Annotated in this window: 105 protein-coding genes, 1 tRNA gene and 1 pseudogene (2 of these 107 running past the window's edge); 31 read left to right on the top strand and 76 right to left on the bottom strand. The window is 67.5% G+C overall.

All coding sequences use genetic code 11. The features are described 5' to 3' along the window. The 7 genes from BLV92_RS11420 to BLV92_RS32020 all read right to left on the bottom strand — a co-directional run. Positions 1-799, bottom strand: partial view of an Ig-like domain-containing protein gene (locus BLV92_RS11420; protein ID WP_167627023.1) — the beginning only. Its footprint begins 8,822 nt before the window's first position; 799 of the gene's 9,621 nt are visible here — the first part of the coding sequence; its start codon is at positions 797-799; its stop codon lies off the left edge, out of view. 455 nt (positions 800-1,254) lie between these two features. Continuing rightward, positions 1,255-2,262 carry a patatin-like phospholipase family protein gene (locus BLV92_RS11425; protein ID WP_090544949.1) on the bottom strand — a complete coding sequence of 336 codons (1,008 nt, stop codon included), beginning with the start codon at positions 2,260-2,262 and terminating at the stop codon, positions 1,255-1,257. A gap of 22 nt (positions 2,263-2,284) precedes the next feature. Further along, positions 2,285-2,854 carry a hypothetical protein gene (locus tag BLV92_RS11430; protein WP_090544951.1) on the bottom strand — a complete coding sequence of 190 codons (570 nt, stop codon included), beginning with the start codon at positions 2,852-2,854 and terminating at the stop codon, positions 2,285-2,287. An 85-nt stretch (positions 2,855-2,939) separates the two neighbouring features. Beyond that, complete coding sequence (locus BLV92_RS11435) at positions 2,940-4,088, bottom strand: lysylphosphatidylglycerol synthase domain-containing protein (protein ID WP_090544953.1); 1,149 nt, start codon at positions 4,086-4,088, stop codon at positions 2,940-2,942. Continuing rightward, positions 4,085-4,948, bottom strand: a complete 864-nt coding sequence (hpnK, locus tag BLV92_RS11440; RefSeq protein ID WP_090544955.1) for a hopanoid biosynthesis-associated protein HpnK — start codon at positions 4,946-4,948, stop codon at positions 4,085-4,087. Before hpnK ends, BLV92_RS11435 begins: the two co-directional genes overlap by 4 nt. Continuing rightward, positions 4,948-6,369 (bottom strand): hopanoid biosynthesis associated radical SAM protein HpnJ, encoded by a 1,422-nt coding sequence (gene hpnJ / locus BLV92_RS11445; RefSeq protein WP_090544957.1) that lies wholly within the window; start codon positions 6,367-6,369, stop codon positions 4,948-4,950. Before hpnJ ends, hpnK begins: the two co-directional genes overlap by 1 nt. Before the next feature lie 99 nt (positions 6,370-6,468). After that, positions 6,469-6,627 carry a hypothetical protein gene (locus tag BLV92_RS32020; protein WP_167627026.1) on the bottom strand — a complete coding sequence of 53 codons (159 nt, stop codon included), beginning with the start codon at positions 6,625-6,627 and terminating at the stop codon, positions 6,469-6,471. A 944-nt stretch (positions 6,628-7,571) separates the two neighbouring features. Between BLV92_RS32020 and BLV92_RS11455 the strand changes: the two genes are divergently transcribed. Then, a complete protein-coding gene (locus tag BLV92_RS11455; protein WP_090544960.1) occupies positions 7,572-8,567 on the top strand; it encodes an LLM class flavin-dependent oxidoreductase in 996 nt (331 codons plus the stop codon). A 540-nt stretch (positions 8,568-9,107) separates the two neighbouring features. Here the strand turns inward: BLV92_RS11455 and BLV92_RS11460 are convergent. Continuing rightward, positions 9,108-9,701: a TetR/AcrR family transcriptional regulator gene (locus BLV92_RS11460; protein ID WP_208862116.1), complete on the bottom strand. Its 594-nt coding sequence runs from the start codon at positions 9,699-9,701 to the stop codon at positions 9,108-9,110. 77 nt (positions 9,702-9,778) lie between these two features. Here BLV92_RS11460 and BLV92_RS11465 point away from each other — a divergent pair, with 77 nt between their 5' ends. From BLV92_RS11465 to BLV92_RS11475, 4 genes are all read left to right on the top strand, one after another. Continuing rightward, positions 9,779-10,522, top strand: coding sequence for an SDR family NAD(P)-dependent oxidoreductase (locus BLV92_RS11465; RefSeq protein WP_090544962.1), 744 nt, complete (start codon positions 9,779-9,781; stop codon positions 10,520-10,522). A 448-nt stretch (positions 10,523-10,970) separates the two neighbouring features. Beyond that, positions 10,971-11,948 carry an RND family efflux transporter gene (locus tag BLV92_RS31495; protein ID WP_143040672.1) on the top strand — a complete coding sequence of 326 codons (978 nt, stop codon included), beginning with the start codon at positions 10,971-10,973 and terminating at the stop codon, positions 11,946-11,948. 344 nt (positions 11,949-12,292) lie between these two features. Continuing rightward, positions 12,293-12,541 (top strand): hypothetical protein, encoded by a 249-nt coding sequence (locus BLV92_RS31500; RefSeq protein WP_044020269.1) that lies wholly within the window; start codon positions 12,293-12,295, stop codon positions 12,539-12,541. Between the two features lie 107 nt (positions 12,542-12,648). After that, entirely contained in the window at positions 12,649-12,960 is a 312-nt protein-coding gene (locus BLV92_RS11475; protein WP_006047327.1) for a hypothetical protein, read from the top strand. 124 nt (positions 12,961-13,084) lie between these two features. On the opposite strand, the gene BLV92_RS11480 is transcribed toward BLV92_RS11475, so the two are convergent. After that, a complete protein-coding gene (locus BLV92_RS11480; RefSeq protein WP_090544966.1) occupies positions 13,085-13,711 on the bottom strand; it encodes a tyrosine-type recombinase/integrase in 627 nt (208 codons plus the stop codon). Between the two features lie 139 nt (positions 13,712-13,850). After that, on the bottom strand, positions 13,851-14,759 hold the full coding sequence (locus tag BLV92_RS11485; protein WP_090544968.1) for a LysR family transcriptional regulator: 909 nt from the start codon (positions 14,757-14,759) through the stop codon (positions 13,851-13,853). 146 nt (positions 14,760-14,905) lie between these two features. On the opposite strand from BLV92_RS11485, the gene BLV92_RS11490 reads away from it, so the two are divergent. After that, positions 14,906-16,360, top strand: coding sequence for an amidase (locus tag BLV92_RS11490; RefSeq protein WP_090544970.1), 1,455 nt, complete (start codon positions 14,906-14,908; stop codon positions 16,358-16,360). Positions 16,361-16,727: 367 nt separating this feature from the next. Here BLV92_RS11490 and BLV92_RS11495 read toward each other — a convergent pair whose 3' ends face one another. Beyond that, on the bottom strand, positions 16,728-17,717 hold the full coding sequence (locus tag BLV92_RS11495) for an alpha/beta fold hydrolase (protein WP_244283821.1): 990 nt from the start codon (positions 17,715-17,717) through the stop codon (positions 16,728-16,730). 823 nt (positions 17,718-18,540) lie between these two features. Here BLV92_RS11495 and glgC point away from each other — a divergent pair. From glgC to BLV92_RS11520, 5 genes are all read left to right on the top strand, one after another. Then, positions 18,541-19,800 (top strand): glucose-1-phosphate adenylyltransferase, encoded by a 1,260-nt coding sequence (gene glgC, locus BLV92_RS11500; protein ID WP_090544971.1) that lies wholly within the window; start codon positions 18,541-18,543, stop codon positions 19,798-19,800. A gap of 164 nt (positions 19,801-19,964) precedes the next feature. Further along, entirely contained in the window at positions 19,965-21,437 is a 1,473-nt protein-coding gene (gene glgA, locus BLV92_RS11505) for a glycogen synthase GlgA (RefSeq protein ID WP_090544973.1), read from the top strand. A 689-nt stretch (positions 21,438-22,126) separates the two neighbouring features. Continuing rightward, a complete protein-coding gene (pdxY, locus tag BLV92_RS11510; protein WP_090544975.1) occupies positions 22,127-22,990 on the top strand; it encodes a pyridoxal kinase PdxY in 864 nt (287 codons plus the stop codon). Positions 22,991-23,251: 261 nt separating this feature from the next. After that, the gene (locus BLV92_RS11515; protein WP_090544977.1) at positions 23,252-23,713 is read left to right on the top strand and encodes a hypothetical protein; all 462 of its coding nucleotides are present in this window, start codon (positions 23,252-23,254) and stop codon (positions 23,711-23,713) included. Between the two features lie 351 nt (positions 23,714-24,064). Next, entirely contained in the window at positions 24,065-25,213 is a 1,149-nt protein-coding gene (locus BLV92_RS11520) for a branched-chain amino acid ABC transporter substrate-binding protein (RefSeq protein WP_090544979.1), read from the top strand. A 465-nt stretch (positions 25,214-25,678) separates the two neighbouring features. On the opposite strand, the gene BLV92_RS11525 is transcribed toward BLV92_RS11520, so the two are convergent. Both BLV92_RS11525 and BLV92_RS11535 read right to left on the bottom strand, forming a co-directional pair. Then, complete coding sequence (locus tag BLV92_RS11525) at positions 25,679-27,685, bottom strand: DUF3857 domain-containing protein (protein WP_090544981.1); 2,007 nt, start codon at positions 27,683-27,685, stop codon at positions 25,679-25,681. 370 nt (positions 27,686-28,055) lie between these two features. Beyond that, entirely contained in the window at positions 28,056-29,300 is a 1,245-nt protein-coding gene (locus BLV92_RS11535; RefSeq protein ID WP_090544984.1) for an aspartate aminotransferase type Ic, read from the bottom strand. A gap of 116 nt (positions 29,301-29,416) precedes the next feature. Here BLV92_RS11535 and BLV92_RS11540 point away from each other — a divergent pair, with 116 nt between their 5' ends. Beyond that, entirely contained in the window at positions 29,417-30,304 is an 888-nt protein-coding gene (locus tag BLV92_RS11540; protein WP_090544986.1) for a LysR substrate-binding domain-containing protein, read from the top strand. Positions 30,305-30,337: 33 nt separating this feature from the next. On the opposite strand, the gene BLV92_RS11545 is transcribed toward BLV92_RS11540, so the two are convergent. From BLV92_RS11545 to hutH, 8 genes are all read right to left on the bottom strand, one after another. Further along, positions 30,338-31,000, bottom strand: coding sequence for a hypothetical protein (locus tag BLV92_RS11545; RefSeq protein ID WP_090544988.1), 663 nt, complete (start codon positions 30,998-31,000; stop codon positions 30,338-30,340). A 264-nt stretch (positions 31,001-31,264) separates the two neighbouring features. After that, the gene (gene hutG, locus BLV92_RS11550; protein WP_090544989.1) at positions 31,265-32,086 is read right to left on the bottom strand and encodes an N-formylglutamate deformylase; all 822 of its coding nucleotides are present in this window, start codon (positions 32,084-32,086) and stop codon (positions 31,265-31,267) included. A 43-nt stretch (positions 32,087-32,129) separates the two neighbouring features. Beyond that, the gene (locus tag BLV92_RS11555) at positions 32,130-33,527 is read right to left on the bottom strand and encodes a formimidoylglutamate deiminase (RefSeq protein ID WP_090544991.1); all 1,398 of its coding nucleotides are present in this window, start codon (positions 33,525-33,527) and stop codon (positions 32,130-32,132) included. Beyond that, positions 33,524-34,771, bottom strand: a complete 1,248-nt coding sequence (hutI, locus tag BLV92_RS11560; RefSeq protein WP_090544993.1) for an imidazolonepropionase — start codon at positions 34,769-34,771, stop codon at positions 33,524-33,526. The genes BLV92_RS11555 and hutI overlap by 4 nt, the downstream gene beginning before the upstream one ends. A 4-nt stretch (positions 34,772-34,775) precedes the next feature. Next, positions 34,776-35,453 carry a HutD/Ves family protein gene (locus BLV92_RS11565; RefSeq protein ID WP_090544995.1) on the bottom strand — a complete coding sequence of 226 codons (678 nt, stop codon included), beginning with the start codon at positions 35,451-35,453 and terminating at the stop codon, positions 34,776-34,778. A gap of 2 nt (positions 35,454-35,455) precedes the next feature. Beyond that, positions 35,456-37,156, bottom strand: a complete 1,701-nt coding sequence (gene hutU, locus BLV92_RS11570) for a urocanate hydratase (RefSeq protein ID WP_090544997.1) — start codon at positions 37,154-37,156, stop codon at positions 35,456-35,458. Positions 37,157-37,204: 48 nt separating this feature from the next. Continuing rightward, on the bottom strand, positions 37,205-37,930 hold the full coding sequence (gene hutC, locus BLV92_RS11575) for a histidine utilization transcriptional repressor HutC (protein ID WP_090544999.1): 726 nt from the start codon (positions 37,928-37,930) through the stop codon (positions 37,205-37,207). Continuing rightward, entirely contained in the window at positions 37,927-39,453 is a 1,527-nt protein-coding gene (gene hutH / locus BLV92_RS11580) for a histidine ammonia-lyase (protein ID WP_090545001.1), read from the bottom strand. Before hutH ends, hutC begins: the two co-directional genes overlap by 4 nt. Before the next feature lie 604 nt (positions 39,454-40,057). Between hutH and BLV92_RS11585 the strand changes: the two genes are divergently transcribed. Together BLV92_RS11585 and BLV92_RS11590 are read left to right on the top strand one after the other, a co-directional pair. After that, a complete protein-coding gene (locus BLV92_RS11585) occupies positions 40,058-40,963 on the top strand; it encodes an NAD-dependent epimerase/dehydratase family protein (protein ID WP_090545003.1) in 906 nt (301 codons plus the stop codon). Between the two features lie 143 nt (positions 40,964-41,106). Continuing rightward, positions 41,107-41,289 carry a hypothetical protein gene (locus BLV92_RS11590; protein WP_090545005.1) on the top strand — a complete coding sequence of 61 codons (183 nt, stop codon included), beginning with the start codon at positions 41,107-41,109 and terminating at the stop codon, positions 41,287-41,289. 29 nt (positions 41,290-41,318) lie between these two features. On the opposite strand, the gene BLV92_RS11595 is transcribed toward BLV92_RS11590, so the two are convergent. The 4 genes from BLV92_RS11595 to BLV92_RS11610 form a co-directional block, all read right to left on the bottom strand. Then, the gene (locus tag BLV92_RS11595) at positions 41,319-42,074 is read right to left on the bottom strand and encodes a DUF899 domain-containing protein (RefSeq protein ID WP_373681874.1); all 756 of its coding nucleotides are present in this window, start codon (positions 42,072-42,074) and stop codon (positions 41,319-41,321) included. 70 nt (positions 42,075-42,144) lie between these two features. Continuing rightward, on the bottom strand, positions 42,145-42,537 hold the full coding sequence (locus BLV92_RS11600; protein ID WP_090547014.1) for an SRPBCC family protein: 393 nt from the start codon (positions 42,535-42,537) through the stop codon (positions 42,145-42,147). After that, positions 42,483-42,998 carry an ArsR/SmtB family transcription factor gene (locus BLV92_RS11605; RefSeq protein WP_244283779.1) on the bottom strand — a complete coding sequence of 172 codons (516 nt, stop codon included), beginning with the start codon at positions 42,996-42,998 and terminating at the stop codon, positions 42,483-42,485. Before BLV92_RS11605 ends, BLV92_RS11600 begins: the two co-directional genes overlap by 55 nt. Positions 42,999-43,007: 9 nt before the next feature. Further along, the gene (locus tag BLV92_RS11610) at positions 43,008-44,351 is read right to left on the bottom strand and encodes an NCS2 family permease (RefSeq protein ID WP_090547015.1); all 1,344 of its coding nucleotides are present in this window, start codon (positions 44,349-44,351) and stop codon (positions 43,008-43,010) included. A gap of 600 nt (positions 44,352-44,951) precedes the next feature. On the opposite strand from BLV92_RS11610, the gene BLV92_RS11615 reads away from it, so the two are divergent. After that, positions 44,952-45,923, top strand: a complete 972-nt coding sequence (locus tag BLV92_RS11615) for a PRC-barrel domain-containing protein (RefSeq protein WP_110332494.1) — start codon at positions 44,952-44,954, stop codon at positions 45,921-45,923. Further along, a complete protein-coding gene (locus tag BLV92_RS11620; RefSeq protein WP_090545010.1) occupies positions 45,920-47,161 on the top strand; it encodes an MFS transporter in 1,242 nt (413 codons plus the stop codon). The genes BLV92_RS11615 and BLV92_RS11620 overlap by 4 nt, the downstream gene beginning before the upstream one ends. Before the next feature lie 301 nt (positions 47,162-47,462). Here BLV92_RS11620 and BLV92_RS11625 read toward each other — a convergent pair whose 3' ends face one another. Both BLV92_RS11625 and BLV92_RS11630 read right to left on the bottom strand, forming a co-directional pair. After that, positions 47,463-47,936: a DUF3331 domain-containing protein gene (locus BLV92_RS11625; protein WP_090545011.1), complete on the bottom strand. Its 474-nt coding sequence runs from the start codon at positions 47,934-47,936 to the stop codon at positions 47,463-47,465. 692 nt (positions 47,937-48,628) lie between these two features. Then, on the bottom strand, positions 48,629-49,534 hold the full coding sequence (locus BLV92_RS11630; protein ID WP_090545013.1) for a LysR family transcriptional regulator ArgP: 906 nt from the start codon (positions 49,532-49,534) through the stop codon (positions 48,629-48,631). Between the two features lie 98 nt (positions 49,535-49,632). Between BLV92_RS11630 and BLV92_RS11635 the strand changes: the two genes are divergently transcribed. Beyond that, positions 49,633-50,271, top strand: coding sequence for a LysE/ArgO family amino acid transporter (locus tag BLV92_RS11635; protein ID WP_090545015.1), 639 nt, complete (start codon positions 49,633-49,635; stop codon positions 50,269-50,271). Positions 50,272-50,413: 142 nt separating this feature from the next. Here the strand turns inward: BLV92_RS11635 and BLV92_RS11640 are convergent, their stop codons facing one another. The 9 genes from BLV92_RS11640 to BLV92_RS11680 all read right to left on the bottom strand — a co-directional run bounded on the left by BLV92_RS11640 (position 50,414) and on the right by BLV92_RS11680 (position 63,894). Continuing rightward, the gene (locus BLV92_RS11640; protein ID WP_090730098.1) at positions 50,414-51,673 is read right to left on the bottom strand and encodes an APC family permease; all 1,260 of its coding nucleotides are present in this window, start codon (positions 51,671-51,673) and stop codon (positions 50,414-50,416) included. A gap of 225 nt (positions 51,674-51,898) precedes the next feature. Continuing rightward, positions 51,899-52,309: an Lrp/AsnC family transcriptional regulator gene (locus BLV92_RS11645; protein ID WP_090545019.1), complete on the bottom strand. Its 411-nt coding sequence runs from the start codon at positions 52,307-52,309 to the stop codon at positions 51,899-51,901. 187 nt (positions 52,310-52,496) lie between these two features. Continuing rightward, the gene (locus BLV92_RS11650) at positions 52,497-53,333 is read right to left on the bottom strand and encodes an alpha-amylase family protein (RefSeq protein ID WP_090545021.1); all 837 of its coding nucleotides are present in this window, start codon (positions 53,331-53,333) and stop codon (positions 52,497-52,499) included. Positions 53,334-53,474: 141 nt separating this feature from the next. Then, positions 53,475-56,054: a bacteriophage N4 adsorption protein A gene (locus tag BLV92_RS11655; protein ID WP_244283780.1), complete on the bottom strand. Its 2,580-nt coding sequence runs from the start codon at positions 56,052-56,054 to the stop codon at positions 53,475-53,477. Between the two features lie 170 nt (positions 56,055-56,224). Further along, complete coding sequence (locus BLV92_RS11660) at positions 56,225-58,378, bottom strand: glycosyl transferase family protein (protein WP_090545023.1); 2,154 nt, start codon at positions 58,376-58,378, stop codon at positions 56,225-56,227. A 2-nt stretch (positions 58,379-58,380) separates the two neighbouring features. Beyond that, positions 58,381-60,780 carry a cellulose biosynthesis cyclic di-GMP-binding regulatory protein BcsB gene (locus BLV92_RS11665; protein ID WP_244283781.1) on the bottom strand — a complete coding sequence of 800 codons (2,400 nt, stop codon included), beginning with the start codon at positions 60,778-60,780 and terminating at the stop codon, positions 58,381-58,383. 293 nt (positions 60,781-61,073) lie between these two features. After that, on the bottom strand, positions 61,074-62,270 hold the full coding sequence (wecB, locus tag BLV92_RS11670) for a non-hydrolyzing UDP-N-acetylglucosamine 2-epimerase (RefSeq protein ID WP_090545025.1): 1,197 nt from the start codon (positions 62,268-62,270) through the stop codon (positions 61,074-61,076). A 354-nt stretch (positions 62,271-62,624) separates the two neighbouring features. Next, positions 62,625-63,119 (bottom strand): 2-thiouracil desulfurase family protein, encoded by a 495-nt coding sequence (locus BLV92_RS11675; RefSeq protein WP_090545027.1) that lies wholly within the window; start codon positions 63,117-63,119, stop codon positions 62,625-62,627. A gap of 64 nt (positions 63,120-63,183) precedes the next feature. Next, entirely contained in the window at positions 63,184-63,894 is a 711-nt protein-coding gene (locus BLV92_RS11680; protein ID WP_090545029.1) for an SDR family NAD(P)-dependent oxidoreductase, read from the bottom strand. A 120-nt stretch (positions 63,895-64,014) separates the two neighbouring features. Between BLV92_RS11680 and BLV92_RS31505 the strand changes: the two genes are divergently transcribed. Then, positions 64,015-64,212 (top strand): hypothetical protein, encoded by a 198-nt coding sequence (locus tag BLV92_RS31505; protein ID WP_143040673.1) that lies wholly within the window; start codon positions 64,015-64,017, stop codon positions 64,210-64,212. Between the two features lie 7 nt (positions 64,213-64,219). Here BLV92_RS31505 and BLV92_RS11685 read toward each other — a convergent pair whose 3' ends face one another. The 4 genes from BLV92_RS11685 to BLV92_RS11695 all read right to left on the bottom strand — a co-directional run bounded on the left by BLV92_RS11685 (position 64,220) and on the right by BLV92_RS11695 (position 69,560). Further along, complete coding sequence (locus tag BLV92_RS11685; RefSeq protein WP_244283823.1) at positions 64,220-65,011, bottom strand: HTD2 family dehydratase; 792 nt, start codon at positions 65,009-65,011, stop codon at positions 64,220-64,222. Between the two features lie 337 nt (positions 65,012-65,348). Next, entirely contained in the window at positions 65,349-66,743 is a 1,395-nt protein-coding gene (locus BLV92_RS11690) for a short-chain fatty acid transporter (protein WP_090545033.1), read from the bottom strand. 231 nt (positions 66,744-66,974) lie between these two features. Further along, the gene (locus tag BLV92_RS32900) at positions 66,975-67,103 is read right to left on the bottom strand and encodes a hypothetical protein (RefSeq protein ID WP_256216314.1); all 129 of its coding nucleotides are present in this window, start codon (positions 67,101-67,103) and stop codon (positions 66,975-66,977) included. Between the two features lie 120 nt (positions 67,104-67,223). After that, complete coding sequence (locus BLV92_RS11695) at positions 67,224-69,560, bottom strand: cytochrome P450/oxidoreductase (RefSeq protein ID WP_090545035.1); 2,337 nt, start codon at positions 69,558-69,560, stop codon at positions 67,224-67,226. Positions 69,561-69,713: 153 nt separating this feature from the next. Here BLV92_RS11695 and BLV92_RS11700 point away from each other — a divergent pair, with 153 nt between their 5' ends. Further along, positions 69,714-70,622 (top strand): IclR family transcriptional regulator, encoded by a 909-nt coding sequence (locus BLV92_RS11700; protein ID WP_090545038.1) that lies wholly within the window; start codon positions 69,714-69,716, stop codon positions 70,620-70,622. Positions 70,623-70,722: 100 nt separating this feature from the next. On the opposite strand, the gene BLV92_RS11705 is transcribed toward BLV92_RS11700, so the two are convergent. Then, a complete protein-coding gene (locus BLV92_RS11705) occupies positions 70,723-72,069 on the bottom strand; it encodes a cytochrome-c peroxidase (protein WP_090545040.1) in 1,347 nt (448 codons plus the stop codon). A gap of 4 nt (positions 72,070-72,073) precedes the next feature. Then, a complete protein-coding gene (locus BLV92_RS11710) occupies positions 72,074-73,363 on the bottom strand; it encodes an alkaline phosphatase family protein (protein WP_090545042.1) in 1,290 nt (429 codons plus the stop codon). A 335-nt stretch (positions 73,364-73,698) separates the two neighbouring features. Here BLV92_RS11710 and BLV92_RS11715 point away from each other — a divergent pair, with 335 nt between their 5' ends. Further along, entirely contained in the window at positions 73,699-75,141 is a 1,443-nt protein-coding gene (locus BLV92_RS11715; RefSeq protein ID WP_090545044.1) for an NYN domain-containing protein, read from the top strand. A 278-nt stretch (positions 75,142-75,419) separates the two neighbouring features. On the opposite strand, the pseudogene BLV92_RS11720 reads toward BLV92_RS11715, so the two are convergent. The 8 genes and pseudogenes from BLV92_RS11720 to BLV92_RS11755 all read right to left on the bottom strand — a co-directional run. Further along, a pseudogene (locus tag BLV92_RS11720) lies at positions 75,420-75,707 on the bottom strand (hypothetical protein); the annotation flags it as partial. Positions 75,708-75,739: 32 nt separating this feature from the next. Beyond that, positions 75,740-76,555, bottom strand: coding sequence for a bestrophin-like domain (locus BLV92_RS11725; protein WP_090545046.1), 816 nt, complete (start codon positions 76,553-76,555; stop codon positions 75,740-75,742). A gap of 76 nt (positions 76,556-76,631) precedes the next feature. Beyond that, positions 76,632-77,216 (bottom strand): LutC/YkgG family protein, encoded by a 585-nt coding sequence (locus BLV92_RS11730; RefSeq protein WP_090545048.1) that lies wholly within the window; start codon positions 77,214-77,216, stop codon positions 76,632-76,634. Then, a complete protein-coding gene (locus tag BLV92_RS11735) occupies positions 77,203-78,603 on the bottom strand; it encodes a lactate utilization protein B (RefSeq protein WP_090545050.1) in 1,401 nt (466 codons plus the stop codon). Before BLV92_RS11735 ends, BLV92_RS11730 begins: the two co-directional genes overlap by 14 nt. Beyond that, a complete protein-coding gene (locus BLV92_RS11740; RefSeq protein WP_090545053.1) occupies positions 78,600-79,343 on the bottom strand; it encodes a (Fe-S)-binding protein in 744 nt (247 codons plus the stop codon). The genes BLV92_RS11735 and BLV92_RS11740 overlap by 4 nt, the downstream gene beginning before the upstream one ends. Positions 79,344-79,490: 147 nt before the next feature. Further along, positions 79,491-80,711: a porin gene (locus BLV92_RS11745; RefSeq protein ID WP_090545055.1), complete on the bottom strand. Its 1,221-nt coding sequence runs from the start codon at positions 80,709-80,711 to the stop codon at positions 79,491-79,493. A gap of 113 nt (positions 80,712-80,824) precedes the next feature. Then, positions 80,825-82,276, bottom strand: coding sequence for an APC family permease (locus tag BLV92_RS11750; protein ID WP_090545057.1), 1,452 nt, complete (start codon positions 82,274-82,276; stop codon positions 80,825-80,827). A 316-nt stretch (positions 82,277-82,592) separates the two neighbouring features. Beyond that, positions 82,593-83,597 (bottom strand): AraC family transcriptional regulator, encoded by a 1,005-nt coding sequence (locus BLV92_RS11755; protein WP_244283782.1) that lies wholly within the window; start codon positions 83,595-83,597, stop codon positions 82,593-82,595. Between the two features lie 172 nt (positions 83,598-83,769). On the opposite strand from BLV92_RS11755, the gene BLV92_RS11760 reads away from it, so the two are divergent. The 5 genes from BLV92_RS11760 to crcB all read left to right on the top strand — a co-directional run bounded on the left by BLV92_RS11760 (position 83,770) and on the right by crcB (position 89,940). Next, complete coding sequence (locus BLV92_RS11760) at positions 83,770-85,743, top strand: primary-amine oxidase (protein ID WP_090545059.1); 1,974 nt, start codon at positions 83,770-83,772, stop codon at positions 85,741-85,743. A 5-nt stretch (positions 85,744-85,748) separates the two neighbouring features. Next, positions 85,749-87,017, top strand: a complete 1,269-nt coding sequence (locus tag BLV92_RS11765) for a hypothetical protein (protein WP_090545061.1) — start codon at positions 85,749-85,751, stop codon at positions 87,015-87,017. Between the two features lie 31 nt (positions 87,018-87,048). Next, on the top strand, positions 87,049-88,527 hold the full coding sequence (gene styD / locus BLV92_RS11770) for a phenylacetaldehyde dehydrogenase StyD (RefSeq protein WP_090545063.1): 1,479 nt from the start codon (positions 87,049-87,051) through the stop codon (positions 88,525-88,527). A gap of 143 nt (positions 88,528-88,670) precedes the next feature. After that, positions 88,671-89,414 (top strand): SDR family oxidoreductase, encoded by a 744-nt coding sequence (locus BLV92_RS11775; RefSeq protein ID WP_090547020.1) that lies wholly within the window; start codon positions 88,671-88,673, stop codon positions 89,412-89,414. 145 nt (positions 89,415-89,559) lie between these two features. Continuing rightward, positions 89,560-89,940, top strand: a complete 381-nt coding sequence (crcB, locus tag BLV92_RS11780; RefSeq protein WP_090545065.1) for a fluoride efflux transporter CrcB — start codon at positions 89,560-89,562, stop codon at positions 89,938-89,940. 80 nt (positions 89,941-90,020) lie between these two features. On the opposite strand, the gene cfa is transcribed toward crcB, so the two are convergent. Further along, positions 90,021-91,202, bottom strand: coding sequence for a cyclopropane fatty acyl phospholipid synthase (gene cfa, locus BLV92_RS11785; RefSeq protein WP_090545067.1), 1,182 nt, complete (start codon positions 91,200-91,202; stop codon positions 90,021-90,023). A gap of 169 nt (positions 91,203-91,371) precedes the next feature. Here cfa and BLV92_RS11790 point away from each other — a divergent pair, with 169 nt between their 5' ends. From BLV92_RS11790 to BLV92_RS11800, 3 genes are all read left to right on the top strand, one after another. Then, positions 91,372-91,788 (top strand): HIT family protein, encoded by a 417-nt coding sequence (locus tag BLV92_RS11790; RefSeq protein ID WP_090545069.1) that lies wholly within the window; start codon positions 91,372-91,374, stop codon positions 91,786-91,788. A 126-nt stretch (positions 91,789-91,914) separates the two neighbouring features. Then, positions 91,915-92,004 (top strand) — tRNA-Ser (locus BLV92_RS11795). A 149-nt stretch (positions 92,005-92,153) separates the two neighbouring features. Next, entirely contained in the window at positions 92,154-93,392 is a 1,239-nt protein-coding gene (locus BLV92_RS11800) for a tyrosine-type recombinase/integrase (RefSeq protein ID WP_090545071.1), read from the top strand. Positions 93,393-93,847: 455 nt separating this feature from the next. Here the strand turns inward: BLV92_RS11800 and BLV92_RS11805 are convergent, their stop codons facing one another. Genes BLV92_RS11805 through BLV92_RS11835 form a run of 7 tightly spaced genes read right to left on the bottom strand, consistent with a single transcriptional unit; the run spans position 93,848 to position 96,784 of the window. Beyond that, positions 93,848-94,681 (bottom strand): patatin-like phospholipase family protein, encoded by an 834-nt coding sequence (locus BLV92_RS11805; RefSeq protein WP_090545073.1) that lies wholly within the window; start codon positions 94,679-94,681, stop codon positions 93,848-93,850. Continuing rightward, positions 94,681-95,151 (bottom strand): hypothetical protein, encoded by a 471-nt coding sequence (locus BLV92_RS11810; protein WP_090545075.1) that lies wholly within the window; start codon positions 95,149-95,151, stop codon positions 94,681-94,683. The genes BLV92_RS11805 and BLV92_RS11810 overlap by 1 nt, the downstream gene beginning before the upstream one ends. Positions 95,152-95,211: 60 nt before the next feature. After that, positions 95,212-95,430 (bottom strand): hypothetical protein, encoded by a 219-nt coding sequence (locus BLV92_RS11815; RefSeq protein WP_090545076.1) that lies wholly within the window; start codon positions 95,428-95,430, stop codon positions 95,212-95,214. Continuing rightward, on the bottom strand, positions 95,427-95,717 hold the full coding sequence (locus BLV92_RS11820) for a hypothetical protein (RefSeq protein WP_090545078.1): 291 nt from the start codon (positions 95,715-95,717) through the stop codon (positions 95,427-95,429). Before BLV92_RS11820 ends, BLV92_RS11815 begins: the two co-directional genes overlap by 4 nt. A gap of 60 nt (positions 95,718-95,777) precedes the next feature. Next, a complete protein-coding gene (locus tag BLV92_RS11825) occupies positions 95,778-96,029 on the bottom strand; it encodes a hypothetical protein (RefSeq protein WP_244283783.1) in 252 nt (83 codons plus the stop codon). Between the two features lie 60 nt (positions 96,030-96,089). After that, on the bottom strand, positions 96,090-96,545 hold the full coding sequence (locus BLV92_RS11830; RefSeq protein WP_090545080.1) for a glycoside hydrolase family 73 protein: 456 nt from the start codon (positions 96,543-96,545) through the stop codon (positions 96,090-96,092). Positions 96,546-96,547: 2 nt separating this feature from the next. Next, on the bottom strand, positions 96,548-96,784 hold the full coding sequence (locus BLV92_RS11835; RefSeq protein WP_090545082.1) for a hypothetical protein: 237 nt from the start codon (positions 96,782-96,784) through the stop codon (positions 96,548-96,550). 180 nt (positions 96,785-96,964) lie between these two features. On the opposite strand from BLV92_RS11835, the gene BLV92_RS11840 reads away from it, so the two are divergent. From BLV92_RS11840 to BLV92_RS11850, 3 genes are all read left to right on the top strand, one after another. Beyond that, positions 96,965-97,267: an XRE family transcriptional regulator gene (locus BLV92_RS11840; RefSeq protein WP_244283784.1), complete on the top strand. Its 303-nt coding sequence runs from the start codon at positions 96,965-96,967 to the stop codon at positions 97,265-97,267. 2 nt (positions 97,268-97,269) lie between these two features. Next, positions 97,270-97,920, top strand: coding sequence for a hypothetical protein (locus BLV92_RS11845; protein ID WP_090545084.1), 651 nt, complete (start codon positions 97,270-97,272; stop codon positions 97,918-97,920). Between the two features lie 104 nt (positions 97,921-98,024). After that, positions 98,025-99,140 (top strand): acyltransferase family protein, encoded by a 1,116-nt coding sequence (locus BLV92_RS11850; protein ID WP_167627028.1) that lies wholly within the window; start codon positions 98,025-98,027, stop codon positions 99,138-99,140. Positions 99,141-99,343: 203 nt separating this feature from the next. Here BLV92_RS11850 and BLV92_RS32560 read toward each other — a convergent pair whose 3' ends face one another. The 18 genes from BLV92_RS32560 to BLV92_RS11935 form a co-directional block, all read right to left on the bottom strand. Further along, complete coding sequence (locus tag BLV92_RS32560; RefSeq protein ID WP_244283785.1) at positions 99,344-100,711, bottom strand: hypothetical protein; 1,368 nt, start codon at positions 100,709-100,711, stop codon at positions 99,344-99,346. Positions 100,712-100,782: 71 nt separating this feature from the next. Continuing rightward, entirely contained in the window at positions 100,783-101,376 is a 594-nt protein-coding gene (locus BLV92_RS11860) for a YmfQ family protein (RefSeq protein ID WP_090545088.1), read from the bottom strand. A 6-nt stretch (positions 101,377-101,382) separates the two neighbouring features. After that, the gene (locus BLV92_RS11865; protein ID WP_090545090.1) at positions 101,383-102,549 is read right to left on the bottom strand and encodes a baseplate J/gp47 family protein; all 1,167 of its coding nucleotides are present in this window, start codon (positions 102,547-102,549) and stop codon (positions 101,383-101,385) included. Beyond that, a complete protein-coding gene (locus BLV92_RS11870; protein ID WP_090545092.1) occupies positions 102,549-103,004 on the bottom strand; it encodes a phage GP46 family protein in 456 nt (151 codons plus the stop codon). The genes BLV92_RS11865 and BLV92_RS11870 overlap by 1 nt, the downstream gene beginning before the upstream one ends. Positions 103,005-103,007: 3 nt before the next feature. Further along, complete coding sequence (locus tag BLV92_RS11875; RefSeq protein ID WP_090545094.1) at positions 103,008-103,613, bottom strand: phage baseplate assembly protein V; 606 nt, start codon at positions 103,611-103,613, stop codon at positions 103,008-103,010. Further along, positions 103,610-104,689 (bottom strand): phage baseplate assembly protein, encoded by a 1,080-nt coding sequence (locus tag BLV92_RS32335; protein ID WP_177197977.1) that lies wholly within the window; start codon positions 104,687-104,689, stop codon positions 103,610-103,612. Before BLV92_RS32335 ends, BLV92_RS11875 begins: the two co-directional genes overlap by 4 nt. Positions 104,690-104,692: 3 nt before the next feature. After that, positions 104,693-106,165 (bottom strand): DNA circularization protein, encoded by a 1,473-nt coding sequence (locus BLV92_RS32340; RefSeq protein ID WP_177197976.1) that lies wholly within the window; start codon positions 106,163-106,165, stop codon positions 104,693-104,695. After that, the gene (locus BLV92_RS11885; protein ID WP_090545096.1) at positions 106,162-108,189 is read right to left on the bottom strand and encodes a hypothetical protein; all 2,028 of its coding nucleotides are present in this window, start codon (positions 108,187-108,189) and stop codon (positions 106,162-106,164) included. Before BLV92_RS11885 ends, BLV92_RS32340 begins: the two co-directional genes overlap by 4 nt. A gap of 106 nt (positions 108,190-108,295) precedes the next feature. Next, positions 108,296-108,595 (bottom strand): phage tail assembly protein, encoded by a 300-nt coding sequence (locus BLV92_RS11890; protein WP_090545100.1) that lies wholly within the window; start codon positions 108,593-108,595, stop codon positions 108,296-108,298. Positions 108,596-108,597: 2 nt separating this feature from the next. Beyond that, a complete protein-coding gene (locus tag BLV92_RS11895; RefSeq protein ID WP_090545102.1) occupies positions 108,598-108,981 on the bottom strand; it encodes a phage tail tube protein in 384 nt (127 codons plus the stop codon). A 62-nt stretch (positions 108,982-109,043) separates the two neighbouring features. Next, positions 109,044-110,555: a phage tail sheath subtilisin-like domain-containing protein gene (locus BLV92_RS11900; protein ID WP_090545104.1), complete on the bottom strand. Its 1,512-nt coding sequence runs from the start codon at positions 110,553-110,555 to the stop codon at positions 109,044-109,046. An 82-nt stretch (positions 110,556-110,637) separates the two neighbouring features. Beyond that, positions 110,638-110,880 (bottom strand): DUF2635 domain-containing protein, encoded by a 243-nt coding sequence (locus BLV92_RS11905; RefSeq protein ID WP_244283786.1) that lies wholly within the window; start codon positions 110,878-110,880, stop codon positions 110,638-110,640. A gap of 16 nt (positions 110,881-110,896) precedes the next feature. Continuing rightward, positions 110,897-111,454 (bottom strand): hypothetical protein, encoded by a 558-nt coding sequence (locus tag BLV92_RS11910; RefSeq protein WP_090730095.1) that lies wholly within the window; start codon positions 111,452-111,454, stop codon positions 110,897-110,899. Next, positions 111,451-111,768 (bottom strand): head-tail joining protein, encoded by a 318-nt coding sequence (locus BLV92_RS11915; RefSeq protein WP_090545109.1) that lies wholly within the window; start codon positions 111,766-111,768, stop codon positions 111,451-111,453. Before BLV92_RS11915 ends, BLV92_RS11910 begins: the two co-directional genes overlap by 4 nt. Next, complete coding sequence (locus tag BLV92_RS11920) at positions 111,768-112,805, bottom strand: major capsid protein (protein WP_090545113.1); 1,038 nt, start codon at positions 112,803-112,805, stop codon at positions 111,768-111,770. Before BLV92_RS11920 ends, BLV92_RS11915 begins: the two co-directional genes overlap by 1 nt. A gap of 76 nt (positions 112,806-112,881) precedes the next feature. Further along, positions 112,882-113,538 (bottom strand): head decoration protein, encoded by a 657-nt coding sequence (locus tag BLV92_RS11925; protein WP_090545115.1) that lies wholly within the window; start codon positions 113,536-113,538, stop codon positions 112,882-112,884. A 36-nt stretch (positions 113,539-113,574) separates the two neighbouring features. Beyond that, the gene (locus BLV92_RS11930; protein WP_090545117.1) at positions 113,575-114,243 is read right to left on the bottom strand and encodes a hypothetical protein; all 669 of its coding nucleotides are present in this window, start codon (positions 114,241-114,243) and stop codon (positions 113,575-113,577) included. A gap of 24 nt (positions 114,244-114,267) precedes the next feature. Next, positions 114,268-114,835, bottom strand: partial view of a S49 family peptidase gene (locus tag BLV92_RS11935; protein ID WP_090545120.1) — the 3' portion only. The gene runs 320 nt beyond the window's last position; 568 of the gene's 888 nt are visible here — the last part of the coding sequence; its start codon lies beyond the right edge, outside the window; it ends in the stop codon at positions 114,268-114,270.

Below are 114,835 nucleotides of genomic sequence, written 5' to 3' on the forward strand. Positions count from 1 at the left end.
CCGGCAACGTCAGCGTGATCGTGCTGCCCGGCTCGGCGCTGCCGCTCAGTTCGCCCGCGCCGTTATGCTCGATCGCCGGTTCCGCCGGCGGCGTCACGTCCGCGACGCCGGTGCCGAGCGGGCCGACCGGCCGGCCGTTCGGATCGATGCCGGTCACCGTTCCCTGCTCGCCGTCCGACAGCGGATTCGGATTGAAATGCCAGACGCCGCTGTCGCTCGCGACGGTGGTGACCGTCGAGCCGTCGGGCCGCGTCAGCGTGATCGACGTGCCCGGATCGGCGGTGCCGACAAGGCCGTACATGTTGTTCGACGTCACGTCGAAGTGGCTGCCCGTCTGCGCGTTGTCCTTCGCCGGCGAACGGCCGGACGAGTTGCCGCCCGACGACGCCAGCCCCGCCGCGACGCCCATGCCGACGCCCGCCGCCGCGAACGCGATCAGCGGGACGAGCGAGTCGCCCGCGGCCTGCGCGGCGAGCAACTGGTCGGCCGATTCGATCGGCGACAGCGCGAATTCGCCGGTCGCATCCGAATACCCGACGGCCCAGAAGCCGTTGCTGTCGTTGTCGTGAATGACCAGATCGCTGGTGGCTTCGCCGTTCGGGCCGAAGAAGTTTTCGATCGTGACGGTCTCGCCGCTCTTCAGCCGGATCACGATCCGGTTGCCGTCGCGCGCGATCGACTGGATCTGCGACGGCGTGATATCGACCGTCACCACCGACGGCTTCAGCAGCCGGACTTCATTACCGCTCTGCGCAACGACCTGTCCGGTCTCTTTTGCAACCACGCGAATATTGGCCAACTTGTTTCTCCTCGTTCGAATATGAGTGCAGGAGGAGCAACCCGCGAGGCCGTTCGTTGCTGACGAAACGGGCTGGCTGCGCGGACACCTCTGCCGTCTGCTGCGCATTACGCCGTGTGATAGCCGATGGCGCTTTGCGGCACATCAGAATCGTCTTTCATATCGAAAGGAATTGACGTTGTGTCACAAATACGTTTGATCGCTTCCAGGCATTGCTCATTCCGACAATCAGGATCTCCAAACGAATCTGGAAAAACCCCTTCAGACAGGGGTGGTTAACAAAGTCGGCAGTAACGGAGAGGATGCAACGAAACCACGCACGCCCCTATCGGAACGCGCCGATCACTGACAGCGAATGAGACAAAGACGACGAACCGCAGCCCATCGTCTTACCGACGAAGGCCAACGATTCCGAACGGAGGAGAGAAGAACCGGATAGCCGCGCTCACGCGGCCCTACGCAATGCCCAGTTGCGCGCGAATGGCCGGCAGCATGTACTGCACGGCCGCGCGGCCTTCGGCGATCGCCGGCGCAGCGCGGTGGAAGTCGAAGATGCCCATGCCGCCGAGGCGCGGCTGGATCAGGATGTCGGCCGGCTCGCCGGCGAGGCGGCTGCGCGTGATCCGCACCTGCATGATGTCGATGCTCTGCGCGATCGCGCTCAGCATCGACGGCACCCGCGCGCTCGGCGGCGGCGCGACGCGCACGTCCGCGCCGCCGGCTGGATCGGCCACGCCCGATACGCCCGCGGCATCGCCGTCGGCCGCCTGCCGCCAGCGCCGGAACGGCCCGCCGAAGCGCCGGCCCGCGGCGGCCGCCGCCGCGGCCGGGTCGACGACCGGCGCGTCCGCCGGCTCGCGCGGCAGTGTGTCGATCGCGCCGCCGAGGTCGCGGCCGTTCAGGATGTCGTGATTCAGGTCGATCGCAATCACGCAGTTCGCGCGCATCGCGCGCGCGGCGGACACCGGCACCGGATTGCTCAGGCCGCCGTCGACGAGCCACACGCCGTCATGCCAGATCGGCGTGAAGATGCCCGGAATCGCGATCGACGCGCGCACCGCGTCCACCACGCCGCCGTCCTGCAGCCACACCTCGCGGCCGGTGTCGAGTTCGGTCGCGACCGCCGTGAACGGCATCCGCAGCTCGCCGATGTCGCGGCCGTTGAACTGGTTCGCGAACACCTCGATCACCTTGCGGCCGCCGAGCAGCCCGCCCGAGAACCGCAGGTCGAGCAGCCGCACGACGGTCTGCCACGTGAGCCGGCCGACCCAGTCTTCGAGCCAGTCGAGGTCGCCGTTCGCATACACCGCGCCGACCAGCGCGCCGATCGACGTGCCGCACACCACGTCCGGCCGGATGCCCGCCTCCTCCAGCGCGCGGATCGCGCCGATGTGCGCCCAGCCGCGCGCCGCGCCGCCGCCGAGCACGAGACCAATACGGGGATTGCGCCGCCTGCCTGCCATCTTTTCCTCCGCCCGGTCGGGCTCAGTGTCCGCGCAGAATGTCCGAGCGCGACGTCGTCGACACGCGAGCGTCCGGACCGAAATGCACGTTGAAATACGCTTCCGGCGTAACGCCGCCCTCCTGCCACTTCCAGCTCCACACGGTTTCCGGCTTGAGCCGGTACACGGCGACCTGGCCCGGCTTGCCGAGCAGCCGGCGCACGTCGTCCTCGGTCATGCCGATGCGGACCTTCGCGAAGTTCTCCGCGGTCAGCGCCTGGGTGATCGCGACGAGCCGGCCGTCCGGCCCGATGTCGACCATGTATGTGTTCAGGCCTTCCGGCCCGCGCGGATATTCGAGCCGGCGCGAGCCGTCGTCGAACACGCGCTCGGTCTCGGGCTTGCCCATCTGGCTGCGCACCTGGTCGAGCGTCGATACGCCGGGCGCGAGCCCCTTCAGCAGCAGCGCATCGGGCTTGACCGAGTCGAACAGCGCCTTCAGTGTCAGTTTCATCGATTCGACCTGGCGGTCGTCGCACGCGGCGAGCAGGCCCGACGCCGCCACGACGGCGGTTGCGAGCGCGACGCGTGTGGACGCAAAGCGATACATCATGGGTTGAACGACCTCCGCGAAGCCCGCGCCCGCGCAGCACGCGGCGCATCGGCTCGCATGGCGCGGGCAGATTGCCCCGCTGCTTTCAGTGGATCCTGTCGTGCGCGTCCGGCGGGCGCGACGCGGGCGCGGACTTCGCAACGGACGGCACGCCGGACGGTTTTGCGCTCACCTTGGGTTTCGCGGGCGCACGGCGCCTTGTGCCGCCATCGACACCGCCATCGACACCGTCATCGCCCGTATCGTACCCGTCCCGCGCCGCGCGCGGCAGATAACGCCGTCCGCGCGCGAGTTCGACCGCCTGCCACGACAGCAGCGCAAGACAGCCGAAGATCACCTCGCGCACCCGCTTCACGAGCGCGAGCGACAGCGCGACCTGATGATCGACGCCGAACAGCTGCGCGAGCAGCACCACCGCCGCCTCCTGCACGCCAAGCCCCGCCGGCACCATGAACGCCGCATGCCGCACCGCCTGCGTGAGCGCCTCGATCGCGAGCGCGCCGCCGACCGACACCGGATGGCCGAGCAGTTGCAGCGCCCACCACGTCTCGAACGCGCCGGCCATATAACCGCCAAGCTGCCACAGGAACGCGCGCAGCAGCAGGCCGGTACGCGACATCAGCGCGTCGATATCGGCGTCGAGCCGCCCGCCGTCGATCCCTTGCAGCAGCGGATGCGACGCCCCGAGCAGCCGCGCCGCCCACCGCTCGATCGCATGGAAGAGGCCGCCGCGACGCAGCAGCACGGCGAGCACCACCGGCACCGGCAACGACAGCAGCAGCGCGAGCCCGACCGTGCGCAGCACGCCGGACTCGCCGGTCGCCGCGACGATCAGCACGAGCCCGAGCGCGGAGAACGCATACTGGACCGCGATCGTCACCAGCACCTCGACGATCACCGATGCGCTGACGACACTCGCGTCGTCATGCTTCCAGCGCGCGAGCCGGATGCCGACGATCTCGCCGCCGATGCCCGCGACCGGCAGCAGCCGGCTCACCGCCTCGCGCACGGTCGCGGCCCACCACAGGAACGCGAGCGACACGCGGCGGTCGAGCAGCAGCCGCCACGCGTGCGCGTCGAGCACGAGCGGCAATGCGTGGAACGGCACGAGCCACAGCAGCGCCGGACCGGCGGCGCCGATCACGTGCATCACGTCGGCGGCGCCGTCGCGGACGATCAGCGCGATCAGGATCGCGATGCCGACCGGCAGCCCCGCCCACTGCAACCACTTCATGACGGTAACGCTCCCCGTTCGGGCGCCTGGGCGCGAGCCGCGCCCGCCGGCGGAAACACATCCGCGAACCCGCCGCGCACGATGCCCGCCGCGTCGAGCGCGGCCGCCACGCGCGGCGACAGCAGCGCCGCCAGTTCGTCCTCCGGGCGGTACGCGTGCATCGTCGGCGTGACCGGGCCGTCGCCGGCGATGGCCGGATGGCTGTAGATCTCGCCGACGCCGGGCGGCAGATGCGCGAGCGCGTCGAGCCACGCGGCTTCGTCCATCGCTCCGGTGTTCGCGATGCCGACCACGTAGTCGTTGTGCGCGATGCCCGCGCGGCGCAGCCGCGCGCGCACGAGCCCGATCCACGGACGCAGCCACCACGGCGCATTCGCCTCGCACGGCAGGCGCACCGCGCGCAGCCCGTAGTCGCGGCCGATCCGCACGATCATCGCGAGCACGGTCGGGTGCAGGTGGAAGTGCTTGTGCGTATTCACGTGATCGAGCGCGAGGCCCGTCGTCGCGAACGCGTCGAACTGCGCGCGGATTTCCCGCGCGAGCTGCGCGCGCACATGCGGCAGCAGGAAAAAACGAAAGCCGTCCCGCGCCATCCGGTCGCCGAAGCGCCCGCTTTCGTCGACCAGCGCCGGGATGTGCGCGGGAGGCAGCATCGCGGGGCCGTCCGCGAGCACCAGATGCAGCCCGACGCGCAGACGCGGCAGACGCCGTGCGCGCTCGACCGCGTCGCTTGCGGCCGGCGCGCCGACCATCAGGCTCGCGGCAGTCAGCACGCCGTCGCAATGCGCGCGCTCGACCGCAATATTCACGCGCTCGTGCAGCCCGAAGTCGTCCGCGGTGACAATCAGCGTGCGGGTCATCACGCCTCGTGCGCGCGCAGGAAGCGGAAGAACTCGACGCCTTCGCGCAGGCGTCGCTGCATCATCTCCCAACTCGTCAGCATCTCGCGCACGATCTCCCAGATCTTCGACGGCCGGAAGTAGAACTCGCGGTAGAACGCCTCAAGCTGGTGATAGATGTCCTCGCGCGACAGATGCGGATAACCGATCGCCGCCAGTTGAACCCCTTCCTTGCTCACCAGGTTGATGACCTTGTTCTCTTCGGGCCAGCCGTTCTCCACCGCCTGCCTGTAGAGCGTCGTGCCCGGATACGGCGCGGCCAGCGACACCTGGATCGTGTGCGGATTGATTTCCTTCGCGTAGTCGATCGTCTTGCGGATCGTGTCCTGCGTCTCGCCCGGCAGCCCGAGAATGAACGTGCCGTGAATCTTGATGCCGAGCTTGTGGCAGTCCGCGTTGAAGCGGCGCGCGAAATCCGTGCGCAAGCCCTTCTTGATGTTGACCAGAATCTGGTCGTCGCCGGACTCGTAACCGACCAGCAGCAATCGCAGACCGTTGTCCTTCATGACCTTCAGCGTGTCGTACGGCACATTCGCCTTCGCGTTGCACGACCATGTGACGCCGAGCTTGCCCAACCCGCGCGCGATCTCCTCGACGCGCGGCAGGTCGTCGGTGAAGGTGTCGTCGTCGAACATGATCTCCTTCACTTCCGGCAGGTTGTCGCGAATCCACGTCACCTCTTCGAGCACGCTCGCGACCGAACGCGTGCGGTAACGATGGCCGCCGACCGTCTGCGGCCACAGGCAGAACGTGCAGCGCGACTTGCAGCCGCGTCCGGTGTAGATCGACACGTATGGATAGTTCAGATAGCCGATGAAGTAGTTTTTGATTTTCAGGTCGCGCTTGTAGACCGGCGCGACGAACGGCAGTTCGTCCATGTTCTCGATCATCGGCCGCGCCGCGTTGTGCTCGATCGAGCCGTCCTGCGCGCGATACGACAGGCCGAGAATCTCGCTGAACGGCCTGCCTTCCGCGATCTCCTGGCAGGTGTAGTCGAACTCCTCGCGGCACACGAAGTCGATCGCGCCGGTTGCGGTCAGCGAGCTGTGCGGATCGACCGCGACCTTCGCGCCGACCATCCCGATCAGCGTCGCCGGACGGCGCTTCTTCAGCTCCTGTGCGAACATCGCGTCGCTCGGGAACGACGGCGTACTCGTGTGGACGATCACGAGGTCGTAGTCGTCCGCGATCCTCAGCGTATCCGCGACCGACAGGCCATCGGCCGGCGCGTCGAGCACGCGGCTGCCGGGGACCATCGCGGCGGGCTGCGCGAGCCACGTCGGATACCAGAACGAACGGATCTCGCGTTTCGCCTGGTAGCGCGAGCCAGCGCCGCCGTCGAAGCCGTCGTACGAAGGGGCCTGCAAAAACAGCGTTTTCATCGGGTGCGGACTCCGACAACGGATTGTGGGTACAGGGTATTCGATCGAACGGTTCGGCGCCGCATAAAGGCTTTAGTACGCTGACCGGCGCGGCGGCGTTCACTGCGCGCGCCGCGCGGCCCGGCGCACGTGCGCGGCGCAACCGAGGCGCGGCATTGTCAGCGCCGCGCAGATCGCATACGGCGTAGCCGCGTTGCACAGCGCGAACAGCAGCCACCAGAACGACCGAAGCAGCGACAGCCACAGCGACGCCGTCATGCGCCGCCCTCCGGTGCCTTCTCGGCCGATGACGAGCGGCGGGATGCGCCGGCGCTGCCGCCGCCGCAAGCGTCCTTCGTCCATGCCGAGGCGGGCCGGATGCCCGCGCTGACCGGCTCGCGCGCTACGCTTCGTACCCTATGCGCACCGTCCTGCATTCCGCAAATGCCGTTATGCATCGCCGCGACGTTCGAGCGATCGAACGATTATCGGCACGCCGATCGCGTAGAAAATGATCCAACGCAGCCGTGTCCGTCATGTGCATATACAGCACGCATTGACCTGAACTCGATGTGTGATCGCACCGCCGACCGACCGCGAAAAGTTTAGCAGCAGCACTGCTTTCGATGACGCCGAAACCGCACGCGTCAGTGCTGCGTCAGCATGCACCCACGGCCGCCTTTCGGTTTTCATCGAACCGACAACAAACCGTCAATCGCGGGAAATAAAAACGACGGGGAACCGTGGGAGCACGCGCGTCGCGCGCGAAGGGCCGCGACGCATCCGGCATCGTCCGGGTGTGTTCTGCGCAGCCGACCTGCGCGTGACGACAGCGGAGCGCGCGGCGCGGCAACGCGGCGCTTCGCGTGCGATCGATCGACGTCGCGCGCGAACCGGGTTGCCGTGTCGCCAGCGTGCGCGAGCCGGTCCGCGAGGTCGGTGCGGCGGCTAACAGTTCGACAGGCGGCGCTCGATGTCTGCAATCCGCGCCCGCGTGTCGCGCGACGATGCTACTGCTTCGTCATGCGATCGAAGCCGGAAGCCTCGCATCGCCCGGCAGACCGGCGCGATACGGCGCGTCGGCGGCCGCCGCAGACCCTGCCGCGTGTGTGGATTACGAAACGCCGTCAGCACGAACCGGACGCGTTTGGCACAATGGCCGCTGCTCCCGCCCGCGCGGCCCGCAACGCGGGTCGCCGGCCACAACGAATTCCGGCCCCGCCATGATCCCGTTCTCCGTCCTCGACCTGTCTCCGATCCCCGCCGGCTCGCATGCCGGCGTCGCGCTGCGCAATACGCTCGACCTCGCGCAGCACGCCGAACGCTGGCGCTACCACCGCTACTGGCTCGCCGAGCATCACAACATGACCGGCATCGCGAGCGCGGCCACGTCGGTCGTGATCGGCTTCGTCGCGGGCGGCACGCAAACGATCCGCGTCGGCTCGGGCGGCATCATGCTGCCGAACCACGCGCCGCTGCTGATCGCCGAGCAGTTCGGCACGCTGGAGGCGCTGTACCCCGGGCGCATCGACCTCGGCCTCGGCCGCGCGCCCGGCACCGACCAGACGACCGCGCGCGCGATGCGCCGCGATCTTCAGGCGAGCGCCGAATCGTTCCCGGACGACGTGGTCGAATTGCAGCGGTTCTTCTCGGACCCGGTCGACGGCCAGCGCGTGCGCGCGGTGCCGGGCGCGGGGCTGAACGTGCCGCTGTACATCCTCGGTTCGAGCCTGTACGGCGCGCAACTCGCGGCCGCGCTCGGGCTGCCGTTCGCGTTCGCGTCGCACTTCGCTCCCGATCATCTGCTGACCGCGCTGCGGCTGTATCGCACGCAGTTCCGTCCGTCCGCGACGCTCGCGAAGCCGCATGCGATGGTCGGCGTCAACGTGTTCGCCGCGGACAGCGACGACGAAGCGCGTTTTCTGTTCACGTCGTTGCAGCAGCAGTTCGTGAATCTGCGGCGCGGCACGCCGGGACAACTACCGCCGCCGGTCGGGAAGATCGACGCGAGCGACTTCGAGCTGGCGGGTGTTGCGCATTCGCTCGCGTGCTCGGTGATCGGCGATCGCGACGCGGTGCGTGCGGGTCTGGAGTCGGTGATTGCGCAGACTGAAGCGGATGAGTTGATCGTCACCGCGCAGATTTATGACCATGCGGCTCGGCTGCGGTCGTTTGAGATTACCGCGCAGGTGCGGGATGAGATGGGGGCGGCGGGGTGAGCGGGCGGTTCGTTTTTCGTTATGCGAATGAGCGGGCCGGTCGGTGCGCTGGCTAGCGCGTCGTTGCGGCGCGGCGGTGCGTATCGGCATCAGGCTGATAACTCGCCGCTCGCCACTGGGCCGGCTCCGCGGCCCCTCTCTCAGCAGCGCCACATGAAATGTCTGCGGGCCGTGCATCGGCGGCGCACGGCCGGAGTCTGCGAATTCCACCGGCGCTGCGTGTTTTTTACACAGATTCGGCCGAACTACGACGGATGACGACCGTCACGGCCCGACCCGTCGTCGCCACGGCACAGATATCCGGCTGAGCCGATAAGTCCAAGTCGTCTCTCGTTAAGCTTTGCTCGCAGAAGGTGCCTGCGCAACGTCCCCTTTTGTCCGGCCACCGCTTTATGCGATCAGCGTATGAGACCGAGCCCTGGAACCACTCGTCGGTCGGCGGCACGCGACCCGTTTCCGACATTCGACTCGTTGAACTCGTCGCCATGAAGCGGTCGTGCACTATGCAAAAGTAGTCGACTGGGTTGGGCTCGGAAGTATCTATTTTCTTGGTAGTCGGGAAGTGCATCGACGCTCGCCGATACCATCGAAGAACAGGCCGACCAGGTGGGCGATACGCGGTTTTGGCTTGCCGTTCCTTTCGACGGCGAGCGAAGTCGCTGTCGCAACCCACACCAGATCGTCGAAGCTGATATCAGGTCGGATGACCCTTGCGTTTTGAGCACGACCAAGCAGACGCTTGCCCTCCTCGGTCGTCGCGTGGCAGCCCGGCGTGCCGGTCTGTAGAACCGTTGCAAGCGACGCTGCGAAACCGCGATAGACAGTCGTGTACAAGACAAGGTCTTCCAGATAGGCGCGCAAAGCGTCGGCCTCGTCAAGCTTGCCATCTCGTGCGCGACTTGCTTGCGCGAGTGACAGGAAGCGGGCGCTGTAGGTGGCCGCCAATAGCTCTTCCCGCGTGGGAAATCGCCGATAGAGCGTCCCAATGCCGACGCCCGCTCGCTTGGCGACATCTTCAAATGCGGCGCCTGCGCCGCGCTCCAGAAATACTTCTTCGGCCGCAGCGAGGATGCGTTCGCGGTTTTTCTGCGCATCAGCGCGCAGCGGCGTTTCGTCGATCAAAATTTTTCTCATGCCGGCTTGTTAAGTGGAGGATACCTCCATATGATAAGTGGATCAATCCTCCACTTAATGCAAAAGGGGCAGACAAAATGGCAAATCGGTTCGAAAACAAGGTCGTGGTGATCACGGGCGGCAGCGACGGCATCGGCCTCGCTACCGCGACCCTGTTTGCAAGGGAAGGCGCGCACGTCTACATCACGGGTCGTCGGCAGGCTCAGTTGGCCGAGGCGCTGAAAGAGATCGGCGCCGGAGTCATTGGCGTCCAAGGGGACGTCGGCAAGGTCGCCGACCTTGACCGGCTGTATGCGCGTATCCAGCGCGATCACGGCAGGGTCGACGTCGTGTTTGCCAATGCGGGCATTTCCGAATCCGCACAGATCGGTGAGATCGAGGAAGAGCACTTCGATCGATTGTTCAGCACGAACGTGAAGGGCCTGGTCTTCACCGTGCAGAAGGCGCTGCCGCTGATGACCGCTGGCGGCACGGTTATCCTTGCGGGATCAGGGGCGGGCAGCAAGGGATTCCCCAACCTGTCAATCTACAGCGCGACGAAGGCGGCGATCCGTTCGCTCGCACGCACCTGGACGACCGACCTCAAGACCCGGGGCATTCGCGTGAACGTTGTGTCTCCCGGCGCGATTCTGACGCCGGCAATGGAGACCTATCTGAAGGCCAACGCGGCGGCCGAGGAAGCATTGAAGCAGGCGACGCCCTTCGGCAGGCTCGGTCATACCGATGAAGTCGCCAAGGCCGTACTGTTCCTGGCCTCAAGCGAAAGCAGCTTTGTGGCAGGCGACGAACTCTTTGTCGATGGTGGCTTCGTGGCGGTCTGAGCACTGATTATCGCCGTCACCAATTGCCGGAAAGCGGCCCTTGGCGACTGGCAGCTTCTGGCCGACTAGTGCCCGACGACCGCGCGGCCACCGCCTCGGCCAGATGCTCGATGCGAAAGGCATAAAGCGACCCGTTGCTGCCGGTCGCCATGTTGCGGCCCGCACGTCACCCTTCGGAGTAGAGCGGTCGTTCGAGCGGCAAATTCGCTGGGGAGTTATCTGCCAAGGCCAACGCTCGGCAGGCGAAGATGATGAGCCGCCCCTGCCTCATCTCACCATGTCAACTGGGGCGCGGCAACACGCCGTCTCAAATCCATATGTCGCGGTTCAAATATAATTGTCGACCTTTGAACGATTGCATAGATAGCCATCTACGTAAGATATGCCAAAGTCATTCCGAAGAAACAGAAAGCGCCAAGTCGTCGCCCAGACAAGTCCGGTGCAAAAAATGACCGTGGGGACTAATTCGCCATCGCGCGCGCTCAAAGGCAACGCGATCGACACGTGGGTCGCTCGCGCGTCAGGGATGGCAACTGTTGGAACATTAGCCCTAGCGGGGTTCGGCTATTTTTACACCGTGCTACCAGTGTTTCAAAATCAAAAGCTTCAAGAGGACAACGCCAAACTTCAACTCGACAATGAAGCAGCTGAAAAACGAAACAAGGCACAGCTTCAACGGCAGGATGAGCTCGCGAAGAAGACCCTGCAAATGCAAGTGGAGCTCGAAAACCAAAAAACTGCACTAAATCTAGCTTCGAAGAACGCAGCCAATGCGATAGTTCGCGAAGAAAGTGCCGTTCGCCAAGCAGCGGAGGCCAGTTCACAGATGAAAGCGCAGTACGCTGACCTAGACAAAGCGCGGGTGAAGCTTGCGATCACCCACCTTGAGACAGTTCTCGTCTTCAAGGACATCAACGCCAACGAAAAGTTTTCTAGCGCGGTTTATCTTGAGGGCGACGACGCGACATTTATCAAAGCAGCAAAGGATGCATGGCCGAGTCCGTTCCCCATCATCTCGAGCGCTTGGAACGAAGCATCCCAAGACAAGACCGTCCCCTTCGCATATTTTCAGCGTCTTCGCGTTGCCATCGACGAGCACGCGGATCAGCTAACCTGCACAAAGCCGGATCTCGACTCGCTCGCAAACCAGTACGATGTGGAGCGGAAAGCTGTTCTTGATGGGCTTGAAAAGAAATCCAAGGATGAGCTTGAGAGACAACGCGTCGAAGCCGAAAGAAATGGAAAAAAACTGTTGATCGAGCCGGATATAATCCCGCGGTTCGAGCAGCAGTTCAAGATTACGGATATGTATTCTCTCAGGAAAAAATATCGAGAGACTATGATTGACGCGGCAACGCCATGCACGAAAAAGCTTTCCGAGTTCATGAAAAAACTCCCCCTCGAATTCGGCGTCGATCCTGTCTAGTGCTATCAACATCCCTGCCGACCGCTATGCGATTGGCAACGGACGGTGGAATGAGCTATGTCAAGCACGAGGCAGAGTCTGCAATTGGCCGACTAGTGCCCGACGATCGCGCGGCCACCGCCTCGGCCGGATGCTCGATGCGAAAGGCATAAAGCGACCCAAACCGGTCCTCCGCAGCCTGGCGGACCGGACGGCGGCTATCGACCGCTGAGCGGTCATCCGTTGGCTGATCCTGGCGACTGGCTAACATCACGAACCGTCCGCGATTCTGCATACCTGCAAACGGTCATTCGAGATGGGGCATCATTGATGCTTCATCGACTATACCGGCCGAAGACTAACCGATGACCGCTGACGACATCAACGCTGGATGCGCGCAACTGTTCGATATTTGGTGCGAACGCCGCTCTGCACGCCCTTTACGGCATCTACTGAGCGCATGGCCGCTAACCAACGGGTTGACGGACGACTGGGGTAACCTCTACGAAGCCTTACGCGGACTCCGAGCAAACTGTCGAGAGGATATCTCGGAAGCCGAACTGGTCCACGTTGAAGACCTGATTCGCGCCATCGCGGCCTTCCTTCAGCAATGAGCGGCGACCGTCACCCCGCTCCACCGGAATCACAAGCCACGTTTATCGCGGAGCTGCAATCTCGCTATGCTGAGACCGGCCCGGGTCGACTTGTTTCGGAAACTGACATGGAGCGCTGGACCGAGATCGTCGGAGCGACAAGGCGTGACGCATATGACGTGCTAGCTCGGCATCTCGCGATCGGCTTTCACAAAGGTCAATTCTCCTTCGGGTTTTGCGACGCGCTCGCGATCGCCGTAGTCGGCTTTGTGTATGACGATTTCATCTCACTGGGCGAGGAATCGTGGCCCTCGTTCTTTAATGAAGTCTATCTAGCCTTTGACGCAGGTGAGGTCGGTCAACCTGGCACGGATGCGGTTGAGGCCTTTGCGCGCCCCATGATTGCGAAAATCGTTGAAGATTTGGCCGATGACGCTTGAATGTCGCGGCCGAGATTCCGGCGAGCGGCCGCTTTCAGGCTACTGCCGTCGCCAGAACGCCCGAGAGAGGTTTCCCGCGACCGTCCCATGATGGCCGGCAAGCGACTGCTCGCCGGCCGTTGCATCAGACCTCCGTTTGCTCCGCCATTTCGAGCGCATCGTCTACCTCGATGCCGAGATACCGGACGGTGCTTTCAAGCTTTGTATGCCCGAGCAGCAGCTGAACCGCTCGCAAGTTCTTCGTGCGCCGGTAAATCAGTGAGGCCTTCGTCCGCCGCATAGTGTGCGTGCCATACGCTGTGTCGTCCAAGCCGATGGACGCGATCCAACGATGGACCAGCCGAGCGTATTGCCGGGTCGAAAGATGCGGCGAAGAGCACAGCCGACTCGGAAACAGGTAATCCGCAGACTTCAACCCTCGCGCTCCGATCCACGCTTCGACACTCTGTCGAGTCTGCTCCGTGATTTCGAACTGAACCGGCCGTTGTGTCTTCTGTTGCATTACCGTTGCTCGCGATCCGACGTGGCTACCTTGGCAAACCTCCTGCACCCGCAGTCGCGTCAGATCGCACGCGCGAAGTTTGCTATCAATCGCAAGATTAAACAGCGCCAACTCGCGGATGTTCGAAGACATCTGTAGCCGTGTGCGAATTGCCCAGATTTCCGGGAGCTTCAGCGGCGGCTTTTGTCCGGTGAGCTTGCCCTTGTTCCACGGCACACGCGAGCGGACGGCGCCATTGTGCGTTTCCATGATGATCTCCTTCCCATTGAAGGAAGATCAAGTGTGCGCCTCCGCCGGTGGTCGCAGAGCGACCCGAATCGGCCTCTCGATTAAACATATTTCCGAGGTCCGATATTGGCGGTACAGGAGCCGTTCGTCAAAATGTCTGTCACGCCATATCGCCGAAACGCAATTGCGTTTTGAGGTAATTCAGAAAAGCCTGGAGTTTGAGCGACGGAACCCGTTCTCGCGGAAACAGCGCATTCAAATCCTGCGGTGGACCTATCCACTCGGGCAGCACTCTCAGCAAGCCCCCCGCCTCGACTTCGGGAGCCACGCTGGCATCCATAGCCAGCAACAAGCCTTTTCCGGCGCGAGCGGCGTCCAGAATAAGTGCGGGGTCGCTGGCGACGATCACCGGTTCCAGCGAATAGTGCGTCGCCTTCCGTCCCAGCTTGCGCAGCGGCCAGGTGTAACCGCTGTCGCTGCGGGCCTGATGAAGTGCAAGCGTAGGATGGAGCCGGAGTTCGTTGGGAGCGGCTGGCGAACCGTGCCGTTCGACATATGCGGGACTCGCATAGACCGACGTCGAAAAGGTCCCAAGCCGCCGTGCCACAAGACTGGAGTCGGGAAGGACGCCAAGACGCAGAGCGACGTCCACTTCGTCATCGAAAAGATCTAATGGCACATGTGTCGCCAGAATATCGAGCTGCACATCGGGATAGCGCGAGCAGAATCCGGCAAGCAAAGGCGCGATCCACGTGACGCCGAACGAATACGGCAGCGTGACGCGCAGCCAGCCTGCGGGCGTGCCGCGAATGCGCTGCACTGCGTTCTCCGCGTCGTCAAGCTGTTTGCAGATACTGCGGCAGTGCTCGAAGTAAGCCGTACCTGCTTCGGTCAGGCGCAGTTTGCGCGTGGTCCGGTGCAACAGTCGCGAGCCGAGGCGCGCCTCAAGTTCCCGTACTCGCCGGCTAATCGTCGTCTTGGGAATCTGCAACGCGATCGCTGCCGCAGTAAAGCTGCCCGATTGCACGACGCGAAGAAAGACGAGCGTATCGTTGAGATCCCTGGTCATCGGCGCATATATCCTGGCTGAGCGTTGTTGTCGACTTGAGCCTAGCAGAGAGATTGTGCCGCCGATGGTTTAATCCTTGCTGGTAACACGGGCTAATCGCCAGCACCCTCCTGCAATATCTTGTCGTCTTCAACCAGGAGGCGCATATGAATCTCAGCGAATACACAGGTCACGATGCAATCGGGCTCGCCAAACGCGTGTCAGACCGTGAAGTTACGCCCGCGGAGCTTGCCGAGCTCGCCCGTTCGGCAATCGAAGCGGTCAATCCGGCGATCAACGCAGTTATCGAACACTGGCCGGCCGGCGAAAGCGGAGGCTGCCCGGACCAGCGCACTGGTCCGCTCGCTGGCGTACCGTTTCTGATCAAGGATCTCGCGGTTGCGATGAGCGGTAAGCGGCTGGAGCTTGGGAGCCGGCTCTCCAGCGGCGTCGTCGCCACGACCGATTCATGGCTCATGTCGCGGTTCCGCGCAGCCGGACTCGTCACGATTGGCCGCACAACTACACCCGAAATGGCGTTCAGCACGACTACTGAGTCCACGCTCCAGGGCGCGACGCGCAATCCCTGGCAGCCGGATTCGAGCGCCGGCGGTTCTAGCGGCGGAGCCGCAGCAGCAGTCGCAGCCGGCGCCGTCCCGCTCGCGCATGCCACCGATGCAGCCGGCTCCATACGGGTGCCGGCAAGCTATAACGGTTTGTTCGGACTCAAGCCGACGCGAGGGCGCAGTTCGAACGGGCCCGCCCTCGACGAAGTCTTCGCAGGCTTCGGCGTGCAACTGGGCGTGAGCCGGAGCGTGCGGGATAGCGCCGCTCTACTCGATGCGATCCAGGGGCAGGCGATCGGCGAGCCCTACCTGACCGCTGCGCCGGAGTACAGCTTCCTGTCGCAGGTCGCCCGCGAACCGGGCAAACTCAGGATCGGAATGATGACCGATCCGTGGAGCGCGGATCGAACCGACCCGGCAATCGTGGCAGCGGCGGCATCGACAGCGCGACTTTTGGAGGATCTCGGTCACACGGTTTACGAAGTGCGGCCGTCACTTGGCGTGTCGTGGGACGCGTTCGTGCAGATGAATGCGACGATCTGGACGGCGACGTTGGTCCACTGGATCGAAGGCCTGGCTGCAACGACCGGACGACCGATCGATGAGACGACGCTGGAGTCCGCCACATTGGCCTGTTATCGCTATGGCAAGGAAGAGAAGGCGTCAGCATTCGCCGCTGCGCTCGCTATGCGCAACGTTGTGACGCGGGCTGTCGGGCATTGGTTCGAAGACTTCGATGTTCTGCTCACGCCGACGCTGCCGCAAATGCCACCGCGCATTGGAGAATACGGCAAGGGCGCGGAATCGATGAACGGCCTCGAATGGACCCAGCGAGTATTCCAGCATTCGCCTTTTACCCCGCCGTTCAATGTCGCCGGTATTCCCGCGATGTCAGTCCCGCTAGCAAATCATCCCGAAACAGGTGTGCCGATCGGAATGCAATTCGGGGGCGCATTCGCGCGAGAAGATATATTGCTGCGACTCGGAGCGCAGCTCGAACAGGCACGGCCGTGGATCAATCGGCGGCCCGCAGTTTGGGCGGGGCAACAGGCATAACGGCAAGGGCCGTGTATTTCATGCGGGCGGCTCGGTTCGCCCGTTTCCCCTGCGTTCTCACGCGACGGCACCGGCTTGGCGTCATCGGAGCACAAATGCCGATATCCGGATGATGTCGCCACTGAATGGCTTCATCAAGCAATAGCAAAACAGGCCAATGCGTCGTCGCGATCCCTTCGAATTCGGCAGCGCGAAGTAGCGAGGTAACTCGCCACCTCGCTATCTGGTCCGGCGGCTTTCGAAAGCAAAGTGGCTGTTCGAACGTCCGGGAAGTCGTGACGACGATTGTCTTCTCATGGCCCCCTGCAGCCCGTCCACAAGCGCCTCCCCAGAAACCCACGTCACGAACAAAAAGCCGTTTAAACGCTCAAGGCCCCACCGCCACCGCCCCCAACCCCTTCAACAACGCCGCATGAAACGCCTGCGGGTCCTGCATCTGCGGCGCATGGCCGAAGTCCGGGAACTCCACCAGCGTCGCATGCGGAATCGCTTTCGCCGCAGCCTTCGCAAGCTCCGGATAATGCCCGAGCGTCGCGCGCACCTCCGGCGACGCGGCGTCCTTGCCGATCGCGGTCGTATCCTTATCGCCGATCAGCAGCAGCGTCGGCATCCGCAGTTGCCCGAACTCGTAGACGACCGGCTGCGTATAGATCATGTCGTACAGCAGCGCCGAGTCCCACGCGACCTGCTTCCGCCCCGGCCCGCGATACATGCCCGCGAGCATCTGCACCCACGGCTCGTACGCGTCGCGCCACTGCCCCGCGTAATAGGTCGACTGCTCATAACGGCGAATGCTGTCCGCGCTCGTCTTCAGTTCGCGCGCATACCAGTCGTCGACGGACAGCGACGGCACGCCCTTCGCCTTCCAGTCCTCCAGGCCGATCGGGTTCACCAGCACGAGCTGCTCGGTGTCCTGCGGATACATCAGCGCATAACGGACCGCGAGCATCCCGCCGGTCGAATGGCCGATCATCGTCGCGCGGCCGATGCCGAGCGACTGCAACAGCGCATGCGTATTGCGCGCCAGTTGCTGGAAGCTGAACTGGTACGCGGCCGGCTTGCTCGACTTGCAGAAGCCGATCTGGTCCGGCGCGATCACGCGATAACCGGCGTCGGCGAGGCGGCGGATCGTGTCGTCCCACGTCGCCGCGCAGAAGTTCTTGCCGTGCAGCAGCACGGCCGTGCGGCCGTTCGGCTGCGCGGGCCGAACGTCCATGTACGCCATCTGCAACGCCTGCCCCTGCGACTGGAATTCGAAGCGGTGGACCGGCATCGGATAGTCGAACCCTTCGAGTTCGGGACCGTACGCGGGGCCGTCGGCGGCGATGGCGGCCCCTACCGGCAACGACAGGGACAACGCGAGACAGGCGGCGGCAAACGCGGACAGCGAGCGGCGGCGGGAGAGAAATGGCTTCACGGGCGGCGGATCGGTCGGTGAATGATGAGAGGAACGAAAGACGGCGCTTCGGCGGCTTCGCCAGCTTCGATGACGTCAACGGCACGCGGAATGCGGTGACGCGTCGCAGCGCCGCGGCGTCCCGCGATTCTAGCCGCGCTGCGCGATGCGTGCCGGCGTCGCGGTGCGCGCATCGGTCATCGGGTTGAGCGACGCAGCGCACATTACGGATTTCGTACTTACGGCACATTCGGTGGTAGAACTGGCATGCGTGGCGGTGTCCGTGGCTGGACCCAGGGCGCGGCAGGCAACGCGGGAACGATGGGATGCCAGCCGCAAACCAGCCGCGACCATCGGCGGGAAACGGCACGGATTCGCGGCCAACGGCGCGCAACCAACGCGCCAGCCAGCCAGCCGCCGAAGCGTCAGACGAAAGGCGCACGACCCGCGCCACGCCGGGGAGTACGGCAGCGACCATCTTGCATGGGATCGGGGCCGGCGGTAAAGCGCCAACTCCGGATCGACCGCTTTGCATGGGATCGGAGTAAGCGCTAAAGCGCCAACTCCGAATCGACCGCTTTGCATGGGTTCGGAGCAAGCGCTAAAGCGCCAACTCCGGATCGACCGCTTTGCATGGGATCGGAGTAAGCGCTAAAGCGCCAACTCCGGATCGACCGCTTTGCATGGGATCGGAGTAAGCGCTAAAGCGCTAACTCCGATCGACCGCTCTGCATGGGATCGGAGTTAGCGCTAAAGCGCTAACTCCGATCGACAGGAGACAAACATGGACACTCCGGCAAGCATCAACGACCTGCAACGCACAACTCTCGCCATCGTGCTCGCGGGCGGCCGCGGCACACGGCTCGGCCCCCTGACAAACAAGCGCGTAAAACCAGCCGTGCACTTCGGCGGCAAATACCGGATCATCGACTTCGCACTGTCGAACTGCCTGAACTCCGGCATCCGCCGGATCGCAGTCGTCACGCAGTACAAGGCCCATTCGCTGCTGCGCCACATGCAGCGCGGCTGGGGTTTCCTGCGCGGCGAATTCAACGAGTTCCTCGACCTGTGGCCCGCGCAGCAGCGCGTCGAGGGCGCGCACTGGTATCGCGGCACGGCCGACGCGGTGTACCAGAACCTCGACATCATCCGCTCGATCGCGCCGAAATACGTGGTCGTGCTCGCCGGCGACCACGTGTACAAGATGGACTACACGCGGATGGTCGCGGACCACGAGCAAAGCGGCGCGGACTGCACGGTCGGCTGCATCGAGGTGCCGCGGCTCGACGCGCGCGCGTTCGGCGTGATGGCCGTCGACGAGACGCGCCGCGTGACCGGCTTCGTCGAGAAACCCGACGACCCGCCCGCCATGCCGGGCCGCCCGGACACCGCGCTCGCGAGCATGGGCATCTACGTGTTCGACACCGAATACCTGTGCGCACTGCTCGAAGAGAACATGGCGAGCACCGCCACCGACCACGACTTCGGCAAGGACATCATCCCGCGCGTCGTCACCGGCGGCCACGCGATCGCGCATCCGTTCAGCCTGTCGTGCGTGTCGTCGGACCCGGACGCGGAGCCGTACTGGCGCGACGTCGGCACGATCGACGCGTACTGGGCCGCGAATCTCGACCTCGCGTCGACGATCCCGACGCTCGACCTGTACGACCGCAACTGGCCGGTCTGGACGTACCAGGAGCAGTTGCCGCCCGCGAAGTTCGTGCGCGACATGAACGGCCTGCAGGGCGCGGCGACGAACCTGATCGTCTGCGGCGGCTGCGTGATCTCCGGCTCGCAGTTGTCGCGCTCGGTGCTGTCGTCGAATGTCGTCGTGAAGTCGTTCTGCAACATTGCCGAGGCAGTCTTGTTGCCGCAGGTGGCGGTCGGCGCGAGCTGCCGGCTGCGCAAGGTCGTCGTCGATCGCGGCTGCGCGCTGCCGGACGGCACGGTGATCGGCGAGGACCCGGACGACGACGCGCGGCGCTTCTACCGGACCGAAAGCGGCGTGGTGCTGGTCACGCGCGAGGCGCTCGCGCGGCTGTAGCGGCGGCGCACGGGACTTGCTGCACGTCGCCGGGCGGCTCGCCGGCGCGGCGGCAACGCCGTGCGCCGCGCGCCGCCCCACCCGCCGCTCCGGGCGGACGCCACAGCCGCAGCCGCTGCGCCGTCCGCCATTCCGTTCGCGCCATCCACCGAGGACGCCCGCCGATGACGATCCGCGTACTGCACGTAGCCAGTGAACTTTATCCGCTGCTGAAGACGGGCGGCCTTGCCGACGTGACCGGCGCGCTGCCGGCCGCGCTCGTCGAACAGGGGGCCGACGCGCGCCTGCTGCTGCCCGGCTTCGGACCGGTCGTGGAAGGGCTCGAAGACCTGCGCCCGGTCGCGCGGCTCGAACGGACGTTCGGCGCGCCGGACGCGACGCTCGAACTCGGCCGGCTGCCGGGCGGCGGCCTGCCGGTGTACCTGATCCGCGCGGACGCGTTTTATGCGCGCGGCGGCAACCCGTATCTCGACGCGCAGCAGGTGCCGTACGGCGACAACGCGCAGCGTTTCGCGCTGCTCGGCTGGGCGGCCGCGCAACTCGCGCTGCGGATCGATCCGGACTGGAGCCCGCAGGTCGTGCACGCGCACGACTGGCACGCGGGCCTCGCGCCGGCGTATCTGCGCGCGGCCGCGCGCGAGCGCGGGCTAGCGCCGGGGGCCGATGTCGCGCGCAGCGTGTTCACGATCCACAACCTCGCGTATCAGGGCGTGTTCCCCGCGCATCAGTTTGCGAGCCTGGGGTTGCCGGCCGACTTCTTCGACATGAGCGGCGTCGAGTTCTACGGCCAGCTTTCGTTCCTGAAAGCCGGGCTTTATTACGCGGACCGCATCACGACGGTCAGCCCGACCTACGCGCGCGAGATCCAGACGCTCGCGCACGGCGGCGGGCTCGAAGGGCTGCTGCGCGCCCGCGCGCACGACCTGACCGGGATCCTGAACGGCGTCGATCATGCGGTATGGAACCCGGCGACCGACACGTCGATCGCCGCGCGCTACACGCCGACGCGGCTCACCGGCAAGCTCCGCTGCAAGACCGCGCTGCAGGCGCGCTTTCAGGTCGCGCAGAAGCACGACGCGCTGCTGTTCGGCGTCGTGAGCCGGTTGACCGAGCAGAAGGGCCTCGACCTGCTGCTCGCGGTCGTGCCGGAGATCGTGTCGCGCGGCGGCCAGCTGGTCGTGCTCGGCACCGGCGACGCGACGCTCGAACAGGGATTCTCGCGCGTCGCGCACGCGCATCCGGAGTCGGTCGCGATCGAACTCGGCTTCGACGAGACGCTCGCGCACGCGATCGTCGCGGGCGCGGACGTGGTGGCGGTGCCGTCGCGGTTCGAGCCGTGCGGACTCACGCAACTGTATGCGCTCGCGTATGGCGCGCTGCCGCTCGTGCATTGCGTCGGCGGGCTCGCGGACACGGTCGTCGACGCGTCGCTCGAAAACCTCGCGGACGACCTCGCGACCGGCTTCGTGTTCGAACGCTTCGAGCCGCGCGGGATGACCGCCGCGATCCGCCGCGCGTTCGCGCTGCACGCGCGGCACCGCGACTGGCGCGCGACGCAGCAGCGCGCAATGCGCTCGAATTTCGGCTGGGCGGCGTCGGCGCAGCAGTACATGGCGCTGTATCGGGAACTGGCCTGATGCGTGGCGTGCAGGCGATCGAGGTCGTCGGCTGAACGAATGGGACAGTGGCGCGGACTGCGTTCCGTGCGGGCCGCATCGCGCAGTTGGGGGAGTCGCCATTCGCGCCGACTGCATACGACGGGTCGCGAGACGCACTATTGCGGGGGCCGTCGGTCGGTCGTGAGGACCGGCGTTCGCGCTTACCGCGGATGGAAGAGATCGCGAGACGCCCGCTTGCCCAGGCTGTTCGCCGGGACAACGCGGGCTACGCCTCACGCGAATTGGATCTTGCGCCTACCGCGTATTGCCCAGGCTGTTTGTCCGGACAACGCGGGATGCGTCTCGCGGCCATAGGAATCCGGTCTCGCGCTTGCCACGTCTGCAAGGTCGCGAGATGCGCGGCTGCCGACGCCATTTGCACGGGCAACGCCTGGCATAACGCTCGAAGCTAACGGCCACGCGGACTCACGCGAGCGCCCTCGCCAACCTGCCGGCGCGTTCGCTCCCACACTGCCGCCGTTGCATCGTCAAAGCCGAGCGTCCCGCCCGCACGTCACCCCGCTCCGCCACCGTCGATTTCGCGCAACCGCCGTCTACAACCGAATCGACTGCCGGCGCCGAATTCGGTTATCGTTGCTGCACCTGCACCCGACGCGCAGGCCCGCGCGCGGCGCCGCGCTCTCCACGCCCTGGCACCGGAACCGATCATGAAAAACGTCCTCAGCATCCAGTCGCACGTCGTGTTCGGCCATGCGGGCAACAGCGCGGCCGTGTTTCCGATGCGCCGGCTCGGCGTCAACGCGTGGCCGCTCAACACGGTGCAGTTCTCGAACCATACGCAGTACGGCCACTGGACCGGCAGCGCGATCGACCCCGGCCAGCTGGTCGAGCTGGTCGACGGCATCGGCGCGATCGGCGTGCTGCCGCGCTGCGACGCGGTGCTGTCCGGCTACCTCGGCGCGCCGGACCAGGCGCAGGCGGTGATCGACATCGTGCGCGCGGTGAAGAGCGTGAACCGCAACGCGTGGTACTTCTGCGACCCGGTGATGGGCACGGCCACCGGCTGCCGCGTCGAGCCCGGCATCCAGGAGTTCCTCGTGTCCCGCATGCCCGAGGTCGCGGACGCGATGGCGCCGAACCACAGCGAACTGCAACGGCTCGTCGGCCGCAAGCTCGAAACCGTCGACGAGGCGCTCGCCGCGTGCCGCGAACTGATGAAGCGCGGGCCGAAGATCGTGCTCGTGAAGCACCTGCTCGACCGCAACAGCCCGGCCGACCGCTTCAACATGCTGGTCGTCAGCGAGCACGAGGCGTGGGTCGGCCAGCGGCCGCTGTATCCGTTCGCGCGGCAGCCGGTCGGCGTCGGCGACGTGACGAGCGCGGTATTCGTCGCGCGGATGATGCTCGGCGACTCGCTGCGCGCCGCGTTCGAGCACACGCTCGCGGCGGTCAACGCGGTCGTGAAGGCGACGTGGGACGCGGGGCGCTACGAACTCGAACTCGTCGCGGCGCAAGACCAGATCGCGCGGCCGCGCGAATGGTTCGACGCGTGGGCGCCGGACGCGGCTTGAGGGGCGTCCTCGCGGATTGAGGCGGCATAGGCAGCGGCTTCGGTGTGCGGGGAACGTCCGCACTGGCACTGCCATCGGCCAGCGTAGCCCGATGAACTCGCCACCGCGCGACGCCGCCCGCCTCACAACCCGCCCCACCCTCCCCGCCCCCCCCCCCGCCGACAGCCCCCGCTCGAAGCGCGCACGAACGCGGCCTATAATGCGATCCGCATGCCCGGCCGACCGGGCAGACCCGCGTTCACCGCCCGAAGAGATTGCCCGATGTCCCACCCGATCCGCAGCGAACAGGAAGAACAATTCGAACAGCTATGCCTCGCCGTCGACGCCGGCGACGTGCACGAGCAGGAAGCCATCGAATACTTCGAGACCCAGAGCCACGAGCCCGACTTCGACGCCGCGCCGTGGCTCGACATCGCGCTCTACCACGCGCCGGAAGTCGCGCGCGGCATCATCGACTTCGTGTCGCCCGAGGACCGCGAGCGCAGCGACATCGCGCAGACGATCGCGGACAACCTCGACATCTCGTACAGCGACGACGAATGCGAGCGTTTCGCGCAGACGATCCGCTTTGCGCTCGCGAACGGCGTGCCGGTCGACCTCGACGTCGTGCTCGACGGCTGCCACCGCGCGCTCGACGACCTCGACACGTGGGCGAGCGACGACGCGAAAGCGCCGCTCGTGCAACTGCGCGACACGGTGCTGGAACTGCACGGCCAATACTGAGCGGGCGCCGGTTCGCGAACCGGGATAGAAGCGACACGACGCCGCCAGATTGACCTGTTATATTGACGCGGACCTCGCGCGTACATCGCGTGCCGATGCCCGTCGATCCGCGCCGGTCCCGTCATTCGATCCTCACGTGGCCGCGGGTCGCGAGTCGTGGTTTCCCGCGCCGCGTGCCCCGGGTCCGGCCATCCCTGTCGCCGTCGATCGCACATCGACTTCCGTGCGGTTACGCAGGCGCTTTGCGAGCGCCTGCGTAACCGTATCCACCGCTACGCCGCGCGGCGTCCCAAGCTCGTGGGACGCCGCGGGACGACCGCTGCCGGGCCGACGATAAAAACAGGAGCCTCGATGAGCCTGCTCGATGTGATGAAATCCGCCGCCGCGCTGGCCTGCGCGTTCGCCATCGGCATCCCGCCCGCCTCGGCGGCCGGCCCGCTCGCGGTGCGCATCGGCTTCGTCGCGCCGCTGTCCGGCGACAACGCGCGCTACGGCAAGGACATCGAGAACGGCGCGCGCCTCGCGGTCGAGGAGGCAAACGCGCAGGGTCTCAAGATCGGCGACCAGGCCGCGCATTTCGACCTCGTGTCCGAGGACGACCGCGCGGACCCGCGCACCGGTGTCGAGGCGGCGCAACGGCTCACGAACCAGAACGTGTCCGCGGTGGTCGGCCACTTCAACTCGGGGACGACGATTCCCGCGTCGCGCGTGTACGAAAGCGCCGGCATCCCGATGATCGTGCCGGCCGCGACGAACCCGCTGATCACGAGCCAGGGCTACGAGAACGTGTTCACCGTGATCCCGAACGACGCGCAGAACGCGGGCGCGGCCGGTGCGTATGCGCTCGACGTGCTGAAGGCGAAGCGCATCGCGATCCTCGACGACCGCAGCGCGTTCGGCCAGGGCGAGGCCGACGAGTTCGAGCGCGTGGTGCGCTCGCGCGGCGGCGCGATCGTCGTGCGCGACTATGCGGCGAATCCGGCCGGCGACTTCCGCCCGCAACTGGACAAGGTGAAGGCCGCCGACGCGGACCTGCTGTTCTTCGGCGGCCTCGACGTGCAGGCCGCGTCGATCGTGAAGACGATGAAGGCGATGGGGATGCGCGCGCAGTTCGTCGCGGGCGGCGGCGTCGTGAACCGCGACTTCATCCAGCAGGCCGGCGCGGCGGCCGAAGGCGCGATGGCGTGGGAATACGGCCGGCCGCTCGCGGCGCTGCCGGAAGGCCAGCGTTTCGCGCAGAACTACCGGAACCGCTACGGCGTCGGCGTGCTCGCGTATGCGCCGTTCGGCTACGACGCTGCATGGGCCGCGATCCGCGCGATGGTCGCCGCGAAGTCGTCGGACCCGGCCGCGCTGCGCGCCGCGCTGAAGACGATCGGCTTCGACGGCGCGACCGGCCGGATCGCGTTCGACGAACGCGGCGCGCTGAAGAACGGCGTATCGACGCTGTATCAGGTGCGCCAGGGCGCGTGGACGCCGGTTGTTACGTCGGGCGGTTGATGCGGTTCGCACGGCTGGCGCGTGGTGCGTTTGCGTGACGGTGTAGCCCCGATCGTGGGCGACGATCAAGCTGTCCCATTCGCGCCCCCTCCCGCCGATTCGCCTCACGATCTATCGGTTCACGGCCGGAATGGCTGCGCCGACCGGCTGAAAGCGGCTGCGCAACCGCGCCGCCCGTGCGGGTTCGCTCACCAGGACCCGATCGTGGGCAACGCTCGCGTTGCCCGCCCAGCCGTTCGCCTGACGGCCCATCGGTTCACGGCCGGGTCGGCTGCGCCGCCCAGGCCGCAAGGCCGTTGCGGAACCGCGCCGCCCGAACCAGGCCGCTCGCCAACACCCGCCCTTTCGCATGCGCTCAATTGCCTGAACCCCGCCATCCGCACTGCGCCGCGCACTCGACATTGCGTTATGCGCATCGCGCAATCGGTTCACGGCGGAGATCGCCAGCCCGACCAGGCCTGAGCGTCACCGGGTAATCCCGCCTCCGACGCCGGCTCCGTCATCGGCCCCCGCCCTTTCGCGCTGCGCCACCGCCTCCCCACCACGCCCCGCCCGCACGACGATTTGCGCATGCGTATCGCGCTCCACGCGCGTCAGCGCATCGCGCATCTGCGCGAACGCTTCCGGCGAACACATCGGGCGGCCGAACCGCGTATGCAGCTTCCGCGTGATCTGCACGGTCCGCGACGCCGCATCGAACACGTAATGCGATTCGAACGACAGATACCGGTCGTCCACGGCGGCGTCGGCCGGCACGTCGGTCACGCGCACGTCGGCCGGCAGCGCGATCTGCGCGGTCTCGTCGAAATCGCCGTCGATGCACACGAACGGCTGCGTGCGGCGCGGCTCCGCGAGCCACGCATCGACCTGCGTGCGGATGCCGCCCGACAGGCTGCTCAACGCGGGCAGCGCGGTCGTGCCGTCGGTCCATACCAGATGGTCGATCGTGCCGTGCATCGTCGTCGCGAACGGGCCGCTCGTCGCCTCGACCGCGTCGGTGTCGATGCGCGCGGTGCCGGACAGGCCCGTCAGCCGCAGCCGGTCCGCGGCGATCTGCTGCGCGCGCTGGCGCGTCGCGCGGCGAAACGCGTTGCGCTCCGGCTCCGCGCTCGCGCCCGAGTCGTCGACGCGGTACGCATACGAGGCGTTGCCGTCCTCCGCCACCGTCAGCGCGAGCCGCGCGACCCGCGCGCGCGGCTGCGTCGCCGGCGTGCGGGCGAGCGCGCCGTCGTCGACGAGCAGCGCCGGGTGGTCCATCACGCCGCCCGGCAGATAACCGAATGCGATGCCGCCCGACGACGTGTCCGCGAACAGCCCGAGGTCCGGCAGCCACGTGATCGCGTGATCGATCGCGTCGCCGCCGTAACCGGGCACCGAAGGCAGCGAGTACGTCGTGCCGAGGTTCAGCAGCACCGCCTCCGCGCGGATGCCGGCCGCCGCGAGCAGCGCGGTGAACAGCGCGACGTGGTCCTTGCAGTCGCCGTAGCGGTTGCGCAGGATGTCCACCGCGCGATGCGGCATCGTCGCGGTCTGCCCGATGAACAACGCGACATAACGGATGTTGAAGCGCATCCAGTCGTAGATCCGCTGCGCCTTGTCGCGCGGGTCCGTGACGTTCGCAGTCAGGGCGTTCGCGAGCGCGGCGATCGACGGGTCGGCCGCGGTCGGATCGGCCGCGTCGAGCCGGTATCGTTGCGCGAACGCCGCGTAGTCCGGCACCGTCGACACCATCAGCCGGTCGCCCCAGTTCGCATACGACGCCGCACCCGCTTCGGGCGGCGCATACGGGCCGTGCCGGTACTCGAACGTATAGCGAGTGCGGCCGTTCGCGGTGACAGGAGGAAGCGCGGTGTAGCCGCGCGCGTCCGCGTGCAGCGGCAGCCCGGACGGCAGATCGAAGATCAGTTGCTGGAAACCGACCGGGTCGCGCGACGGCTCGACGAAATACGAGAACACCGGTTTCGACGGCTTCACGCGCCGCTTCGCGAACATCAGATGCACGCGCGAGCCGGGCTGCACGCCCGGAAAGATCACCGTGCGCAACACGCCGTCCTCGAACATCGGCGCGCCGGCCGAGCGCGGCTCCTGCACGTCGCGGATGCCGTCCGGGCCGACCGGATGCTCGCGGCCGTCCGGGTCGATCGTGCTCGCCGACAACTGCGTGATCGTCTCGATGTCCTTGTTGAACCACACGTAGCGCTGCGCGATCGCCTCCACGCCGGCCATCGTGTTCGCGCGCAGCACCGTGTCGTCGCGCTCCTCAACGGAGCCGTCTTGCTGCACGATGAACTGGTGGACGTCGCGCTCCAGCGTCGCGGGCGGCGTGTCGTCGTCGGTTGCGGTCACCGTGCCGGGCTGCGCGAACGCCGGTAGCGCGAGTCCGGCGAACACGCAGACGCCGAGCGCGGCGCATAGCGCGGCATACGGCGCGGCGCGTCCGTTGCGGCCAACGTGCTTCGCGCGCGCCGTCATGCGTCGCCGCGATCGAGGGCCGGCATCCGACACGGCAGGGCCGCCGCCGACGGCTGCAACCCGACCGGAATCGCGCGCTCGTCCGGATACGCAAACGAAGCGCGTTTCGCGGCACCGAAGCGGCCATGCGTCTGCATCAGCATCCGCGCCTGTGCAACGTCGCGCGCACGACGCATCCGAAATCGCCGCTCAAGCCGTCGCTCCGTCGCGCGTCGGCGTGGCGCGGCGGCGTCGGCCGCCGCCCGCGCCGACGCGGTATCGCAACGCTGCACGCCCCAACCCGGTTTCCGCACGACGAACCTCGCGAGTCCACGAATGCCGTCTGCCGTTGTAGCACAACGGCGCGCAGCGCGCCGGGCGGCGCCGGGCGTCAGCGCCGCCGCTCGTCGATCGCCTTCAGCAGCGACAGCGCGATCCCTTCGGCCGCCAGCGCGACCTCGTCGAGCGACGGAAACGAAGGCGCGATCCGCAGATGGCTGTCGCTCGGATCGACGCCATACGGAAACGCCGCGCCCGCCGGCGTCAGCACGAGGCCCGCGTCGGCCGCGAGTTCGACGGTGCGCCGCGCGTTGCCTTCGGGCGCATACAGGCTGATGAAATAACCGCCGCGCGGACGCGTCCAGCGCACGCCCGCAATGCCCGCGAGCCGCGCGCGAAACACGTCGTCCACCGCGTCGAACTTCGGCTTCAGGATCGCGCGATGACGGTCCATCAGCGCATCGAGCGTCGCGCGGTCGCGCACGAAACGCACGTGGCGCAACTGGTTCAGCTTGTCCGGCCCGATCGTGCGGACCGCGGTGCGCTTCAGCCACCACGCGACGTTGCGCGGCGACGACGCGAACCACGCGAGCGCGCTGCCCGCGAGCGTGACCTTCGACAGCGACGCGAACACGAACGCGCGATCCGGATGCCCGGCCGCGTCGCACGCGGCGAGCACGTCGGGCGTGCGCGGCCGCTCGCCGGTCAGATGATGGAAGCGGTACGCGTCGTCCCAGAAGAGGCGAAAGTCCGGCGCGGCCGGCATCGACGCGAGCCGCCGCGTCACGTCCTCCGACCAGATCGCGCCGGTCGGGTTGCTGTACAGCGGCACGCACCAGATGCCCTTGATCGACGGATCGTCGCGCACCTGCGCCTCGACGAAATCCATGTCGGGGCCGTCGTCGTTCATCGGCGCCGCGATCATCCGCACGCCGAGCGCCTCGCAGATCGCGAAGTGCCGGTCGTAACCCGGCGACGGGCACAGGAACGCGACGTCCCGCGCGCCGCGCCACGGCATGGCGTCGCCCGCTTCCGACGGCACGCCGTACAGCAACGCGAACGCGAGCGCGTCGTGCATCAGTTCGAGGCTCGAATTGCCGGCCGCGACCACCTGCGCGGCCGGCAATTCGAGCAGTTCCGCGCCGAGTTCGCGCGCCTCCGGCAGCCCGGCCGGCAGTCCGTAGTTCCGGCAGTCGAAGCCGTCGCGCGCGACGTGGCCCGCGTCGGCCGCACCATCGATCAGCGCGTGCGACAGGTCCAGTTGCTCCGGCGAGGGCTTGCCGCGCGACATATCGAGCTTCATCCGCCGTGCGCGGAATTGTTCCCAGGTCGTCGGGACGGATGGACTGATCGGCATCTCGAAGGTCTCCTGCCGCCACGCGGCGTGCTGTTTCGTGAAAGGGCCGCCCAGTATCCGTCGCACGCAACGTTCAGACAAACGCGTTATATTGAACTTTTCGATCAGGTTTTCTGATGGCAACCAAATCGCTCGATCTGGACGTGCTCGCGATGATCGTCGCGATCGCCGACGCCGGCAGCTTCGTGCGCGGCGCGGCGCTCGTGCATCGTTCGCAGTCCGCGCTCAGCATGCAGGTGCGCGCGCTCGAAGCGTCGCTCGGCAAGACGCTGTTCGTGCGCGGCAAGCGCAGCGTGAGCCCGACGCCGGACGGCCACACGCTGATCGCGTACGCGCGGCGGATGCTCGCGCTGCGCGACGAGGCGTGGGCGTCGCTTGCGCATCCGGAGGTGAAGGGCCGCGTGTCGATCGGCGTGCCGGACGACTATGCGTCGTCGCTGCTGCCGCCGGTGCTGCGCAAGTTCTCCGCGAGCTGGCCGAAGGTCGAGATCCAGGTGATCGGCCTGCCGAGCAGCGCGCTCGCGCCGCTGCTGAAGGACAACAAGATCGACCTCGCGTGCGTGACGCGCCAGCGCGGGCTGCCGGGCGAATTCGTGCGGCTGGAGCCGATGGTGTGGGCCGGGCCGCCGGCCGCCGCAACGCCCACCGCGACGGCCGCGAGCGGACGCGAAATCTGGCGCGAGCGGCCGCTGCCGGTGGCGCTGTTCGGCGCGGGCAGCGTCGCGCGCGCGAACGCGATCCATGCGCTCGAACGCGCGAAGATCGCCTACCGCACGTCGTACGAGAGCCCGAGCCTGATGGGGTTGTGCAGCATGGTCGCGGCGGGGCTCGCGATCGCGCCGCTCGCGCGCTGCGCGGTGCCGGACGCGTTCGTCACGCTCGGCCGCGCACACGGGCTGCCGACGCTGCCGGAACTCGAAGTGGTGCTCGCGCGCAGCGCGCGTTCGAACCGGCCGCCGTGCGACTTCCTCGCCGAGCAGATTCTCGCGGAATTGCGGCTGTAATCGCAGCGGCGACCGCATGAGTCGGCCGCCATGCTATTCGTCGCCCAGCCGCGCGAGCAGCTCATGCAGCTTCGACACGTGGCGCAGCAGCAGTTCGCGATGCTTCTCGATCTGTTCGAGCCGGCCCGCGAGGTCCGCGCGCACGCGGTCGTCCGGGTCGGCGGCCGAGATCACGTCCTCGATGCGCGCGCGCAGCGCGGGCGCATCGACGGGCGGCAGACTCAGATAACGTTCGAGCTTGCGCACGTCCTGCACCGCGAGGTCGCGGAACTTGCGCACGCCCGCGAGACGGCGATGCGCTTCGATCTCCGCGGCGGTGTCGTCGCGCTTCGGCGCGGCGGGCTGCTGCCCGAAGATCGGCTCCGGCGCGCGCAGCACCGACGCCTTGCGCACCGGATGCGCGGTGCCGCGAAAACGCGCGCGCGGCGACTCGTTGTCGAGCGCGTCGCGCGCGTCGGCCGGCACGTCGGCCACGCCGTGCGGCGCGTCCATCCAGTTCGGCGGCAGTCCCGTCACCGCCTCGACGCCGCGCACGAACTCCTCGCTGAAATCGCGCTGGCCGGACAGCATCAGCTTCAGGTACGACGCGGAAAACGTCATCATCCGCGCCAGCCGCATCGCCGCGCCGACCTCCCGCGTCAGCAGCACGAGGTTCGCGCGCCATACGGGCAGCAGCGCGGTGCCGGTATCGTCCATTGCAACGCCCCTCCATCGTTCGTGCGACGCGGCGCGCAGCCCGCACGGCCGCCGCGCCGCGTCATCCATGCGACAGGGTCACGCCTGAAGGTTAGCCGGTCTGCGCCGGGCGCGGCAACTCATGTGCCGCTACAGGGCCGGTCCCTGCGGATCGCGATGCAGGCGGCATGCCGCCCGATGCGCGGCGCGACCTGCGCGCCCCCGGCAGTTCGTACAACGCCGACCGGCAACGGCGTCTGCACGGCCGCCGGCCTGGGGGCCGGGTCAGCCCGCGATCACCCGCGACAGCGCCGCCTGCACGACCGATTCGATCAGCGGCGCGACCTGCGCGGCGCGCGCTTCGTCATACGCATACGGCGGCGCTTCGTGCATGTAAGTGCATTGCGCAAGCTCCAGTTGCACCGCGTGCACGCCGGCCTCCGGCTTGCCGTACGCGCGCGTGATGTAGCCGCCCTTGAAGCGGCCGTTCGCGGCCGCCGTGTAGCCGCCGTGGCCGGCCACGATCGTCGCGAGTTCGTCCGCGAGGCCCGGCAGCGCGCTCGCGCCGTCCGCGGTGCCGAAGTTGAAGTCGGGCAGGCGGCCTTCGAAGAAGCGCGGCACCTCCGAGCGGATCGAATGCGCCTCCCACAGCAGCACGCGACCGTGGCGCGCGGTCAGCACGCCGAGTTCCGCGACGAGCGCCTCGTGATACGGCTGCCAGTACGCGTCGAGCCGGCGCGCGACCTCGGCCGCGTCGGGTTGCCGGTCCGGCTCGTACAGCGGCTCGCGGTCGAACGTGTCGAGCGGCAGCAGGCCGGTCGTGTCCTGCCCCGGGTACAGGCTCGCGCCGTCCGGCGGCCGGTTCAGGTCGATCACGTAACGCGCGCACGACGGCATCAGGAACGACGCGCCGAACCGCGCCGCGAACGCGTACAGCCGGTCCAGATGCCAGTCGCAGTCGTCGACCCGGCGCGCGGCCGGCGTCATCGTCGCAGCGATGTCGTCCGGAATCGCCGTGCCGACGTGCGGAATCGAGATCAACAGCGGCGCCGTGCCCTGTTGCAGCGTAAACAGCGGCACCGCCGCTGCCGAAGACGTCGTGTCCATGTCGTGTCCCGCCAATGAGCCTGCGCCTGCCGCCGGGCCGGGTTCAGCCCGCCCGCAGCGCCGCGACGGCCGCGCAATAGCGCGCGTACGCGTCGTCCTCCCCGCGGTGCCGTCCGTTCTCGACGACCCGCTTCCCGCCCGCATAGACGTCGCGCACCGGCGACCCGCCGTGCTCGCCGAACACCACGCCGGACAGCCACACCGCGCTCTCGCGCTCCGCGATGGCCGGATGCGCGGCATCGAGCACGACGCAGTCCGCGCGCCGGCCCGCGACGAGCGCCCCCGCCGCCGCGCCGGCCGCCTGCGCGCCGCCCGCGAGCGCGGCGGCGAACAGCCGGTCCGCGACAGACGGCTGCGCTTCGTCGGATAGCACGTTGCGCGCCCGGCGCGCGAGCCGCTGCCCGTATTCGAGCAGCCGCAGCTCCGCGCGCCAGTCCACCGCGACGTGGCTGTCCGAGCCGATGCCGAAACGGCCGCGCGCGCCGAGATACGTCCCGGCCGGAAACAGGCCGTCGCCGAGATTCGCCTCGGTGGTCGGGCACAACCCGGCGACCGCGCCGCTCGCGGCGAGCGCGGCCGTTTCGGCCGCATCGACATGGGTCGCGTGCACGAGGCACCAGCGCGCATCGACGCCGAAGCGGTCGAGCAGCCATTGCACCGGCCGCGCGCCGTAGTGCCCGATGCACGCCGCCACTTCGGCTTCCTGTTCCGCGACGTGCACGTGCACCGGCGCATCCGGCGCGACGCGGCTCAAGCCGCGCAGGCCGTCGAGCAGCGCGCGCAGCCCGCCGTCCGATACCGCGCGCAGCGAATGCGGCGCGACGCCGTAACGAAGCCCCGCGTGCTCGGGCAGCGCGCGGGCGAGCGCGTCGAGCAGGCCGAGCAGGCCGTCCGGCGTCTCGATGAAGCGCCGCTGGTCGTCGCGCGGCGGCCGCTCGCCGAAGCCGCTGTGCTGGTACAGCACCGGCAGCATCGTGAGGCCGATCCCCGCGTCGCGCGCCGCGCCGACCACGCGCTGCGCAAGTTCAGCGACGTTCGGATAAGACTGCCCGTCGACGTCGCGATGCACGTAGTGGAACTCGCAGACCCACGTATAACCGGCCTTCAGCATCTCGACGTACAGCCAGTGCGCGATCGCCGCGACGCCTTCCGGCGTGATGCGCCGCGCGAAGCGGTACATCAGGTCGCGCCAGGTCCAGAAGCTGTCGGCCGGGTCGCCGCGATATTCGGTGAGGCCCGCCATCGCGCGCTGGAACGCGTGCGAGTGCAGGTTCGGCATGCCGGGCAGCACCGGGCCGGCCGCGCGCGGCACGTGCGCGGGTGCGTCGGCGTCCGGCGTCACGGCGGTCAGCAGCCCGCGTTCGTCCCATTCGAGCAGCACGTCGCGACGCCAGCCGTCCGGCAGCCACGCATCGGCGGCGAACAAGGCGCGTGCGTTCATCGTGCGTCTCCCGTTGCGGTTCGTGGCGGCCGCCGATACACGGTCTCGCCCGCGCGCACGACCTGCGCGCACAGCGGGCGGCCGATCCAGTACGCGAGTTCCGCGAGCGTCGTCACCGGCCACACCGCGAAGTCCGCCTGCCGGCCGACCGCCAGCACGCCATGACGGTCCGCGCGGCCGAGCGCGCGCGCCGCGTGGCGCGTGACGCCCTGCAACACTTCGGAGACGGTCATCCGGAACAGCGTGCAGCCCATGTTCAGCACCGCGAGCAATGACGTGCACGGCGACGTGCCCGGATTGCAGTCGGTCGCGAGCGCGACCGGCACGCCGTGGCGGCGCAGCAGGTCGAGCGGCGGCAACTGCGTCTCGCGGATGAAATAGAACGCGCCGGGCAGCAGCACCGCGACCGTGCCGGCCTCCTTCATCGCGACGACGCCCGCCTCGTCCAGATATTCGAGGTGGTCGGCGGACAGCGCGCGATGCCGCGCGGCGAGCGCCGCGCCGCCGTTCGACGACAGCTGCTCCGCATGCAGCTTCACCGGCAGCCCGCGCCGCGCGGCCGCTTCGAACACGCGCTCGGTCTGCTGCGGCGAAAACGCGATGCGCTCGCAGAACACGTCGACCGCGTCGATCAGCCCTTCGTCCGCGAGCGCCGGCAGCATCCGCGTGCAGACTTCGTCGATGTAATCGTCCGCGCGGCCCGCGAACCCGGGCGGCAACGCGTGCGCGCCGAGGAACGTCGTGTAGACCGTCACCGGATGCGCCGCGCCGAGCCGCCGGGCGACGCGCAGCATCTTGCGCTCGGTCGCGAGATCGAGGCCGTAGCCCGACTTGATCTCGATGGTCGTCAAACCTTCCGCGAGCAATGCTTCGAGCCGCGCGGACGCGCTCGCGAACAGTTCGTCGTCGCTGGCCGCGCGCGTCGCGCGCACGGTGGACACGATGCCGCCGCCGCGCCGCGCGATCGCCTCGTAGCTCGTACCGGCGAGCCGCTGCGCGAACTCGTCCGCGCGCGTGCCGCCGTACACCAGATGCGTGTGGCAATCGACGAGGCCCGGCGTCACCCACGCGCGGGCCAGGTCTTCGCGCGGCCACGCCGCGTACAGCGCGGGCAGCGCCGCGCGCGCGCCGAGCCAGACGATCGTGCCGCGCTCGACCGCGATCGCGGCGTCGAGCACGGTTTCGTCCGGATCGCCGGATAGGCACAGGTTCAGGTTCTGCCACACCGTTTGAGTCGAGGTCATCGCGTCACCGTCCGTTCGGTTCGTTCGGTTCTTCGGCCGACGCGTCGCGCCGGTCGCGCAGCAGGCGCAGTTGCACGACGATCAGCGCGGCCGCGCCGGTGGCCGTGCAACGCAGCGCGCGCGGCGCGTCGATACGCAGCGCATCGTCCTGCGCGAGCGCGTAATGCCGGTCGCAGTCGAGCATCACGCTCGCATGGCCCGACGCGCAATAAAGCAGCACGACGTCCGCGTCGAGCGTGCGCTGCGTCGGGCCGCGCCAGATATCGAGCGTCGCGGAGACCGCCGCGCGCCGCACCATCAGGTTGAAGTCGCGCGTCGGGCCGTTGGTCAGCCGCGCGTCGATCGACGCTTCGCCGGCGAACCGCGCGACGTCGAGCGGCCTGGCAAGCACATGCTTCGCGCCGGCTGCTGCTTCGAGCACCATCCCGCCGCCGTCGAGCAGCACCAGCGTGCGGTCCACGCCGTCGAAGCGCGAGAACGGGCCGGCGGCGGCGACGTCCGCGACGCTCACGCGCCACAGGAACGCATCGTGAAGCGCCGACGCCGCAACATCGCCCGCACGCCGCGCCGGCCGCTGCGCGGCGACCTCGCGCGTGACACCGCCGCCGTTCTTCCATGGCGACGCAACCCGCGCGGCCGCGCGCAGCACGCTCGCGCGCACCTCACCCTGCACTGCCGCCATCGTCACCGTCCGAGCATCGGCAGATTCAGCCCGACTTCGCGCGCGGTGCGCTGCGCGAGTTCGTAACCGGCATCCGCGTGACGCATCACGCCGGTCGCCGGATCGTTGAACAGCACGCGCCCGATGCGCGTCGCGGCCGCATCGGTGCCGTCGCAGACAATCACGACGCCCGCATGCTGCGAAAAGCCCATCCCGACGCCGCCGCCGTGATGCAGCGACACCCACGTCGCGCCGCCCGCGGTGTTCAGCAGCGCGTTGAGCAGCGGCCAGTCGCTGACCGCATCGGAGCCGTCCTGCATCGACTCGGTCTCGCGGTTCGGGCTCGCGACCGAGCCGGTGTCCAGATGATCGCGGCCGATCACGACCGGCGCCTTCAGTTCGCCGTTCTTCACCATCTCGTTGAACGCGAGGCCGAGCCGGTAGCGATCCTTCACGCCGACCCAGCAGATCCGCGCGGGCAGCCCCTGGAACGCGATCCGCTCGCGCGCCATGTCGAGCCAGTTGTGCAGATGCGCGTCGTCGGGGATCAACTCCTTCACCTTCGCGTCGGTCCGGTAGATGTCCTCCGGGTCGCCGGACAGCGCGACCCAGCGGAACGGCCCCTTCCCTTCGCAGAACAGCGGCCGGATGTACGCGGGCACGAAGCCCGGAAAATCGAACGCGTTCTCGACGCCGGTTTCGAACGCCATCTGCCGGATGTTGTTGCCGTAGTCGAGCGTCGCCGCGCCGCGCTGCTGCAACGCGAGCATCGCGCGGACCTGCGCGGCCATCGACTGCTTCGCGGGTCCGACGATGCGCTGCGGGTCCGCGTCGCGCGCGTGACGCCACTGTTCGAGCGTCCATCCCTGCGGCAGGTAGCCGTTGACCGGATCGTGCGCGCTCGTCTGGTCGGTCACGCAGTCCGGCGTGATGCCGCGCGCGACGCATTCCGCGAACACGTCCGCCACGTTGCCGACGAGGCCGACCGACACCGGCCGGCCCGCGCGCTTCGCGTCGTCGAGCAGCGCCAGAGCCTCGTCGAGCGTGTGCGCCTTCTTGTCGACGTAACGCGTCTTCAGCCGGAAGTCGATCCGCGTCTCGTCGCATTCGACCGCGATTATCGAGAAACCCGCCATCGTCGCCGCGAGCGGCTGCGCGCCACCCATCCCGCCGAGGCCGCCGGTCAGGATCCAGCGGCCATCCGGAGCGCCGCCGAAGTGCTGGTTCGCCACCGAGAAAAACGTCTCGTAGGTGCCTTGCACGATCCCCTGCGAGCCGATGTAGATCCAGCTGCCGGCCGTCATCTGGCCGTACATCATCAGCCCCTTGCGGTCGAGTTCGTGAAAATGCTCCCACGTCGCCCAGTGCGGCACGAGGTTCGAATTCGCGATCAGCACGCGCGGCGCGTCGGCGTGCGTGCGGAACACGCCGACCGGCTTGCCCGACTGCACGAGCAGCGTTTCGTCGTCGTTGAGGTCGCGCAGCGACGCGAGGATCTGGTCGAAGCACGCCCAGTTGCGCGCGGCGCGGCCGATGCCGCCGTACACGACGAGCGCATGCGGATGCTCGGCCACTTCGGGATCCAGATTATTCTGGATCATCCGGTACGCGGCCTCGGTGAGCCAGCTTTTGCAGACGCGCTCGCTGCCGCGCGGCGCGCGAATCGTGCGCGTCGGATCGAGACGGGGATTCGCGGCGGGCGCGAGGCTTTCGGGACGGTTCATGATGAGTCTCTCTCCATCGGATACGGTTCGGTGAGCCGCGACATACCGCTAGAAATGGCCGGTGAAGCGATAACGGCTGCCCGGATGCCACAGGTTCGCGACCGACGCGACGACGCCGTGCGACCACGTGCGCCGGTGCAGCACGAGGCACGGCTCGGTCGCGTCCATCGCGAGACGCTCGCGGGTCGCGACGTCCGGCGCGAGCGCCTCGATCCGGTACTCGACGCGCTGCAACGGCGCGACGCGCGTCAGGTACTGGTTCGGCGTGATGTGCGTGAAGTCCTGCTCGACGTAACCGGCCGCGACCGCCGGATTCACCCAGCGCTCTTCCAGTTGCACCGGTTCGTCGTTTTCGTAGTGCAGCACGCGCGAATGAAACACCGGTTCGCCCGCGCCGACCTGCAATTCGCCCGCGAGCGGATCGTCCGCGACCAGCGTGCCGATCTCCAGCACCTGCGCGTGATAACGATGCCCGCGCGCGAGGATCTCGTCGGAGATGCTGCGGATCGCCACCAGCGTCGATTCGTACTTCGGCCGCGCGACGAACGTGCCCGCGCCCTGCACGCGTGTCAGCACCTGCTCGGCCGTGAGTTCGCGCAGCGCGCGGTTCACGGTCATCCGCGCGACCTTGAACTCGCGCGCCAGCTCGTTCTCGGACGGCACCTGGTCGCCCTCGCGCCACTGCCCCGCGTGGATCCGCGACAGGATGAAGTCCTTGATCTCCTGGTACGCGGGTCCGCTCGCCGCGCGCACGCCGCTGTCGGCTTCGCTCATCGCGCGGCTTCGGACGCGAACGCGAGCGGGCTGTGCTTCGCGATCTCGCCGCGCTGCACGAGCCGCGTGATCGCCGCGATGTCCGGCGCGAAATAGTGGTCGAGTTCGTAGTGCGCGACCTCGCCGCGCACGGCGTCCATCACGCGCTGCAACGCGGGGCTGGTGCGATGCGGCGCGCGCAGGTCGACGCCCTGCGCGGCCGCGAGCAGTTCGATCGACAGGATGTTCGCGGTGTTGTCCGCGATGTCCGCGAGCTTGCGCGCGGCGAAGGTCGCCATCGACACATGGTCCTCCTGGTTCGCGGACGTCGGCAGCGAATCGACCGACGCCGGATGCGCGAGCGTCTTGTTCTCCGACGCGAGCGCGGCGGCCGTCACGTGCGCGATCATGAAACCCGAGTTCACGCCGCCATCCTTGACGAGGAACGGCGGCAGGCCCGACAGCGTCGCGTCGATCAGCAGCGCGATGCGGCGCTCCGCGAGCGCGCCGATCTCGGCGGCCGCGAGCGCGAGGTTGTCCGCCGCGAACGCGACCGGCTCCGCATGGAAGTTGCCGCCGGACAGCACTTCGCCGGTGTCCGGGAAGATCAGCGGGTTGTCGGACACCGCGTTCGCCTCGATCAGCAGCACGTGCGCCGCGTGGCGCATCTGGTCGAGACACGCGCCCATCACCTGCGGCTGGCAGCGCAGCGAATACGGGTCCTGCACCTTGCCGCAGTCGCGATGCGACAGGTTGATGCCGGAGCCTTCGAGCAGCGCGCGATAGGCGGCGGCCGCCTCGATCTGCCCGCGATGGCCGCGCAGTTCGTGAATGCGCGCATCGAACGGGCTCACCGAACCGGCGGCCGCATCGACGCACAGCGCGCCGGACACGAGCGCCGTGCGGTACAGGTCCTCGATCGCGAACAGGTTGAAGAGCGCGAGCGCGGTCGATGCCTGGGTGCCGTTCAGCAGCGCGAGCCCTTCTTTTGCCTGCAACGTGAGCGGCGCGAGGCCCGCGGCGCGCAGGCCCGCTTCGGCGCTCGCGCGCTCGCCGCGAATGAACACCTCGCCGATGCCGAGCAGCGCCGCCGACATGTGCGCGAGCGGCGCGAGGTCGCCCGACGCGCCGACCGAGCCCTTCACCGGAATCAGCGGCAGCACGTCCGCGTTGAACAGCGTGACGAGCGCGTTCATCACTTCGCGGCGGATGCCCGAGTGACCGCGGCCGAGGCTCGACAGCTTCAGCGCGATCATCAGGCGCACGACCGGCGCGGCCATCGGCTCGCCGACGCCGACCGCGTGCGACAGCACCAGATTGCGTTGCAGCAGTTCCAGTTGATCGTGCGGAATGTGCGTGCTCGCGAGGCGGCCGAAGCCGGTGTTGATTCCGTACGCGGGCTCGCCCTTCGCGGCAATGTCCGCGACCGCGCGCGCGCCGGCGTCGATCGCGGCGAAGCTCGCCGGATCGAGTTCGAGCGTGACGGGTTCGCGGGCGATCTGACGAAGCTGGGGCAGCGTCAATTGGCCGGGGGTGAGTATCATCGTCGCATCCTGTCTATACAAGTTGGGCGAAGTCTAGCTTGCGCGGCTTGTATAGACAACTCGTTTTTTAATATCGAGACCTGGGGAAATCCATGAGCTTCGTTGACGGCGAATACCTGTCGATGCGGCGACTCTTGAATCGCAGTCAAGAATGATTTGAGACCCGCACGGTTTTTGCGCGCGCGATTGCGGCGGATACTTCGTTTCACCTTTCAGCGGCCGGAGAGAAAGACTTTCGATCCGGCAGTCAGGGTGGATGGGATTGGGGTAGGGGCTGAAGTGCTAACTCTGAGCGGCTGCTCTGCATGGGATCAGGGTAAGCGCTAAAGCGCCAACTCTGATTGACCGCGTTGCATGGGATCAGAGTAGGCGCTAAAGCGCCAACTCTGATCGACAGCTCTGCATGGGATCGGAGTAAGCGCTGAAGCGCTAACTCCGATCGACCGCGTTGCATGGGATCGGAGTAAGCGCTGAAGCGCTAACTCCGATCGACCGCGTTGCATGGGATCGGAGTAAGCGCTGAAGCGCTAACTCCGATCGACCGCGTTGCATGGGATCGGAGTAAGCGCTGAAGCGCTAACTCCGATCGACAGGAGAATCAACCGTGAAAATTTTCGTGACAGGCGCAAGCGGTTTCATCGGCGGATCAATCGCCGCGGGTCTCGCTCAAGCCGGACATCAGGTACGCGGCCTCGCCCGCCGGCGCGAGCGTTTCCCCGCGCTGCAAAAACTCGGCATCGAACCGGTCGAAGGCGACCTCGACGACCGCACGCAACTCGTCGCCGAGGCGCGCGCAGCCGATGCAGTAATCAACGCAGCAGACAGCGATCATCGCAGCGCAGTCGAGGCGCTGCTCGACGGGCTCGAAGGCTCGGACAAGGTGCTGCTGCACACGAGCGGATCGAGCATCGTCGGCGACGCATCGGGCGGCGAGCCGACCGACAGGATCTATTACGAGGACGCGCTGCCCGAACCGACCGCCGACAAGGCCCCGCGCGTCGCGATCGACAACCTCGTGCTCGCGGCGGCCGCGCGCGGCGTGCGCGGCTCCGTGCTGTGCAACACGCTGATCTACGGCGTCGGCGCGGTGCCGGACACCGCGAGCGTGCAGTTGCCGCGCCTCATCCGCCAGGCGCAAAAAAGCGGCGTGATGCGCCACGTCGGGCGCGGCGCCAACATCTGGTCGAACGTGCACATCGACGACGTCGTCGAGCTGTACCGGCTCGCGCTCGAACGCTCGCCCGCCGGCACCTTTTATTTCGTCGACAGCGGCGAGGCGTCGTTCCGCGAGATGACGACCGCGCTCGCGGACGTGATGAAACTCGGCGCGCCGCAGGACTGGCCGCTCGAAGACGCGATCCGCGAATGGGGCTATGAAATGGCGTCTTACGGCCTCGGTTCGAACAGCCGCGTGCGCGGTCAACGCGCGCGCGAACTGCTCGGCTGGCAACCCAGGCGCACGTCGGTCACCGACTGGATCCGCAGCGGGATGCCGGTGCCGAAGCCATAACGCTGCATCCATCAAACGGGAAAACAACACGGCGGCCGCATGATGCGGCCGCTGTTGCTGTTCCGTAAGCTCGGGCCGCTAGAATCGCGTCGGTTTTCACTTCTCCAGCCGATGCGATCCCGTCGAGGATCGCTCGACCGACGATGCTGCTCGCGCTGAATTTCGACTGGCTGACCAACCTGCTCGCGATCCTGTTCGTGATCGCGTGTCTGCACGACGCGCGCTACGACGAATACGGGACGCTGACGCTCGCCGCCGCCGCGATGGGGCTCATCGTGATGGCGATCCAGGAGTTCCTGCAACCCGCGTTCGAGATGGCGCTGTAACGCGCATCCGTCGCGCTGCGCCGCGCGTTTTATTCGTGCCTGTCGTGCGCGCAGCACGCATGCTGCGCAGTCTCGTCGTAACGGTCGTGATGGCGCATCCACTCGCGCATGTCGCCCGCCTCGTTGCGCCCTTTCGCGGTCAGCTCCAGCAGCGCATACGTGCCGATCAGCATCTCGCCGCCGCGCGCGTAAGTCGAATACGTGTGGTACACCGCGCCGTCGTCGCCCCGATAAAACGCGCTGACGCCCGGCAGTTCGTCGATCATGTAGTCGCGCTCTTCGTAGTTGTAGTCGACCTTGCCGCGCGCCTTGTCCGCGTCGCTGAACGACACGTGGAAATCGAAATTGAAGTCGCTGCCGTTCGACGACACCCACGGAAAACGCCAGCCCATCCGCGTCCTGAACGCGTCGATCTTCGCGAGCGGCGCGCGCGACACCGCGACGTACGACACGTCGTGATGCAGCAGATGCGGCAGCGCGCCGTCGATGTGATCGGAAACGAACGAGCAGCCGGTGCAGCCCTCGTCCCAGTCCGGCCCGAGCATGAAGTGATAGACGATCAACTGGCTGCGGCCGTCGAACAGGTCCGCGAGCGTGCGCCTGCCATCCGGCGTGTCGAACGTGTACGTCCGGTCGAGCTTCACCCACGGCAGCGCCTGCCGTTTCGCGACCAGCGCGTCACGCGCGTGCGTGAACGCCTTTTCGTCAGCGAGCAGCGCCTTGCGCGCCGCGAGCCATTCGTCCTTCGATACGATGCGATGCGATTCCATCGTCGGTTCCTCCATCGATGACTTCCGTCTCCACCAGACACAGACACACGGGCCGCATGGACCCGCATGGACCCACATGGACCCGTCAACCAAAGTGCTCGACGAGCCGGTCGAGCGCGCTCGCCCATCCGCCGCGATGCGCGTCGCGCGCCGCCTCGTCGAAGAAGCGTTCGTGCGTGAGCGTCAGGTCGGTTGCCGCACCGTCCGCGCGCAGCACGATCGTCACGCGCGACTCGCGCTCCGGCGTGCTGCGCCACGCCCACGTGAACACCAGCTTTTCGTCCGGCACGACCTCGCGATATTCGCCGCTCACGTCGTGTTCCTCGCCGTCCGCGGCGCGCATCACGATCCGGAACCGGCCGCCGACGCGCACGTCCGCTTCCGCGTGAATGCACGTCGTATCGTGCGGGTGCATCCACTGCATCAACTGCGCCGGCTGCGTCCACGCGGCGTAGACTTTCGCGGCGCTGGCGTTGATCCTTCGGCGGAGACTGAGGCTCGGCGCCTCGGCGGGTCGGCCTGACTGCGCGGCTTGCGCTGCGCGGGCGGCTTGAGTGGGTTGGGCTGCCATGTGTCCTCCTCGACGAATGCGGCAAGGCGATCCAGTTGCTCGGTCCAGAAGCGCTGATAGCGGGCGAGCCACTGCATCGCTTCCTCCATCGGACCCGGCGCGAGCCGGCACGCGACCGTGCGGCCGGTTTTCTCGCGGGTCACGAGGCCCGCGTCGGACAGCACGTCGAGGTGCTTCATCACGGCGGGCAGCGACATCGCGAACGGCTCGGCGAGCGCGCTCACCGATAGTTCGGAATGCTCGGCAAGCCGCGCGAGCAGCGCGCGCCGCGTCGGGTCGGACAGGGCCGCGAACGTGCGGTCGAGAGCGTCGCCATACTTAACCATACGGTTAAACATAGACGACGCGGCGCGGATGTCAAGGCGCAAAAACCGGCGTCAGATCGCCCAGCCGCCGAGATAGAACGCGGCCAGCGCCAGCGCGATCGCGACGGTGCCGACGTTGAGCCGGCGCGCTTCGCCGCCGACCACGCGGCCGATCACGAGCGTGCAGAAGCCGAGCATGATCCCGGTGACGATGTTCGCGGTCAGCACGATGAACACCGCGCAGACGAGGCCCGCCATCGCGTCGATCCGGTCGTTCATGTCGAGCCGGCTCACGCTCGACAGCATCATCAGGCCGACGTACATCAGCGCGGGCGCGGTCGCATACGGCGGCACGAGGCCCGCGAGCGGCGCGCAGAACATCACCGCGAGAAACAGCGCGCCGACGACCGCCGCCGCGAGGCCGGTTTTCGCGCCGGCCGCGACGCCGACCGTCGATTCGATGTACGCGGCAGCGGGCGCGCCGCCGACCAGGCCGGCGAAGATCGAACTCAGCGAGTCGGCGGTCAGCGCGCGTCCGCCGTTCGCGATGCGGCCGTGCGCATCCAGTTGCCCCGCCTGGCCCGCGACCGCGCGGATCGTGCCGGTCGCGTCGAACACGGCGGTCATCACGAGCGCGAGGACGCTCGGCAGCACCGCGAGCGACAGCGCGCCCTTCACGTCCATCGCGCCGATCAGCGATGCGTGGCCGGGCGCGGCCAACGACGGCCACGCGAACACGCCATGAAACGCGACGTGCGGATCGAGCGCGAAGCCGAGCGCCGAGATCGCGACGATCACGATCAGGATCGCGCCCGGCACCCGCCGCCGCACCAGCCCGACGATCGCCGCGAGCCCGGCGACCGACAGCAGCGCCGGCAGCGAGCCGAGATGGCCGAGCGACACCGGCAGCCCCGCGCCGGGATTCTTCACGACGAGACCGACGTCGTTCGCGGCGATCAGCAGCAGGAACAGCCCGATGCCGATGCCGGTGCCGTGCGCGATGCCGTGCGGCAGATTGCGCAGGATCCACGCACGCACGCCGGTCACCGAGATCGCGGTGAACACGACGCCCATCAGGAACACCGCGCCGAGCGCGACGTCCGGATGCAGCCCCTTGCCGAGCACGAGGCCGAACGCGGTGAACGCGGTCAGCGAGATCGCGCAGCCGACCGCGATCGGCAGCCGCGCCCACAGGCCCATCAGCAGCGAGCCGAACGCGGTCGTCGCGCAGACCGCGACGAACACCGCGCTCGTGTCGAAGCCGGCGTTGCCGAGCATCCCCGGCACGACGAACACCGAATAGACCATCGCGAGGAACGTCGTCACGCCCGCCACGGCCTCGGTCCGCACGCTGCTGCCGCGCGCGGCGATGTCGAAGTAGCGGTCGAGCGCGGCGGCGAAACCGGTCCCGCTCATCGCGCGCGGGCGGGCATCGGCATCCGTGTCGGTTGCGCCGGAAACGACGGAGCCGCCTGCTTCCGCGAGCGGCGCGGCCGTGGAATCGAGTTCGATCATCGTGAGTGTCTCCTTTATCAGCGTGCTGAAACGGTCCCGCGCGGGCCGTCGTCAGGTTCGTCTCGTGGGGAATGCGCCGCGCGCGGACGCGGCCGATGCGGCCGCGCCGGCGCCGCGGGTGCAGCGAAGGTTAGGTCAACGCCTGCGCGGCTCCCATCGCACGGAACGCATTCAGCCCATGCCGCGACGCGTATATCGCCGCGCGCACTGCATTGCGAAGCGGCGGCCCGCGCGTTAACACCTACTTAACACCTACGGTTCGCGGCGCTTGCGCAGGCAACGCCACGGACCCGCACGACACCCGCCGGACGCCGACCAGCCGGCGCACGAACGCGGCGCGCGTGCATACCGCACGCGGTCCGCGCGCGCTCGCGGGTTACACTCTCACGCTGTCATGAACCCGTTTCCCGGTACGATGCGCGCCGCTCAGGCCATTCAAGCCGCTTGAGCCACCCAGGCCAGGCCCGCGCATCGCGCCCGCAGCCCAAGGAGTTCCCGTCGATGAGAGGCGGTTTCGCACGCACTGCCATTGCCACCCCGTATGCGTTGATCGTCGCGCTGCTGTTGCTGCTGTCCGGGTGCAGCCTGTTCCGCCCCGCGCCGCCGCCGGAACAGGAAGCGCCGGTCGCCGCGAGCGAACCCGAGATGGCCAGCGAGCCCGACGTCGCGACGCCGCCCGAGGCCGCGAGCGAACCCGAAGAGGAAGAGAGCGAGGCGAAACACACGCCGAGGAAACCGCGTCCCGCGCCGGTGCGCCGCCGCCGTCCCGCGCCGCCGCCGCCTCCCCCGCCGCCTCCGCCGCCCATGCCCGCCCCCGCGCCGATCATCTCGACACGCGCGATCGAGCACGGCAGCTTTCGCACGCTGCTCGACGCCGAAGTACAGCGGCCCGACGGCAAGGTGGTCGGCCGCGCGGTCGATCTGATCGCCGGGCCGGACGGCAAACCGGCCGACATCGTCGTGAACCTGCAGGGTTTCATGGGTGTCGGCGACCGTAAGGCGAATTTCCCGTGGAGCACGGTTCGCGTGAGCACGCGCGCGAAAACGCCGGCGATCACGCTGGTGCTCGGCCCCGGCCAGCAGCCCGCGCCCGACCGGCCGAAGGCGACCGGCGCGCCGCCGGCCGGCCCCGCCGACGCGACGCCGACGCGGCTGCCGATGCTCGACGCGTCGATCGAGCGCCCGAACGGCGCGAAGGTCGGCCGCGTGGTCGACGTGCTGCTCGACGGCGAAGCGGACCCGCTCGCGATCGTGCTCGACGTCAGCGGCACGCTGCAGAAACGCCGCACGATCGCGGCCGACTGGTCGGCGCTGCGCTTCGTCACGAAGGACAACACGCTGCATGGGCTGCTCGACATGACGGACCAGCAGATCGACGCGTCGCCGCCGTATGAGAACGACCAGCCGATCCGCGCGGTGACGCCGCTCGCGGCCGCGCCGGCGTCGTCCGTTCCCGCGCGCGGTGTCAAATGACGATGCGTTCGATGGCCACGGCGCGGAGCCTGCGCGCGCTCGACTGGCTGAATTTCTTCGTCGCGAACGTGCAGACCGGCTTCGGTCCGTTCATCGCGTCGTACCTCGCGTCGCACAAGTGGACCCAGGGCGAGATCGGCCTCGCGCTGTCGGTCGGCACGATCACCGCGATGTTGAGCCAGGTGCCGGGCGGCGCCGCGGTCGATGCGCTGCGCAACAAGAAGGCCGCTGCCGCGTGGGCGATCGGCGCGATCATCATCAGCGCGATGCTGCTCGCATTGAGCCCGACCGTCGCGCCGGTGATGGCCGCCGAGATCTTCCACGGCTTCGCGAGCTGCATGCTGGTGCCGGCGATGGCCGCGCTGTCGCTCGCGCTCGTCGGCCGCATGGACCTCGGCGACCGGCTCGGGCGCAACGCGCGCTGGGCGTCGATCGGCAGCGCGGTCGCGGCGGGGCTGATGGGGCTGTTTGGCGAATACTTCTCGCCGCGCGCGGTGTTCTGGCTGACCGCCGGACTCGCGCTGCCGGCGCTGGTCGCGCTGAGCATGATCGAGCAGCCGGGCCTCGCGGCGACACCGCGCGGACCGAAACCCGCGCGTACGCCGGAACAGCGCGAGACGCTGCGCGCGCTGCTGCGCGACCGCCGGATGCTGACGTTCGCCGCGTGCGTCGTGCTGTTCCACCTGTCGAACGCGGCGATGCTGAACCTCGCGGCCGGCGAGGTGACGGCCGGCATGGGCGACAACGTGCAACTCGTGATCGCCGCGTGCATCATCGTTCCGCAGGCGATCGTCGCGCTGATGTCGCCGTGGGTCGGCCGCACCGCGCAGCGCTGGGGACGGCGGCCGGTGCTGATCCTCGGCTTCTGCGCGCTGCCGGTGCGCGCGCTGCTGTTCGCGGCGGTCGGCAATCCGTACTTCCTCGTGCCAGTGCAGATGCTCGACGGCCTCTCGGCCGCGGTGTTCGGCGTGATGCTGCCGCTGATCGCGGCCGACGTCGCCGGCGGCAAGGGGCGCTACAACCTGTGCATCGGCCTGTTCGGACTCGCGGCCGGGATCGGCGCGACGCTGTCGACCGCGATCGCCGGCTTCATCGCGGACCGCCTCGGCAATACGGTCAGCTTCGTCGTGCTTGCGGCCGCGGGCGCGGCGGCGGTGCTGATGGTGTGGTTCGCGATGCCGGAAACGCGCGACGACGCGCTCGCGGAAGAGCAGGAAAGCCGCTCCGCGCCGACCTGACACGCATCGTCGGAGCGGTTGGGGTCGTCATGAAAAACGCAGGCGCGTATCCACGTGCCTGCGTTTTTTTTCGCCCCGCATGCAGGAGATGACTGGAGAAGAAGCGGATCAATGCGACCCGCATGCGGCGTCCGCGCCAACGATTGCATCGTCGATGCATGCGCCCCGCCGCCGTCCGTGGCGGCCACGGCCACCCGCCTGCAACCACGCGGCGGCCGGCCGGTCACGCGGCGCCTGCGCGTCCCGCACACGGCATCGCGCCGGGATAAACCCGGCGCGATGATCGTGAAAGGGGAAAAGCTCAGGCGGCCAGCGCCTCTTCGCCGCGAATCGTGACGAGGCCGCCGCCCAGATGGTCCAGCTTGCTCGCGAGGATCATCGCGTCGGCATTCGCCGGGCGATGGCGGCGGTTCGGACTCGGCCGAAACACTGCGTCGCCGCGGCGGATCTTCTCGCCGGTCAACGCGCAGACCGCGCTGCGGCGCGCGGTGCAGACCCGCCACAACTGGTCCGAGTAGCGGCCGTAGGTCGGATCGCTCCAGCAGACGGTGATGCTTTCCGGATCGTGCCGGCGGATCAGCGTGATGCCCTGCGCATCCCACGACCGTGCGGCGGCGCGCCGCCGGTTCGCCGCGTCGGACGCGCCGCGGCTCAGAGGCACCGGTTTGCAGCCACCGCTGCCCTCCAGGTCGCTCGCCGGACTCCACGGTTCGGAGGCGGCGGACAGGAGGTCGATGGTTTGTTGCCATGCGCTGCCGGTATCTAGTTTCGTCATAATGCACCTCGTGCACGTGAAAACGATTCAAATATGCCGGTCGAATTACCGCTGTGCCACGTCCGGATTATAGCTCCTCATCTCGTAATCCCCAGGGAAAATATTAGGCTATCGAAACATTAATTGGCATTGGAAAATTCGGATACTGCAACGTGTGCGTTAGCCCGGCCGGAGAGAATGTCAAGTTTCTTTACCTTTATGAAATTTCTTCCATGCGACCATGATCGACGACAATGGTGGCGAGAAAAAATAACAATTGACCACGCAAAGCCTGACCAGGCAACCGTATTTAAAGATTCGCAGGAAAACCGCTTTCACGGCGGCGGGCCGGGCCTGGATGGCCGTCCGGCAAGGGTTCCGGCTCTACACACGTTGCCGGTGAATGGACAATCGCTCTCGGCCGCAAACGATTCGCGATGAATAATCGGACGTAAGCCCGTGCATCCTGCATTACGCATACCGTACACAAGAGCGGCGGCGACAGGCGTCAGCCGACGACTGTCGCCGGCATGCCTTCATTTTTTGCGACAATTCGCCAATTTTGCTTCTATTAATTAAATTCTGGAATTGGCTTTAACACTTTCATATGCGCCATTTCGGTGAATCGTTACGCTTTTGCATGCCGATTCACGCGCGCCGCCGGCGTGCCGATTCATGAAATCGTAACCCGCATTGCTGACCGTGCAGCCCGGTCAGCCACCGCGCCCCTGATCGAGGAACTCGGCCGAGCGGCGCTTCAGCATCGCACCGAAATCGTCCAGCCAGCCGATCGAAAGCCGCCAGCTTTGCCAGTACAGTTCCACGTCCAGCCCGCGTCCCGGCGTCAGCTCGACCAGTTCGCCGCTCGCGAGATGCGGCGCGATCATCCGCTCCGGACACATCCCCCAGCCGAGCCCGTTCACGCAGCAACGCAGAAAACCCGCGACGTGCGGAATCCAGTGCAGCGGCGCATCGACCTGCGCGCGCGTGATGCGCCGGATGAAACGCTTCTGCAACTGGTCCTTCGGATTGAACTCGATGCACGGCGCGCGGCGCAGCGCGTCGCGTCCGACGCCGGCCGCGAAATACCGCGCGAAGAACGCTGGCGAGCACACCGCGAGATAACGCATGCGGCCGAGCCGCGTCGAACGGCAGCCCTGCACCGGCTCGGCCTGGGTCGTCACCGCGCCCTGCACGCTGCCGTCGCGGATTCGCTGCGCGGTGTGGTCCTGATCGTCGATCACGAGGTCGAGCAGCATCTCGCGCTCGACGCAGAAGTCGGCGACCGCATCGATGAACCACGTGCCGACGCTGTCGTCGTTGACCGCGACGCGCAACGTCGGCCGCGCCGCCTCGGATGCGGCCGACAGCGACGGCATGCCGCCCAGTTCCGCTTCGAGCATCTGCACGCGTTCGGTGTGGCGGCACAGCAGCGCGCCGGACGCGGTCGCAACGCACGGCTGCCCGCGCTTCACGAGCACGGTGCCGACGCGCTCCTCCAGCAGCTTCACGCGCTGCGACACCGCGGACGGCGTCACGTTCAGCGCGGCCGCCGCGCGGTCGAACGAACCGTAGCGCACCACGGCGGCCAGCGCATCGAGCAGCGCATAGTCGAGCATTAGCGTTCCTTAATCGGGTTTAAGAAAATCAGCTTTGCTTAGGCAACGCCTCGCGGCAGACTAGCGCCGTTTTCCCGCTCTGTCCAACCGGCCTCGCAATGAACTGGATTTCGTTTTCTCATGGCGTCGCGCTGTGCGCGTCGCTGATCGTCACCATCGGCGCACAGAACGCGTTCGTGCTGCGCCAGGGCATCATGCGCTCGCACGTCGCGAAGATCGTCGTGCTGTGCATGCTGTCGGACTTCGTGCTGATCGGCGCGGGCGTCGGCGGCGCGTCCGCGCTCGTCGGCCGCTTTCCGGTGTTCGTGCACACGATGCTGTATGCGGGGCTCGCGTATCTCGCGTGGTTCGGCTTCAACGCGCTGCGGCGCGCGCTGCGGCCCGGCCATGCGATGCTCGAAGCGGGCGACGCACCGGATGCGCGGGACCCTGCCGCGCCGATGTCCGCGCAACGCGCACTGCCGGTCGTGCTGATGACGCTCGCGTTCACGTGGCTGAACCCGCACGTGTATCTGGACACGTTCCTGCTGATCGGCACCGCCGGCGCGCGCGAGCCGGAAGGCGGACGGCTCGCGTTCGCGCTCGGCGCGATGGCGGTCAGCGCGGTATGGTTCGTCGGGCTCGGTTATGGCGCGCGGGCGCTCGCGCCGCTGTTTCGGCGCGCGAGCGCATGGCGCGTGCTCGACGGCGCGATCGGCGGCATGGTGTTGATGCTTGCGGTCACGCAGTTGCGGTGACGCGTTTCGACTGAGCCCTGCGGCCGAACGCGCAATAAGCGCACGCCATCGAAGGCGCGCCGCGATAAAGCGGATGAAATTCGACGCGATCGGCGCATCCGTCGAACGCGATGCGCCGATGCGTCGAACCACAACCCCGCCGCTAGTCCGCGCAGGCCGCCGTCCGCACCGGCCTGCCGAGCCAAAGCCCCAGCGCCGCGAGCCCGCCGCAATAAACCAGCCCTTCGACGCTGAACAACGACATCATCCCGAGCACCGCAACGGCGGCGACATAACCGATCCAGCGCCGCGCGCCGCCGCGATGGATCGACACGTATCCGACGACCGCGAGCAGATACAGCACGAAGAAGTTCTGCCCCGCGAGTTGCAGCAGCGTATCGATGCGCACCGCGCCGAGACCGGCCGCGGCGATCACCGCGACGAACACCGCATAGGTCAGCAGCATCGCGCGGGTCGGCGCGCCGCGGCGGTCGAGCCGGCCGACGAAACGCGGCAGCAGTCCGTCGCGTCCCGCCGCGAAGATCGCCCGCGACACCGACACGAACGCCGCGACCACGTTCGCGACGACCAGCAGCGCGCCGATCGCGCCGACCCATCCCCGCCCCGCTGCGCCGAGCCATTCGTTCGCCAGTTGCGCAACCGGCGCGACCTTCCAGCGGTCGTCGGGCAGCGCATACGTCGCGACGATCCACGCGATGAACAGATACAGCGCGGTAACGATGACGAAGCTCGCCCAGATCGACGTCGGCAGATCGCGGCGCGGGTCCCGCATGTCCTCCGCGAGAAACGCGGTCAACTCCCAGCCGGTGAACGCGAACAGGATCACCGGCACGGCGCGCAGGACGCCGTGCCACGCGGCGGCGTCCTCCAACGCGACCGCGGCGGCAGGCGGCGGATGCGCGCTACACAGGAACCCGACGCCGACCGTCATGAGGCCACCGACGATCGACACCGCGATCGCCGTCTGGATCGCGCCCGACACCCGCAGCCCGACGATGCCCGCGACGAACGCGACGGTCACGACGCCGAGCGCGCCTTCGGTGACGCTCACCGCGCCGGCGACCTGCCGCAGATAACCCGCGCCGATCAGCGAGATCGCCGGGATGCCGAGCGTGAACGTGCCGAGCACGATGGTCTCCGCGACGGTCGCCGCGCGCGGCCCGAGGCTCGCGCGCACGTAGCCGACGACCCCGCCGGCGCTCGGATGGGTCCGGCCGAAGTACGAAAAGATTTCGAGCAGCGGCAGCATCGCCGCGGCGACGAGCAGCCACGGCAGATAGCCGAGCCGTCCCGCATACGCGTAACTGAGGCCCGCCAGCGCGAGCAGCCCCGCGCCGACGACGATCGTCACCGACATCGCGGTCGCCACGACCGCGCCGATCTTCTTCCGATCGTCACGCATCGGCGCACCGCGTGCCACGCCCCGCGCCGGACCTGCGCGTCTTCATTCTGTCCGCTTGTGCTGTCGGCAACATGGCCCGCCCTCCCCGCTTCATCGCGTATCACGAAGGGGGAAATTCTAGGGCCGCGCATCACGCGCGCCGCCGACGCTTCGTCGGTCGTCGCGTGCGTTTCGACGGAAGTGGCGATGCGAAGCGACACCGGACAACAAACGCCCGCAAGCCGCCTATTCGTACGTGCGGATGATCGAGTGCGTGGACACGCGCGCGACTTCCGGCTGCGCCTGCAGATAATCGCGCATCGCATGCACGTCGGCGGCGGTCTCGGCCTCGGTCCAGATGAACAGATCGGAACTGCCGGTCACCGACCACGCCTTGTTGAACGGATGCGAAGCGCGGAACCTCGGCACCAGCACTTCGCAGGTGCCGGCCGAGCGCATCGCGATCTCGAACAGCACCGGCCACGGCTTGCGCTTCAGCGTGACGCCGAACGACGCGATCTCACCGCTCGCGACGAGCGCGTCGATCCGGCTCATCACCGCGACCCGCGACCGGTGTACCCGTTTGCCGATTTCCGTCGCGGACATTCTGGAGTCCGTGCCGAGCAAGGCGATGATCTGCCGGTCTATCGCGTCCATGCGTGGTCGAGCCGTGGGCTGAAAGAGGAATTGAACGGGAAACGCGGCGCACGCGGGCCGCGTCGCCGCCGGCTCCGCACGACGCGGCGGCACTGCGCGCCGCGCCCGCGAGATCGAAGGCCGTACGATACCGCGTTCCGCGGCGAATCAGGGAGTCTCGACCGGTCCGTGACCGGTGTTGTCGCCGTTATCGCCGCGCGGCGGCGCGCCGTTGCAGCAGCGTGTCGACGAGCGCTGGCGACACGTAGTGCGGCCCGTCGAACAGATACACGCGATAACCGCGATACGCGTCGAGCTGCGGCCCGAGTTCGTCGGCGGTCGCCGCGCGGAAACCGCCGCCTTCCTTTGGCCTGAACGCTTCCGCGATGATCCGCACCCGGCGGCGGCCGAGCCGTGTCGCGAGCGCGTCCGCATACTCGCGCGCGGCGGCCGGCCCGCGTGCATAGACCCCGCAGCCGTCCTGCAACAGCACGCCGACGTCGCGCGGCAGCCAGCCGGCGAGCCACGCGGCGAGCGCGTCGCCGCCGACGTTGCCGTTGTCGTACACGCTGATCCACAGCGGACGCGGCAGCCGCGCCAGCAGCGGCGCGAGCTTCGGCGCGTCGGTCCACGTCGGATCGACCTCGACCGGAAAATACCAGCCGGTGACGTGCACCGGCGGCCGCACGGCCGCGATCCTCAGCGACCGCTCGACCAGTTCGGCGACGTTCGCGCGCGCCTTCCGTTCGTCCGAATAACCGGCCAGCCCGACGATCACGCCGCGCGCCCACGGCTCGTTCGCGATCCTCACCCAGTCGGGCTGGCGCGGCGCGGGCAGCCCGGCGCCGGCGACGAACGCGACGTCGTCCACCGCCGTCCATTGCAGCAGCAGTTCGTTCACGCCGAGCCGGTCCCAGTCGCCGTGCACGTCGAGCCGGTCGTTCGACAGCTGCCACGCGACGCCCTGCGCCAATGCGTCCGCATGGGCGGGAACCTGCAACGTGCAGCCGGCCGCCGCGGCCATCGCAAGCGCGCTCGCGAGCATCCGCAACGCCGGCGCGAGGCACGATGTAAGCGATGTACGCGCGCCGCGCCACCGCCGCAAAAGCCCCGCTCCGCCGACCCGACCTGCAACGCTCCCCGCCATCGTCCCGATCTCCTTCGCACCAGGCAGCGCGATCGCCCGTCAATACGACAGCACCGTGCCGAAAAACACGCCGCCGCCGCGCCCGTCGCCAGTGATTCGCCAGCGATACTGCACCGACACGTCGATGTACGAGCGCGGCGAATCGTAGAAGCTGTCGCGGAACCAGTAGCGCGACGACACGCCGATGCCGATCCCGACCGGAATGCTGTGATCGATGCTCGAATCGTAGTCCGCGCCGATCACGCCATACGGAAACACGGTGAGCTTCGGGCTGATCCGGTCGAGCCGGTACGTGCGGCCCGCCTCGAAATAGGCGGTCCCGTAGTTCCAGCCGTTGCTCACGTAGTGGCCGACTTCCGCATAGTCCTGCACGGTCCACCACGACGGCACGTCGAGCCGCCGCTCCGTGCCGAAACCGCCCGAATACGCAAGCCGCGCGAGCCAGTCGGAGGGCGCGTGCGAGCCGATCGGAATCAGCCGCTCGAACGCGACGATCGCGTTCACCGTCTCGAACGGCTTTGCGCGCGCGCCGATCGCGCCGAGCGCGGTCGAGATGCCGCTCGGCGCGGTGCCGCCCGCGCCGAAGTCCTGATAGGCCCGCGCATAGACCTCGAACATCCGCTCGCCCAGCGAGCCGAACGGCCGCCAGTAGGCTTCGAGGCCGGTCTGCCAGCTGTTGTAGGTGCCCGGCGCGGTGCCGGTCGCGACGCCCGGCTGCAACCCCGCGCCGCGATAGTTCAGCGACGCGATGAAACCCCAACTGCGCGTGACGTCCGCGTGCGCGTTGCGCAGGTCCTCCAGTTGCAGCAGGGTCGCGGGCGCCACGCCGTCCGGCGGCGACGCGCCGTGGTCGATCGCGCGCGCGAAGTAACCCGCGGCGGGCGCGTCGGCATGCGCGTGAAACGCGGCATAACCCGCATCGGCCGTCGCGGCCGGCGGCAGTTCGCCGGCCGCGTCCGCCTGCGCGAAATACGCGAGCGAGCGGCGGTCGTCGCCCGCGCGCTGCGCGACGTACGCGGCCTGCAACGGCGGCGCGCCGTCGAGCAGGCCCGCGTCGAGCGCCGCGCGCGCCTGCGCCTTTGCGCCGGCCATGTCGCCGGCGGCGACGAGCGCATCGACCAGTTCGATGCGCCGCTCGGGGCTGCGCGGACTCGCGGCGACCGCCTCGCGCGCATACGCGACCGCCGCCGCGTGGTCGCCGCGCTGCGCGGCGAGGATCGACTTGCGCCGCGCGGCGAAACCCGGATCGGCCGCATAGACGTCGCACGCGGCGCCGTACGCATCGACGATGCAGTCGAACACCGGACGCGCGGCGATCGCGATGTCCACCGGCTGCGGCGCGTTTTCGCGCTGCCCGGCCACAGCGAGCCGCTCGCGCGCGTCGAAACGGCGGCTCGCGATCAGCGCGTCGGTGTCGTCGCCGGCCGGCTTCAGCGGCGCGAGCGCGTCGAGCGCGCGCTGCGGCTCGCCGGCCGCGGTCCACACATCCGCGACGATCGCGCGTGCAACGCGCTGGTCGCGCTGCGACGCGTCCGCCGCCTGCAACGCACGGGAGAAGTCGGCTTCGGCGTCGTCGAAGCGGCCCTGCGCGGCGCGCGCATAACCGCGCACGACATAAGGCATCAGCACGGGCTGCACGCCGGCTCCGATCACGTCGGTCGCCGCCTGCTCCAGCGCGCGCATGTCGCGCGACGCGGCGAGCGCATCGAACAGTTGCAGCCGGTAGCCAAGCCGGTCCGGCGCATAGGCGATCGCGTCGCGCGCGTGCGCGGCGGCCTGTGCGAAGTCGCCCGCATCGCGCGCCTTCTGCGCGGCGGCCGCGGACTTCGGCGCAAGCTCCTCGCCGACGAACGCGCGACGGCGGCGCAGTTCGTCGTGGTCGCCGAAACGCTTCGTCGCGTCGAGCGCCGCTTGCCACGCATCGTCGGGACGGCCCGCCGCGCTGGCCGCGTCGATCGCGAGCAGTTGCAGGCGCAGCACGTCGGGACGCAACGCGATCGCCGCGTTCGCGTCGCGCTCCGCGCCGGCGTAGTCGCGGCTCGCGTAGGCCGCATACGCGCGTTGCGCGAGCACGTAGGCCTCGCCAGTCAGATTGTCCGGTGATCCCGCGCCGGGTTTGGTCGATGGCGTCGCGCCGCCGCGCGATGGAGACGCGCGCGGTGCGGCCGTCGCCGCTGCGATCTGCGCATCGATCTGCCGGCGACGCGCAACCAGCGACGCGTCCGGACCGACGTCGCGCTGCGCGTCGGCAAGCGTGCGGCTCGCATCGCCCCAGCGGCGCTGCGCGGCCTGCGCGTTCGCGAGCAGCAGGCGCAGCGACGCGAGGTCCGGGCGCTGGCGGATCGCCTCGCGCGCGTAGCGTTCGGCGGCCGCGTAGTCGTGGCGCGCGTATGCGTCGTAACCCTGCTGCGCGACGCGATAGGCGGCGCCGGTCAGCGGCAGCGGCAACGTGCCCGCGGCCGGCGCGGCTTCGGCAAACTGCGCATGCAGGCCGAGGCTCGCGCATAACGCGGCAAGCGCGAGCGAACGGCGCATCGGCAAGCGGTTCGACGACGGGTCACGGACCACCACACGCACGCGACCGCCGTGCGTGTCGTGCGTGTCGTGCGGATAACCCACTCCCCGCGCATCAAGCTCATCGCCCGACTGGCCCGCACGGAACCCGGCGCCTGCGTCGATCGCCCTATCCGCATCATCACCCTCGCACGCCCAAGCCGAATCGCGCCGATCCACGCCCGCGACCCCGCCAGCCCCATCGCCGCCCGCCAACGACCCAACCGGCGGCGCCGTCATCGCGACATCACCGGTTCGCCCATCCGGCGCTTCTGTTCATCGATCGCGTCCTTCAGCGCGTCGGCAGTGATGACGCCGAGCGCGACCATGTAGTCGCCGATGCGCCCATGATCCGCCGGCCGGTAACGCAGCAGTGCATCCTCGAAGTCCTTGCGGCTCACCGCGCCGCGCTCGATCAGCAGGTCGCCTAGCAGCGGCACCGCGCGCGACGCGGCCGTCTCGTCGTCGGGCGTCCCCGCCACCGGCACGCCGCGCAAAATCCGCAAGCCGGCCGCGATCTCGCCCTCGCGCACGATCCGCTGCACGGCCGGCCGCTTCAGCGCGGCCTGCAGCGTCGCGAACGCATCGTCGGGCAGCGGGCTCGCGGTCAGCAGCACCGCATGGCCGTTGCCGTCGTCGCCATACGGCAGCACGCGGTTGCGCACGACCAGTTCGGGCGGCAGTTGCGACGCGTTGGCCCGCAGCCGCGCTTCGTCCAGATGGTCGCGCGGCAGGTCCGACTGGAACGCGATCGCCTCCGCGAGCGTCTCCTCGTCGAGCCAGCCGTGCGCAAGCAGCACGCGGCCGAGCGGCGCCTGCCCCGCATGCTCGTCGCCGAGCGCGCGCGCGAGCTTCTCCTCGTCGATCGCCTGCCACGACACCAGCAGTTCGCCGAGCCGCTGCCGCCGGTCGGTGAAGCCGTCCGACGACGGGAAGTCGTGCATCGTCTTGTCCCACGCGAGCCGCTTGCCGGTCGCGAGATGCACGAGGAACATCCGCCATGCGCGCGCGACCGCCATGAAATTCACGAAGTTGCCGATCACCATCCGCGGCACCGCGAGCACGCCGTGCTCCCAGCCGTACAGCCGCGTGACGAAATACACGCGTTGCAGCACCCGCAACGACAACGCGATGCCGTTCGCCCACAACACGAAGTACAGGAACCGCGAGTCGATGAACGGCGACGCGATCAGTTGCGGCATCAGCCCGAGCGTGTCCGCGAACGCGAACAGGATGAACTGCACGAGCACGACATACGCGACGATCCCGACGAACGACGTGACGATCCCCTTGCGGTCGCGCGCGAGCAGATAGCGGTTCGCGAGCGACCCGCGCCAGCCGGTCTGCTGCCACCCTTGCAGGCCGATGCCGAGGGTCCAGCGCGCGCGCTGCCGGTACGCGGTGCGAAACGTGTCGGGGAAAAATTCGCGCACGCACAGCGGCATCGTCAGCGTGACGTCGCGCTCGCGGCCGAAGCCGAACCACGACTTGCGGCGCGTCGAGAACTGCACCGGAAAACGCGCGAAGATCGAGTTCATCCCCATCCGGCCGAGCCGTTCACCGACGTCGTAGTCCTCGGTCAGCGTTTCGGTGTTGAACGGCTGGTTGTTCGTCTGTTCCGCGAGGCCGATCAGCGCGCGCCGCGAGAAGCAGGTGCCGACGCCGGCCGACGGCACCGCGCCCGCGATGCTCTCGCGCACGACGAGATCCTTCGCGTGCCATTCCGCGAACTCGTCCATGTAGGTGCCGGCGACGAGTTCGTACCAGTCGCGCTCCAGCGACGCGACCGGCAACTGGATCATGTCCTTGCGCGGCAGCAGGTAGTTGAAGAAGCGCAGTTCGAGCGGATGCAGCACGTCCTCGCTGTCGTGCAGGATCACGCCGGCGAACTCGACGCCGGTCTCCTGCTCCAGCCGGAAGATCGCCTGGATGATCCAGTTCAGGCAGTCGGCCTTGCAGGTCGGGCCGTCGTGCGGCACTTCCACGCGATGCAGCTGCTTGTAGCGCCGGCGCATCCGCTCGACCTCGGCGATGGTCGGCGCGTCGTTCTGGTAGGTGCCGACGAACACCACGTAGTTCGTGTAGTCGAGCACGCGCACGAGGTCGGTGACCATCGACGCGATCACGTCGTCCTCCTTCCACGCGGGCACCATGATCGCGAGCGGCTGCTGCTCGCGCGCGTACAGTTCCTCCGGGCGCAGCGGCCGGTAGCGGCGCGCAACCGTGAAATAGCGGTACGTCGTGCGGACCCAGTACCACGCGTCGATGAACAGGTCGTCGGCGCTCGACAGCAGGATCAGCACCGCGACCCCCATCGCGACGTATTCCATCCCGTGGTAGTAGTGGCCGAGCAGATAACCGCTCCACCATTTGAGCGTGTCGAACGTCACGGTCAGCCCTGCCTGTCGTGCGGAGGGGTGTCGGGGGGGCCTTCGCCGGGTTTGCCGGGTTTGCCCGATGTGCCTGGCGCTCCGGGTTCAGCCGGCGATCCGGACGACTCCGCCGCTCCCCGCGTCGCGGCACCGCCATCCGGTCCCGGCGGCGGGGGCGGAGCCGATGAAGCCGATGAACCCGACGAACCCGACGCAGGCGGCGGCTCGCCCGGCCCGCCGTTCTTCTCGCGACGCCGCCTGCGCGCCGCGTTCGCCGCGAAGATCAGCAGCAGCAGCACGACGATCGCGAGCGCCGGCATGCCCCACGCGGACCAGTGCTGCGTGAGCCACGCGCGCTGCCGGTCCTCCGGCGGCACGCCGCCCGGCCGCTGCGTGTCGAACGACTTCAGCGCGCCGGTCGCATCGACGACGACGATGTCGCCGCTCAACAGTTGCAGCGTCGCCGGCAGCACTGGCGCGGCGGCGCCGACGGTCCGGTACAGCACGCCCGTCGTGCCGCCGGAATGCACGACTTCGAGCACGCCGAGCCGCGTGAGGCCCGCGAGGTCCGCGAGCGGCGCGCCGGAGCGGCCCTTGATCGTCAGCCGGCCGCCGTCGAACGTCGCCGGCCCGGACAGATCGGTGACGGCGACGTCGGCCGCGAGGAACGGCCCCGCCGGCTGCGCGGCCTGGCCGCCGGCGACGACCGCCAGCGTCGCGCGCGTCGGCGCGATGCCGACCGCGTTCGCGAGCCGCGCGACGCGCGGCAGCGAGTCGGCCGGGTTCGCGAGATACGCGTCCGGCACCAGCAGGCTCGCGCTCTGCGCGTAACGAACGATCATCCCGGTGAAGTTGTCTTCGAGGCGGCCTTCGCCGAGCACCAGATGGCTGCCGGGCAGCACCGCCGCCGGGTAGCCGGCCGCGCGCGGCTGGCAGCCGCCTTCCGGCTGGCGCTGGAACAGCACGCGCAACTGGTTCACCGAGCCGAGCGCATAACCGGGGATGGCCGCGCTCACGCGCTGCGGGCGGCCGTCGGTCGACAGCAGCCGCGAGCCGATCAGCACGCCGTTGAAAAAGATCGACGCGGTCTGCGCGTTGCGCACCGACGCGGCGGCGGCCGCCAGATCGAGCACGACCGCGCGCGGCACCTTGCCGTTGCCGGACACCGCCGCGAGATCGAACGTCGCGTCCCACGACGCGCTCGTCAGCACGTCGAGCGTGCGCGGCGCGCCGCCGACGAGCGACAGCGCGAGGCGGTCCGTGTCGCCGCCCGCACTCAGGTTCGGCGCGCGGTCGAGCGCATGCACGACGAGCCGGTTCGATACGTCGAGCGGCGTCCACGTGCGCGACAGCGCGGCGACGCCGGCCGTGTCGCCGACCACGACGACCGGCTGCCCGCCGAGCCGCGCGACGCCGACGTCGCCCGCGACTGGCGCGCCGCCGCCGAGCGGGCCGGCCGCGCCGCTGCGCCATGCGTCGAACGCGGCGGCCGCGTCCGGCGAGACGCCGGCCACTTCCGCGCGCAACGCGTCGAATGCCTCGCCAAGCCGCGCGCGCAGCGCGTCGTCCGCGATCACGACGTTCGGCGCGAACGCGCCGGCCGGCGCGAGCGCGACCAGCGCGCCGAGTTCGGCCGGGTTCGCGAGCCTGTGCTGGCCGCCGGACGCGAGCGCGGCGAACGCCGGCACGGCCTGCAACGCGGCCGGCACCGACGCGCCCGCGAGGCTCACCGTGTCGCCGACCGCCGGCACGACCTGCACGACCGGCTCCGCGCCCGCGCGCATCAGCAGCGACTCGACGCGCCACGCGACGTCGTACGCGGGTGCGCCGAGCCGGCCGCCGCCGACCGCGACCACCGGCTTCGGCGGCAGCGCGCTCCATGCGCCGCGCACGTCGCCGATCGCGGACGTGTCGTACTGGTACGTGAGCCGCGACGTCGGCGCGATGCGCCACAGGTTGCCGATCGCGGTCTGGTCCGCGCAGACGTTGTCGTCGATCACCGACGACCACTGCACGCCGACGCGCACGAACCCGGACGGCCGCGGCGAGCCGTCGACGCCGATGTTCACCGCGCCGTCGCCCTGCGCGTCGGTCACGCTGCGCGCGAGCACCGGCGAGCCGTCGAGCGACAGCACGAAGGTCGTGCGGCCGCCGTCGCCGTGCAGGTAACCGCCGTCGAGTTGCAGCGTCGCGTTGCTGACCGGCAGGCCGAGCGGCACCGGGAAATAAAGCTCCTGGCTCGCGTCCGGCGCACGCAGCAGGATCGGCTCGCGCACGCCGAGGTCCGCGAGCGACACCGTGCGCGATTCGACGCGGCCCGCGCCCAGTTGCGCGAACGCGGCCGCGAGATCGCCGGGCGCGGCGTGCGCCGCCGGCATCGTCAGGATGGCGGCGAGAACGGCAAACACGGTGGAAAACACGGCGCGAAACGTCGTGCGCCGCGCTCGCGGCCTCGCGCAGGCGGCGGCGATCCGCATGTCGCCCACAGCCGGAACAACCCGTTCGAACGCGCGGCGCGGCGCAGTGAGATTGGAGGTCACGTCTTTATGTCCCATGTTGTCGGCACGCGCGGCCGCGCGTGCTGCCCGCGAAGCACGGCACGCTTCCCGGTCGCCGGGAAAGCAGCCGTCACACCGATCGATCACTGCGGACTGCAAGACTGCCTTTACGAACGAACCCACACGACCAGCGGCGGCCGACGTCCACCGCCGCATCAATCCTCGACCGGCGGCGCGGTGCGTCCGGGATGGCGATAGCCCGGCAACACGCGGCTCGCAAACGGCTCGAACGGCTTGCCGGTCAGCGCGGCGACGATCCGTTCGGACGCGTGGCCGTCGCCGTACGGATTCACGCGCCGCGCGAACGCGCGCCGCTCCGCTTCGTCGTCCACGAGTTGCAGCACCGACTGCTGAATCGCGTTGCGATCGGTGCCGACGAGCCGCACGGTCCCCGCCGCGAGCGCCTCCGGCCGTTCGGTCACGTCGCGCATCACGAGCACCGGCTTGCCGAGCGCGGGCGCTTCCTCCTGCACGCCGCCCGAGTCGGTCAGCACGATCGACGCGCGCTGCATCAGGCGCACGAACTCCGGGTAGTCGAGCGGATCGGTCAGATAGACATCGTTCAGGTGTCCGAGCGTCCCGAGCACCGGGCCGCGCACGTTCGGATTCAGGTGGACCGGATAGACGATCTGCATCTTGCCGGTCTGCGCGAGCGCGGCGAGCGCCGCGCAGATGTTCGCAAAACCCTCGCCGAAACTCTCGCGGCGATGGCCGGTCACGAGCAGCAGCGGCCGGCCGCGATCGGGCGGCTCCAGATACGGGAACTGCGCGTCGATGCGTGCGCGCATCGGCGCGTCGCCGTCGAGCCGCGCGCACATCAGATGCAGCGCGTCGATCACCGTGTTGCCGGTGACGATCACGCGGCCGCCGAGCGCCTCCGCTTCGAGATTCGCCTGCGAACTCGCGGTCGGCGCGAACAGCAGGTCGCCGATCACGTCGACGACGCGCCGGTTCATCTCCTCGGGCCAGGGTTCGTACAGGTTGCCGGTGCGCAGTCCGGCTTCGACGTGACCGACCGGAATCCGCCGATGGAACGCGGCGAGCGCGGCCGCCATGCTGGTCAGCGTGTCGCCATGGACGAGCACGCGGTCGGGCCGCTCCGTTTCGAGCACGCCGTCGATGCCGGCGAAGAGCCGCGACGCGAGACCGTTCAGCGTCTGGTTCGCGGTCATCGCGGCGAGGTTGTGGTTGGGAACGACGCCGAACAGGTCGAGCACCTGCTGCAACATCGTCTGATGCTGGCCCGTCACGCAGACGACCGACTGCACGTCGCCGTCGGCTTCGAGCCGCTTCACGAGCGGCACCATCTTGATCGCTTCGGGCCGCGTTCCGAATATCGACAGGATACGCACGGGGAAACCTTCAAGGTGACAGCGTAAGTTCCGGCGCCGTCCCACGCTACCCGCGGACGGCACCCCCTTCGACGTCTTACCCCGTTTGCTTCGGTTTGCTTCGGTCAGCTTTATGTTTGCAGACGCAACGCGGTCCCTACTCTACAGCGTTTGCGGATGCTTCGACGGCTGGATGGCGGCTCGATCGAGGCAGCGGCGAGGCGGCTGCGCGAATCGAGTTCGATGTCCCGGCTACTGTTTAACCGTTCCCGGTCGTTTTCGCAACCCTGTATGCATCCCGCGTCGCGCGATTCGCACGCACGGCCAGGTTCAAGGATGGCCGGGAACGGTGCGTGACGACGCGGCAGGCGCGGGTCAGCCCTGCGAATCGTCGAGCGCGGCGGCCAGCTCGCCGATCCGGTCCGGCGTGTACACGGCGACCCCATGCGCACGCAGCAGCGCGGCCGTCACGCCTTCGCCGGGATGGTCCGCGCCGGAAAACGTGCCGTCGTAAATGAACGTGCTCCCGCACGACGGACTGCCGTCGGTCAGCAACGCATGCCGGCAGCCGCCGGCGATCGCAAGCGCCAGGGCGTGCCGCGCGCTGGCGACGAACACAGCCGTGACGTCGTTGCCGCGCGTGTCGCGGATCGCCGCCACGCCCGCGAGCACGTCCGCGCCGGAGCGCCGCGCGACGATCTCGGCCGGAAGCCGCGGTATGCCGAGCCCCGCCGCGACCTCGGGGCACACGATCACGAGCCGATCTTCAGCGAGCCAACGGCCGATCAGCGGATCGCGCACGCGCCTGGACGCGCCGTCGTAACGGACCGGCTGCCCGACGAGGCATGCGCTAACGAGGATTTTTTGCATACGGCGGCGCTCCGGTTGTCCGTCTGTCACGGGATAGCCGCGATTGCAGGGCGCCGCCGCGCGCTCACCACGGCAGGATCTCGTTGCGGTAGTTCACGAACACGAGCCCGCGCGTGCCGCGACGCGCGTCGATCGCGCGGACGACGCCCGCAATGCTCGTATCGATGTCGAGCGGCGCGGCGTCGGTGCCCATCGCGGTGCGGACCCAGCCCGGCGCGATCACGTACCACGTGCGCGTATCGCCGGCGCGGCGCGCGACGACCGAGCGCATCAGCGAATTCAGCGCGGCCTTGCTCGCGCGATACACCTCCCAGCCGCCGTCGACGTTGTCCGCGACGCTGCCGAGTTCCGACGACATCACCGCGATGCGGCCGTCGTCGACGACCCGGTCCGCGAAACGCTCGACCACGCGCAGCGGGCTCAACGCGTTCGTCAGCATCACCTGCTGGAACGTCTGCGTGGACACGTCGCCGACCTTCTCGTCCGGATCGTTCGCGATGCCCGCGTTCACGTACAGCAGATCGAGCCGCACGTCCGCGAGCCGCGCGGCGAGTGCATCGACTTCCGCCGGTGCGTTGATGTCCACGGCCTCGATGCGCAGCCGGCCGCCGGCTTCGTTTTGCAGCGCGTGCAGCGGCGTTTGCGCGTGCGGGTCGCGCACCGTCGCGATCACCTGCCAGCCGCCGCGCAGATATTCGCGCGCGAGGCCCCAGCCCAGGCCGCGCGACGCGCCGACGATCAACGCGACCGGTTGCCGTCCAGTCAGTCCAGTCATCACAAGCTCCTTCGTCACATTCGGGTTTCAGGCGGGCCGCGCGGATCGCGCGGCACCGTGTCGACGTCGATTGTCCGTGGACGGGGTCGATATAGCGAGCGCATCGGTGTCAATGGAATCATGACCTGGTGGCATGAGCCGGTTTTGCTTGGCCGTGTCGATGCGCGAAGCGGCATAAGCGTTTTAGGTGTGGAAACGCAGCGGCCGCTCGCGCGCAACGCACGCCGAACCGGCAACGGCTTCACGACGAACGGCATGCACAGTATCGGCGCGGCGGCGAATTTCGTCTCCGTCCGCCTGTTTCGTTCCGTTCGATGAAGCGCCGTTACGCGAGCGTCGCGCTCGCCTGCATCGTCAGCCAGCCTTCGTGGTCCTTCGCCCACAGCTCGACCGTGCGGCCGTCGTCCGACGGCTTGCCGCAGACCGTCAACGCATGGCCCGCGAAGGTCGGGCGCACCGCGCGGAACGCGAACGTTTCGAGCGTCGCGCCGGGCAACTCGCGGCGCACCAGATCGACCAGCAGCGTCGCGATCAGCGGACCGTGCACGATCAGCCCCGGATAACCTTCTTCGTTCGTCACGTACGGGAAGTCGTAGTGAATCCGGTGGCCGTTGAACGTCAGCGCCGAATAGCGGAACAGCAGCACCGGGTCGGCGTTCAGCGTACGCTCCCATGCCTGATCCGCGCGCGCGGCGATCGGCTTCGGTCCGCCCGCGCCCGGCCGCGGCTCGTCGCGATAGACGATGTCGTGTTCCTCGTCGACGCACAGTTGACCGTCCGTCTCGACGCGATGCTGGACCGTCACGAACACGAGCCGGCCGCTGCGGCCGGTCTTGTCCTCGATCGACGCGATCGTCGACGTGCGCGTCGCCCGCGTGCCGGCGCGCAGCGGCGCATGAAACGAGAAGCGGCCGCCCGCCCACATCCGGCGCGGCAGCGGCACCGGCGGCAGGAATCCGCCGCGCTTCGGATGACCGTCCGGCCCGACCTGCGCCAGCGGCGCGACCGGCAGGAAATACAGCCAGTGCCACAGCGGCGGCACCACCTCGCCGGGCGGCTCGCGGTCGAGCGTCGCCGCGAGCGCGCGCAGCGGGAACGACGTGATGTCGTCGGTCAGCGTTTCGGTCCTGTCGAGCCACGCGTCGAGCGGCGCTGCGGTTGCGTTGGCGTCTGCGTCGGCGTCTGCGTTGGCGTGGAAAGGCGTTTCGGATGCCGGCACGGCTCTGTCTCCCAGGGCGATGAAATGCCTCACTATGAACCGTTCGCGCGCGTTCGCGAAGTTCGCATTTCCGAACCGGGTCTCCGGATTGGCTTAATGCACGCCCGGCATGATCGCGGTGCGGGTCCCGCATCGGCTCCGCGCGCCCATGAAAAAGGGCGCACGGCCCGCAGGCGGTGCGCCCTGTTCACGCGCCGGCACAACTGGCCGGCGCGCGGCATCGCGTTACGTCACGTCAAGGGATCAGCCACAGCGCGGCCGCGTAGATCACGAGCGACACGACAAAGGTGATCGCCGTATACCCCATCACGCGCTGGATCCGGATGCCCGCGATCGCGACCACCGGCACCGCCCAGAACGGTTGCAGCATGTTCGACACGTTCTCGGCCATCGCGACGCCCATCGCGGTGCGCGCCACCGATGCGTGCAGGTCGAGCGCGGCCGGCAGCACGAACGGCCCCTGCACGGCCCAGTGGCCGCCCGCGCTCGGAATCAGCAGCGTGATGATCGCGGAACTCAGGAAGCTCCATACCGGCAGCGTCGCCGGCGTCGCGATCGCGACGAACGTCTTCGCGATCGTCGACGCGAGGCCGGTGCCGGTCATGATCCCCATGATGCCGCCGTACACCGGGTATTGCAGCAGCATCGAGCCGGTCTGCCGCGCGGCGCGGCGGATCGCGTCCGCATACGCGATCGGGCGGCCCTGCAGCACGAGGCCGATCAGCAGGAAGATCAGGATCGTCGTGTTGATGTCGAGTTCGAAACCCTTGTCGCGCCACGTCATCGCGAGGTAGCCGACGCCGAGCGCGACGAGCAGCAGCGTGCCGAGCACCGAGCGTTCCGCGCGCGCGGCAAACGACGTCGGCGCGGCGCCGCGCGCGTGCGGGTCGGCGTTGGCCGCGCCGCCTTCGGCCGCGGCGGGCTCGCTGAACGGCACGACGTCGTCCGGCTTCGGATGCATGCGGATGAAGATCGCGGTCATCACGACGACGACCAGCACGCTCGGCACGAACACGAACGGCGCGAACACGGTGTCGGTCAGCGGCACCACGTGGCCGGTCGCTTTCTCGACGAGATTCAGCGCGTTGCCGTGCGACGCCTGGGACAGCGCGATCGAACTCGACAGCCCGCTGTTGCAGATCGACCATGCGGAATAACTGCCGGCGACGAGCCACGCGAAATCGACCTTCACGCGCTTCGCGATCTCGCGCGACAGCAGCGCGCCGACGATCAGCCCGAGCCCCCAGTTCAGCCATGCGGCAACCGCGACGATCGGGAACACCATCAGCGCGGCGCGCGTCGGCGTGCTCGCGTGCGCGGCCATCGCGCGCAATCCGCGCTGCACGAGCGGCGCATCCGCGATCGCGAAGCCGGTCGCGAGAATCAGGATCATCTGCAGCGCGAAGCCGAGGATGTTGAACGTGCCGTTGTACCAGGCGGTGAGGATCGTCGGCAGCGTCGCGTGCGGGCCGAACACCGCCGCGAGCACGCAGACGACGAACGTGAGCCCGATCGACAGCACGAACGGGTCCGGCATCACCTGCTCGAATACGTACACGAGCCCGGCGACCACGCCGCGCCCGCCGTCGCGACCGCGGGCGGCGGACGCGAGGGGTTGTCTCTGTTCCATGTTCAGTCTTCCTTCTGTTTCTGGCATCGCGACGCCGCGCGCGGCGTCGCCGGTTCTCCGGCTTCGTATGTTGCGCATGCAGCGGGAGGCTGTGGATGCGCGCCGGATGTCATAGGACGGCGAAACATAACCGATTCCGGCGTTTCGTGCAGCGTCCGTTGCAGCGCGGGCCTTTGCGGCCGTCCGTATGCCCGCGAATGCTTTCAGAAAGACTTCAGCATGGATTCAGATTCATTTCGGCGCGGCCGCGCGCAGCACGCACGGCCGCTCGTGCGGATGCCACGGCAGCAGGTCCGCGCGCTCGCGGCGATGGCCGTGGTGGCGTCGTTCGGGCGCGAGCGCCGCTTCGACGAGCCTCACGCGCGCGTCACTCCATCGGCGTCGGCGCACGGCGCTCCTCCTCGCGATGCCGGCGCGCGCCGGTTCGAATGGCGTTCATCTGTCTCCCCCGTTTTTTATCGGTTCGCGGCGGTGCGGCCGTTATAGTTCGAGCACCAGCCGCTTCCCCTTCGCGCGCGAACAGCAGGTCATCATCCGCGTGTTCGCGTCGCGTTCCGCGCGGGTCAGCACGACGTCGCGATGATCGACGTCGCCGCCGAGCACGCGCACCTCGCACGATCCGCACAGCCCTTCCTCGCAGTCGCTCTGCACGTCGATGTTCGCGCGGCGCAGCGCGTCGAGCACCGTCTGGTCCGCCGCGACGTTCAGCACGAGCCCCGAGTCCTTCAGTTCGACTTCGAATGCGTGCTCGTGCGCCGGATCGAGCGTGCCGGCGCTCGCCGCGAAGTGCTCGACGCGCAGCGCGTCGTCGGGCCACGCGCCGCTTTGGGCCTGCAATGCGTCGAGCATCCGCGCCGGGCCGCACGCATACACGCGGGTCCGTTCGTCGACCCGCAGCGCCGCGAAGTCGTTGCGCGCGCCTTCGTCCGACACGTACAGATGCAGCCGTTCGCCATGCAGCGCGCGCAACGCGTCGACCAGCGCCATCGACGCGCGCGAGCGGCCGCTGTAGTGCAGTTCGTAGTCGATGCCGAGTTCGCGCGCGCGGCGCGCCATCGCGCTGACCGGCGTGATGCCGATGCCGCCCGCAATGAATAGCGCGCGCCGGCAGGTCTCGTCGAGCCGGAAGTGGTTGCGCGGCCCGCGCAGCTTCAGGCGCGCGCCGGGCCGCAACGCATCGTGTATCCACGCGGACCCGCCGCGGCTGTGCGGCTCGCGCAGCACCGCGATCTCGAACGCGCGCGTATCGGCCGGATCGCCGCACAGCGAGTATTGGCGCGACAGGCCGCCATCGCCGCATTCGATATCGACGTGCGCGCCCGGCGCCCAGCGCGGCAGTGCCGCGCCGTCGGGCGCGACGAGCCGCAGCCGCACGATCCCTTCGGCTTCCGCGTCGATCCGCTCGACGAGCACCGGGCGGCTCAACGCATGCGCGGACGGCTCGCCGATCCGCACCGGCGCGCGCGCGTCGAGCAGCGCGCGGTTCGTGCGCTCCGGATTGCGCGCCGGGTCCCACTCGACCCACAGATGCTCCGGTCCGCGAAACGACGTGTTCGGGACGTACGTGAAGTCCTGGGCCGCGAGCCGCAGGTGCGGCAGCCGGCGCGTCAGTTCTTCGAGAAAGATCTGCATCTCCATGCGCGCGAGGTTCTTGCCCATGCACTGATGCGCGCCGTAGCCGAACGTCAGCTGATCGCTCGCGTTGTCGCGGCGGATGTCGAACAGGTCCGCGTCCGCGAAGTGGCGCTCGTCGTGATTCGCGGACGACGTGACGATCAGCAGCTTCGAGCCGGCCGGAATGTCGATGCCGCCGATCTGCACGTCCTTCGTCGCCAGCCGCCGCCACGCGGCGATCGAGCCGTTGTGGCGCAGGCATTCCTCGACCGCGTTCGGGATCAGCCCCGGGTCGTCGCACAACTCGCGCCATGCGCGCGGGTGCTGGAGCAGCAGCTTGATCGCGTTCGCCGACGCGTTCGCGGTCGTCTCGTGCGCGGCGACGATGCCGGCCATCATCATCGAATGCAGATACGAGTCGGTGACGACGTCCGGATGCAACTTCTGCTGCCGGATGCCGTACTGCATCCAGCCTGGGCCGTCCGGGTGCTCGCGCATCCGGTCGAGCACCTTGCCCGCGAACTGCCAGAAGTGGCCGACCGCGTGCGCGACCTCGACCTGCTCTTCCGGCTTCGGCCGCCCCCACGTGTTGACCGTGTGCGCGATCGAGTAGCGGCGCAGCATCGCCATGTCCTCTTCCGGCACGCCGAGAAAATGCAGCGCGACCGTGAGCGGCACTTCCCACAGCAACTGGTCGACGAGATCCGCGCGGCCGTCGTCGATGAAACGGTCCACGTATTCGCGCGCGAGCCGCCGCACCATCGGCTCGTGATGCTTCAGATGCTCCGGCGTGAACGGCTCCATCAGCACGCGGCGGCGCGGCATGTGCGCGGGTTCGTCCTCGTTCACCAGCGTGCGGTTCATCGCGTAGCCGTACGACGCGAGCACCGCGTTCGCCTCGGGGCCGGTCGGCGTGATCTTTTCCAGCGCGATCGACGGCGAGAACGTCAGGTTGTCGCGAAAGATCGCCTTGATGTCGTCGTAGCGCGTGACGACCCAGTAGCCCAGTTGCGGGCTGTAGAACACCGGCTCCTGCTCGCGCGCCCAGCGCACGTAGTCGGGCGGGTCCTGCTGGTAGCCGTCGCTGAACGGGTCGAACGCGGCCGCGCCCGCGCTGACCGGGCACGCGGACGCGGCAGCCGCCGCCGCGCCGTGCGGGAACGGGCAGCGCGCGGCGGCGGGTGAAGAAGCGGCTTCGCTCATCGGGTCATCTCCGGCATCGTTCATTTTGCGTAAATGTAGTACGCGTTGCGTAAATCGCGGATTGGGGTTAACCTCGAACGCACCCCGCCGTTCCCCAAAAAGTTCCCCCACAAGCCCCACTGCGCGGCCCTATGCGCCGCCCGGAGCCGCCCGATGAAGACGCCCGCCGACCCTGCCGCGACGCCCGCCGAACCCGCGCGCGCGAGCCGCCGTTCCGCCGCCGAAACGCGCGCGGACGCCGGCGGCCCCGCCGCCGGCGCGAAAGCCCCGGGCGGCGCGCGCGAGCGCCGCCAGCGCGTGCAGTCCGCGCAGACCGGCATGGCGGTGCTGAAGGGTCTCGCGCGGCTCGGCGGGCGCGCGAGCCTGACCGGCCTCGCCGCGCACGTCGGCGAAAGCCCCGCGAAGGTCCATCGGTATCTGGTCAGCCTGATCGAGGAAGGTCTCGTCGCGCAGGACGCCGGCACGCAGCAATACGCGCTCGGCGCCCAGGCGCTCCTGATCGGCGTCGCCGCGATGCGCCAGGCCGATCCGGTGCGGCTCGCGGAACCCGCGCTCGTGCGGCTGCGCGAGAAGCTCGAAGTGACGACCTTCGTCGCGGTGATGGGCAACAAGGGGCCGACGATCATCCGCTTCGAGGAGCCGGGGCTGCCGGTCACGATGAACGTGCGGGTCGGGTCGGTGATGTCGCTGCTGTGGTCCGCGACGGGCCGCGCATTTCTCGCGTGGCTCGACGATGCGCGCGTGCTCGCGCAGGCGGCGGAGGAACTCGCGGACGCGGCCCCGGCGCTGCGCGCGCAGCTCGACGCGGACGACCCGGTCGGGCGGCTGCGGGCCGACGTGCGGACCGCGCACTGCGCGACGGTGAAGGACACGAACCTGAAGGGAATCAGCGCGGTGTCCGCGCCGGTGTTCGATCACACCGGGCGGCTGTGCGCGGTGCTGACCGCGCTCGGCGCGACCGGCGGTTTCGATGCGTCGCCGGACGGGCCGATCGCGGTCGCGCTGCGCAGCGAGGCGGCCGCGGCGAGCGCGCAGCTTGGGTACGTCGGCAACGGCGGCTGATCCAACGAAATCCGACGACGTCAGGCGACGTCCGGCAACATCCGGCGACGTCCGGCGACGTCCGGCGACGCTGCCCGATGCCGCCCGCCCCGCTCAACGTTCAACGCCCCCCGGCAACCTTCTGCGCGTGTGGACCGTTATCGAGCGGATAGTCGTCGTTCAGCGTCTTCAAAAACGCGATCACGTCGTCGATGTCGCGCTCGTTCCACGCAGGCCGGCCGCCCGCTTTGCGCGTCAGCGGCTCGTCGGTCGTATCGACGTTCACCCGCAGCGCGACCGGCAGGTCGTCGAACTTCTGCACGCGGCCGTGCGCGTCCTTCGGATACCACTTCGCCGGATCGGTGTCGCGCTCGACATAGAAGCGCAGCGCGTCGCGCAGCGTATGAAAGCGCCCGTTGTGGAAAAACACCGCGCGCGTCGCGACGTTGCGCAGCGTCGGCGTCTTGAAGAGGCCGCAGTAAGCCTTGTTCGACGCGACGTCGGTGCGCAGCGGCCCGCACAGCCCCTCGTCGTAATACGCGGGGTCGCGGTTCGCGCGCAGTTCCGGATTGCGCGGCACGCCGAGCGCCTCGAACGTGTAGTCGGTGAACAGCGGATGCGCGCCGTTCACGCCCGACTGGTCGAGGTGGCACGACGCGCAGTTGCCGCTCGTCGGGTCGTCGAACAGCCGCTTGCCGCGTAGTTCGGCCGCGCTCAGTTGCACCTTGCCGTCGAGGTAATAGTCGAACTTGCTCGTGTACGGATGGAAGCTCGGGTCCTCAAGCTGGAACCGCTCGATCGCGTACATCGCCTGGCGCAGCGCGGCGGCCGGGGTCGCGAAAATCGTGTCGCCGAACACCTGCCGGAAGCGCGCCCCATACGGCGCATGCTCGATCTGCGCGACGACCTTGACCGGATCGCGGTTCGCCATCTCGTTCGGATTGAACAGCGGGAACGTCGCCTGATCCTGCAGGCGGTTGAAGCGGCCGTCCCACGTGAAGCCGCCGGTCGGCGCGGCGTCGGCGTCGGTCACGCGCTCCGCGAAACTCGACGCCTGCACGTGGACCCAGCGCGGCGTGCGGTTCAGCACGTAGCGCAAGGTCGGCACCGCGCGGGTGCCCTGCGAGCGCAGATCGGGGCCGCCGAACTGCGCGGCGAGCCCGTTCGGCGGCCCGTACGCGTGCGACGGGCTATGGCAGGTCGCACACGACATGCGGCCCGACGCGGACAGCGCGGGATCGTTGAACAGCAGCTTGCCGAGCGCGGCGGCGTCGCTGTAGACGGGGGGCGCGGCCTGGGCGGCGTTCTGGACGACCGGCGGCTGCGCGGCCGAAGGGACGGCCGGCTGCGCGGCCCCCGCCGCGACAGCCGAACCCGGAACGACCAGCGCCGCCACCGCGGCGGCGGCGGCGGCGAAGGCCGCGACTGCGGGGCGACGCCCCGCGGCACGTACGAAAAGGACAGCCATCGACTTACAGGTTCGTGAAGATGTCCGAGCCGAAGCCGACGAGGCCGGCCTGGCCCGCGTAGCCGAGATGCGACAGGCCGAAGATGTCCTCGATGCTCTTCAGCATCGAATAGTGGTTGTACGGCACCGTGGACACCGTGCCCGGCTTGATGAACGGCGAGATCAGCACCGCGCCGGTCTGGTCGCCGCCGAAGCTCTGCTTCGTCAGGTTGACCGTCACCTGCGGCACCGACGGCATGCCCAGCGCGGAACCCGGCACCGTCGAGATCGCGTCCGACGTCTGCGGGAACGCGCCGAGGTTCGGACCCGGCTGCTGGCTGCAGCAGGTCGTGCCGGTGAACGCGAGCGTCAGCGTCGGCGGGTTGGTGGTGGTGTCGAGCCCGTTCGTCGGCGCATACGAGCTTTCGTCGAAGTTGATGATCAGCAGGCCGTCCTTCTTGAACGCCGGCGACGACGTGATTTTCGGCACCCACTCCTGCAGGAACGCGTCGGCGCTCGTCAGGCCACCCGGACGGCCGTCCGCGCACGGCGCATCGTGGCCGTCGTCGCACAGGCTCGGCGTGATGAAGTTGAAGTTCGCGGTCGTGTCGACCGATTGCAGGTCTTTTTCGAGGTTCGCGTTCAGGTTCACCACGTTCGTCCCGCAATCCGACGAATCGATGATCGAGTGGAAATACATGAACGGGTTGTGGCGCGTCGCGTACATGTCGCCCTGCGGGACGGCCGCGCTCGGCGCCTCGGCGACCTGCGTCATGTCCTGGGTGCCGATCACCGGGTGGCCGCAGGTGGCCGCCTCGCGCGCCGGGTCGTTGCCCATGTCGCCTTCATATCCCTTCCACGTGAAGCCGGCCGCCTTCAGCTGGTCCGGCAGCGTCTTCACGGCCGCCGGGTACACGCAGCCGGTGCCGATCGTCTGGCCGTCCGGCGTCGTGCCGGTCGACTTGAGGTCCGAGTACGTCATGCAGTCGTTGTCGGTGTCGGTGGTCGGCGACTGGCCGCTCAACATCGCGATGTAGTTGTCGAGGCTCACGTGGCCCGTGCCGTAGTACTGCTGCACCAGCGCGCCCTGCGCCGCGAGCGTCGTCGCGAGATACGGCGCCTTCGGCGTCGAGCCGAACGTCGTCGAGTAGTTCTCGTTTTCGAGCGTGATCACGAACACGTGACGGATCTGCTGCTGGCCGGTCAACGCCGGCTTCGAGTCCGACGACGACGAGCCGCAGGCGGCGACGAACAGCGCGGCGAACAACGCCGCGAACAGCGTCCACCAGATTTTGCCGGGAAAGCGCACTGCCATGAGAGAACCTCTTGTTGGGTATCGTTGGTGATGTCGTTGGTATCGGCCGCGCGGACGGCGACTGCCTCGCGGTGCCGGCCCGGCCCCACTTTTGACCAGGCCGCGCAAGCGTATCCAGTGCAGATGACGCACGCATGAAAACGCAACCATTGTTTGCACGCGCAACGAGCGGATGCACCCCACCGCTTCATACAAGGGCTTTTCCAAACACTTTCGTTTTCATTACGAGGACGCGTGAGCGAGCGGCCGGTGCGTTTTCCGAACGATGCCGCGCAACCGGCTATCATGTGCAATCAACGACCTGTGCGCGGCGCGCACCCCAGATGGAAAAACTCATGGCTTCACCCCAGGAAAACGTCAGCATGGCCGTGTTCTGCGACTTCGAGAACGTTGCGCTCGGCGTGCGCGACGCGAAGATCGACCGCTTCGACATCAAGCCGGTGCTCGAACGGCTGCTGCTGAAAGGCAGCATCGTCGTGAAGAAGGCGTATTGCGACTGGGATCGCTACAAGGCGTTCAAGTCGTCGATGCACGAAGCGAGCTTCGAGCTGATCGAGATTCCGCACGTGCGGCAGTCGGGCAAGAACTCGGCGGACATCCGGCTCGTGGTCGATGCGCTCGACCTTTGTTATACGAAGTCGCACGTCGATACCTTCGTGATCGTCAGCGGCGACTCGGACTTCTCGCCGCTCGTGTCGAAGCTGCGCGAGAACGCGAAGAAGGTGATCGGCGTCGGCGTGAAGAACTCGACGTCCGACCTGCTGGTCGCGAACTGCGACGAGTTCATCTTCTACGACGACCTCGTGCGCGAGATGACGCGCGTGGCGGGCAAGCGCGACGGCGGCGCGGCCGCGAAGCGCGACAACAACGACGGCGGCAACAGCGGATCGGGCAACGACGAGCGGCAGCCGAAGCCGGAAACGGAAGACCGCAAGTCGCGGGCGATCGCGTTCGCGGTCGAGACGCTCGACGCGCTGGTGCAGGAGCGCGGCGACAGCGGCAAGATCTGGGCGTCGGTGCTCAAAAGCGCGATCAAGCGGCGGCGGCCGGACTTCAACGAGGCGCGCTACGGGTTCCGCGCGTTCGGCAACCTGCTCGACGAGGCACAGGCGCGCGGGCTGCTCGAAGTGGGCCGCGACGAGAAGTCGGGCGCGTATGTTTCGCGGCTCGCGCAGCCGGCCGGTAAAAGTGCGGGTGGCGCGGGCGCGGAAACCGCGCCCGCCGCGACGGCGGAAGACGTCGCCGTGCAGCGCGGCGACCGCGGCGACGAGGTTCGCGGACGGCGCGGAAAGGGGCGGCGCGATGCGCGCGGCGGCGGCGGTGCGTCTGCCGCGAAGAAGGGAATTGCGGCGGTGGAACCGGTGGAAGCCGAGGTTGCGCCGGTGCAGAACGATGCGGGCGAGCCTGCGGTGCAGGCGGTGCGCGAAAGCGAAGAGATGTGGGCAACGGCTGCCTCCGCGCCCGCCTATGAACCGGTAGCCGAAGAACCGTCGGTGGAACCGGCTGCGCAACCCGACGAAGCGCCAACGCAGAAGCGCGGCTCGCCGCGCCGCGCACGCAAGACGCCCGCGCGCAAGACCGCCGCGCGCGAAGCATCGGCGGCACCGCCGGCAGCCGAGGCCGAAGCGGCTCCCGCACCCGCGCCGCAAGAGCCGCAAGAGCCGCAAGAGCCGCAAGAGCCGGCAACGGCAACGGACGCCCCCGCGAAGAAAAAGAGCAAGAAGAAGAGCCCGTCGCGTGCGCGCGCGAAACCCGCCGCTACCGCCGACGAAGGTTGATCGTTCCAGCCGGTGTCGATGTGTCGATGCCGAAAGCGGGAAACCGTATCCGGAATGGTTACGGTTGCCCGCGTCGTGTAACGGCCAGTCGTTCAGTCGCTCGCAAACGGATCGCGCGGACGCGTCTTTGGCGCGTCCGCCGCATCGCCGCCTGCGGCCGCTGAACCGAACGGGTCCGAAGCCTTGCGCGGCCCGGCATCGCCGAATGGATTGACGCGCCCCACCGCCTTTGACTCCCCGAACGGATTCACCGCCCCGCTCGCGCGCGCCGAACCGCCAAACGGATCGGCAGTCGGATCGGCCTCGGCGGACGCCGTCTCCCCCTCGTCCACCGTCAGGTTGTACTCGGCCCGCACCCGCGCGAGCACGTCCGCGATCACCGCCTCGAATCCGGCCGCGTTGCCGAAGTGCTTCATCGTCCAGTTGCAGCCGTCCGCGTCCGGCGTCTGAAGCTGCGGGCGCGGCACGCCGATCCGCACGCCGTCCTCGACCACTTCCGGCTGCCGCGCGATGCGCCGGCTCACCGCTTCCTGAAGCCGCGACGCGTTCAAGGTTCTTCTCGCCATCCGTTACCCCTCAGGTTCAATGCCGCCCGCGCTCACGGCGCGAGCGCCGTCTGCGGACGGCTCATGTGCGCGAGCGCGTCGCGCATCGAGTCGCTCGCGATCACGATCGGCCCGTCGAACGGCGTATCGAGATCGACGATCACGTACACCGCCGACGCGATCGACACCGCGCCGAGCATGATCGTCACGAGCGCGAGCGCGTTGCGCGGCGCGATCAGCCCGAAGCTCAGGAAGATCACGATCAGCCACAACGTCAGCATCGTGAAAAACGGCTTCGAAATCGAACTGTGCGCCTCCTCGATCAGCCGCCAGCGCGTGTCGCTGACGCGCTCGAACTGCGTCGCGAGTTCGCCGACAAGCGCCGACTCGTAACGGTCGCGCGGCGCGAGCGCGCGAATCTCGCGGCCCACCGAATCGAGCAGCACACCGAGCTGTGTGCTCTCCAGATCGTCGCCGCCCTGCGCCCGCACGCGCGGATAATAATCGCCGGGCGGCGCGTCGGCGGGCCACGTCGACGCGATCGCGCCGGCCGTGTAGCTGCGCAGCCGCGCGCGCACGTCGTTCGCGCCGTCGCCGTAATCGCGCAGCCGCGTGTCCAGCTGGATCAGTTCCGCCGCGTAGGTGCGCAGCGTCGTCGTCGCGTCGTCGAAGCTGCTTTTCGCGGACGCGGTCAACAGCCCGAGCACCAGCGCCGCGAACGTGACCAGCATGCCGACCACCAGTTGCACGAGCTGCACCGTCTCGTGCGCCTTGTGCTCCTCCGGCACCAGCGGCCGCAGCAGCACGCCCAGCCCGGTGCCGCCGAGCAGCAGCACGAACACCAGCAACGCGGAAGCGATCTCGTGCATCGTCGTCGGCTCCTGTCGCGAACAGGCGGAGAGAGTCGCACGAACGCCCGGGCGGCGTCCATGCGCGCGTCAGTCACTACGCCGGCAGCCACACCACGGTCAGCGAGCGCACGCCCTGCGCGCCCTGGATCAGCACGCCCTCGATGTCGGCGGTCGCGGACGGCCCGGTCACGAGCACCGCATAACGCGCGTCGCGAAAGTCGTCGCGGCGGTACGCGTGCTGCAAGCCGGCGACGATCTGCGCCGGATCGAGCAGCACGACCAGATGCTGGACCAGGTAGCCGAGCGAGTTCACCCGATACTCGCGCTCGCTGAGCCACACGGAGCCGGTTTCCGCGACGCCGAAGCGCGCGCGCACCACGCCGACGTGCACGTTTTCGAGCGACGCGGGCGGCGTGTCCGCATCGAGCGCGCGCGTGCCCGGCACCTCGGGCGCGGCCGACGCAATCGACGCATCCGCGCCGAACCGTTCGCGGATCATCGCGAGCACCGCGTCGGCGGAGTCCGCGTCGCGGCACGCGCCGCCCATCAGCGCGAGCGCGGCCGCGAAGCGTTCGCGCAGGTCGCCCCCGGGCGTGTCGAACAGCGGCACGTCGGGCAGGTCGAGCGCGGCCGGCTGCGCGGCGCGCACTTTCGCGAGGAACGCTTCACGATTCGCCATTGCCGCCCCCTGCATTGCCGCGATTCTTCCGGTACCACGCATGGAACGTCGTCGCCGGCGCATGCGGCAGGTCGCGCTGCCGGCCCCAGATGTTCATCGGGTTGTACAGCACGAAGTTCGGGAGCCGCCGCAGCGCGCCGTCGAGCGACGCGACCGCGCCGCGATACAGCGACGGGCTCGCCAGCAGCTTGCCCGCCATCTTCAGCACTTCCTGCTTCACGAACGGCACTTCGTGGCGCGCGGCGATCACCTCGCGCCACTTGTAGATCTGTTCGTGGATGTTGATCTTCACCGGGCACACGTTCGTGCAGCTGCCGTTCAGCGTCGATGCGAACGGCAACGCGCTGAACCGCTTCAGGTCGAACGTCGGGTTGATGATCGCGCCGATCGGCCCCGCATAGGTGCTGCCGTACGACAGCCCGCCGCTGCGCCGGTACACCGGACACGTATTCATGCACGCGCCGCAGCGGATGCACTTCAGCGAGTACCAGAAGTCCGGCATCGCGAGCCGGTCCGAGCGGCCGTTGTCGACGAGGATGAAGTGCATCTCCGCGCCCGCGCGCGGCGCGCGGAAATGCGACGTGTATTGCGTGATCGGCGAGCCGAGCGCGCTGCGCGACAGCATCCGGATGAACACGCCGAGATCGGACACGCGCGGAATCAGCTTCTCGATGCCGATCGACACGATATGCACCGGCGGCACGTTCGCGGACAGGTCCGCGTTGCCTTCGTTGGTGCAGACCACGACAGTGCCGGTCTCCGCGACCGCGAAGTTGCAGCCGGTCATGCCGGCGGTTTTCTCGCGCACGAACCACGGCCGCGTGTTCATGCGCTGGCTTTCGGCCAGATAGTGGATGTCGTTGTTCTGCGGATCGGTGCCGATCGTGCGGCCGAACACGACCGCGACGTCGTCGCGCAGCTTGTGCACCGCCGGCACGACGATGTGGCTCGGCGGCTGCTGGTCCAGTTGCTGGATGCGCTCGCCGAGGTCCGTCTCCATCACTTCGATGCCGCGCGGCTGAAGATAGTCGCGCAGCTCGCATTCGTCGGTCAGCATCGACTTGCTCTTCACGAGCGAGGTCATGCCGCGCTCGCTCAGGATCCGGTACACGGCCTCGTTGTGCTCCTCCGCGTTCGCGGCCCAGTGCACCTGCACGCCGTTCGCCTCGGCCGCGCGCGAGAACTGGTCGAGATAGTCCGCGAGCCGCGACAGCGTATGCGCCTTGATGCCCGACGCGAGCGAGCGCAGCGTCTCCCACTCGGGGATCGCGTGCGCCTGCGCGTCGCGTTTCGTGCGCAGGTCCCACAACCGCTTGTCGTGGAACGCCAGATGATCCGGCCGCGCGATGAACGCGCCGGCCGCCTTCGCATGATCGACGCGCTTCATTCGCGGGCTCCGTTCAGCACCTGCGCGATGTGGATGAACCGCACGTCCGCGTTCATCCGCTCCGCGCAGCCCTGCTGATGCATCAGGCACGACATGTCGCCGGACACGATGTACTGCGCGCCCGCGCCGACGTGGTCGAGCACCTTGTCCTGTCCCATCCGCACCGACACCGCCGCCTCGGTCACCGCGAACGTGCCGCCGAAGCCGCAGCATTCGTCGGGGCGCTTCGGGGCGACGAACTCGATGCCCTTCACGCGCTTCAGCAGTTCGAGCGGCTTCGAGAACGGCGTGGACGCGATCTCCGACACCGATGCTTCGTTCAGATGCCGCAATGCGCTGCAACTGTTGTGCAGCCCGACGCGATACGGAAACTCGGCCCACGGAAACTCGCGCACGCCCAGCACGTCGTGCAGGAACTCGACGAGTTCGTAGGCGTTGCGGCGGACCTGCCGCACTTCGTCGGTCTGTTCGATCGCGGTCAGATGATCTCTTACGTGATTGATGCAGCTCGCGGACGGCCCGACGATGTAGTCGTAACCCGCGAACGCGCGCGCGAACACGCGCTCCGCGCCGGCCGCCTCGGCCTGCGCGCCGCTGTTCGCCATCGGCTGGCCGCAGCAGGTCTGCTCCTGCGGGTAATCGACGTCGCAGCCGAGACGCTCCAGCAGTTCGAGCGTCGCGATGCCGACCTCGGGATAAAACGCGTCGATGAAGCAGGGGATGAACAGGGCGACCTTCATGGCGTGTCGTTCCCATCGAATGGTGAGTCCGGCCATTCTACTGCCGAACCCGGCCGCCCTTCCATCCGGAACGCCCCGCCCGCCGCCGCGCCCGTTGCGCCGTGCCGCGCCGCATCGTTCGTGCGGCGCAGCATCGACGCGCCGGCGTCAGAAGTTGTGGCGGATGCCGACCATTACCGCAAGCTGCCGGTCCGTATCCGAGTTCACCAGGTTCGGAATCTGCGCGAGGTTGCGCGTCGCGCCGGACGGATCGGCCGGGTCGATGCCGAGTCCCGCGCCCGACGACTTCTGGCCGATCGCGACCGCATACAGCGCGGTGCGCTTCGACAGGCTGTACGTGGTGCCGAGGTTCACCTGATGCAGCCGCGTCGACGATCCGCCGTCCGGCCGCGCGTCGTTGAAGATGTACGCGAAGCCGACCTGCCATTCGGGCGACAGCGTCCACGACGTATTCAGTTCCGCGATGTCGAACGAGATGTCCGAGCCCTGCGGCGCGGCCGGGCTCGCGAAATACCGGCTCTGCGACAGACGCGTATGCGTGTAACTGAGCGCGACCGTCACCCGGTCGAACGCATACGAGCCGCCCGCGCCGTAGATGCTGACGCGCGACGCATTCTGCAGTTCGCAGAACGCCGCGCCCGGGTTCGCGCACGAGAAGTCGCCGATATAGCCGCTCTCGCCGCCGAGCGCCGCCTGCAACGGGTCGCGCAGCGTCAGGTAGCCGGCCGACAGCGACAGCGGCCCGTGCGCGTAGTTCGCCGCGACCGACCAGCCGCGGTTGCGCGAGAAGTCGCCGGCCACGCCGCCGAGGCTGAACAGCCCGCCGATCGTGAAGCCGCCGAAGCTCGGGCTGAGGTACTTGAGCGAGTTGTTGAAGTTGAACGCCTCGTTGAGGTTGTCGACGTCGCCGAAGTGCGAGCCGTACAGCGTCGCCCAGCTATTGCTCGACACGTACGCGCCGAGGTCGTCCGAGAACGGGTCGTACTGGCGGCCGAGCGTCAGCGTGCCGTAACGGCCGTTCGACAGACCGACCCACGCGTTGCGGTTGAACAGCGTGCCGCCTTGCAGCAGCGCGCCGTTCTGCGTGAAGAAGCTGTTTTCGAGCGTGAAGTTCACGGTCGTGCCGCCGCCGATGTCCTCGCTGCCGGTCAGCCCCCAGCGCGACGGCACCAGGTTGCCGCCGCCCAGTTGATAGTTCGCGTGGCCGCTCGTGCTGCCGTCGGGCTGCGTGACCTGCTGGTTCGTCGAATAGATGAGGCCGGCGTCCACCGTGCCGTACAGCGTGACCGAGGACTGTGCGTGCGCGCCGATCGCGAGGCCGCACGAAACCAGCGCAAGCGCCGCGCGCTTGACGAGAAGATCTGCCATGTCGTTGTTGTCTGTCGAGAAGAGGAAGGAGCGCGGCGCGCGTCCGATGCGTGCGCCGTGGCGAGTCGATACGCGGCGCGCGGCGCGCCGCGGGGGCGATGAAACGGAGCCGGTTACTGCCCGAACCGCGCGTAGATGTCCGGGCGCGTGCGCCGCAGCACGAAGCCGATGGCGACGCCGGCGAGCGCGACCGCGAGCACGATCCACGGGAACGCACGCACGACCGGGCTGTCCGAGCCGCTCAACGCGTCGAGGTTGCGCACCAGCAGGACGCCGATCCACAGCAGCCCGATGCCGCCGAGCACCGGCGCGACGAGCGAGTGCCACAGCCGCGTGTCCTTTTTCGTCGCGCGGAAGAACGCGACGACCGAGAAGCTCGTGACCGCCTGCAGCATCACGATGCCGATCGTGCCGAGCGCCGAGTCCCAGCTGAACACGACGTTGAACGGATCGCTGCCCGCCGCGATGAAGAGCCCGAGCGGCACGCAGACGGACAGCGTCTGCAGGTAGCTCGCGAGATACGGCGAGCCGTACTTCGGATGCAGCCGGTCGAGCGCGGCCGGCAGGATGCCCTCGCCGCTCAGCGCGTGGATGTAGCGGACGATCGTGTTGTGGAACGACAGCAGGCTCGCGAAGATGCTGGTCAGCAGCAGGAAGCTCATCGCGGTCGTCAGCGCGCCGCCGAGGTACTGGCCGGACTGGATGAACCAGAAGTCGCCGGGCTGTTTCGTCGCGACGTCCGCGACGTTCTTCATCCCGTACGCGCAGACGATCGCCCACGTGACGAACGCGAAGAACACGAGGATCAGCGTGACCGACACGTAGGTCGCGCGCGGCACCGTGACCTTCGGGTCGCGGCACTCCTTGCCGTAGATCGCGGTCGCCTCGAAGCCGATGAACGACGCGAACGCGAACATCACCGCGATCCCGACGTGGCCGCTGAACACGTTGCGCGGCGCGAGCGGCGCGAGCGTGAGGCCGTCCGGGCCGCCGCCGTGAATCACGATCGCAACGGCGAGCACGAGCAGGATGCCGAGTTCGAGGCTCATCAGCACGCCGAGCAGGCGGCTGTTCAGGTCGATCCCGCGAATGCCGGTCACCTGCACGACCGCGACGCACGCGAGCGAATACACGTACCACGGCATACCCGTGTGCAGCAGCGGCCCGAGCACGACGGTGCCGAAGAAGCCGAACAGCCCGTACAGCGCGATCTGGATCGCGGTGTACGACACCAGCGCGACGAACGCGCCGCCCATGCCGGCCGGCCGCCCGAGCCCCGCCGAGATGTACGCGTAAAACGCGCCGGCGCGGACCACGTGCCGGCTCATCGACGCGAAACCGACGCTGAACACCAGCAGCACGACGCCGGCGATCACGAACGCGCCCGGAATGCCCGCGCCGTTGCCGAGGCTGATCGCGGGCGGCACCGCGCCGAGCATGCCGGTCAGCGGCGCGGCCGCCGAGATCACCAGAAACACGATCTGCCACAGCCCGAGCAGGCCGCCCTTCGCCGCTACGTCCGCGCCCGCCCCAGCCGGATGGGTTGAAGAATACGGTTCATTCATCGCTGCCTCTGTTTGCCTGTATTTTTTAGGGTTCGCCCGGCGATCCACGAGTCGCCGGGCACTCTCCGCATCGATCTTCGGCGATGCGATACGAGCGCATGGTAGGCAGCTAAAAAATCCGGCGACCTGGCGCATTGCGCCAGATTTTCGATAAAGTGCGCCAATCGTATGGCGGGTTTTCACTGAGCGAGGGCATGCGGCACGCCGGCATTGCTCCGGATGACGAACGATTCACGCGAATGCATGGACTGATGCTTTCAGCGGCGAAAGGATGGCGCGACGGTTATTTGCCGCTCATGCGCCGCTCATACGCCGCTTATGCGTCGTCGCGGTCCCAGTTGCGCGACGCGCGCCACAGCACCGTCGCGTCCGCGTAGCCGACCGCGCGCGCAACCGCCGCGTTCGTCAGCCCCTCCTGCTGGCGCAGTTCGGCGACGCTGCGCTGCCGTTCCTCGCGGATGATCTGCCGCACCGACGTGCCGGCGTCCGTTAGATGCCGCTGCAACGATCGGTGCGACATCCCGAGGTCCTTCGCGATGTCCGCGACGACCAGCTTTTCGCGCGCGAGCCGCCGCGTGACGAGGTCGCGAACCTGCTCGACGAGATTGTGCGGAACGGTGTCGCGCAGGATCAGGTCGGTCGCGTGGCGCTCCATCATCCGCGCCATCTGCAGGTCCGCGCTTTTCAGCGACGCGTCGAGATCGTGCGGGCGCAGGATCACGCCGTTCGCCGGCTGCTGGAAGCGCACCGGCACGCGGAAGATCCGCATGTACGGTTTCAGGTCTGCGGGCGCCGCGTGCTCGAAGTGCACCTCGACCGGCGTCCACGACGGGCCGCGCACGAGGCGGATCATGTTGCACATCGCGGACACGCTGTATTCGGCGTCCTGGCGGCGCGGCCCGGTCTGCGGATGGGTGATCCGGTACGACCACACCGGCCACTCGTCGTCGCGCACGACTTCGACGGCCGCCGCGCTCTGCCACGACCCGAGCGCCGCGCTGAACTTGCGCATCGCGACGCCGAGCGTCGGCGACGACATGAACACGAGGCCCGCCGGCCCCAGCTCGGTCAGTTGCAGCTCGCTGCCGAGCCGCAGCCCGAGCGACGGTTCGTCGAGCACCTGCGCCGCGCGCTCGAATGCCGCGACGTAACGCACGAGCGGAAGGATCTCGTAAGGATTCGACAGCAGCCGCCGGCTCATGCCGAACTCCGCGAGCAGCGCGTCGCAATCCGCGCCCGCGGCATCGAGCGCCCGCACGACCGGACCCATCACCGCACCGCGAATCATCGGAAAACCGCTGTTTACAGGCACTTTTTGCACGTCTCTCTCCGTTTCGCCTGCGTGGATCTGCACGATCCTTCTGGCGCACTCTATCGCCCCTTTGGCGCACTGTGCAAGCGCGAAAATAAATCGGCGTTTCTACGATTGCCCCATCGACATCGCAGCCTTCACACGCGATGGCGCACTCCCCGACTCCTCTGACGAAACGCCTATGAACACGAACCCGACCAGCACGAGCGCGCATCCGCTCGACCCGTTGAGCCTCGACGAAATGCAACTCGCGTGCGACGTCGTGAAGGCTTCGCAGCCACTCGACGCACATGGACGCTTTCCGGTCGTCGAACTGCGCGAGCCGCCGAAGGCGGAAGTGCTCGCGTTCACGCCTGGCGCGTATTTCTCGCGCCGCGCGTTCGTCGTCGCGATCGACCGCACGCGCGGCACGACGACCGAATACGTGGTGGACCTGCGCGAGAAGCAGGTCGAAGCGGTGAAGCCGCTCGCGCTCGGCGAAGCGCCGTACGGGCAGCCGCCGGTGATGATCGAGGACTTCATGAACGCCGAGCGGATCGTGAAGGAGGACGCCGGCTGGCGCGCGGCCGTGAAAAAACGCGGCCTCACGGACGACGATCTGGAACGCGTGCAGGTGGACCCGTTCTCGGCCGGCGCGTTCGACCGGCCGAACGAGAACGGCCGGCGGCTGGTCCGTTGCGTCAGCTACTATCGCGACGCGCTGACCGACAACGGCTACGCGCATCCGATCGAAGGCGTCGTCGCCGTCGTGGACCTGCTCGAACAGAAGGTGATCGAACTGATCGACGACGGCCGCATCATCCCGATTCCGCGCGACAAGCATAACTACGACACGCCGAGCCTCGGCAAGCCGCGCGACACGGTGAAGCCGCTGTCGATCGACCAGCCGGAAGGCCCGAGCTTCACGGTGGACGGCTGGCAGGTGAGCTGGCAGAACTGGAAGTTCCGCGTCGGCTTCACGCCGCGCGAAGGGCTCGTGCTGCACCAACTGTCGTGGGACGACGGCAAGACCGCGCGGCCGGTGATCTATCGCGCGAGCGTCACCGAGATGTGCGTGCCGTACTCGGACCCGACCACGAACCACTACTGGAAAAGCGCGTTCGACGCCGGCGAATACGGGCTCGGCAAACTCGCGAATCAACTGGAACTCGGCTGCGACTGCCTCGGCACGATCCGCTACTTCGACATCCCGGCCGCCGACGACTTCGGCAACAGCTTCGCGATGAAAAACGCGGTCTGCATGCACGAGGAGGACTACGGCACGCTGTGGAAGCACTACGAGTTCCGCACCGGCGTATTCGAGGTGCGCCGCTCGCGCCGGCTCGTGATCTCGTTCTTCGCGACGGTCGGCAACTACGACTACGGGTTCTACTGGTACCTGTACCAGGACGGCACGATCCAGCTCGAATGCAAGCTGACCGGCATCATCCAGACCTCGGCGGTCGCAAGCGGCGACACCTACCCGTGGGGCGGCATGGTCACCGAGCACCTCGGCGGCCCGACGCATCAGCACTTCTTCAACGCGCGTCTGCACATGATGGTCGACGGCGAGAAGAACGCGGTGACCGAGCACGAATTCGTGCCGCGTCCGATGGGCGACACGAACCCGTACGGCAACGTGTTCGACACGACGAAACGCGTGCTGAAGACCGAGGGCGAGGCGGCGCGCAACGCGAACGGCAGCACCGGCCGCTACTGGAAGATCGTGAACCCGAACGTGACGAACCCGGTCGGCGCGAATCCCGGCTACAAGCTGATCGTGAACGACTCGCCGCTGATGCTCGCGGACCCGGCTTCGAAGGTGCGCCAGCGCGGCGGTTTCGCGACGCGCCACCTGTGGGTCACGCCGTACGACCCGGCGCAGCGTTACGCGAGCGGCGACTATCCGAACCAGCACGCGGGCGGCGACGGGCTGCCGCGCTACATCGAGGCGAACCGCAACGTCGAGAACGAGGACATCGTCGTGTGGCACAGCTTCGGGCATACGCACGTGTGCAAGCCGGAGGACTTCCCGGTGATGCCGGTCGAGTACGCCGGTTTCATGCTGAAGCCGAACAACTTCTTCTACGGCAACCCGGCGATGGACCTGCCGGGCGGACGCGACCCGCACAGCGTGCAGGACGGCGCGGTCTCCGGCCACTGCTGCAAGAAGTAACGGCGATGAAGCCGGCCAGCCGCCGCGTCGCGATGCCACCCGGACTGCATGCGGCGGGCGCATGGTGCGGACTCGCGGGCGGCGCGGCGCTGCTCGCGGCGGGTCTCGTGCTCGCCGCGGCAGGCGTCGCGCGCGGACAGGTCGCGGCGGCGAGCGCGGGTATCGTGCTGCTGACGATGATCGCGCTGCCCGCCGCGATGGCGCGGCGGTTCGGCTCGCGTGCGGGTGCGCCGGTTGCCGCCGCGCTGATGCTGTCGATGATCGCAACCGGCGTCGCAGCGGCCGCCGCGACGCGCGGTGCGGGCTCGTCGTCGGGCTGGCTGCTCGCGCCCGCCGCCCTGCTGCTGCTCGCGTCGACGCGGCCGTTATGGCGCGCGCGGCGCGCCGATGCGGGGATCGGCGCAGCTCGCGAAGCGGCGCTGCCCTCGCCTCGCGACGTCCATCGACACGCCGGATGGCTGCGCGCCGCCGCGCCGGTCGCCTTGCCCGCGCTGCTCGCCGGATTGTCGAGCGGCGTGCTCGCCCGTTTCCAGTTGTTCGCGATCTGCGGCGCGGGCGCATTCGCTCCTTCGCATGCGCTGGCCGCATTCGTCGTCGCAACGGCCGGTGCGTTATTGGCCGACCGCTTCGAACGCCGCCGCGTGCTGCTCGCGCTGTTCGCATGGCGCGGCGCGCTGCTCGCCGCGCTCACGCTCGATGCGCTTTTGCCTTTCTTCACGCTCGCCGCGCCGCTGTTCGCGGTGCTCGACTGCGTGACGATCGCGACGCTGCTGCGCACGCCGGGCGCGGCGTCCGCGACATGGCTGGCAGGCTGCTCCGGCGCCGCGCCGCTGGCCGGTAGCCTCGACATCCCATGCACCGTCTCGCCAGCCGGCCGCGTCGATGCCACACGCACCGCCTCGCCAGCCGGCCGCATCGGCGCTCCATGCGCCGCATCACCCACCGGCCGGGTCGAAGCCGCGCGGACGGCACAACCGGCCAGCCGCATCGGTACTGCATATACCGCCTCGCCAGCCGGCCGCACCGCCTCTGCGCTCGCCGCCTCGCACGCAAGCTGCCCCGGCGCGATCCATCACGCCGGCATGCTCGCCGGCGCGGCGCTCGCGCTCACGCCGTGGTGCTTCGGCGACGGCTTCCATCCGCTGTTCCTGTTCGGCGGCGCGCTGAACCTCGTCTGCGCGGCGGCGTTCGCCGTTCGCCGCGACGCCCGTCACGAACCGCGCCGCCGCGCGCCGCCCGCGTTCGCGCCAGGCAGCGAATTCACGCTGCGCTGACCCATCGACCCTACCCACAAGGAGACACCTGATGAACCGCCAGACCCTCACGCATCCGATCCGCACGCAGATGTTCATCGACGGCCGTTGCGCCGGCAGCGGCGACGGCCGCACGTTCGCCGTGTTCGACCCGGCGACCGGCGACGAGATCGCGCAGGTGCCCGACGCGACGGACGCCGACGTCGACGCGGCGGTGTTCGCCGCGCGCCGCGCGTTCGAAGCCGATACGTGGCGCAGGCTGCCGCCCGCCGCGCGCGAGCGCCTGCTGCTGAAGCTCGCGGATCTGGTCGAACAACACGGCGACGAACTCGCCGCGCTCGAAACGCTGAACCAGGGCAAGCTGCTCGGCTTCTCGAAGATGCTCGAAGTCGGCGGCAGCGCGCAGTGGCTGCGCTACATGGCCGGCTGGGCGACGAAGATCGAAGGCAGCACCGTCGACCTGTCGCTCGCGTTCCCGCCCAGCGTGCGCTACAACGCGTCGACGCGGCGCGTGCCGGTCGGCGTCGTCGCCGCGATCGTGCCGTGGAATTTCCCGCTGCTGATGGCGGTGTGGAAGATCGCGCCCGCGCTCGCGTGCGGCTGCACCGTCGTGCTGAAGCCCGCCGAGGAAACCCCGCTGACCGCGCTCCGCCTCGCCGAACTCGCGCACGAAGCCGGCTTTCCGCCGGGCGTGTTCAACGTCGTGACCGGCCGCGGCGAAACGGCGGGCGCGGCGCTGGTGCGCCATCCGCAGATCGACAAGGTCACGTTCACCGGCTCGACCGAAGTCGGCCGCATCATCGGCCGCCAGTGCGCGAGCGACCTGAAACGCGCGTCGCTCGAACTCGGCGGCAAGAGTCCGGTGATCGTGCTGGACGACTGCGACCCGCGCCGCGCGATCGAAGGCGCGGCCGGCGCGATCTTCTTCAACCACGGCCAGGTCTGCACCGCCGGCTCGCGGCTCTACGTGCCGCGCTCGCGCTACGACGAGATCGTCGGCGGCATCGCGCAGATCGCGCGCTCGACGGTGCTCGGCTCCGGCTTCGATGCGGCCACGCAGATGGGGCCGCTCGTGTCCGCGCGCCACCGCGACAAGGTCGCCGGCATGATCGCGCAGGGCCGCGACGAAGGCGGCGAGATCGTCGCGGGCGGCCGCGCGAGCGACCGCCCCGGCTTCTTCGTCGAGCCGACCGTCATCGGCAACTTCGACAACCGGCCGCTGACCGTCGTCGCGGAGGAAGTGTTCGGGCCGGTGCTCGTCGCGATGCCGTACGACGACGTGGACGAGGCGATCGCCGCCGCGAACGCGTCCGCGTACGGCCTCGGCGCGAGCGTGTGGACCAGTCAGCTCGACCGCGCGCTGCGCGTGATCGACGGCGTCGAGGCCGGCACCGTATGGGTCAACACGCACAACATGGTCGACCCGGCGCTGCCGTTCGGCGGCTTCAAGGCATCAGGCATCGGCCGCGAGCACGGTCGCGCGATCATCGACGCCTATACGGAGACGAAGTCCGTCTGCATCGCGTATTGAGCGTTGCGACCGGGCGTTGCAACCCGTGCATCGCGCGCGATTATTAATGGCAGTGGAACGATGATGCCCGCTGCCGGCTAATGATCGCGCGCGCGAACTCGTTCATGATGGCGGCGTACTTCGAACCCTGGACGGACACCCTCATGAACACACCGAACTCCCGCCCCGTCGCGATCGTCACCGGCGCGTCGCGCGGCATCGGCGCGGCCATCGCCGAACGTCTCGCGAAAGACGGCTTCGCCGTCGCGATCAACTATGCGTCGAGCGCCGGCGCGGCCGACGCGCTCGTCGCGAAGATCGAGGCCGACGGCGGCCGCGCGATCGCGGTGCGCGCGAACGTCGCGCAGCCGGCCGACGTGCGCCGCCTGTTCGACGAAACGGCCGCGAGACTCGGCCAGCCGCAGGTGCTCGTGAACAACGCGGGCATCATGAAGACCGCGACCATTGCGGACTTCGCGGACGCGCTGTACGAGGAGACCTTCGACATCAACGTGCGCGGCACGCTGAACACGATGCGCGAAGCCGCGTCGAAGCTCGCCAACGGCGGCCGCGTCATCAACTTCTCGACCACCGCGCTCGCGCTGAACCTGCCCGCGTACGGCCTCTACAACGCGAGCAAGGCCGCGGTCGAGGCGCTGACCCGCGTGTTCGCGAAGGAACTGCGCGGCCGCAGCATCACCGTGAACGCGGTCGCGCCGGGGCCGGTCGCGACCGAACTGTTCCTGAACGGCAAGACCGACGAGCAGGTGCGCCACTTCGCGAGCCTGCCGCCGCTGCAACGGCTCGGCGAACCCGCCGACATCGCGGGGGTCGTGTCGTTCCTCGCCGGCCCGGACGGCGGCTGGGTCAACGGCCAGACGCTGAGGGCGAACGGCGGCCTCGCCTGACCCGCGCATCTCCGGCGGCCCGCGCGCGTGGCGCGCGGCAGGGGATGGCGTCTGAAGGCTCGCGGCACGATGCTAAACTGCGGGGCTTGTCGCATCGGCCGTTACCGGTCCCGCGCGGAAGCGGGCCTTCATTCCGCTCACAACCATGTACCTTTCCATCCTCGCCGTCGGCATCGGCGGCGCGCTCGGGTCGTTGCTGCGCTGGGTGCTCGGGCTGCGCATGAACGGCCTGTTTCCGGACCTGCCGCTCGGCACGCTCGCATCGAACGTGATCGCCGGCTACGTGATCGGCGTCGCGATCGCGTTTTTCGGGCGCATGCCGTCGCTGTCGCCCGAATGGCGGCTGTTCGTGATTACCGGCCTGATGGGCGGCCTGTCCACCTTCTCGACGTTCTCCGCCGAAGTCGTGTCGCACCTGCAGAACGGACGGCTCGGCTGGGCCGCCGGCGAGATCGCGATTCACGTATGCGCATCGGTCGTGATGACCGTGCTCGGCATCGCGACGGTCGCCGTCGTGATGCGCTGAAAAGAACGAAGGGCGCCGATAACCGGCGCCCTTCGCTTCATTCCATCCGGCCGAACGAGCGGCCGAACGACCGGCCGATGTCAGCCGGGCGCCGGCCGCACGTAACCGCCCTGCACGCCGTTCTTCGACAACACCCATTGCCACAACTGGATGTCGCGCGCACGGAACGCGCCCGCGCACGACAGCAGGTAATAACGCCACATCCGGTAGAACCGCTCGCCCATCGACGACGCGAAGCGCGGCCACGCGGCCTCGAAGTTCTCGTGCCACGCCATCAGCGTGCGGTCGTAGTCCGCGCCGAAGTTATGCAGGTCCTCGGTGACGAACAGGCCGCCCGACGCGTCCGCGATCTGGCCGATCGTCGGCAGTTCGCCGTTCGGGAAAATGTATTTGTCGATCCACGGGTCGGGCGACGTGTTGCGGCGGTTCTTGCCGATCGTGTGCAGCAGGAACAGCCCGTCGTCGCCGAGGCAGCGATGCGCGACTTCCATGTACGCGCGATAGTTCTTCGGGCCGACGTGCTCGAACATGCCGACGCTCGCGATGCGATCGAAACGCTCGTTCAGCATCCGGTAGTCCTGCAGCCGGAATTCGACCGGCAGTCCCTCGCAACGCGCCGCGCCGAATTCCGCCTGCTCCTTCGAGATCGTCACGCCGACGCAGTTGACGCCATAGTGCTCGGCCGCGAAGCGCATCAGGCTGCCCCAGCCGCAGCCGATGTCGAGCAGACGCATGCCGGGCTGCAAACCGAGCTTCCGGCAGATCATGTCGAGCTTCTGCTCCTGCGCCTCGGCGAGCGTCTTCGCGCCGCCGGCCCAATAGCCGCACGTGTAGGTCATGCGGCCGTCGAGCATCGCTTCGTAAAACTCGTTGCCGATGTCGTAGTGCTGCTCGCCGACCTGCCACGCGCGGCGCATCGTCTGCCGGTTCAGCAGGCGCGCGCGCAGCGCATGGAATACGAGCCGCGCCGGGTCGATCTGCTCATCCAGATGCGCGCGCAACACACGCGCGAAAAATTCATCGAGCCGGTCGCACTCCCAGTGACCGTCCATGTACGCTTCGCCGAGGCCCAGATTGCCGAGCGCGAGCACGCGCTCGGAGACATGCGGGTCCAGCATGCGAATGTCCCACGGACGGTTGCCGCCCACCTTGATGTCGGCTTTCTCCAGCAGCGCCGCAATGAACTTCGCGGCCGAGGCCCCCGTCGCTTTGCGGACGGGCTTACGTGTTTCCAGATCTGTCGTTGCGTCTGTCGTTGCCATAGGTGCTCCGTATCTTTTCCCTCGTCGTCGTGCATCCCGTGAAACCCCTATGATGCACTGAGCCGAAAAAGCCTGCATCGACCCTCCCAGGGAGGTTACGTATTGCGTGATAATTGAAAGGTTAACGACAGCCGCGACGCTCGCGCGCGCGGCAAAACAAGGAGACGCGATGGCTTACGACGTGAACAACATCTTCGCGCGCATCCTGCGCGGCGAGGCTCCGTGCGTCAGGATCTGCGAGTCGGACACGACGCTCGCGATCATGGACCTAATGCCCCAGGCGGACGGCCACGTGCTCGTGCTGCCGAAGGAAGCGGCGATCGAGATTTACGAGCTGTCGCCCGAGGCCGGCGCTGCGTGCATACGCACGGTTCAGCAGGTCGCGGCGGCGATCCGGCGCGCGCTTGCGCCGGATGGGTTGCTGGTCGCGCAGTTCAACGGCGCGGCCGCCGGGCAGACGGTGCCGCATGTGCATTTTCATTTGATCCCGCGCTGGGCCGGGCATGAACTGCGGCCGCATGCGCGGGAGATGGCGGCGACGGAGAAGCTGGAGGAGCTGGCGGGGAGGATTCGGGGGGCGTTGTGAGACGGCCGGGGCGAGTCGGGCGCGGCTTTTTTCGACCGGCCTTGGGGTCTTTGCCCGCTGGATGAACCATGGCGATACGCAGCGTTTGGCCCTCCGCGACGAGTCTGCTATAATGCGCCTCCCGCCGGAGAGATGGATGAGCGGTTTAAGTCGCACGCCTGGAAAGCGTGTATAGGTTAATACCTATCCGGGGTTCGAATCCCCGTCTCTCCGCCAGGACGCATTCCTAGCAGTTCCGATATTCTCCACGAGATACCGCCAGACCCAAGCACCAGCGTGGTTTTGGGGGTATTTTCGTTCTTGCCCGTCCCGTCGCGTTCCGACACAATCCGCCCATCGAACAGGGGTTGATTTGGGGGTGAGAAATGGCCGCGAGGCAGTTGCACAGACTGACCGCACTGAAGATCGGCAAGCTCGACGCGCCGGGTCAATATCCGGACGGCGGCAATCTCTATTTCCAGATATCACCCAGTGGGTCGCGCTCGTGGATCTTCAAGTTCACGCTGCAGGGCCGCTCGCGCGAGATGGGTCTCGGGCCGCTCTCTAACGTGTCACTGGCTGCCGCCCGGGTCGAAGCCCAGAAGTGCCGGGCTCTCCTGAAAGCAGGCGCCGATCCGATCGAGGCGCGCAATGCCGAACGTCGCCAGCGCGCGATGGAATCGCCGGCGACCAGGCTGTTCAGGGATGCGGCGGCCGACCACATCAAAAAGCACCGCGGCGAATGGAAGAACGCGAAGCACGCGAGCCAGTGGGAGAACACCCTCGAAACGTACGCCTACCCGGTGATCGGTGACGTGGATGTGCGTGATGTCGACACACCGATGGTCGTGCGCATCCTTCAGCCCATCTGGACTGAGAAGCGCGAGACCGCAGCGCGCGTGCGCGGCCGCATCGAATCGATTCTCGACTCCGAAAAGGCTCAGGGGCGACGCAGCGGCGAGAATCCGGCCCGGTGGCGTGGGCACCTTGAATTGATCCTTCCGAAGCGCAAGCGCGCGCGGCGCGTAAGGCATCATCCGGCGCTTCCCTACGCGCAGATCCCCGAGTTCATGCGCCAGCTCGCGCAACGCCCAGCGATGGCCGCACGTGCGCTGCACACGTTGATCCTGACCGCCTCGCGCACCTCTGAGGTGCTCTTCGCGCGGCCGGAAGAGTTCGATCTGAAGCGCCGCGTCTGGACCATTCCGGCCGAGCGCATGAAGATGGAGATTGAGCACCGCGTCCCGTTGACGGACGACGTGATCGCCGTCGTCAAGCCGCTGCTCGAGCGCGCGCCGCCGGGCAGCTACGTCTTCGCCGGCAAGTCTCCGTACAAGGCAATGTCGAACATGGCGATGCTGAACCTGCTCGAACGCATGGGCTTCAGCGACATCACGGTCCATGGCTTCCGTTCGACGTTCCGCGATTGGACGGCCGAATGCACCGAGCACCCCAGCGACGTCGCGGAGATGGCGCTCGCGCACGCGGTCGAGAACGAGGTCGAGGCCGCATACCGGCGCGGTGACATGCTTGAGCGCCGCCGGCGCCTGATGAACGACTGGGCTCGCTTCTGCACCGATGGCAGCGCGGCCATCCTCTCCCTTCCGGACCAAAACGCGGCGTGATGTAAATCGCCGGATTCCAGCACCGGCGCGGCTTTGCGCCAGATCGCCGTAAAGCTGTAAAGGGATTTTTTTACATAGCGGGTGACGAATAACGCGGCGCGAATTACCCGTGTCGCACGCTTTGCCCCGGAAGGACCCGCCGGGTCACCCCGACCTAGGGGATACCCTACCCTGCCCCCCTCCGACCGGTCACCCTCCCCGGTAGCGCCGACGACCCGCTGGTGGCCCGCGACATGTGGTGCGCGTTCAGGTGGCGGGTGGCATCAGGAACGGCCCTGCGGGGCTTCTGACGCGGTGCAGATGGGTCTTGGCACGGCGGGGCATGGTGCGTCGGTCAGGGTGTCGATAGACAACTGGAATGATGATTTGAATGTCCCGGACGGGACGACGGATGCGCCGCATGATGCGGGCTGATTGAGGGGTGCGGTAGCCGTGAGGGCTACCGTTATGTGAGGTCAGTTGCAGACGGGCACAGGCGTTGCCGATGGCAGGCTTGCGAGCGTGGCGCGCGTGGCCGCATAACCGTCGTCGAACAGGCGCTGCCGGATCTCGCGCGGCATGTTCCGGTCGAGCGTGGATGCGTAGCCGGTTTCCACGAACGCCATGTGCGCGCCGACTGCCTGCGCCGCAGACACGTGCGTCGACTCGCACGCGGACAGCATCAGATCGATGAGCCGCATCGAGTACTCGACGAGCGACAGGCGCGCGTTCGGCTGAAGCGGGAGGTCCTGGCTCACGAGCTGCACACCAAGGCGCGGCACGTTGTCGACGGCGAGGCGGTCGACGGGGATGTTGTTCACCATCCCGCCATCCGCGAGCATCGCCGGCCCGAACGAGACAGGCTCGAACGCAAACGGGATCGACGTCGACGCGCGCACGGCGAAAGCGACCGGCACATCGGGCGTGAGCGATCGCGAGAACACGTACGGCGCTTCCGTCGACACGTTCGACGCGATCGCGGACAGCCGCACGTCGAGCTGCTTGAACGTGCGGCCGCCCGTGTGCTCGGTGAGCCACGCGAGCAGCCGTTTCCCATCACAGAAGCCGCGCAGGCGCAGCGCCGCGAGCGGACTGAAGCTGAGCATCCCGGACCAGTCGAACGTCAGCGCGAGCGTTTTCATGTCCGACAACGACATGCCGCACGCAGCGAGCGCCGCGACGATCGAGCCGCCGGACGTACCGGCGAGCTCCACCGTCGTGTAGCCGGCGTCCGCGATCGCGTGCAGCGCGCCGACGTGCGCCGGCACCTTGAAGCCCGAGCCGCTCAGCGCGAGGCGCAGCGGCTTCATCACGAGCTCGCGGCGACCGGTGCGGATGCGGCCGCGGGCGCGCTCGCCGGCGCAGTGCTCGTGCTCGGCGTGCCATAGACCGCGAGCCAGTTCGACAGCGCGATCGACGCAGCGCCGAGCGCGAGCCGGATCGTGGTCTGCGTGCCCGCGTCGATCGGGAGCAGTGAGACGAGGCCGATCGCCTGCGGGATCACGGTGTTCACGAGGCTCTGGACGTTCGTCGGATCGAGCGTTGCCACTGCGGCGCACAACTTGCCGTTGTCGGTAGCGAGCAGCGCCAGATTGGGATCCGCCGGAATCGACGCGCTCAGGTCGAGCAGCACCGGCTGAACAACGGCGCACGCCTTGATGACGTTGGTCTGCGCCTGCGCGGCGAGCGTCGCGAGGTCCTGTTGCTGCGCGGTCGTGCAACCGGCAACGGAGAGAGCGAACAGGACGACGCCTGCCGCGAGCAGCATGAGCTTCTTCATGGTGAGAACCTTCGGGAGAGATGCCGCAATCGCGGCGGGATGGTTACTGCGGGGAGAACTTCAGAAACGCCAGCGCGCGCCGAGCTTCACCTTCGTGCCTGCGGCGTCGGAGTGCGTGATGGACAGGTTCAGCTGTGTGCTCGGCGGTATTTCCGCGTACGCCACGCAACAGGACACGTCGTACGTGTTCGGGTTGATGATCGGCAGAACCTGCACGTGCTCGATGACCGTGCAGCCTGCCAGCGCTACCGCAAATGCGGCGGCGAGCGCGTGACTCACTGCAGCGTCGGCGCGTCGCCGCCTACGCTCTTCGCCGCGGCCGCCGGCGCAATCGCAGTAGGTGCTGCAACAGCGGCCGCAGCTGATGGGTCGGCCGACGATTGAGCAGGCCCACCATCGCCGCCGGCGGCCGGGCCGCGGCTCGTCGAAACGTGCTTGCCGAGGAAAGTGAGGCCCGCCACGAGCACGGCGACATAGCCATCGGGTGCGGTCTTGCCGAGCAGCACCAGCGCGCCGTAGGCGCCGTACAGCAGCACCGCGCCAAGGAAGAAGAGAACGGCATTCATCGTTACCTCTCAACGAAAATGGCCGCGCGCGGCGGCCAAAGTAAAGCGTCAGATCGGCGTTCAGGCCGCGCTATCCGGCGCGAGCGTGATGTCGAAGTAATACGACTTGCCGAGTTCGAACTGCGCGAGCGCCACCGGATTCGTGCAGAGCATTTCGAAATTGCCCTGCGGCGTAGCCTCTTGAAAGCGCTGATCCTCGGGAATCGACGGATCGTAGTCGGCAGTGAACTTGAGGGTCTTCGCCGGAGTTTTGCTCCACGGCCAGTGGTGCTCGGTAATGTCGCTGAGGCGAAATTTTGCGCGGACGGTCATGCTGAGGCTCCAATGAAAATGGCCACACGCGGCGGCCGGTGAAAATGCTGGTGCGCAGCGCTAGATGTCGAGCGCGCTCAGGTTGTGCGTCTTGATGATCGAGATGAGCTTTGCCGCGTAATTCGGGTCCGTGGCATAGCCGGCGGCGGCGACGGCGCGCGCGAACGTCGCGCCGCTCGTGTACGCGAATGCCGGCGCGTAGCGCGGGTTGTCGAGCAGGAACTGGGCACGGTCGCGAATACTGGCGAGCCAGCTGTCATAGACGCGCCACGTCGCGTTCACTGTGACCGGCTTGCCGTTCTCGTATTCGGTGGTCGGCAGGACGACGGTCGGGCCGGTCCAGCTTCGATCCGCCTTCACGCCGAACAGGTTGAAATACCGCTGCGCCAGTTGCGACTTCGCCCAGCCGGATTCGAGCGCCGCCTGCGCGATAGTGAAGCTGGCCGGAATCTTCGTGGTCGTCGCGAGTTCGCGCGCGGCCGGCGCGATCGCGTCGATGAAATCGTCGGGCTGCATGATTACCGCCCTCCGAAGAAGATGTAGCGCGATGCCTCGATGAGCACCCCGCCGACCAGAGAGCCGATCCCCATCAGCACGAACAGCGATCCCCTGCCCTGATTCGCCATCTCGAGCAGGCGCTTGATGTCCGTGCGCATCTCCTGGTTCTCCGCGCGCAGCTCGGCGAGCTGCTGGCCCTGCGCTTCGACGCGCGCAAGCATTCGCCCGAATTCGATCGGGTCGATTTCATCCGTCATGGGATACCCCGGAAAAAGAAAAGCCGCCCGAAGGCGGCTGGTGCTCCTGCACTTGACAAGAGTTCCTTTAAGGAACTATCTTGACTGCGTTGGGCGCGCTTTCCGCGACTGCCCGCTACTCCGAAAGGATGATCACAATGAAGCTCTCTTTTCGCGTGCGCCCACGCCACGCCAGTCACCATGCGCATTCGCTACACGGCGCCGACACCCAAGGATCTCCGCGATCTGAAGGAACGGCTGGATTTTTCCGGGAAGCAGATGGCCGACCTGTTCGGGCTCGCCAGCGCTCAGCAATGGCACAAGTACTGCGGCGGCAGCGAGCCGCGGGAAATGAGTCTGCCGATGCTGTTTCTCGCGGGAGCGCTGCTCAATCGCTCGTTCAGCGTCGAGGAAGTTTTCGACTGGTGCCGCGCAGTGGGCGCGCAGATCGAGACAAGCGAGCCGCCGGCCACGCCGGTACCCGATGGAGAGCAGCAGCCGTAGCGATGTCGCTCGGCTGCGCAGCTGCCACGCAGGCGCGCGCGGAATCGTGGTTTCAGTTCGAGGCCGGTCTCGGCGGAGCCTTCGTGAAGGACATGGGCGACGGCACCTGGATTCAGCAGGGCGCGCCCAATAACCGCGAGCGGCAGAAGTCCGTCGCGGTCATGGCCGGCATCACCGGTCAGCTTTACCAGCACGGGCCATGGGACGTTCGCTACCACGCGGACTACATCTATATCGGCAACTTCAGCGCCAGCGTCGACGGAGTGCCGGACGCGAACTACGACCCGGTGAAACACCGCATGGTCAACCTGCCCACGCAGATGCGCTACTCGCCGTTCAGCGGCCAGGGACATGTGCAGGGTGTGCCGCTCACGCTCGATGCCGGCTACACCTACCGCGGCTGGCGGCTCGGCGCCGAGGCCGGCGCCTGGGTCTACTGGCAGACGTGGCACGAGACGCTCTACAACCTCGCGGACCAGTGGCAGGACCTCTCGCACAGGACCTCGCCGCAGGTCGGCTTCGTCGTCGGCGCAAGCGTCGAGCGCGGTCGCCTGTCGGTCTCCTACCGCTACTACCAGATCTCGGCGAGGTGGAATCCCTATCCGGGGCTCGCCACGGGGGCGCACGTGCTCATGGTGCGCTACCGCTTTTAATGTGCCGCCGCTGCGGAACGATGCTGATGTCATTGAAGCGACAGTGAGATTCTGAAGCTGGCAGTCTGCTAATATCGCCAGTCTGCCGTGCTGGAGACCACCTTGTGACAATCAGGAGCCTTGAAGGCCTTCGCGGTGCCGCGGCGCTGCTCGTTGTGTTCTATCACCTCAATCTCGCCTTCCACTACCTGCTTGGAGTCGACTACCCAGCACTATTCGTGGCGCGCAACGGCTATCTTGCTGTCGATCTATTCTTCGTTCTGAGCGGCTTCGTTATCAACCGTGCCTATAGAAAGACGATCGATGGTTCGCCGGAATTGTTCCGGTTCATGATCCGGAGATTTGGACGAATCTGGCCGCTACATATCGCGACGACGATCATTCTGGTAATCGGGACCGTGACGCTGGGAATAGATAGTATTCCAGCTCCATCCGTCTCGATCGCTCTTGTCACAATGACGCAGGGATTCAACCTGTTCTCCCACAACGTCGGGACGCGTGCGAGTTGGAGTGCTGCCGACGAGTTCTATACTTATCTGCTATTCGGTGTTCTATGCCTATTTTTGAGCAGCCGAAAAAGACAGTCCCTCTTCGTGCTCTTCGCTGCTGTAGGCTACGCCATCGCGATCCGGTCATCAGTTGCGAATGAATGCCTGACACATGGGCACTGTTTCGACCTGACCTTTCGGTATGGCTGGGCGCGATGCATCGCCGGCTTTTTCATTGGAGCGCTTTGCTCCGACAGGCTCCCTCCCTCAGCGGCACAACGATTTTCAACTGCGATATTTCAGATACCAGTCTTTACGATTTCTGTCGGGCTGATCGTAGCTACAAGCCTAATCCCTTGGCTCGCCTTCGCTGCGCCACTCATCTTTTTGGCACTTGTCGTGTCTTTATCTGAAGATGCCGGGCCTGTGGCACGGCTATTCCAGCTACGTGCATTCCAATATCTGGGGAAAATTTCCTATTCCCTCTATCTCGTGCATGCCATGTTGACCGGATTCCTCGTTCTATTCTCTCCACAACTACACTCAATACGCGGACCAATGCTCGTCGGCTTGATCTTCATTTTCATGTCGATTCTGATCGCAGATGTGCTGTCGCGCTGCATCGAAATGCCGTTCCGATCGATATTCCGAAAGGTGGCTGACAGAGCGTCAATAAAGCGGCCCAAAAGTGCTGCCCAAAATCGTAGACCCTCCCCTGCCCAAGAGCCATGAGCGACCCTTGTTCAGTCAGGGAATCCTACCGGCAAACCTAGGATCTCTGCTGCTTTTACAAACGCCATGTACCTAGCATCACTCGTGTCTACGACCCCCTGATTTGGAAATTCAACAGCATCCTGCTGCCCTCCGAATATGGACACGATGGAAGTCTCGCTACTGTCAGAAAACTGAACATATGCCTTTGACATTAAACGACCTCAAAACTTGTAAGAGGAAATGTTTAGACCGAACGTCATCGTGCCCGAGCTGATTTGGGCTTTATAGTAGATCGTTTGGGGGGTAATTAGCGGAATATCAGCCGAAGTCACATTCGAGCCGTTAGACCCATTGAATGAGAGATATGAGCCATACGTCCCACCGGAATCGCCGTTCAGATTCACGGACCCACTGCCGCTAGCGCTCGACTGGATTCCAATGATGAAACTGGCTGTTTTCGCGTTTTTCGGGGCAATAGATGCAATCGACAGCAACGTAGGGCTGGTCTGCTGCACTGAAGTGCTAATGATCTGAGACGGCTGCGGGAAAATTGTTCTATTAGTCTGAAAGCCATTGCCAAACAAACCGCCCGAAGTCGTCGGCCATACGCTCACCAGCGCGCTCGCCGTATAGCCCGTGGGCATGTGCGTACCGCCGTACACCTCCGGCGCCTTAGCCGAGGTGGCGTCCGTCGCGAGCAACGCGGTCGCCCCGCTCGACGGGTTGAGGATGGCGTAGATCGCGACGAAGCCGGAAGCTGGCGCGCTGCCGGTATCCATGCCGCCGGCGCCGGTCGTGGACACGTTGATCGTCTTGCTGAACGACGACAGACAATAGCGAAGACCGCCGAGCGCACTTTCGACGATGATCTCGTCGGCCGAGAGCGTCGCCGATGCGGATGCGGCCGAAATGCTCATCAATAGGTTGCGACACTGGCCGACGACGCCCGATGCCTGGCCGAATTGCATGGCGTGGGCGGATGCGGTTGCAGTCCCTACAACAAGGGGATGAAACTGGCGTGCCGCAGAGCCACCGACAATATCCCACTCGTTGGAGCCGTTGGAGATAATAACGACCTCGTCGCCTGGCTGTACCGACACAGGCGACAAGTTGCTAATTTGCCCACTCGTAATTTGGTCGGCACCGACCGACGCAATTTGAATAGCATTTGCGCCATGATTTGAAATTGTGAAACATCCTCCTGCGGCAATCGTCACGCTAGAAGGTAGGGTGAGTACAATTCCCGTTGCACTTCCATAGGACTCGATAATTGCTCCTATTTGAGATGCATTAAGGACCAGGCTTGACGGAGTGACAATCTGCCCGTTGAATGTACCCCGCGCCCCCGCAACGATAGATCGAATCGCGGCGAGTATCTGATTGTTGTTGTTCCGGTTCGGCGTCAGCCCGGCGGCCGCGATGATCGCGATCAGCTCTTCCTGAATGGCGTTGTACTGATACGCCGGCCACTGCGTCGCGAGCACGTTCGTCGAGGGGTTGCCGTCGGTCGCGAAGGCGGGCGTGCCAGTCGCGGGCGCAGTGTCGGCCTGCGCCTGCGGCACGGTGTTGGAGGCAATGAGTCGATCCATGGATATCGATCCTGGAAAAGAAAAAGCCGCCCGAAGGCGGCTTTGTTTGCGATGTAGACCTGATCGTCCGATCAGTCCGAATACTGGAAATTGAGGATGGTGTGAGCAGGTGCGAAGCGCTGAAGCTCACACTGCAGGACGTTGTTTCCCCACGTGGCGAACGGTGTGCCGAACGACCCGCCAAACGTCAGGCTGTTGATCGTGAACGTCGGCGCATTCACCTGCCATGCGAACGCCCAGTCAGCGCCACCGAACGGCAGACCGAAGTAATTGCCGAATCGCGACGGCACAAACTGGGTGATCGTGATCGGGTAGCCGAGTGCCGCGGCGACGGCGGTGAAATACGGAATCGACTGGCCGCCGGTCGCCGTGAGACGCGCGACTACCTGCGCGACGCGCTGCGCCGTGGTCGGCGCTTCGCCCGCGCACGGATCAGGAAGCCCAAGCGTTTCTTCCCACTCAGGCAGCAGCTCGTAGGTCGAGCTCGGGAATGCGTCGATGAGCAGATTGTTCGCGCGGGCGGACAGCGCGGCGAATACCGGCGTCAGGCCGGCGAGCACGCGCGTTTGCGTGGCGCTCGCATCGCGCGGCCATACGCGCCCGCGCGGCAGCAGCTTTTGCAGTGCCGCAAGGTAATCGGCAGGACCGTAGTTGGGAGCTGGCATCGACGGTTATGAGAAGTTACACACACCGAGCACAGGCAACTGGCCGGTGCCGTTCGTGATGTTCGTGTTGGCCGGATACGTCGTCGTGACGCCGTCGACGGTACTGGTGATCTGCGTGAGCAGGTAACCGCCGGTGCCCGGTACCGAGTTGATCGCGGCCGCAATATCGGAGAGGTCGATCGTGCCGGCCGGCTCGCCTTCCCTGAAGAAGACGTCGCTGATTGCGTCCTTCACGGCCTGCTGCGTCGCGCTGCTGGCGCTCGACAGGCCCGCGATCGTGAACCCGATCTGGTTCTGGATCGGCGCGCACAGATAGACGAGCGCGGTGACTGGCTGCTCGTCGATCATGGCGTCGGCAACGGTGAGTTGGTCGCCAGTCGCGACAGTGCCGCGCGGGATACCGCCGGGCCCGCGGTCGAACTGCGAGACACCGTCCGTCCCCTGCGGGAAGCCGGCATGCGCCGATTCGACGTTGTCCATCATGAAGTAGACGACGACGGTGCCGACACCGAAACCGCTCGGCACGCACCACGCGCGCGTGACACCAGCCACGGCCGTCGCCCACGTTATGTAATCGTCCTTGTCGCCGCCGTGCGCCGGATCCTGGAATGCCTGCATGACGCGCGCGCGAAACGCGTCCTGCGTCTCGACATCGGCACCCTCAGTCACCATCGCGGTGACCGCGCCGGTCGACTGCACGCCCGGAATGGCAATGTCGAGCGTCATGGCCGTTCCGACATCGCAGTTTCCCGCGGTGCCGGCCGTCGTCGCCTGCATGACTACCGTCACCGTCCCGCTCTCGGCCACGGTCGCGTTCTCGGTGGTGACATAAGCCATGCCGTCGCTGCGGGAGATCGCGGTGCCGGCATCCACCGGCGTGCCCGGTGTCCCCGTGAACTGGGCCTGCACAATCGCCGGCGTCGCAGCCTTCAGGTACGTGCCTTTCAGCGCTCCCCACCCGGCCAGAAATTCATCCTCAGCCGTGAACGGGACGGCCTGCTTTGCGATCCAGTCGAGATACCCGTACATGCCGAAAGCGAGCGCCGCGAGCGCCGAGCTAACGATCCTGAGCACCGCCTTCTGAAGATAGGAAAACACCGTGCCCGAGGCGTTGGTGATATCCGACCAGATCTGTTTGCGCAGATCCGTCAGGGTCGGTCGTGCATACGGCATCAGTTCACCTCACTCCAGGCCCAGTTGAAAGTCTGCGCAGCGCCACCGTCCGGTGGCCATGCCACGACGACCGCGCCGAGCATGTCTGGCTTGACCCATTGAACGTTTACGTCGAAGCGCGCGACCACACCGGTATCGATCAACCACTGGATAGCTTCGACGATGTAGTCGTATGCGTCGCGCAGTGTCTGGTCCGTCGGTGACTTTCTGCGCGAGAGCAGCCAGAGGCGGGAGCCGGTGGGCCCGAGCCCATCGATATTTCCGTCGTCACCCCACCAGCCGCGCCGGTCGTTCGAGCCGTCCGGAATGACGTCGTCCGTCGCGGCTTCGCGGTCCGTGAAGAGGCTCAGCAGCAACGCCGTTTCCAGGTCGTTGCCCGTCGCGATGTCATCGGCGAGCAGCGCCCAGTCGCCGCGCGCATTGGCGACGTCCCAAACAATTCGGATGTCGGACATGGATTACATCGCCTGATTGGGCGTGCTCACCGTCCCGCCCTGCGGATCGTTGTGGTTGTGCCCGTTGTAGATCGAACGCATCTGCGCCATCGAGTTCGGATTGGTCCCGGAGTGGTCGACAATGTCGCCCGTCGATTTCACCGTCGGCGTATCGAATTCGACGCCGCCGGGCGCGACCACCTTGAAGACGCCGGAGCAGTTGCACGTCACGTTGCTGGCATCGTTGATAGTCACCGGCTGCCCCTTCGCCTCGATGACGATGCCGCCGGACGCGGTGAGATAGATCTGCTTGCCGTCCTGCGTGTAAATCATCGTCTCGCCGGCCTTCAGCCCGCGCGGGCGCGACGCCTGATGACCGGACGCGACGACCACGCCGTTGCTGCGGTCGCCGCCGATAAACACGACGGCAACGTCGGAACCCTGCGGCGGCACGGACGTGAAGCCGAACTCCGCGAGCCGGTTCAGATTGTCGATCGTCTCCAACTCATTGACGGTCACCTGCACCTGTTGCGCAGCGCCCCCATCGTTCACGAGATTCACCCGCGCGCGCCCGACGAGCAGCAACACGCGCCGCGCGAGGCGGCTCATGATTCCCTGTTCGCCGCTCATTGTCCGGTCCCCAGCGTGCTGCCATCGGCGAACGCCGGCATCAAAGCGATCGGCTCGGGCTGATAGGCGCGCGGATCCATGACCGTGAGCTCCGCCGTCGTTCCGCCTTCGAGCGTTCGGCGATAGATCACCTCGCCGATCAGCCACGTCTCCTGTTCGAGCTTCAGGTGCGGCAGTGAGACATCGACGAGCGTGTTCGGCGTCCACAGCGTGCCGGCGGAATCGCGCCAGCTGTCGACGGTCACATTCACGACGCCGGATGAGCGGCCGGCGCGCCGCTGCATTTCCCACGTCGCACGTCGCTGCACGAGGTCCATGAAACCCTGCACGAACTCGGCGACGATGTACCGCTCGCGCGTTCGCTTGACCACCGGGTCGGTGGCGCGCGCGATGGCATTGGGGCCGATCCCCGCGTCCGTGTACGACAGCACGGATTGTGCGAAGCACACATATTCGGAAAAGCGGTCCTGCGCCGAGTACTCGATCGAGGCGGTCTGTACGTTCAACCCCTCCTCGATGCCGCTGGCCGCCTTGACCTGACCTTCCGCGCGCGCGAGCCGCAGATTGCCGTCAGGCTGGTCATACACCAGGAGCGCGCTGTACCGGCTGATGCGCTCGATGATCTCGAATGGCGTCTCGCCGATGAACACGTTGAACTGGGGGATCTTCACGAGATCCTGCACGTCGCAGTTCACGGTGATGCCGTAATGCGCTGCCAGTTTCGTTGCCACGTCGACTGCCGACGTGCCGCTGATCTGCCCGTTTGGCCAGACCGCCGAGCAATCCACCAGGTCCTGACACTTGCCCCGGCCCGACACCCGAATCGCGTGCTCGGCCGGCCCGTACGACGGCACGTAGCGGTCGACGTAGCCGGTCAGCACGAGATCGGTGCCGATCTGGATCTGGCATTCGTCGCCCGGCGAAACGACAACCTCATTTGCCGAGCCCGGAAAGCGCTCGGTGAGGCCGAGATCGAAATCGGACGGACAGCGCTCGATGCCGCGCGTCACGCGCATATCCGTCCATCCGGTGATGAGCTGACCACCGATGCTCAGGTACAGATCGCCGTCTTCCATGGATCAGGTCGCGAGCGCGCGGAACGAGGTAGGCATGAAAAGCGGGTGTACGGGCTGCACCTGCTGCACGAGCTGGTCGGCGCGCGTCGCATCGCCGTACACGCGATGTGCGATCGTCAGCGCCGGCATCGTGTCGCTGAAGGTCATCGTCGCGAGTGCCGCGAGGCCGCCACCGCGCGAGCGCAGATCGGTCACAACGCCGTTGCGCAGCTCGCGCAGCGCGCCGAAACTGGCATCATCGTCCGCGTTTGCCGCCGTCTCGATCTCCGCGTCGAGCAGATCCGTGACAGTGGAAGTCATCGCGGCAGCGTCATCAGCGGAGGCCGGCTGCCAGTTGGCAACCGTCTGTGCGATCGCAGCGATCGCAGCGCGCCGAAAAAGCGCGGCGGTGCAGTCCTGCATCGCCTGCATTACGCTCCCGATTGTCGAACCCGTGAAGTCAGCCGCCGGCGCATAACCGGCAAGCGTCGTCAGCAACCGGATGCCGTCCGACGGCCCGGACGCACTGGCCGAGAAAGCAGCGACGAACGCCTGCACGGCCGATGTGAAGGTCGCCGTATCGGAGACATTCGCGGCCGCGTCCTGCAATGCGGCACCGGTCTGCTGAACCGCCGTGACGTTCGCAGTATCGGCCGCCAGCAACTGATCAGCAGCGCTCGAAACTGCGGCTTGTGTGGTGAGCGGGCCCGTGCTTACCGCGGCTTGCAGCGCAGGGCTCGATCCCGCATAGCCCGAATTTCCCGCGCCGAAGAGACGGCCGAAATTGCCGGAGAGCGTGCTGACGGAATTGAACAGGCGCGTGACGTCATGCACGCCAGTCAGCGCCATCTGGTACCAGCCGACCGCAGTCGATACCGCAGTCTGCACGACTGCCGCACCCAACTGGACTTCCTGCGCCGCATGGCGCGCGAAATCCAGCGCGGAGCTCACGCCGAGCGAGCTGGCGAGGCTGTCCAGCAGCGAATGCGAGTCGGTGGTTCCCGACGGATAGAGCCGCAGCCCGGTCTTCATGAAGACCATGCGGATCATGATGACCCGGCCGTGATCGACGCTTTCGCTCGCCTCCGATTCGAGACAGGCCACGTTGTCGATGCGTCCGAACGTCGGATGCACCAGCGAGCTCGCACCACCCTCGCACGCGTTTACCAACTGATCGCGCTGCTCGATCACCGGGCCGCCACCATACACGAGGCTGTTCTCGATCAGGAATCCGGTGATCTCGAACCGGCGCGGCAGCTTGCTTAGACCCTCGATCCAGACGTCGTCGTTGAACGGGTACTCGTGAACGACGTTGCGCGATCCGAACCGCGTGTTCGTTGCGAGCACCGCGAACGGCACGCCGCCGAACGACGCCTGACGCAGCGAGCCCCACCAGCTATCGGCCAGTGGGCCGCCAAGGAACGACGCAAGGCTGCTCGCGGCGGACGCAACGCCCCCGATGCTTCCGGCGAAGTTCGTCAGGGTTGCGATGCTCATACCGTTGGTCCCGTCAATCCGGAGGTCCCGATTCGCGCGGTCGCCACGACGTTGCCGCGCGTCGTCACACTCGCCGTTGTGCCTCGCGGTGCATTGGGGAATCGCACCTCGACCTCGACCTTGCCGTTGGTCGGCGCCACCCCACTACTGGCCTCAAGCGTGTCGGGCTGCTGTACAGGCATCACGGTCGGCGCGACCGAAGCAAACCGCGTGTCACTGCCCGGGACGCTTGAACGCTGCATGCCGAGCATCGTGCCGCTTGCGATCTGCTCCGCGGAGTACGGCATCTGGCCATTCTCGGCGCGAATCATTCCGGACACGAGCGACGACACCACTCGTGGATCAGACAGATCTGGTACCGATCCCGGTGCTACGCCAGATTCCTGCGACATCAGGCGCGTGTAATTTGCAATTTGCTGCGGCGTGTTGCCGGTCCGCGCACCGCCGGTCCACTTATCCTGAATCTGCGCGAGCGTGAGGCCTTGATAGTTGCGTTGCAGATTCGAGACGGCGGCGGCAATGCCCTCTTCCGGGGTCTCAAACGTACGCTGCTGGCCGTTTGGCTGAAGGTTCAGCGGATTGTTTGTCCGGATACCCAGAGGTTGCCTGCCGCCGCTCGAGCGACTACGATCGGCGACCGCCGTATCGCCCGAGTTCGAACGATCCACAGTGGGTGACGCGACTGCCGGCGCACTATCTGCGTCACCGCGCGACGGCAGGGCCGGCGGATATTTTTTCGCGAGATCGTCAGCGATCTGGCTGTTGGACGCGCCGGCGCCATAAGCGTGACGCGCCACTGCGCCGATGAAATCCGCTGCCGGCAGATGCGTCGACGCGGCGGCCCACCGCCCGTTGCGGATATCGTCGATCCCCTTCTGAACGTCGGTATCGGGCAGCCCCGCCAGTTTCGCGATCTTCAGCGCGCCCCACGCTGCGGCAGCCGCAACGCCGAGGGTGCCAAACGCCGTCACCAGCCCGGGAATGACGACGGTTCCGAGCTTTATCAACTGCGTCGCGAGGCTGATGGTGCTCGCTATCGGACCTGCAAAGGTGATCACCGCCACCGCGGCAGCGATGGTCTTGATACCGCCGACAGCACCAACAAACTGACGCGTGTCGGCAATCGCCCGATCCCAATTGATGCCATCGATCCAGCGCGCGATCTTTGGGCCGTAATCGTTGGCGATCGGCACGAGCTGGTCGGCAACGCGAGCGAGAGCCGGCGCCAACGACGCGCCGACGGAGTTCTTCAACTTGTCGATGCTCGCATCGAGCCTGATCATCGACTCGTTGTACTGCTCGCCCTGTGCGATCTGTTCCGGCGTCATGACCGCATTCAGCTCGCGGTACTTCGCGACGTACGCGTCGATCGCCGCGCCGCCCTTCGCGAGCAGCGGCGCCAGACTGCCGAGTCCAAAGATGTCGAGGAACTTCTCCCGCGCCTGGGAATTCGTGATTTTCGATGCGGCGTCGGAGACGTCATGCAATGCACGCACCGTGTCGATCGATCCATCGCGAAGCCGGTGAATGCCGATGCCCTTATCGGCAAGAACGCCTGCGACGAACGAGTCGCGGCCCGCCGACGCGTCTTCGAACGCCGAGCCGACCGATTTGAGGCCGGACGTCATCGAATCGCTGGACAAACCGACGAGCCGGGCAGCGCCCTGATATTCCTGGAGCTGCGTCGTGTTGATGCCGATCACCGATGCCGTGTTGCGCAGTTGAACTGCGCTACGGCCCCAGCTGTTCGCAAGCGCCGTAACGCCCGCGATCGTGCCGATACTCGTCAGCGCGGCAATCGGCGGCGCGATCGACGCGACGCGACGCGCCGTCTCGGTCGCGAAGATGCCGACCTTCTGGACACTGCGTCCCAGCTTGTCCATTCCGGTTTCGCGCGAGAACGCGGCCACCGACGCACGAACGTCGCTGATCGGCTTCGTGACCTGCGCGATCCGTTTGTTGACCTGCTGCGCGATCGCGGTCGCCTTGTCGACGGCGGTGATCGTGTAGGAGAAGACAGGCATCAGCTATCCCGGGGCGTATTCAGGCGGAGCGCCTGCGTGTGCCAGTAATTGAACCGGCGCAGCGGAAGGCGCCAGACGTCGTCGGGCCCCCACCTGAAAAAGAACGTCAGGTCTGCGCAGCGGTCTCCGAGGTCGCGCCAGGCTGCGGGGGCTGCCAGGTAAAACCCGAGAGGAACGCCGTCGCCTCCTCGTAGTCGGTCTTGCCCATCTTGCGCACGACCGGCAGCGGTACGCCGGCAACGAACGAGATCAGCGCCGCGTTGGCGGCATAGACGGAACCCTCGATCTGCGCGCTGCGATCGAGTTCGTCGACGGTCGGCTCGCGCAGCGTGATCGATTCGTAGGTGACGGAGTCGCCCTTCAGGGTGATGGGATTCTTGAAACGGATGATTTTCTCGTCGTCCATGTTCAGCTCGCAGTGGTTTCGGTGACGCAGCCTTCGGGCCCCTCGAGGCGCACGTCGAACTTCGCGTCGTTGGAATCGACTTCCTGTTCTTCGACCGTCCACATGTTCCGGCCGATGATGGTCTTGCCGTTCGCCAACTGCGCGACCACGGTGACGTTCGTCATCGTGTTGATGTCGGCGACCGTCAGGCCGCCCCAGTCGCGCAGGTTGAACGAGATGAACGGCGGCGAGATCGTTTCCTTGTAGCCGTGGACGGTGTCCATGCCGGAAAGCGACTCGCGACGACGGTTCGCCGGCTTGTACTTGAAATCCGCCGTGATCAGATACGTCGTGCCGTCGATCGACAGCGACGCGGTGCCGGCGAGCAGACCTTGCGGAGCAGGCATTGCTGGTCTCCATAAAAGCAAAGGCCGCCATCAGGCGGCCCGGGTGGGAAGGCGTGCAGCGATCAGCTCGTCGTTGCCGGCACGATGTTCATGAACTGCATCAGCAGCGCGAAGATGCGCAGCTGGTCGATCAGGATCGCGGGATAGAGCACGTCGACGCGATTGGGGTTCTGCGAGTTCTGCTGGACGACCAGACCCTGCGCGAACACGGCGCTCCCCTGCACGTAGCCGTTCTCCTCCATCGTCTGGTACTGCGCGACGAGGTCCGCCCGGATCATCGACGGCGTGATTACGTTCGTGCCCGGCAGCACGCGAGTCCCATCGGCCGCCAGCTTCTTGCGCGCGTACTTCGACGTGACGACCGACTTGAGCTGGCGCAGCACATACGTCAGCGTGTTCATCGTCTCGACCTCGAGATAGCTGTCGTCCGGGTCGCCGAACGAATTCTTCTGGTAGGTCGTGATCAGGTTCTCGATCGCGATGGTGCCGTCGTCGGCCACCGTGAAGGTCGAGATACCGTCGTAGAGCAGCGTGTTGCGGTCCGTGAGCTCGAAGCGCGACGGCAGCGGTGGCGCGAGCATCGTCGCGAGCGTGACCGTCTGCAGCGGCTGCGCGGGATCGGCGCGCGCGCTCACCGCGACCGCAGCCGTGATATCCGCCGCGATCACCCAGGCAGGGGTGGGCGAGCCGTTGAAGCCCATGATCGACATGTGCTCGTCGTTGCGGGTCACGCCGAACGTCGTGAGGTCGCCGAGCGTGCCGCGATACGCTGCATAGCCGCCGCCGTAGATCTGCTTGCTCCAGCTCCAGCGACCGGTCGCCGTGCTCAGGAACGCTTTCATCGCGTCGAGCGACGTCGCATCCGTGTACGGCATCGCGATGAAATCGAATTCCTGATCGCCGAGGTTCGCGAGCGCGGTCGTGAGATCCGGGTTCGTGGCGCCGGCCGCCATCGCGACGATGGTCGCGGTCAGCCCGGCCGGCGTCGTCTCGCCCGATGCCGCGCCGCGATAGTTGAGCTGGATGTCGATGTCGTTGCCCGCGAGGCCCTTGTTCTTCGCGGTGATGTTCACCTTCGCCGGGGTCGTGCCGTCGACCGCAGCCGTGACCGGCAGATCGGGCAGCGCGGTGATCTGCGCAACCAGCGCGGTCGCGAGCTGCGAGACGGTCATCGTCGACGTGACGACGAGGGACACGAGCTGGCCGGCGATGTAGAGCGAGAGCACGCCGGTCGCCGTGGCCGCGCTCGCGAACGTCAGGCTGCCCGCTGCCGCCACCGAGCTTTCGCCGTCGGAAAGCGGCAGATACCAGACCTCGCCGAACGTGTCGCGCGCGCGATACGCGGCGGTCATGAGTGCGAGCATGGAGCCGCGGCCGCCGACGGACTTCGCGTCGCTCACGCCCTGGCTGATCTGCGGCGTGTTCGCAATGCCGGTGCCGCTCGCGAGCATCTGGCCGATGATCAGCGCGCGCTGCGTCTGCTGGCCGGTATTCGCGCGGCTCGGATCGATGTCCGCATAGAACAGCGGGACCCGCAGGTTCTGCGGAATATTCGGGAAAGAGATATCGCCCATTCACTGGCTCCGGTATTGAGTCGGGCGCCCCAAACAAAAAACCCCGCCGAAGTGGGGTTTCAGGGAGCAGCAGGTTCAGTATTCAGGCCGACGTCTTGTCGGGCTGGCTTGCGGGCACTGCTTTGGCGGCCGGCGCCACGCGAACAGCATCGCCGTCGCGAAGGCGGCGCACCCAGTACAGGTCGAAGTCGCCGACCTGCAGCCCTTCGGCAGGCGCGACGGTGACGTTCAGGCCTTCCACCGGCACCGCGGAGAGAAGCTGTTTCGTGACCGGGTCGCGCAAGAGCACGCCCGGCGCAGGTTTCACATACATGGAAAGCTCCATCGCGCAGCGCGCGCAATCAGGATTGAGGCAGGTTCAGGACAAGGCCCGGCTCGGTCGTGCCGTCCGGCATCCGGATCGTCACGTCGATCTCGGTCAGCGGCACCGCCGGCGGCTGGTAGAAATGCTCCGGACCCTGCACGTGCTCGAGCTCGATCTCCAGCACCATTTCGCCGATGGGTGACTGGCCCTCCCGCGAGACCGCGATCGTCGAGCGGAACGACGGATATTGCTGGCACAGGCTCATGATGGGCGGGTAGTTGATCAATGCCGCCTTCACCTGCTCGCGCAGCTGCTCGAGTTGCTCCTCGACCTCCGCTGCGGCCGCGTCATCGACGAGCGCCGCCGACTGGGCGCGCGCGATGACGCGAAGCAACGTCGTGACGGTGAACGCCGGCGGTCCGTGAGGTCCCCACGAAGTACCCGTCTCGTCGGGGGTCTGCACGAGCAGCACCGGATAGGTCCGATCCCACGTCGCCCACGTACGCGGCGAGTACACGTTCGCGCCGGCCGCCGTCGCCCCGCTGACCGTTAGCCCCTGCACAGCAAGCTCGCGCAGTTCACGAGACGTCGTCATTGCAACCCCAGGTCGAGATAGGCCCAGCCGAGGCCGTCGAAATCGACGTCCTTCACGACGTAGGTCGTCGCGCCAACGAGCACGCTATCGCTCTGCGCTGGGGGCACCGGTAGCTGCGACACGCGCAGGCCGAGCGTCGCGACCGCGATATTCGCCGGCGCGTCGCCGTCGTCGCCGAGCACGTGGTCGGTGATCAGCGTGAAGATGGCGAGCACCGGGATACTGCCGCCGGCGCGCGGCAGGTAGACGACCGTCTTTTCGTCGCCGAGCGTCGATTCGATCGCGGCGTTCAGCGTCCCGTCGAAGTCGATCATCAGTCGCCGGCGCGGCCGGTCATCAGCACTTCCGGACGGGTGCAGATGTGCAGCGGGTAGCTGTACGCTTCCATCTTCCACCACGAGTTGCGGTCGCGGTCGAAGATCGGGATCACGTACGTGGGCTTGCCCGGCGTGTTGACCCATTCGAACGACTCGCCCGGCGCGAGCGCGCGGCGGAAGATCCCCGGCGCGCCGACCGGGAAGAACTTGACCTTGTCGTCCGGCACCTTGATCGTGGTGTTGTCATCCGAACCGCGATAGTTCATCCAGTACACGCCGGCGAACTTGAACGTGTCGAATGCGGCACCCTGGCTGTCGTCGCGCAGATCCGCGGCGGCCGACCAGTTGATGAACGTCCGGATCACGTCGACGTGGTTCGTGAACTCGTCGTAGAACTCGTCGCCGCACAGCGCATAGATGCGCGTGTTCGGAGTGAACGCGCCCTGAGCATGACGCGCCATCGTCCGGCGGATCTGGTTGATCAGCGGGCGCAGCGTATGCTCCGTTTGCGCCGAGAGATCGAACGCGACCTCGTCCGCCGGGGTGATGCCGAACTCGTCGAACCAGTCGTACAGCACCGAGCCATCGGCGTCGAGGAGTTGCCCCTGCACGGCGGCCAGCCGGTGGTACTCCCACGTGTATTCGATGTTGCGCAGGATGCCGGTGGGGCCATTCATCCGGCGAGCGACTTCGACCTGCACCTGCATCAGCTCGGATTCGGTGCCGAAGGCGCGAATGTCCTGGATTTCGTTCGCGTAGACCGTGTCGTCATGCATGAGACGGGGCACCTTGAAGTACCGCGCCTGACGCGTTTCGGTCGTACGCTGCGTGCCTTCCGCGCCGCGCGGCGACGTCGGGATGATGATCAGCTTGCCCTGGCGCTGCTCGACGGCGAGCGCGGTGTTGCGGATCGGCTCGTCGTCGAAGATGTCGAGCTCGCCGAGGCCCATCGGCTGGAACGGGTACTTGTCGACCGCCGCCGTGAGCTGGATCGTGGTGAACGGGTCCTGATGGAATACGTCCAAGCTGGCCATTATTGGCTCCAGAAAGAATAATGGCCGCGAACGCGGCCAAAGGACAGATGCGAAAGGGAAACGCCGGCAGCGACGATCAGCGCGAGATGACGCCGAGCTCCTTGAGGGCTGCGGTCGCGGTGGCGATCTGCGCCGCGGTGGCGCCCGTCGGCCAGATGAGTTCCGACGCGTTCACTTCGGCGTCGCGCACGACTACGGTGCCCGGCCGGTCGGCAAGCGTCACGTCGACGATCGCGAACGAGATGCCAGCGGCGTTCTGCGTGCCGTCGCTTGCGCCGAAGTCGAGCGGTTCGAATACGCCGTCGACCGCCGTCACTTCGATATCGAACTCGTCGCCGACCGCGAAGTCGGTCGCGCCGTCGGCGATCGTGAACTTGATCTGGTTGCTGAACGCCGAGCCGACCGTGGCATTGCCGAGCACGTTGTGCAGGGGGTCTTTCACCTGGAACGTGCCGCCGTTGGTAGCGGCCGTCGTACAGATCGCCGTGTAGACGCCGAGCTGCGCGCCGGCGAGCACCGGCGTCGTCGCATCCATCGTGATCGCGCCGTTGCCGGTGTTGCCGGCCTTGGCCGTCGCGCTCGCGGTGCCGCCCGACTTGAAGCCGAGCACTTCGCCGGCGAGGATTTTCACGCCGCCGGAAAGCGTCGCGATATCGCGCGAGCGGTGGCCGCGCGCTTCGGTGACGAGAAAGCCGCCGTCGTGGCGATTCTCGATGAGGGGAGTCTGAGCCATGATCGATGATCCTGTGAGAGATGACGGGAGCGGGACTTAGCGGCGTGCCTTCGCGAAGGCGCGGTCCCAGCTCGCCGCGACCTCCTGTTGATGCGACCGACCCTGCTCGCCGCCCGCGCCGAGGCTCGGATTGCGGCGCTGGCCGTACGTCGCCTGCGGTGCCGGCGTTTCGTTCAGGACCGCGAGCGCCTGCTTGCGCGTCATCGTGGTCTTGAAGGCGAGGTTCGCAGCGAGCACCGGATTGCGCGCGGCCGCCTTGCTGCCGAAGATCGCCGCGCAGCGTGCGCGCTCCCGGCGACGCGCGCGGGAAGCCGCGCTCTTGCCGCGCATTTCTTCCTCGTCGTCGTCATCGTCCTCGGCTTCCGGATCGTTCTCGTCCTCCTCCGGATCGTCGGCCTTCGCGCGCTTGCCCTTCTTGCCCTGGCCGTTGCCGTCCTCGTTGTCGTCGTCTTCCGGCTCGGGCTCGTCGTCTTCGGCGCGGCTGCCCTTCTTCGCGTTGCCGTCTTCGCGGTCCTGCTGCTCTTCCTCTTCGTCGTCGCCGTCCGCGGCGCGCTTGCCGCGCTTGCCCTTGCCGCTGTCGTCGTCCGGCGGCGGGTTTTCATCGTCCTCGCCGCGGGCTTTGCCCGCGCGCGGTGTGTTGATCTTGGCGAGATGGCCGAACGACAGGCCACGGCCGCCCAGCATGTTTTGCAGCAGGTTGCTCATGGGATAGACCCCTTCAGGATGGATTCAGCCAAGCTCGTCGAGCAGGCTGGCAAGTGCCTCGTCCGGCGCAAGAACCTCGTCGGCGAAACCAACCTCGACGCCGGCGGCGCCGAGAAACGTGCCAGCCTGCGTGTTGCGCACGCGGGCGGCGGAAAGATTGCGATTGCGCGCGACGGTGGCGACGAACAGCTCGCCCATCTCGTCGACGTCGGACTGCACGCGCGCCAGTACGTCTTTCGGCAGCGGCGCGTACTCATTGCCATCGGCCTTGCGCGACCCGTAATGGATCAGCGTCACGCTGATGCCGGCGCTGGTGAGCGCCTGCGAGAAGTCGACGTGCATGCAGATCACGCCGACGCTGCCGGTGCCGCCCGTGCGCGGCACGATGATGCGATCCGCCGCGCTCGCGATCGCATAGGCGGCCGAGTAGGCGGATTCGGTCAGCACGGCCCAGATCGGCTTTGCGCCGCGCGCCCGGTAGATCGCGTCAGTCAGGTCGAAGCAACCCGCTACCTCGCCGCCGGGCGAATCGATGTCGAGCACGATCGCGCGCACGGCGCTGTCTTCCATCGCAAGGCTGAGCAACGCGCGG

Origin of the sequence: Paraburkholderia caballeronis, from assembly GCF_900104845.1 — a bacterium.
Taxonomy (GTDB): Bacteria; Pseudomonadota; Gammaproteobacteria; order Burkholderiales; family Burkholderiaceae; genus Paraburkholderia; species Paraburkholderia caballeronis.

Bases quoted from the DNA above. Each gene is read 5' to 3' on its own strand.
- BLV92_RS11565 (WP_090544995.1), bottom strand. From the start codon at position 35,453: ATGGCGGCAGTGCAGGGTGAGGTGCGCGCGAGCGTGCTGCGCGCGGCC.
- BLV92_RS11515 (WP_090544977.1), top strand. From the start codon at position 23,252: ATGTCCCACCCGATCCGCAGCGAACAGGAAGAACAATTCGAACAGCTA.
- BLV92_RS11680 (WP_090545029.1), bottom strand. From the start codon at position 63,894: ATGACTGGACTGACTGGACGGCAACCGGTCGCGTTGATCGTCGGCGCG.
- BLV92_RS11740 (WP_090545053.1), bottom strand. From the start codon at position 79,343: ATGAAGGTCGCCCTGTTCATCCCCTGCTTCATCGACGCGTTTTATCCC.
- BLV92_RS11750 (WP_090545057.1), bottom strand. From the start codon at position 82,276: ATGAATGAACCGTATTCTTCAACCCATCCGGCTGGGGCGGGCGCGGAC.
- BLV92_RS11490 (WP_090544970.1), top strand. From the start codon at position 14,906: ATGAATCTCAGCGAATACACAGGTCACGATGCAATCGGGCTCGCCAAA.
- BLV92_RS11545 (WP_090544988.1), bottom strand. From the start codon at position 31,000: ATGGACGATACCGGCACCGCGCTGCTGCCCGTATGGCGCGCGAACCTC.
- BLV92_RS11860 (WP_090545088.1), bottom strand. From the start codon at position 101,376: ATGCCAGCTCCCAACTACGGTCCTGCCGATTACCTTGCGGCACTGCAA.
- cfa (WP_090545067.1), bottom strand. From the start codon at position 91,202: ATGGCAACGACAGACGCAACGACAGATCTGGAAACACGTAAGCCCGTC.
- BLV92_RS11915 (WP_090545109.1), bottom strand. From the start codon at position 111,768: ATGATCGACTTCGACGGGACGCTGAACGCCGCGATCGAATCGACGCTC.
- BLV92_RS11615 (WP_110332494.1), top strand. From the start codon at position 44,952: ATGAGAGGCGGTTTCGCACGCACTGCCATTGCCACCCCGTATGCGTTG.
- BLV92_RS11460 (WP_208862116.1), bottom strand. From the start codon at position 9,701: ATGAGAAAAATTTTGATCGACGAAACGCCGCTGCGCGCTGATGCGCAG.
- BLV92_RS11710 (WP_090545042.1), bottom strand. From the start codon at position 73,363: ATGGCAGTGCGCTTTCCCGGCAAAATCTGGTGGACGCTGTTCGCGGCG.
- BLV92_RS11745 (WP_090545055.1), bottom strand. From the start codon at position 80,711: ATGGCAGATCTTCTCGTCAAGCGCGCGGCGCTTGCGCTGGTTTCGTGC.
- hutG (WP_090544989.1), bottom strand. From the start codon at position 32,086: ATGGACACGACGTCTTCGGCAGCGGCGGTGCCGCTGTTTACGCTGCAA.
- BLV92_RS11885 (WP_090545096.1), bottom strand. From the start codon at position 108,189: ATGCCTGTCTTCTCCTACACGATCACCGCCGTCGACAAGGCGACCGCG.
- crcB (WP_090545065.1), top strand. From the start codon at position 89,560: ATGTACCTTTCCATCCTCGCCGTCGGCATCGGCGGCGCGCTCGGGTCG.
- BLV92_RS11695 (WP_090545035.1), bottom strand. From the start codon at position 69,560: ATGAGCGAAGCCGCTTCTTCACCCGCCGCCGCGCGCTGCCCGTTCCCG.
- hutU (WP_090544997.1), bottom strand. From the start codon at position 37,156: ATGAACCGTCCCGAAAGCCTCGCGCCCGCCGCGAATCCCCGTCTCGAT.
- BLV92_RS11810 (WP_090545075.1), bottom strand. From the start codon at position 95,151: ATGAAGAAGCTCATGCTGCTCGCGGCAGGCGTCGTCCTGTTCGCTCTC.
- BLV92_RS11455 (WP_090544960.1), top strand. From the start codon at position 7,572: ATGATCCCGTTCTCCGTCCTCGACCTGTCTCCGATCCCCGCCGGCTCG.
- BLV92_RS11875 (WP_090545094.1), bottom strand. From the start codon at position 103,613: ATGAGCGGCGAACAGGGAATCATGAGCCGCCTCGCGCGGCGCGTGTTG.
- BLV92_RS11625 (WP_090545011.1), bottom strand. From the start codon at position 47,936: ATGACGAAACTAGATACCGGCAGCGCATGGCAACAAACCATCGACCTC.
- BLV92_RS11555 (WP_090544991.1), bottom strand. From the start codon at position 33,527: ATGAACGCACGCGCCTTGTTCGCCGCCGATGCGTGGCTGCCGGACGGC.
- BLV92_RS11845 (WP_090545084.1), top strand. From the start codon at position 97,270: ATGTCGCTCGGCTGCGCAGCTGCCACGCAGGCGCGCGCGGAATCGTGG.
- BLV92_RS11830 (WP_090545080.1), bottom strand. From the start codon at position 96,545: ATGCAGCCCGACGATTTCATCGACGCGATCGCGCCGGCCGCGCGCGAA.
- BLV92_RS11610 (WP_090547015.1), bottom strand. From the start codon at position 44,351: ATGAGCGGGACCGGTTTCGCCGCCGCGCTCGACCGCTACTTCGACATC.
- BLV92_RS11870 (WP_090545092.1), bottom strand. From the start codon at position 103,004: ATGTCCGACATCCGAATTGTTTGGGACGTCGCCAATGCGCGCGGCGAC.
- BLV92_RS11900 (WP_090545104.1), bottom strand. From the start codon at position 110,555: ATGGGCGATATCTCTTTCCCGAATATTCCGCAGAACCTGCGGGTCCCG.
- glgA (WP_090544973.1), top strand. From the start codon at position 19,965: ATGACGATCCGCGTACTGCACGTAGCCAGTGAACTTTATCCGCTGCTG.
- hutC (WP_090544999.1), bottom strand. From the start codon at position 37,930: ATGAGCGAAGCCGACAGCGGCGTGCGCGCGGCGAGCGGACCCGCGTAC.
- BLV92_RS11645 (WP_090545019.1), bottom strand. From the start codon at position 52,309: ATGGACGCGATAGACCGGCAGATCATCGCCTTGCTCGGCACGGACTCC.
- BLV92_RS11595 (WP_373681874.1), bottom strand. From the start codon at position 42,074: ATGGAGGAACCGACGATGGAATCGCATCGCATCGTATCGAAGGACGAA.
- BLV92_RS11865 (WP_090545090.1), bottom strand. From the start codon at position 102,549: ATGCCGTATGCACGACCGACCCTGACGGATCTGCGCAAACAGATCTGG.
- BLV92_RS31505 (WP_143040673.1), top strand. From the start codon at position 64,015: ATGACCTGGTGGCATGAGCCGGTTTTGCTTGGCCGTGTCGATGCGCGA.
- BLV92_RS11430 (WP_090544951.1), bottom strand. From the start codon at position 2,854: ATGATGTATCGCTTTGCGTCCACACGCGTCGCGCTCGCAACCGCCGTC.
- glgC (WP_090544971.1), top strand. From the start codon at position 18,541: ATGGACACTCCGGCAAGCATCAACGACCTGCAACGCACAACTCTCGCC.
- BLV92_RS11905 (WP_244283786.1), bottom strand. From the start codon at position 110,880: ATGGAGCTTTCCATGTATGTGAAACCTGCGCCGGGCGTGCTCTTGCGC.
- BLV92_RS11650 (WP_090545021.1), bottom strand. From the start codon at position 53,333: ATGCTCGCGAGCGCGCTTGCGATGGCCGCGGCGGCCGGCTGCACGTTG.
- BLV92_RS11705 (WP_090545040.1), bottom strand. From the start codon at position 72,069: ATGGCTGTCCTTTTCGTACGTGCCGCGGGGCGTCGCCCCGCAGTCGCG.
- BLV92_RS11765 (WP_090545061.1), top strand. From the start codon at position 85,749: ATGAAGCCGGCCAGCCGCCGCGTCGCGATGCCACCCGGACTGCATGCG.
- BLV92_RS11475 (WP_006047327.1), top strand. From the start codon at position 12,649: ATGGAGCGCTGGACCGAGATCGTCGGAGCGACAAGGCGTGACGCATAT.
- BLV92_RS11465 (WP_090544962.1), top strand. From the start codon at position 9,779: ATGGCAAATCGGTTCGAAAACAAGGTCGTGGTGATCACGGGCGGCAGC.
- BLV92_RS11930 (WP_090545117.1), bottom strand. From the start codon at position 114,243: ATGAGCAACCTGCTGCAAAACATGCTGGGCGGCCGTGGCCTGTCGTTC.
- BLV92_RS11425 (WP_090544949.1), bottom strand. From the start codon at position 2,262: ATGGCAGGCAGGCGGCGCAATCCCCGTATTGGTCTCGTGCTCGGCGGC.
- BLV92_RS32560 (WP_244283785.1), bottom strand. From the start codon at position 100,711: ATGGATCGACTCATTGCCTCCAACACCGTGCCGCAGGCGCAGGCCGAC.
- BLV92_RS11725 (WP_090545046.1), bottom strand. From the start codon at position 76,555: ATGCACGAGATCGCTTCCGCGTTGCTGGTGTTCGTGCTGCTGCTCGGC.
- BLV92_RS11485 (WP_090544968.1), bottom strand. From the start codon at position 14,759: ATGACCAGGGATCTCAACGATACGCTCGTCTTTCTTCGCGTCGTGCAA.
- BLV92_RS31495 (WP_143040672.1), top strand. From the start codon at position 10,971: ATGACCGTGGGGACTAATTCGCCATCGCGCGCGCTCAAAGGCAACGCG.
- hpnJ (WP_090544957.1), bottom strand. From the start codon at position 6,369: ATGAAAACGCTGTTTTTGCAGGCCCCTTCGTACGACGGCTTCGACGGC.
- BLV92_RS11840 (WP_244283784.1), top strand. From the start codon at position 96,965: ATGCGCATTCGCTACACGGCGCCGACACCCAAGGATCTCCGCGATCTG.
- BLV92_RS11790 (WP_090545069.1), top strand. From the start codon at position 91,372: ATGGCTTACGACGTGAACAACATCTTCGCGCGCATCCTGCGCGGCGAG.
- BLV92_RS11820 (WP_090545078.1), bottom strand. From the start codon at position 95,717: ATGAATGCCGTTCTCTTCTTCCTTGGCGCGGTGCTGCTGTACGGCGCC.
- BLV92_RS11690 (WP_090545033.1), bottom strand. From the start codon at position 66,743: ATGGAACAGAGACAACCCCTCGCGTCCGCCGCCCGCGGTCGCGACGGC.
- BLV92_RS11715 (WP_090545044.1), top strand. From the start codon at position 73,699: ATGGCTTCACCCCAGGAAAACGTCAGCATGGCCGTGTTCTGCGACTTC.
- BLV92_RS32340 (WP_177197976.1), bottom strand. From the start codon at position 106,165: ATGAGCATCGCAACCCTGACGAACTTCGCCGGAAGCATCGGGGGCGTT.
- BLV92_RS11775 (WP_090547020.1), top strand. From the start codon at position 88,671: ATGAACACACCGAACTCCCGCCCCGTCGCGATCGTCACCGGCGCGTCG.
- styD (WP_090545063.1), top strand. From the start codon at position 87,049: ATGAACCGCCAGACCCTCACGCATCCGATCCGCACGCAGATGTTCATC.
- hpnK (WP_090544955.1), bottom strand. From the start codon at position 4,948: ATGACCCGCACGCTGATTGTCACCGCGGACGACTTCGGGCTGCACGAG.
- BLV92_RS11730 (WP_090545048.1), bottom strand. From the start codon at position 77,216: ATGGCGAATCGTGAAGCGTTCCTCGCGAAAGTGCGCGCCGCGCAGCCG.
- BLV92_RS11800 (WP_090545071.1), top strand. From the start codon at position 92,154: ATGGCCGCGAGGCAGTTGCACAGACTGACCGCACTGAAGATCGGCAAG.
- BLV92_RS11520 (WP_090544979.1), top strand. From the start codon at position 24,065: ATGAGCCTGCTCGATGTGATGAAATCCGCCGCCGCGCTGGCCTGCGCG.
- BLV92_RS11890 (WP_090545100.1), bottom strand. From the start codon at position 108,595: ATGGACGACGAGAAAATCATCCGTTTCAAGAATCCCATCACCCTGAAG.
- hutI (WP_090544993.1), bottom strand. From the start codon at position 34,771: ATGACCTCGACTCAAACGGTGTGGCAGAACCTGAACCTGTGCCTATCC.
- BLV92_RS11635 (WP_090545015.1), top strand. From the start codon at position 49,633: ATGAACTGGATTTCGTTTTCTCATGGCGTCGCGCTGTGCGCGTCGCTG.
- BLV92_RS11535 (WP_090544984.1), bottom strand. From the start codon at position 29,300: ATGCCGATCAGTCCATCCGTCCCGACGACCTGGGAACAATTCCGCGCA.
- BLV92_RS11805 (WP_090545073.1), bottom strand. From the start codon at position 94,681: ATGAAGCCGCTGCGCCTCGCGCTGAGCGGCTCGGGCTTCAAGGTGCCG.
- BLV92_RS11895 (WP_090545102.1), bottom strand. From the start codon at position 108,981: ATGCCTGCTCCGCAAGGTCTGCTCGCCGGCACCGCGTCGCTGTCGATC.
- BLV92_RS11920 (WP_090545113.1), bottom strand. From the start codon at position 112,805: ATGGCCAGCTTGGACGTATTCCATCAGGACCCGTTCACCACGATCCAG.
- pdxY (WP_090544975.1), top strand. From the start codon at position 22,127: ATGAAAAACGTCCTCAGCATCCAGTCGCACGTCGTGTTCGGCCATGCG.
- hutH (WP_090545001.1), bottom strand. From the start codon at position 39,453: ATGATACTCACCCCCGGCCAATTGACGCTGCCCCAGCTTCGTCAGATC.
- BLV92_RS11640 (WP_090730098.1), bottom strand. From the start codon at position 51,673: ATGCGTGACGATCGGAAGAAGATCGGCGCGGTCGTGGCGACCGCGATG.
- BLV92_RS31500 (WP_044020269.1), top strand. From the start codon at position 12,293: ATGACCGCTGACGACATCAACGCTGGATGCGCGCAACTGTTCGATATT.
- BLV92_RS11675 (WP_090545027.1), bottom strand. From the start codon at position 63,119: ATGCAAAAAATCCTCGTTAGCGCATGCCTCGTCGGGCAGCCGGTCCGT.
- BLV92_RS11480 (WP_090544966.1), bottom strand. From the start codon at position 13,711: ATGGAAACGCACAATGGCGCCGTCCGCTCGCGTGTGCCGTGGAACAAG.
- BLV92_RS32020 (WP_167627026.1), bottom strand. From the start codon at position 6,627: ATGACGGCGTCGCTGTGGCTGTCGCTGCTTCGGTCGTTCTGGTGGCTG.
- BLV92_RS11620 (WP_090545010.1), top strand. From the start codon at position 45,920: ATGACGATGCGTTCGATGGCCACGGCGCGGAGCCTGCGCGCGCTCGAC.
- BLV92_RS32335 (WP_177197977.1), bottom strand. From the start codon at position 104,689: ATGGAAGACGGCGATCTGTACCTGAGCATCGGTGGTCAGCTCATCACC.
- BLV92_RS11435 (WP_090544953.1), bottom strand. From the start codon at position 4,088: ATGAAGTGGTTGCAGTGGGCGGGGCTGCCGGTCGGCATCGCGATCCTG.
- BLV92_RS11540 (WP_090544986.1), top strand. From the start codon at position 29,417: ATGGCAACCAAATCGCTCGATCTGGACGTGCTCGCGATGATCGTCGCG.
- BLV92_RS11910 (WP_090730095.1), bottom strand. From the start codon at position 111,454: ATGACGACGTCTCGTGAACTGCGCGAGCTTGCTGTGCAGGGGCTAACG.
- BLV92_RS11835 (WP_090545082.1), bottom strand. From the start codon at position 96,784: ATGACGGATGAAATCGACCCGATCGAATTCGGGCGAATGCTTGCGCGC.
- BLV92_RS11525 (WP_090544981.1), bottom strand. From the start codon at position 27,685: ATGACGGCGCGCGCGAAGCACGTTGGCCGCAACGGACGCGCCGCGCCG.
- BLV92_RS11760 (WP_090545059.1), top strand. From the start codon at position 83,770: ATGAACACGAACCCGACCAGCACGAGCGCGCATCCGCTCGACCCGTTG.
- BLV92_RS11590 (WP_090545005.1), top strand. From the start codon at position 41,107: ATGCTGCTCGCGCTGAATTTCGACTGGCTGACCAACCTGCTCGCGATC.
- BLV92_RS11925 (WP_090545115.1), bottom strand. From the start codon at position 113,538: ATGGCTCAGACTCCCCTCATCGAGAATCGCCACGACGGCGGCTTTCTC.
- BLV92_RS11630 (WP_090545013.1), bottom strand. From the start codon at position 49,534: ATGCTCGACTATGCGCTGCTCGATGCGCTGGCCGCCGTGGTGCGCTAC.
- BLV92_RS11735 (WP_090545050.1), bottom strand. From the start codon at position 78,603: ATGAAGCGCGTCGATCATGCGAAGGCGGCCGGCGCGTTCATCGCGCGG.
- BLV92_RS11825 (WP_244283783.1), bottom strand. From the start codon at position 96,029: ATGACCGTCCGCGCAAAATTTCGCCTCAGCGACATTACCGAGCACCAC.
- BLV92_RS11700 (WP_090545038.1), top strand. From the start codon at position 69,714: ATGAAGACGCCCGCCGACCCTGCCGCGACGCCCGCCGAACCCGCGCGC.